Genomic DNA, 113867 nt, shown 5'->3' on the forward strand with positions numbered 1-113867 from the left:
AGCCTGCCAGCGCCGATGGTACTGCACTCGGGAGGGTGTGGGAGAGTAGGTCACCGCCGACAATTTAAATTTCATGTAGGAGAGGCGGAAGCCGGTCGTTGCGACTGGTTTCCGCCTCTCCTCTTTCGCATGCGGTTTCCCGTCAACGTCGTTCCGTGTAATTTTTTTTTGGGGGGGGGGGGGAAACACCAACGACGTTTCCCCGAGGCGGATGTCAAGCCCCGGGTTTTGTAGAGGGTGATTTACTTGTCGGTCAGGCCGCGCGGACTTGAAGCATCTGCCATTCCTGATGAACCTCCCGCGGTGGGCGATGCCCCAGCGCGGAGTGCAGCCGGCGGTTGTTGTACCACCCGATCCACTTCGAGGTCTCCACGATCACATCGGTCAGCGCCGGCCAGGTCCGCCGGTCAATCAACTCGGCCTTAAACACTGAATTAAGAGCCTCGGCCATCGCATTGTCATAGGAGTCACCCCGGGATCCGACCGAGGCCACGACCTTCGACTCGGCCAATGCCTCGCCGTAGGTAATGGAGCGATACTGCACTCCGCGATCCGAGTGATGGATCAGCCCGGAGACGTCCTCACCAGCACGAAGACGCGCCGATAAGGCCATACCCAAGGCGTCGCGGGCCAGCGAAGCCCGCATGTGGTTCGTCACCTGCCAGCCGACGATCTCACGCGAGTAGGCGTCCAGCACGAACGCCGCGTACACCCACCCAGCCCGGGTGGGAATGTAGGTGATGTCGGCGACCCACAACACATTCGGCGCGGTCACGTAGAAGTCCCGGTCGACCAGGTCCACCGGGCACTGCTCGGCGTCCGCGCTGCGCGTCGACGGTTTTTTCTTCCGTCGCCGGATCCCCACCAGCCCGGCGGCAGCCATGAGGCGTTCGACGGTGCAGCGGGCGACGTGCCCGAAGCTTCCTTCGCGGTTGATCTCCGCCCACAACTTGCGGGCACCGTAACAGGAATAGTTGTCGGTGAAGATGCGGCGCAGCGCGCGGGTGATTTGCGTGTCCCGAAGAGACCGGGCCGACGGCGGTCTGGATTTGTGGGCGTAATAGGTGCTCAGGGCAATCTTCGCGCTGGTGGTAGCTAGGACGCGGATGATGGGCTCGACCCCGAACTGGGCACGGTTGTCGTCGATGAATTTGACGATCATTTCTGTGGGCGGTCGAGCTCCGCCGCGAAAAAGCCGAGGCCCTTTTGAGGATATCGTTGGCGCGTTTGGCTTCCGCGAGTTCGGCCCGCAGCCTGCGGTTTTCTGCTTCCAGGTCGACCGACTCGGCCGGTGTGCCGGCCCCGGTTTCCTTGTGCTTGCGGACCCAGACGCGCAGCGTTTCCTTACTCACGCCGAGCTCTGCGGCGATGCGGGTGACCGCGCCGCGGGCGGTGACGGAATCTGACTGGGCGTGGAGCACGAGTTCTATGGCGCGCTGTTTGAGCTCCGGGGTGTATTTGACGGGCATGTGAGAGTTTCCTTTTCCAATTTCCTACCCTCCATTAAACTCGGGGCGAACCACCATCGAGCTTTAAAAGCATTTTGCAATGGGAAAGTCGGCACACGAAAGCGGGCGCATAGTAGCTACACAGGCCTAGAACATTGGTCGAAATGGCGTCCTGGATGGTCACTCAGACAGCACACGCTACCTAAAGCCGCCCGTTGCCTAAACCTGCGCGAATCTTTCCATACGGCCTTTTAGTTTGCGAACACCGTCTGCCAGAGTGATGTTTGACCTTAGGGTAACTTGCATTGAACCTTTCCACCGGAGTGGCGATCGCTCATGATCTCGATCACCACCAATACGACGGATAAGCCGTGCGCTTCAGCGTGGATCGGATCAGCCCGAACAGTACGAGCGCCCCAGCCGCAAGACCAGCGCAGACCACGAAAGATATCTGTCCCTCTGTCAGCGTTGCTCCGATGACGGCGGTTGCCGCCGCCGGCGAATGCGATGTGCGCGTCAGCAGCATCGCGCCAAGCGCGAGGCCACCGGCGATGGCGGCAGCCCAGAGCGAGTGGCTCGCCAACCCGACCACTACACCGACGGTGGCAGAGATCACCTGACCTCCGATCACATGGCGAGGTTGCGACAGCGGCAACGACGGCGCACCGGCGATCAGGGCCATGCTCGCCGCCATGGGTGGAATCAGCAGTAAGTGCCCCGACAGGACACCCAGGGCAACCAGCGCAGTCAGGGCTGCGGTCGAGGTGAGTGTCGCCACCAGCAGGGTAGAGGCGGCTGGGCGCTCGGGTGCCCCGCTGGAGAAGAACGACTTTGCCTCTGATGACATGGGGAAGCTCCTTTCAACAGGCGAGAACGGTCGTTCTCGGCTCGTTTGCTAGACTAGAGAACGACCGTTCTCAACGCAACTTGGAAAGGCTCGGTGGCTGGACGTGCCGTCTCAACTCGACCTCGATCAACTGCTTGACGCAGCTGAGCATCTCTTCTACGAGCGCGGGTATCAAGCCGTCGGAATGGATGCTCTTCGCGCTGCATCCGGGCTGCCTCTCAAGCGCATCTATGCGCTGTTCGCAGGCAAGGATGCGATCGCGGTTGCGATGCTCGACCGACGCGACGAACGTTGGCACGCCTCGCTTGCGCAGCGGGTTGACCGCGAAACACAGCCCGAGAAGCGGGTGCTCGCGATCTTCGACTGGCTCTCAAGCTGGCTCGCGGGCGAAGGGCACCGTGGATGCGCCTGGATCAACGCGTTTGGCGAACTCGGCGGGACTTCTCACGACGTCGCGGAGTCGGTGCGTCGGCACAAGACGCGCCTGCGGAGCTATGTGAACGCCCTCGTTGCTGAGGCGGGTGCCTCTCGCTCGGCAGACGCGATCTTTCTCCTGGTCGAGGGGTGCATGGTGACCGCGGGAATCTCGGGGAACGCCGATGCTGCCGAGCAGGCCAAAGAGGCGGCCCGCCGATTACTGGCGGTCTGACTCGCGGTCGCTGTCAACAACCTTCTGGCCAGCAACAACTAGGCATCGTCTCCGGACGTCTGCGCATATTTACCCTCAGGATGCCTTCGCGTTCATGTCTTTACGGGGCATACCTCTTGCATCGTTACACGGAATAAAACGTGCAGATCGCTGGAGTGTTCTAGAAGAAGAACTCTTCGCTCCCGAGGCTGCGCACGTAGCGTTCACACTCTTCGTCTGACCACTGCTCGTCGACAAGGTGGGCCCCTGAGGGGTGGTGATACTCCACCATTATCACCGCGTTGTCGTCGGTGGGGCGCTGGCCTCCGTCGAGCTCTTCGCCGAACAAGGTGAACCGTTTCGTTCCTCGCGTGCCGAGAATATCGAGTGGCGGACGACGTGTGTGATTCGAACTTTCCCGCTTGGTTTTTGCTTCATGTGGCTCCCCGTTTTCCTCGATATGAAAGGAAGGAATTTGGGTGTGGTCGTGGTGTGAGTACTTCTTCTCAGGCGCGGCAGTGATGGCTTCCTGGTGCAGATTGTGGTGTGAGTGCTGCCGGTTCTGCTCTAGTTCCGCGACTTTTTCCGCGAGGCGTTTCTCTAGTTTCGTGGTCGGTTCCTGGGGGCTTCCGGCATAGCCCCGAACGGAGTCTAAGGCACGAGCAAGGGCATCGTTGGTGCCGATGATCCCGAGGGTTCGAGTGCTGCGCATGATCCGTGCGACGCGAACAATGCGCTGTGCGTCGCGTGCTAACCACCGTGCGACAGACTCGTCGTCGTAGTGCTGTACCGCTGGGGATGGCAGCTCGACAACTTGGGAGGCGATCAATCCCTCGGCGGCTGCTTGCCTCCGTGCCCAGGCTGTGTGGCGGCATGCGTTGGAGCAATAGTGCGGCCGTCGACCGCGCCCTTTGTATTCGATAGTGTTGCCACACGCTACGCACGTTGAATCGGCAGAGCGAGGTGTGTGTTCGTGGTTTTCTGCGCTGGTAGCTCCCGCTTTGTGGGTCATATTTCCACTCTAGTATTTCGTGTAACGATTAGTGAAGGTAATAATGCAAGAGGTGTGTCCGTTTAAGGCGTGTCGTTTCCTCAGGGGCATGTCTCAATGACTCCTAGTCAAAGGTTCTGGGGAAGCGCTGGCATGTGTTCTCGAATTAGTGCACGGGAAAGCGGTTTCCATGCGGAATGTAGCTAGTCGCCCCGTCTACAGCTCTATCTTCTTAGCCTGTAGCGCTGTGCGCGTCACGGGTACGCCCCCTCTGATCGTCAGCCCCCAAAGCATGCGCCGTAATGCGCATCAGTCGGCGTAGATTCTCGACCGGTGCCCTACATCCACAACCACGACGACAACCCGCGTATCAACGATGTCAGCCACAACCCGGTAATCGCCGACTCGCCACCGCCACAACCCGGCTTTATTCGCCGTCAACGCCTTACCGCGATCTCGCGGGTTCTCCAGGTCGGCAACCTCCCGAAGAAACTTGCTCGCCCGCCGTTGCTCTGCCGTGCCCAACTTCCTAAACGCTTTAGCCGCCCGGGGCGTGAAACTAATCTCCCACGCCACACTCGTTTGAAGCGTCCTGGGTTTAGTTCCTGCCTCAGCTAAGGAAGGAATGAACTATGCCTAGAAAGTATTCCGTCGAGTTCAAGGAGAAGGCGGTCCATCAGATCATCGAAATGGTCCGCCTGGAATCTTGCTCACTGCAACGCGCCTACACGGAGGTCGGTGAGCTCCTTGGAGTATCTCACCACACGTTGCGGGCTTGGTACCGTGACAGCGCTTCAGTACTCGATAATTCTGACGCTTCAGGCGGCGAGACAATGGAAGAAGAGCTCAAGCGTCTGCGCCGCGAAAACCGCGAACTGAAACGAGCAAACGGGATTCTTAAGACAGCTTCGGCTTTTTTCGCAGCGGAACTCGACCGACCCACGACCAAATGATCTCCTACATCGACACGTATAAAGATCAGTTTGGGGTCGAGGCCATCTGCCGAGTCCTTAAACAAGCAGATCGTGGATTCATTACTTCACGCGGCTACCGCAAGGCGACCACTCGTGTTCCCAGTGCAAGGGCCTTAAGCGATAGCCTTCTCATCCCAGAGATTCAGCGTGTACATGCGGAGATTTTCTCGGTCTACGGCATCCGCAAGATGTGGCACGCGATGAACCGTGAAGGCTTTCATATCGGCCGCGACAAGACTGCACGACTGATGAAGCTAGCAGGTGTTTCCGGCCGCCGACGTGGGCGAACCCCTGTGACAACGATTAGCCCGAAGGCACCGGATCGTCGCCCGGATCTTGTACAGCGAGACTTTCGTGCCCAAGCGCCAGGCAGGTTGTGGGTTGCCGACATTACCTATGTTCGTACCCTGTCAGGATTCGCCTATACCGCGTTTGTCGTCGATGTCTTCAGCCGAAAAATTGTTGGTGTTGCTACACGCTCGACGATGCGTACCGATGCGCTGCCCATGGAAGCTTTGGAGCATGCGTTAACGACTGCAGGGCGAATTCATGGAAACCAGTTAATTCACCATAGTGATCGGGGCAGCCAGTACGTGTCACTGAAGTATTCCACCGCGCTAGCGGAATCCGGAATCCGTCCGAGTGTGGGAACAGTCGGCGATTCTTATGGCAATGCTCTAGCCGAAACAGTCAATGGTCTCTACAAGGCGGAACTGATTCATGTCCAAGGTCCGTGGACGTCGGTCGGAGAAGTCGAATTGGCCACCTTGCGGTGGGTGCATTGGTGGAACACCAAGCGGCTTCATGAAGCTTTGGACTACGCCACCCCACAGGAAGTCGAAACCGAGTACTATCTCACCCAGCCCATCAACACAGGGCCGTAAAAGAAGCGGAACTAAACCCAGGACGCTTCACTGTCGCGGTCTTTCCAGCGTTCTGCGGCTTTCTGTCCGCCCTTGCGTCCCATCGTGGCGAGAGCCTTGCGTTCGCGGGCGCCAACGCCTCCAGCGCTGCCGGAGAACGATGACAAACCAGCCCCACGGTTATTAGACAGCACGTAACCGCGTACGCGGCGTGCCATTGTCTGACGGTCACGCTGAGACGGCATCTCCGGCTGGCGGTAATCGGCTCCGACGGCCTGGGCGATGTTGTAGGCACGCTCGTAGGCGTCAATGATCTTCGCATCGGTCATGCGCTCACCCGCCTCCCGGAGGCGGTGTGCGGTCGCCAAAGCATGGCGGAAGGCCGTCTCGTCGCGGGCTGCGCGCCCTTCAGAGATCCAGAGCACCTTCACACCATCAATACGGTCACCGTCCAAGGCATCAGCGTTAGAGAGACCACCATCGAGATCTTTGAGCATCTGCGCTTCTTCGCGGCGTGCGCGCACGGCTTCGATCAACTCGCGGCCGCTGGAGAAAGCCTGCTGAGGCTTTTCTTTCTCTGGGGCGGGTTGGCCGGTCATGGTTCTCACTTCGTCACGCAGATGGCATATGCTCATGGTTCTTTCTGTTGTCCTGGCGGTTCTGGGCGTGGTGGCCGGCCTCGCGGCCCTGTTGTTCGCACGTTCCGTGTTCCTTTCCGCGCGGGATACCGAGAGGAACTGCGTCCGCACGCGGGCCATCGGCGTCCGGTTGGAGGAGGACCGCGACACCCCGGATGGCCTGTCCTACCGGCGGGTCTACACCTACATGGACCAGCATGGCGGGCGACACGAGAGCTGTGAGGAACTGACGCCGTCCAAACCCCGGACCGATGGCCCGCTTCCCGAGTTTTTCTTCCCTCCCGGGGACCCCGGCTCCCTGCGGGTTCATCCGCGAAAGATGTATTCGGTCGCAGCAGTGGTGGCCCTGTTCGGCGTCGTCTTCCTCGTCGGCGGTCTTTCTGCAGCCTATGACCTCTGGGTCGCGTAATTCCGCCCCGGATGGCGGCAAGGGGCAGCGTCCGGGCGCTCCCGGCCCGGCGATAGACTTCCCGTCATGACGATCACCGCCGCCGCAGACGGATCCGCCCTCGGCAACCCTGGCCCCGCCGGATGGGCCTGGTACATCGACGACGACAACTGGGCCGCCGGCGGGTGGGACAACTCCACCAACAACCGGGGCGAGCTCACCGCCGTCGCCGAGCTCCTCGACGCCACCGCGCACCGGGTCGACGAGCGGCTGGTCATCCTCTGCGACTCCCAGTACGTCATCAACTCCGTCACGAAGTGGATGAAGGGCTGGAAGCGGAAGGGCTGGAAGAAGAAGGACGGCAAGCCCGTCCTCAACAAGGACCTGATGGTCCGGCTCGACGAGGCGATGCAGGGCCGCGACGTCGTCTTCGAATGGGTTCGCGGCCACTCCGGCCACGACATGAACGAGGCCGCCGATCAGCGCGCCCGCGCCGTCGCCACCGCCATCCAGCGCGGTGCGACGCCCGACGAGGGGCCGGGCCTGGCCGGCGCCCCGACCCGGGCGCCGAAGGCGGCCTCCGCGGCCGCGCCCGCGCCGTCGGCCGGCGCGCGCTTCGCCGAGCCGGAGCAGGACGGCCTGTTCGACCTCGACGACGCCCCGGCGCAGGGTCCGGACGCCGGCGCCGTCCTCGGCGCGCACCGCGCCCTGGGACGCGCCGTTGCAAAGCTCCACGACGGCGACGGGCGCCGCGCCCGGTCGCTCACGCGCGACGCGGTCGTCGTGCCGGCGCTGGAGGAGGTGCCGGAGGGCTTCGGCGACCTGAAGCCGGAGCTGGCGGGGGCGGTGGGGGACACCGTCGTGACCCTCGTGCGCGGCGACGGCTGGACCGTCACCTGCACCTGGCATGCGGGCGATCCCGTGCGGCTCGCGTGCCTGCACGCCTCCGCGGCGCGCTGACGGGCTGCGCGCGCGGGCCTGGTAGCGTTAGCGTATTGCGCGGCGACGACGCCGCGCGCGCACGCGTGCCCGAAACACGATGGAGGACAGACGCCACATGGCTGACAACGACGGTTCCCGCACCGGCGGCGACGGCCGCGGACCCCGCGGCGGACGCGGAGGACAGGGCGGCCGCGGGGGCTCCCGCGGCGGCCACGGCGGCCACGGCGGACCCCGCCGCTCCGGCGGCGGACGTCCCGGCGGGCGCGGAGGCCGGTGGGACCGCGACGACCGCGGGCGCGGACGCCGAGATGACCGCGGCGATCGCGGCGACCGTCGTCGCGACGACCGCGACGGCGCCCGCTCCGGCGGCCGCGACGACCGCGGCTTCGGCGGGCGGGGGCGCGGCGACCGCGACTTCCGCGGCGGCCGGCGCGGCGGCCCGGGCCAGGGCGGCCGCGGGCGCGGCCAGGGCGGCGACCGCCGCCGCTCCAACCGCGGCGGCCGCTTCGCCGAGGACAAGCGCGCCCCGCGCACCGGCCCGCAGCGGCCCGGCTTCCGCGAGGAGCGCCTGAACCAGCGCGCCAACGAACCATCCCTGCCGGACGACGTGAAGGCCAACGAGCTGGACCCGTCGGTACTGCAGGACCTGCGCTCCCTGTCGAAGGACAACGCGGACTCCGTCGCCCGCCACATGGTCATGGCCGCCGCCCTCATGGCGGAGGACCCGCAGCTGGCGCTGCGTCACGCCCGCGCCGCGAAGGACCGCGCCGGCCGCGTCGGCGTCGTCCGCGAGACCGCCGGCGTCGCCGCGTACCACGCCGGCGAGTGGAAGGAGGCGCTGTCCGAGCTGCGCGCCGCCCGCCGCATCTCCGGCGGCCCCGGCCTCGTCGCCGTCATGGCCGACTGCGAGCGCGGCCTCGGCCGCCCGGAGAAGGCCATCGAGATCGCCCGCTCCGACGAGGCGGCGCAGCTGGACGACGTGTCGCGCACCGAGCTGGCCATCGTCGTGTCCGGCGCGCGCCGCGACATGGGCGACGTCGACGGCGCCGTCATGGAGCTGGAGACCCAGGACCTCGACCCGGCCCGCGAGGACGACGAGGCCGTGCGCCTCTTCTACGCCTACGCCGACGTCCTGCTGGCCGCCGGGCGGAAGGACGAGGCGCTGGAGTGGTTCGAGCGGTCCGCCGCCCTCGACCCGGACGGCTTCCTCGACACGGCCGACCGCATCGCCGACATCCGCGGCGAGTGACCCGCAGGGCGGGGCCGCGACACCGCGGCCCCGCCCTCTTTCCCGCCCGCGCCCGCATCCGCCCGCACACCACGCGAAGAGGAGCACCACCCATGACCGAGATCCTCGCCCGGCGCTTCGACGCCGCGCTGCTCGACCTCGACGGCACCGTCTACGAGGGCGACGCCCCCGTCCCCGGCGCCCGCCCCGCCCTGGAGCGGGCGGGCCTGCCGATGGCGTTCATCACCAACAACGCCTCCCGCGCCCCGCAGACCGTCGCCGACCAGCTCACCGGGCTGGGCTACGACTGCTCCGCCTCCGACGTGATCACCTCCGCCCAGGCCGCCATCGAGATGGCCGCCGAGGTCATCGAGCCGGGCTCGAAGGTCCTCATCCTGGGCGCGCAGCCGTTCCGCGATCTGGCGGAGGAGGCCGGCTTCACCGTCGTGGAGTCCGCCGACGACGCCCCCGCGGCCGTGCTCCACGGCCTGGACCGCGAGATGACGTGGGCGCGGATGAGCGAGGGTGCGCTGGCCATCGCCCGCGGCGCGGTGTACCTGGCCTCCAACATGGACACGACGCTGCCGACGGAGCGCGGCCTCCTGGTCGGCAACGGCTCCATGATCGCCGCCATCACCTCCACCACGGGCGTCGTGCCGCGCAGCGCCGGCAAGCCGGAGCCCGCCATGTTCCTCCGCGCCGCCGACCGGCTGGGCGCCACGAGCCCCGTCGCCATCGGCGACCGCCTGGACACCGACATCCGCGGCGGCAACGCCGCCGGCATGCCGACGCTCATGGTCGTCACCGGCGTCTCCGGCCACCGCGAGGCCCTGTTCGCCCCGGCGGAGGACCGCCCGGCGCTCGTCGGCGCCGACATGTCCGCCCTGCTGGCTCCCGCCGCGCACGCCGAGCCCGCCCCGCAGGCCGGCTTCACGGCCCGCCGCGACCCGGCCGACGCCTCCGTCGTCGTGCTGTCCGGCGGCGACGAGTCGGACCCGCGTCTGGCCGACCCGGCCCAGGCGGCGGTCGCCGCGATGCTGACGTGCGCCTCCGTCGTCTGGGAGGACGGCGCGGCGGAGGTCCGCGACGTGCGCGCGGAGTCGGAGGCCGCCGCGGCGTCGGTGTCGGCGTGGAGGTAGGCGGCGGCGCGGCCCACGACCTGGTCGGCCGCATGAACGACATCCTCGACCGGCCCGCCCCGTCCCCGGAGGACGAGGCCGCGGTGCTGGAGGACGCCCACCAGCTGCTGCAGGAGGCGCTGGCGGAGGCCGACGACCGGCCGGGCGCCGGCGCGGCCCGCGTCGCGCGCGCCTCGCAGCACGGCGGCGGCAACCCCGGCAGCGGCCCGCACGGAGGCGACGGCAACGGCGCCCACGGCGGCCCGCGGCCCGGCCCCCGCCCGGGGCCCCGCCCCGGACCGGTCCCGGGAGGCGGTCGCCATGGCTAAGGGCGTGAGCGCGAACAAGCCGCGCCGCCTCGACGCGGAGCTGGTGCGGCGGAAGATCGCCCGCTCCCGCGAGCAGGCGGTGGAGATGATCCGCGGCGGCCGCGTGGAGGTCAACGGCATGCTGGCCGCGAAGCCGGCCACGCAGGTCTCCGGCGACGCGTCCATCCGCGTCGCGGAGGCCGAGGGCGACGACTGGGCCTCGCGCGGGGCGCACAAGCTGCTCGGCGCGCTCGACGCGTTCGGGCCGGAGGGCCTGAGCGTCGAGGGCCGCCGCGTCCTCGACGCCGGCGCGTCGACGGGCGGGTTCACCGACGTGTGCCTGCGCCGCGGCGCCCGCGAGGTCGTCGCCGTCGACGTCGGCTACGGCCAGCTCATCTGGCGGCTGCAGGACGACGACCGCGTCGTCGTCATGGACCGCACCAACGTGCGCACGCTGACGCCGGAGGCGATGGGCGGCGTCGCCGACGTGATGGTCGGCGACCTGTCGTTCATCTCCCTGCGGCTGACGCTGCCGGCGCTGGCGGCGTGCATCGCCGACGGCGGCGACCTGCTGCCGATGGTGAAGCCCCAGTTCGAGGTGGGCAAGGAGCGGCTGGGCCACGGCGGCGTCGTCCGCTCCCCGGAGCTGCGGGCGGAGGCCGTCGCCGACGTCGCCGCCGCGGCGCGGGAGCTCGGCCTGTCGCTGCGCGCCGTCGCGGCCAGCCCGCTGCCCGGCCCGTCGGGCAACGTGGAGTACTTCCTGTGGCTGGTGAAGGACGGTGGCGCGTCCGCCCCGGACGCGGCCACGATGGACGGGATGATCCGACGAGCGGTGGAGGAGGGCCCCGCATGACCAGGACCGTGCTGCTGGTGCCGAACCCGGGCCGCACGCCGAACCTCGAGGGCGCGGCGGAGGCCGCGCGCCTGCTCGACGACGCGGGCATCGAGGTGCGCGTGCTGGCCGGCGAGGCGCCGGAGCTGCTCATCGACCACCCGGTGCTCGGCGGCTACCGCCGGTACGGGCATTCGCCGGAGGCGTCGGAGGGCTGCGAGCTGGTGCTCGCCCTCGGCGGCGACGGCACCTTCCTGCGCGCCGCCGACGTCGCCCACGCCAACGATCTGCCGGTGCTCGGCGTGAACATGGGCCACGTGGGCTTCCTGGCGGAGTGGGAGCAGGAGTCGATGCGCGAGGCGGTGCGGCGCGTCATCGACCGCGACTGGCGCGAGGAGGGGCGGATGATCATCGACGTGGTCGTCCGCGACGCCGACGGCCGCGTCGCCGGCTCCGGCTGGGCGCTCAACGAGCTGAGCCTGGAGAACGTCAGCCGCCGCGGCGTGCTGGACGTGGTGCTGGAGGTTGACCGCCGCCCGGTGAGCTCCTACGGCTGCGACGGCGTGCTGGTGTCCACCCCGACGGGGTCGACGGCGTACGCGTTCTCCGCAGGTGGCCCGGTGGTGTGGCCGGAGCTGGATGCGATGCTGGTGGTGCCGAACAACGCCCACGCCCTGTTCGACCGGCCGATGGTGGTCGCGCCGCGGTCGGTGGTGGCGGTGGAGACGGCCCCGTCGTCGCCGGAGTGCGTCGCCATCCTCGACGGCTTCCGGCACATCACGGTGCCGCCGGGCTCCCGCGTGGAGGTGACGGCGGGGTCTCGCCCGGTGCGCTGGGTGCGCCTGGATTCGTCGCCGTTCTCGGATCGCCTGGTGCACAAGTTCCGGCTGCCGGTGACCGGCTGGCGCGGGCCCCGCGGGGCCGATGCGTCGGCGGATCCGCGGGCCGTGGCGGAGGGGAGCTGACGCGGGGTGCTGACCGATCTGACGATCCGCGACGTCGGCGTCATCCCGGAGTCGACGCTGGAGTTCAGCCCGGGGCTGACGGTGCTGACGGGCGAGACGGGCGCGGGCAAGACCATGGTGGTCACGGGCCTGCGGCTGCTGTCCGGCGGCCGCGCCGACGCCGGCCGGGTGCGCGACGGCGCCGCGAAGGCGCTGGTCGAGGGCCACATCAGCCTCGAGGGGCTTGACGACGGGGCCCGCGCCGCGGTCGACGCCGTGCTGGAGGGCGCCGGCGGCGAGCCGGACGAGAACGGGGAGGTGCTGCTGGCGCGGCAGGTCTCCGCGAAGGGCCGGTCGCGGGCGTGGGTCGGCGGCCGCGCCACCTCGGCGGCGACGCTGGGGGAGGCCGCCGGCGCGGTGCTGGCCATCCACGGGCAGAACGACCAGCTGCGGCTGCTGGGCGCCGACGAGCAGCGCGCGGCGCTGGACCGCCTGGACCCGGCGGCGACGGGGCCGCTGCTGGAGCGGTACCGGGCGGCGCACCGGGCGTGGCGGACGGCGGAGAAGGAGCTGCGGGAGCGGACCTCGCGCCGCCGGGAGCTGGCGATGCAGGCCGATCAGCTGACGTTCGCGATCGAGGAGATCGACGCGGTGGATCCGGAGCCGGGGGAGGAGGCGGAGCTCGCCGCCACGATCCGCCGGCTGCAGGACGTCGACGGGCTGCGGGAGGCCGCGGCCGGGGCGCTCGGCGCCGTCGACGGTTCGGCGGCCGCGGCCGCGGTGCTGGGCGGCGCGGGCGACCCGGGCGACGGCGACGCCGGCGCGGCCGACGGCCTCGGCCGGGCGCGGGCGCTGCTGGAGGGGTCGGGCGACGCGGAGCTGGAGGCGCTGGCCGGGCGGCTGGCGGAGCTGGCGTCGCAGCTGTCGGACGTCTCCGCGGAGCTCGGCGGGTTCCTGGAGTCCCTGCCGTCCGACGAGGCGTCGCTGGACGACCTGCTGTCGCGGCAGGCGGCGCTGAAGGGCCTGACCCGCAAGTACGCCCCCGACGTGGAGGGCGTGCTGGCGTGGCGCGACAAGGCGGCGCGCAAGCTCGCGTCGCTCGACGTCTCCGACGACGCGCTGGAGGCGCTGGAGCAGGAGGCGAGGAAGCGGAGGAAGGAGACCGCGGCGGCGGGCCGGAAGCTCACCGGCGCCCGCGTGGAGCTCGCCGCCCGGCTGTCGGAGGCCGTCACCGCGGAGCTGGCGGGCCTGGCGATGGCGAACTCCTCCCTGCACGTCACCGTCACCGACGCCGGGTCGTTCGGCCCCGACGGCGCCGACGACGTCGTCTTCGGCCTGGCCGCCCATCCGGGCGCGGATCCGAAGCCGCTGGCGACGTCGGCCTCCGGCGGCGAGCTGTCCCGCGTCATGCTGGCCCTCGAGGTCGTGCTGGCGGAGGGCGACGGCGGCCGCACCATGGTCTTCGACGAGGTCGACGCCGGCGTCGGCGGCCGCGCCGCCGTGGAGATCGGCCGTCGCCTGGCGCGGCTGGCGCGCCGCAACCAGGTCATCGTCGTCACGCACCTGCCGCAGGTCGCGGCCTACGCGGACGCGCACCTGCACGTCGCGAAGGACGTCACCGGCACGGGCGTCGTCTCCGGCGTGTCGGAGCTGGACCGGGAGGCGCGGATCGAGGAGCTGGCGCGGATGATGGCGGGCCTCGACGGCACCGAATCCGGCCGCGCCCACGCCACCGACCTGCTGGAGCGGGCGGAGGAGGATCGGCGCGGATCCGCCGCCTGACCGGCGCGCCTCCCCGATCCGGGGGTCCCGGCCTGGCACGCTGTGGCGCATGAGCCTGTTCTCCCGGAACTCCACCGACCTGCCCGGCGTCCAGGGCGACGTGCGCGACGGCTCCCGCGTCGACCGCGCGCTGCGCCGCCTCGGCGCCGGCGACATCCTGGTCATCGACGCACCCGACATCCCGCGCCGGACCGCGCAGGCGATCATCGACGCCAAGGCGGCCGCCGTCGTCAACGCCTCCCGCTTCACCACCGGCGCCGTGCCGAACTACGGCCCGCAGATGCTGCTCGACGCGGGCGTCGTGCTGGTGGAGAACGCCGGACCCGAGGCGTTCGACAGGCTCAAGGACGGAAAGGCCGGCCGCCTGAACGACGGCGTCCTGTACTACGGCGAGCGCCGCGTCGCCGCCGGCGACCCCGTCGACGCCTCCGCGGCCGCCGAGTCCTTCGGCGAGGCCCGAGGCGGTCTGCTCAACCGCCTGGAGGTCCTCGGCGGCAACCTCGTCGAGTTCTCCTCCACGGAGGCGCCGCTGTTCGTCGACGGGCTCGGCGTCCCCGACGTCGACGTCGACATGAACGGTCGCAAGGTCGTCGTCGTGGCGCCGGGCGACGACTCCCGGAAGCTGCTCGGCGAGCTGAAGAACTTCATCCGCGAGTACGAGCCGGTGCTCATCGGCGTCGACTCCGGCGCCGACGCCATCGTCGACGCCGGCTTCACCCCGGAGCTGGTCATCGGCGACCCGGAGGGCATCGCCTCGGCGACGCTGCGCTCCGGCGGCCGCGTCATCCTGCCCGCGGACCCGGACGGGCACGCCCGCGGCCTGGAGCGCATCCAGGACCTCGGCGTCGGCGCGATGACCTTCCCGGCGCTGTCCGACTCCGCCGTCGATCTGGCTCTGGTGCTCGCCGAGCACCACGACGCGTCGATGATCGTGCTGGTCGGCCAGCCGCTGAACCTCGACTCCCTCTACCGCGCGGCGGATCGGCCGGGTGCCCCGTCGGCGCTGCTGTCGCGGCTGAAGGCCGGCGAGAAGCTGGTCGACGGCGCCGTCGTCGCCGACCTGTACAAGGTCAGCGGCACCGGCTTCGGCGTCGCGTGGGCGATCCTCGGCGTGCTCGTCGCGCTGGCGGTCATCCTCATCATCGCGGGCACCGCGGGCGACGGCTCGGTGACGGAGAACCTCGTGGACACGTGGAACTCCATCGCCCTGTGGTTCCAGGATCTGACCGGGCTCGGCCCGGGCTCCGAGGGGGCGTAGGCCATGGGCAGGTTCTCCGCGGGAGTCTTCGGCGCGGGCCTCGGCGTCGCCGGCGGCGTGGCCCTCGGCGCGCTCATCCTCGCCCCGGCGGCGGGCATCGTCGGCGGCCCGGACGGGTCCGCCGGCGGCGACCGCGAGGTGCGCCGGGAGGCGGAGGCCGAGCGGGCGCGGGCGGACGCCGCCGACGACGTGCTGGCCGCCCACGAGGACGAGCTGGTCGCCGACAAGCTGAAGGGCGTGCCGGTCCTGGTCGTCGTCGCCGACGGCGCGGACCCGGCCGCCGCCGACGCGCTGCGCCGCACCCTCGGCGCCGCGGGCGCCGCCGACGCGGGCCGCGTCACCCTGTCGGGGGACTTCACCTCCGCCGAGGGCGCGGACCGGCTGGGCGACCTCGTCGCCGGCGTCCTGCCGGCCGGGGTGGAGCTCGACGAGGCGCGCACGACCCCCGGCCGCCACGTCGGCCAGGCGCTGGCCCCGGCGCTGCTGCTGGGCGAGGACGGGCAGCCGCGCGTCGACGCCGGCCAGCGGGAGCTGGTCCTGTCGACGCTGCGCGACGAGGGCTACCTGGACTGGGAGCAGGGCACGCTGCGCCCGGCCGCGGCGGTCGCCATCGTCTCCGGCCCCGCCGGCGACGGCTTCGCCGCCTCCGTGCTCGCCGAGTTCGCCGCCGCGCTGTCGGAGGGCCCCGGCGGCGCGGTGCTCGCCGCGCCCGCGGAGGCCGACGGCGGGGCGCTCGCCGCGCTTGACGACGTGCCGGGCGCCGACCGCGTGGGCCGCGCCTCCGGCATCGCCGACGCCGCCGGGCGCATCGCCGCGGTGACGGCGCTGGCCGACGTGGCGGGCCGTCCCGCCGCCCCGGCGCCGGAGGGCGAGGGCGGGGACGCCGCGCCGTCGGAGTCCGCCGACCCGGCCGCGCCGGACACGCCCGAGGGGGAGGGCGCGGAACCCGCGGACCCGGCCGCCCCGGCCGACGGCGCCGACCCGGCGGCCCCGGCCGGCGACCGGCCCACCCAGGCCGGCTCCACGCAGACCGCACCGCCCGCCTGACGGGCACGCGGGCGCGAGGCGACGGGCCCCGCGGCGGGCGCCATGACGGCGCCGCCGCGGGGCCCTCGCGTCGCCGGAGGAGGGGAGCGTCGTCACGCGCATGCGGGGGACGGCGCGGACCGCGCGCCGCGCGATCGCCGCGGCCACGTGCCGCGGCGGGCGCGTCCCCGGGAGACCTGCGCCACACCGGGTTCCGGGGTCGCCGCAGGTCGCGCGGCACCCGTGTTTCGGGTCATGTCCGGCATGTAAAACTCCGGTTAACCGGGCGGGCGGGCGTTGTCGGTTCCGCCGGGACCGTCGTAATCTGAAGTCCCGTGGTCGCGGAGCCCGCGACCTGCGCCCGCGATCGTGGCCGGGGACGGCCCAGGCGTGGACGCCCGCCCATGAACCCGAGGGGAATCACGCGCATGACCGTCCACCGCGGCGCAGAGCACGTCACCAAGTACATCGTCGTCACGGGGGGTGTGGCGTCCTCGCTGGGCAAGGGCCTGACGGCCGCCAGCCTCGGCCGCCTGCTCACCTCGCGCGGCCTGACGGTCACCATGCAGAAGCTCGACCCGTACCTCAACGTGGACCCGGGCACCATGAACCCGTTCCAGCACGGCGAGGTGTTCGTCACCCGCGACGGCGCGGAGACGGACCTCGACCTCGGCCACTACGAGCGCTTCCTCGACCGGGAGCTCGACCGCACCGCGAACCTGACGACGGGCAAGGTGTACTCCTCCGTCATCGCCAAGGAGCGCCGCGGCTCCTACCTCGGCCAGACCGTGCAGGTCATCCCGCACATCACCGACGAGATCAAGAACGGCATCGTCGCCATGGCCCGCCCGGCCGACGGCGGCGCCGCCCCCGACGTCGTCATCACCGAGATCGGCGGCACCGTCGGCGACATCGAGTCCCAGCCGTTCCTCGAGGCCGCCCGCCAGCTGCGCCACGAGGTCGGCCGCGAGAACATCTTCTACCTCCACTGCTCCCTCGTGCCGTACCTCGGCCCCTCCGGCGAGCTGAAGACCAAGCCGACCCAGCACTCCGTCGCGGAGCTGCGCTCCATCGGCCTCGTCCCCGACGGCGTGGTGCTGCGCTCCGACCGCGACATCCCGCAGCCGCTCAAGGACAAGATCGCGCTGATGTGCGACGTCGACGTCGAGGGCGTCGTCGCCTGCCCGGACGCGCCGTCCATCTACGACATCCCGGGCGTGCTGCGCGACCAGCACCTGGACACCTTCATCATCCGCAAGCTCGGCCTGCCGTTCCGCGACCTGGAGTGGGAGGACTGGCAGGACCTGGTCCACCGCGTCCACAACCCGGAGCGCGAGATCGAGGTCGCCGTCGTCGGCAAGTACGTCGACCTGCCGGACGCCTACCTGTCCGTCACCGAGGCCGTCAGCCACGCCGCGTTCGCCCACGACGCCCGAGCCCGCATCCGCTGGGTCGCCGCCGACGGGTGCGAGGGCGACGGCGCCGCGGAGGCGCTCGCCGGCGTCGACGCCGTCGTCGTGCCCGGCGGCTTCGGCTCCCGCGGCATCGAGGGCAAGGTCTCCGCCATCCGCCACTGCCGCGAGAACGCGGTGCCGCTGCTGGGCCTGTGCCTGGGCATGCAGTGCGTCGTCATCGAGGCGGCGCGCGCGGCGGGCCTGGAGAACGCCACCTCCACCGAGATCGACCCGGACACCGACGCCGGCGTCATCGCGACGATGGCGGAGCAGGCGGCGGCCGTCTCCGGCGACGCCGACCTCGGCGGCACCATGCGCCTGGGCTCCTACCCGGCCGCGCTGGCCGAGGGCACCGTCGTCGCCGGCCTGTACGGCGCCTCCGAGGTGGAGGAGCGCCACCGCCACCGCTACGAGGTCAGCAACGCCCACCGCGACCTGCTGGAGTCGGCGGGCCTGGTCATCTCCGGCACCTCGCCGGACGGCACGCTCGTCGAGTTCGTCGAGTACCCGGCGGACGTCCACCCGTACCTCGTCGCCACGCAGGCCCACCCGGAGTACCTGTCCCGCCCGACCCGCCCGCACCCGCTGTTCGACGGCCTCGTGGCCGCGGCGGTGGCCCGCCAGGAGGGGTAGGCCATGGGCGGCCACAGCTACGACGTCGTCTCCTCGGAGGTCCTCGTCGAGTCCCCGATCCTCGCCCTGCGGCGCGACATGGTGCGCATGCCGGGCGGGGAGGACCGCGTCTCCGCCCGCGAGATCGTCGAGCACTTCGGCGCCGTCGCCGTCGTCGCCGTCGACGACCGCGGCCGGGTGGCGCTGGTCCGCCAGTGGCGCCAGGCCGCCGGGCGGCGGCTGCTGGAGCTGCCCGCCGGGCTGCTCGACGTCGCCGGGGAGGACCCGCTGGAGGCCGCCGCCCGCGAGCTCGCCGAGGAGGCGGGCCTGGCCGCCGGCCGCTGGTCGCTGCTGGCCGACCTCGTCACCTCGCCCGGCTTCGCGGAGGAGGCGGTGCGCATCTACCTCGCGGAGGACCTGGAGCGCGTCGACTCCGACATCGACCTCGGCGTCGCCGAGGGCGAGGAGGCGGAGCTGGGCCTGGAGTTCATCGACCTGGACCGCGCGTGCGCGATGGTCGGGGAGGGCGGCGTCCTCAACGGCATCGCCGTCGCCGGCCTGTTCGCCGCCGCCCGCGTCGTCGCGGGCACGGACCCGCGCCGGCCCGCGGACGAGCGGCTGTTCGACCTGCGCCCGACCGCCCTGGCGGAGCGCCGTACCCGCATGCTCGGCGGCGGCGACCTCAAGCGCGTGCCGGACGACGCGACGTCGGCGGCGGACCTCGCGGAGGCCGCGGCGGCGAAGCGGGAGGCGGCCGAGGGCGATGGTCCGGCCGACGGCTCCGGCGCATCCGGCGCCGCCGCGACCCCCGACGGGCGGCGCCGATGACGCGGGCCGACGCACCGCCGGCGTCGTCGCCGGCCGCCGCGGTCCGCGGCTTCCTGGACCACATGGCCGTCGAGCGCGGCGCCAGCGGCAACACGCTCGGCGGCTACCGCCGCGACCTGGAGCGCTACCTGGAGTTCCTCGCGGGCCTCGGCCGCGACGACATCGCCGACGTGACGTCGGTCGACGTCTCCGCGTTCGTGGAGCAGCTGCGCCGGGGCGACCCGGACGCGGGGCGGGCGCCGATGGCGGCGTCGAGCGTCTCGCGCGCCCTGTCGTCGGTGCGCGGCCTGCACCGCTTCGCCGTCGGCGAGGGCCTGGCGGCCGACGACGCGGCGTCGCGGGTGCGCCCGCCGAAGTCGGGCGAGCGGCTGCCGAAGGCGCTGACGGTCGAGGAGGTCGAGTCCCTCATCGCCGCCATCCCGGACGGGGAGGCGGCGACGCCGGCGGACCTGCGGCTGCGGGCGCTGGTGGAGCTGCTGTACTCCACGGGCGCGCGCGTCAGCGAGGTGTGCGGGCTGGACGTCGACGACGTCGACGCCCGCGAGTCGCTGGTGCTGCTGCGAGGCAAGGGCGGCAAGGAGCGCATCGTGCCGGTGGGCCGGCCGGCGCTCGACGCCGTCGGCGCGTGGCTGGTCCGCGGCCGGCCGGGTGCCGCGCGGGCGGGGTCCCCGCCGGCGCTCCTCCTCAACACGCTGGGCCGGCGGCTGTCGCGCCAGTCGGCGGGCAACATGCTCGGCGAGCTGGCGGGCCGGGCGGGCCTGGCCAACCGGGTGTCGCCGCACACCCTGCGCCACAGCTTCGCCACGCACCTGCTCGAGGGCGGCGCCGACGTCCGCGTCGTCCAGGAGCTGCTGGGGCATTCCTCGGTGACGACGACGCAGATCTACACCGCCGTCACCGCCGACGGCCTGCGCCGCGCGTGGGCCGGCGCGCATCCGCGCGCGGAGTAGGCGGCGCGTGCCGCGGCGCGTGACGACGGGTGCCGCGTGTGGCGGACGTCGTCACGCATGACCCGGGGACCCGCCGCCGCGCGTGCGGCGGCGCGCACGGGGCGGGGGACGCGAACGCGCCCGGCGGACCTGCCGCGCGGCCCGCGGTCGGGGCGGTAGGCTTGACGGGAGCGCGGGACGCGCGCTGTCGCGGGGCCGCCCGCGGCGCCGCCGCGAACCGCCGACGGAAGCAGACGAGTCCAGGAAGAGGGGTTGACCGTGAGTGATGGCGCCTTGTTCGACGCGGAGAAGGCGCGCGTCGGCCTGACGGGCCGGCCCCTGCGCGAGCTGCCCGAGCCCGGCCCCGTCGACCGCAGCCGCCGCGCCCGCATCCTGGCGATGTGCAACCAGAAGGGAGGCGTCGGCAAGACCACGTCGACCATCAACCTCGGCGCGGCGCTGGCCTCCTACGGCCGCCGCGTGCTGCTGGTGGACCTGGACCCGCAGGGAGCGCTGTCCGCGGGCCTCGGGGTTCCGCACGAGGAGCTGGACATGACCGTCTACAACCTCCTCATCGACCCGTCCGCCGACGTCCGCGACTGCATCCACGGCACCGCGACGAAGGGCCTGGACCTGGTGCCGGCGAACATCGACCTGTCGGCGGCGGAGATCCAGCTGGTCAATGAGGTCGGCCGCGAGCAGGCCCTCGGCCGGGCGCTGCGCCCGGTGATGCGGGAGTACGACTACATCATCATCGACTGCCAGCCGTCGCTCGGCCTGCTCACCGTCAACGCGCTGACCGTGGCGCGCGGGGTCATCATCCCGATGGAGTGCGAGTACTTCTCGCTGCGCGGCCTGGCGCTGCTGACGGACACGGTGGAGAAGGTCCGCGACCGCCTGAACTTCGACCTCGAGGTGCTCGGCATCCTGGTCACCATGTTCGACCGCCGCACCCTGCACGCGAAGCAGGTGATGGAGCGGCTGCTGGAGGTGTTCGGCGACACCGTCTTCGACACCGTCATCACCCGCACCGTCCGGTTCCCGGAGACGTCGGTGGCCGGCGAATCCATCCTGTCGTGGGCGCCGAAGGCCGACGGCGCCGCCCAGTACCTGGCGCTGGGGCGAGAGGTCATCGAGCGCGTCGAGGACGGGGAGTAGCCGGCGTGGCGGAGGCCGCGGACGCGACGCCCGCGACCCCCGGCGACGCGGCGCCCGGGGACGCGGCGCCCGCGGACGCCGGGCCCGCCGACGCCGAGGTGCTGCGCGACGGCGCCGGGGTCCAGGAGGAGATCACCGGCTTCCGCGTGGCGCTGGCCAACTTCACCGGCCCGTTCGACCTGCTGCTGCAGCTCATCGGGCAGAAGAAGATGGACGTCACGGAGGTGGCGCTGGCGGCGGTGACCGACGAGTTCATCGCCTACACCCGCAGCCTCGACGCGGTGTCGGACCTGGACGAGATCACGGAGTTCCTCGTCGTCGCCGCGACCCTGCTGGACCTGAAGACCGCCCGGCTGCTGCCGCGCGGCGAGGTCGACGACGAGGAGGACCTGCAGCTGCTGGAGGCCCGCGACCTGCTGTTCGCCCGCCTGCTGCAGTACCGCGCCTACGGACGGGTCGCCGACATGATGGCGGAGTGGCAGCGCGGCGCCCCGCGGCGCCACGTCCGCGCCGTCGGCCTGGAGGACCGGTTCGCCGACCTGCTGCCGCCGGTGAAGCTGGGCATGGACGCCGACGAATTCGCGCGCTTCGCGGCGGTGGTGATGCGCCCGAAGCCCCCGGAGGAGGTCGGCGTCGGCCACATCCACCAGGTCCACGTCTCCGTGCCGGAGCAGGCGGGCCGCGTGCTGGACACGCTGAAGATCGCCGGCGAGGGCACGTGGCTGACGTTCGACAAGCTGACGGCCGACTGCCGCATCTCCATGGAGGTCGTCGGCCGGTTCCTGGCGCTGCTGGAGCTCTACCGCGCGAAGGCCGTGGGCCTGGACCAGCCGGAGCCGCTGGGGGAGCTCGGCGTCGCGTGGACGGGCCTCGACGTCGACCCGTCCGTCGTCGCCGCCTCCAACTGGGAGTAGCCGGGGCGTGACGACGCGCTCCGCGCCGCGCGGGGCCCCGCTCGCCGCGCGGGTGACGGGATGCCCGCGGGCTCCCGCGCCCGGCGCGGCCGCCTCGCCCCGCGGGGGTGCGCCGGGGGTGCGTCGGGCCGCGGGCGGCGGCGCGGCGGGCCTGGGGAGCCGCCGGGGCCGGTGGCGGGCACGCTCTTCGCCCTGACCTGTGGGAATCATCGGCCCGGACCCATCAATCCCGTGTCGCGGGAACCGTCGCAAAGCAAAACAATGCGGCGTGCACCGCGCGACGCTGCGCGAAATCCTCGCCACACGCTGCGGCGACGTGCTAAAAACCATGCGTTGTTATTCATCCGTGCGCGTGCCGTCCCGTCACATGGGACGCCGCGCCGCCTTCCGTGGAGGAGGTCCCGCATGACCGCATCCGTCGCGCCGCCCCCGGGCCGCGAGGACGTCGAGCTGCTGCAGCCCGACACGTCGCTGCCCCCGGTGGGCTACGTCGACCGCCGACCGATGTCGGGGGCCAAGAAGCTCGTCTTCGGCGTCATCGCCGTCGTCGCGGCCGTCGGCTGGGCGATGATCGCGCTCGCCCGCGGCGAGTCCGTCAACGCCACCTGGCTGGTGCTCGCCGCCGTCGGCTCGTACATCATCGGCTACCGCTTCTACGGGCGTCTCATCGAGTACAAGGTCATCCGCCCGCGCGACGACCGCGCCACCCCGGCGGAGATCCGCAACGACGGCAAGGACTTCATGCCGACGGACCGCCGCGTCCTGTTCGGCCACCACTTCGCCGCCATCGCCGGCGCCGGCCCCCTGGTCGGCCCGATCCTGGCGGCGCAGATGGGCTACCTGCCGGGCACCATCTGGATCGTCGCCGGCGCCGTGTTCGCCGGCGCCGTGCAGGACTACATGGTGCTGGCCATCTCCACCCGCCGCGGCGGCCGCTCGCTCGGCCAGATGATGCGCGACGAGATGGGCCGCGTCGGCGGCTTCTTCGGCATGATCGGCATCCTCGTCATCATGATGATCCTCATCGCCGTGCTCGGCGTGGTCATCATCAACGCCCTCGCCGAGTCCCCGTGGGGCGTGTTCTCCCTGGCGATGACGATCCCGATCGCCATCTTCATGGGCCTGTACCTGCGCTTCCTGCGCCCGGGCCGCGTCTCCGAGACGTCCATCATCGGCGTCGTCCTGCTGGTGCTGGCCATCGTCGCCGGCGGCTGGGTCAACGCCGACCCGGTCTGGCACGAGATGTTCCACTGGGACAAGCTCACCCTGGCGTGGGCCCTGGTCGGCTACGGCTTCCTGGCGTCGGTGCTGCCGGTGTGGCTGCTGCTCGCCCCGCGCGACTACCTGTCGACCTTCATGAAGGTCGGCGTCATCGTGCTGCTGGCCGTCGGCATCCTCATCGCCCGCCCGGTCATCCAGATGCCGGACGTGACGAAGTTCGCGCTCGACGGCACCGGCCCCGTCTTCGCCGGCGAGCTGTTCCCGTTCCTGTTCATCACCATCGCCTGCGGCGCCCTGTCGGGCTTCCACTCCCTGGTGTCCTCCGGCACCACCCCGAAGCTGGTGGAGAAGGAGTCCCAGGTTCGGATGATCGGCTACGGCTCGATGATCATCGAGTCCTTCGTCGCCGTCATGGCCATGTGCGCCGCGGTCATCCTGGACCAGGGCCTGTACTTCGCGATGAACGCCCCGGCGGCGCTGACCGGCGGCGAGGCCGCCACCGCCGCCGAGTACGTCAACGGCCTCGGCCTCACCGGCCCGGGCATCACCGCCGAGCAGCTGAGCGCCGCCGCGGCGGCGGTCGGCGAGGAGTCCATCGTCTCCCGCACCGGCGGCGCGCCGACGATGGCGTTCGGCATGTCCCAGATCCTCGCCGACGTGTTCGGCGGCGACGCCCTGCAGGCGTTCTGGTACCACTTCGCCATCATGTTCGAGGCGCTGTTCATCCTCACCACCGTCGACGCCGGCACGCGCGTCGCGCGCTTCATGCTCACCGACGCCGTCGGCAACATCCCGGGCCTGGGCAAGTTCAAGGACCAGTCCTGGACGCCGGGCAACATCTCCGCGTCCCTGGTGGTCTGCGGCGCCTGGGGCGGCATCCTCATCATGGGCGTCACCGACCCGCTGGGCGGCATCAACATGCTGTTCCCGCTGTTCGGCATCGCCAACCAGCTACTCGCCGCGATGGCGCTGACGCTGGTGACCGTCGTCGTCATCAAGAAGGGCCACGTCAAGTGGGCGTGGATCCCGGGCATCCCGCTGGTGTGGGACCTGGTGGTCACGATGACGGCGTCGTGGCAGAAGATCTTCAGCCCCGACACGAAGATCGGCTACTGGGCGCTGCACGCCGCCTACAAGGCGGGCGACCCGAAGGTCATCGGCGACAAGTCGCCGGAGGACGTCGCCGCCGTCATCCGCAACACCGCGGTGCAGGGCACGCTGTCCATCATCTTCGCCGGCGTCACGCTGCTGGTGGTCATCGTCGGCGTCATCGTCATCGTCCGCGCGCTGCGCGAGGGCGCCGCGTCCGGCCGCGAGGTCGACGTCCACGAGGACCCGGAGGTCCCGTCGCGCTTCTTCGCCCCGCGCGGCCTCGCCTCCACCCCGGTGGAGAAGGAGATCCAGGCGCAGTGGGACGCGCTCGACGACGAGGCGCTCCGGCGCGCGAGCCGCGCCACGCACGCCGACGCCGCCGCGGTCGGCCTGGTGCACGACCACGCCGCGGGCGAGGCCTGCGACCACGCGCATGACGACGGCCACGCGCATGACGACGGCCACGCGCACGCGCACGGCGACGGCGCCCCCGGCGCCGGGAAGGGGGCCTGACATGGCTGCCGTCCTCAGCGCCCTGCGCGGCGTCGCCTGGTACTTCGGCGAGCTGATGGGCGACCACGACTACGCCCGGTACTGCGAGCACCTGCGCCTGCACCACCCGGACCAGCCGGTGCCGACGGAGCGCGAGTACTGGCGCCGCCGCCACGCCGACGAGGCCGCCAACCCCGGCGCGCGCTGCTGCTGACGCCGCCGCGGCGGGAACCGTCGCAAAGCAACCGCAATGACGCCCCCGCACCCTCCCGGTGCGGGGGCGTCCCCGTTGTAGGCTCACCCGCATGAGCCTGCCCCCGATCGACCCGCTGCGCGCCGGCCTGGAGTCCATCCTCCTCGTCGTCGACAACCCCGTCGCCCCCGCGGACCTCGGCAGGGCCCTCGGCGCCGACCCGTCCGACGTGCGGGAGGCTCTGGAGGGGATCCGGCGGGAGTTCGACGAGCGCGGCGCCGGCTTCGACCTGCGGGAGACCGCCGAGGGCTGGCGGCTCTACACCCGCCCCGACCACGCCGAGGCGGTGGAGGCGTTCCTCCTCGACGGCACCCAGACCCGCCTGTCGCGCGCGGCGCTGGAGACCCTCGCCGTCGTCGCCTACCGGCAGCCGGTGACCCGCCAGCAGGTCTCCGCCGTCCGCGGCGTCAACGTCGACGGCGTCATGCGCACCCTCCACGCCCGCGGGCTCGTCGCGGAGCAGGGGGAGGACCCGTCCACCGGCGCGCACCTGTACGTGACGACGCCCCTGCTGCTCGAGCTGCTCGGCATCGAGAGCCTCGACGCCCTGCCGGATCTGGCGCCGCTGCTGCCCGACGTCGACCTCATCGACGAGCCGTAGCGCGGGGCCTCCCGCGGGGCGGCGCCCGCCGGAGCCGCGGCGTCTGCGCGCGCACCCGCGGTGGTGCCGGCGGTGGCGCCGGTCCACCGCCCGCGACCTGCATTGAACGCCGTTCGGGCGTAGTCGCGGCCGCGTCATGATCGCCGTTCAGTACGGTGGATCCCATGACCTCTCCCGTGCCTCCCCGCATGACCCCGGAGGAGATCGCCGCCTACGACCGGGCCCACGTGTGGCACCCCTACGGCCCCATGCCCGGGACCGTGGACGCGCTGCCGGTCGAGTCCGCCGAGGGCGTCCGCATCCGCCTCGCCGACGGCCGCGAGCTCATCGACGGCATGAGCTCCTGGTGGGCCGCCGCCCACGGACACTCCCACCCGCGCCTCGTCGCCGCCGCGACCGGACAGATCGGGCGGATGAGCCACGTCATGTTCGGCGGCCTCACCCACGAGCCCGCCGTGGCGCTGGCCCGCGACCTGGTGGAGATGACCGACGGGCCGCTGGAGAAGGTCTTCTTCAGCGACTCGGGCTCGGTCTCCGTCGAGGTCGCGGTGAAGATGGCGCTGCAGTACGCCCGCGCCACCGGGCCCCCGGAGCGCACGAAGCTGCTGACCTGGCGCGGCGGCTACCACGGCGACACCTTCGCCCCGATGAGCGTGTGCGACCCCGACGGCGGCATGCACTCGCTGTGGCGCGGGCCCCTGGCGGAGCAGGTCTTCGCCGATCGGCCCCCGGCCCGCGGCGCCTCGGAGGAGGAGCGCGCCGCCTACCTCGATCACCTCGCGGGATGCGTCACCGACGAGGTCGCTGGCGTCATCGTCGAGCCGGTCGTCCAGGGCGCCGGCGGCATGCGCTTCCACGACCACGAGCTGGTCGCGGGCGTGCGCCGGCTGTGTGACGAGCGCGGCATCCTGTTCATCGCCGACGAGATCGCCACCGGCTTCGGCCGCGCCGGCGACCTGTTCACCACCTCGGCGGCCGGGGCGACGCCGGCCATCCTCTGCGTCGGCAAGGCGCTGACCGGCGGGTTCATGTCGCTGGCGGCGACCATCACCACCGCCGAGGTCGCGGAGGCCATCTCCCGCGCCCACGGCGGCGTCATGCACGGCCCGACCTTCATGGCCAATCCGCTGGCCTGCGCCGTCGGCCACGCCGCGATGGGGCTGGTGCGCGAGGGCGCGTGGCGTGACGACGTGCCCCGCATCGAAGCCGGCCTGCGCCGGGGCCTCGAGCCCCTGCGCGGAACCGACGGGGTCGCCGACGTCCGCGTCCTCGGCGCCATCGGCGTCGTGGAGATGGAGCGGCCCGTCGACATGGGCCGCGCCACCGCCGCCTGCGTCGACGCCGGGGTGTGGCTGCGGCCGTTCGGGAAGCTGGTCTACGCCATGCCCATGTTCGTCAGCGGCGACGACGACGTCGCCGCCATCTGCCGCGCCATCGCGGCCATCGCGGAGGAGGAGCGGAACCGGTGAGCATCACCATCGTGACGGGAACGGGCACCGACGTCGGCAAGACCGTCGCCACGGCGGCCCTCGCCGCGCGCGAGCTGGCGGAGGGCCGGGCGCCGCGCGTCGTCAAGCCCGCGCAGACCGGCGAGTCCGAGGGCTCCGGCGACCTCGCCACCGTCGCACGCCTGACCGGCGTGGACGACCTGCACGAGTTCGCGCGCTACCCGGAGCCGCCGGCGCCGGCGACCGCCGCCCGCCGTGCCGGCGTGGAGCTGCTCGACCTCGGCGAGACGGCCCGGCGCATCGGGAAGCTCGACGACGGCCGGCCGGTGCTGGTCGAGGGCGCCGGCGGCCTTCTGGTCCGCATCGCGGAGTGGACCATCGCCGACCTGGCCGCCGAGCTCGGCGCGCCCGTCCTCGTCGTGTGGTCGACGGGCCTCGGCAGCCTCAACCACGCGGAGCTCACCGTCCGCGAGCTGGAGCGCCGCGGTCTGGAGTGCGTCGGCCTCATCGGCGGATCCCTGCCCGCCGAACCCGATCTGGCGACCCGCTGCAACGCCGACGACCTGCCGGCCGTCACCGGCGTGCCCGTCCGCGCGTGGATCCCCGCCGGCTCCGGCGCGTGGCCGCGGGAGCGGTTCCCCGCCGAGGCGCCGGGGTGGTTCGCGTCGTAGGGGCCGGCGCCCGGGTCGCCCTCGCGTTCGCGTGACGACGGCCGCCGCGCCGGCCGCCTCGCCGGCCGCCTCGCCCGCGGCCGTGGCGCGGCGGGCCGATGCCGCGGGTCAGCGGCGTTCTCCGGTTGGGGAGGGGAGCGCCGGGGAAGTAGACTCGGCAACCGCATCAACCCCTCGAAGAAGGACATGACGTGACCCCACCCGCTCGCCGAGACGGCACACCGGAGAACACGGGCGGCGCGAGCCGCCGCGAGGAGCAGTCGCGGCGCGACCGCGAGCGCCACGGCGCCCAGCGCGCCGCCGACATCTACGTCTCCCAGGCCAGGCCCGCCCGCCACCAGCACGTGGACCGCGACGACAAGCCGCGCCGCCGCGGCGGCGGCGAGGACGGCGTCCGCCTGCAGAAGGTCCTGGCCCAGGCCGGCGTCGCCTCGCGCCGCATGTCGGAGAAGCTCATCGAGCAGGGCCGCGTCGAGGTCGACGGGAAGATCGTCACCCGCCAGGGCGTGCGCGTCGACCCGGACACGCAGGTCATCCGCGTCGACGGCTCCCGCGTCATCGTCGACGAGTCGAAGCAGTACTTCGCGCTCAACAAGCCGCGCGGCGTCCAGTCGACGCTGCACGACGACCAGGGCCGGCCCTGCATCGGCGACATCATCGACGAGCGGCTGGCCTCCGGCCAGCGCCTGTTCCACGTCGGCCGCCTGGACGCCCAGACGGAGGGCCTCATCCTGCTCACCAACGACGGCGAGCTGGCCAACCGCCTCATGCACCCCCGCTACAACGTCACGAAGACGTACCTGGCGACGGTCGTCGGCGAGATGGACAAGGCCGACTGCTCCCGCCTGATGAAGGAGGGCGTGGAGCTGGAGGACGGCCCCGCGCGCGCCGACTTCGCCCAGATCATCGACGTGTGGCAGGGCCGCACCATCGTGCGCGTGGAGCTGCACGAGGGCCGCAAGCACATCGTCCGCCGCATGCTCAAGGCCGCCGGCTTCCCGGTCGAGCGCCTGGTGCGCACGAAGATCCACACCGTCCAGCTGGGCGAGCAGACGCCGGGCGCCCTGCGCGCCCTCAACCGCGCCGAGCTGACGTCCCTGTACAACGCGGTGGGCCTGTGACGGCCGCCGACCGGATCCACGAGGAGGATCGCATGACCGACGACGCCACCGAGGCCGTCCTCGTCGCCATCGACGGCCCGTCCGGCACGGGCAAGTCCACCGTCTCCCGCCTCGTCGCGGAGCAGCTGGAGGCCAAGTACCTGGACACCGGCGCGATGTACCGCGTCGCGACGCTGTGGGCCCTGCGCCGCGGCGTCGACCCCGCCGACGCCGCCGCCGTCGCCGAGGCGACCGCCGACCTGCCGATGGAGGTCTCCGACGACCCGCGGTCGACCGCCGTGCTGCTGGACGGGGAGGACGTGTCCTCCGAGATCCGCGGCGCCGAGGTGACCCGCAACGTCTCCGCGGTCTCCGCCATCCCGGAGGTCCGCGCCAACCTCGTCGCCCTGCAGCGCAGCCTCGCCCGCGGTGCGGGCCGCTGCGTGGTCGAGGGCCGCGACATCGGCACCGTGGTGCTGGACGACTGCCCGGCGAAGATCTACATGACCGCCTCCGCCGAGGTCCGGGCCCGCCGCCGGTACGACCAGGACGTCGCCGCCGGCCGCGACGCGGACTTCGACCAGGTGCTGGCCGACGTGGTGCGCCGCGACGAGCTGGACTCCGGCCGCGCGGCGTCGCCGCTGCGCCCGGCCGACGACGCGGTCATCCTCGACACCTCCGAGCTGGCCATCGACGAGGTCGTCGAGCGCATCCTCGACGTCGTCGACGAGGCCTACCCGGGCCTGTTCTATGACGCGGAGGAGGACGGCGGGGAGGACGTCGGCGACGATGCCGGCTCCGGCGCGGCCGATGCCGGCGCGGCCGACGGCGCCGTCGCCGCCACGGGCGCCGGCACCACGACGACCGCAGCCGCCGGTTCCGCCGTCGGCGCCCCGCGCGACGTCGACGGCGCCGAGGCCCACGAGGTCCGCCGGGCGGAGCACGCCCCGGCGCCGGACGCCCCGGAGGACTCCGACGCGGTGCTCGACCGCGCGCTGGCCGACCACGCCGACGTCATCGACGACGCCATCGCCCGCGCCGAGGCCGGCGCGTTCGGCGACGACGAGGACTGGGACGCGCTGGAGGAGGCGTTCGCCGCGCTCGGCGGCGACGTCGACGAGGAGGAGGCGCTGCCGACGGTCGCCATCGTCGGCCGACCGAACGTCGGCAAGTCGACGATGGTCAACCGCTTCATCGGCCGCCGGGAGGCCGTGGTGGAGGACTTCCCGGGCGTCACCCGCGACCGCATCAGCTACCTCGGCGACTGGGCCGGGCGCCGCTTCTGGGTGCAGGACACCGGCGGCTGGGACCCGGACGCCAAGGGCATGCACGCCGCGATCGCCCGCCAGGCGGAGAACGCCATGGCCACCGCGGACGTCATCATCATGGTCGTCGACACCACCGTCGGCGTCACCGCGACCGACGAGGTGATGGCCCGCCGCCTGCAGAAGGCGGACCAGCCGGTCATCCTGGTGGCCAACAAGTTCGAGTCCGACGCCCAGCTGGGCGACGTGGCGGAGTTCTGGTCGCTGGGCCTCGACGAGCCGCACCCGGTCTCCGCGCTGCACGGCCGGGGCAACGCCGACGTGCTGGACTGGGTCGTCCGCAACTTCCCGGACGTGCCGCGCGCGGCCGCGCAGCCGACGGGCCCGCGCCGCGTGGCGCTTGTCGGCAAGCCGAACGTCGGCAAGTCGAGCCTGCTGAACAAGATCACGGGCGAGGAGCGCGCCGTCGTCAGCGACGTCGCCGGCACCACCGTCGACCCGGTGGATTCGCTGGTGCAGCTCGACGGGGCGCTGTGGCGCTTCGTCGACACGGCGGGCCTGCGCAAGAAGGTCCGCCAGGCGCAGGGCCACGAGTACTACGCGTCGCTGCGCACCCGCGCCGCCATCGACGCCGCCGAGGTGTGCATCTTCCTCGTCGACGCCTCGGAGCCGGTGACGGAGCAGGACCAGCGCGTGCTGCGCATGATCCTCGACTCGGGCCGCGCCCTCGTCGTCGCCTACAACAAGTGGGACCTCATGGACGAGGACCGCCGCGAGCTGCTGGAGCGCGAGATCGACCTCCAGCTGTCGCACGTGCCGTGGGCGCGCCGCGTCAACATCTCGGCGAAGACGGGCCGCGCGGTGCAGAAGCTCGAACCGGCGATGCTGGAGGCCCTGGAGAGCTGGGACACCCGCATCAGCACCTCGCGCCTGAACACGTGGCTGCGCGGCATCCTGCAGCAGACCCCGCCGCCGATGCGCGGCGGCCGCCTGCCGCGCGTGCTGTTCGCGACGCAGGCGTCGACGCGCCCGCCGGTGATCGTGCTGTTCACGACGCACTTCCTGGAGCACGGCTACCGCCGCTTCCTGGAGCGCAAGCTGCGCGAGGAGTTCGGCTTCGCCGGGTCCCCGGTGCGCATCGCGGTGCGCGTGCGCGAGCGCCGCAAGCGCAAGTAGGCACGCACGGGGCCCGGGTTCGTCCGCTTTCCGACGGGACCCGCCCGGCCCCGCGGCCGCCCGCCCGGCGCCCCTCCCGGTCATCGTGCCGGGAGGGGCGCCGATTGCCTTGCCGGGGTGATCCGGTGCACAGTGGATGGGCCGAACGGGCGGCGCCCCGCCGCCCGAGACCATGTCCACCACGAGGAGACGACGATCATGGCCGACAACCGCACCGGCCGCTTCCCCGGCGACGACGAGCCCACCCGCCACGTCGGGCGCGCCGGGTCCTGGAACGTCCCGGGCGACGACGACCCGACGCGCGTCCACGGCGACGCCCGCGCGTGGTCGAACACCGGCGACAACCCGACCGAGTTCATCGGCCGGGGCCGGCCGGACGAGGAGACGCGCATCGCCGACGCCGACTTCGCCGGCGGCGCCTCCTACTCCCGCCCGGAGCCGCAGGCCCCGTCCCGCGACGCGGCCGGCGGCCAGTACTGGGCGCCGCTGACGCCGGAGGAGCAGGGCTACGACGACCGCGGCTACGGCCGGCCGGACGACCGCGGCTACGGGCATTCCGGCGACCGGGGCCCCGGCTACGGCCGCGGGGACCGGTACGACGACTACGACGGCTACGACGACCGCCGGGATCGCCGGGGCCGCGACCGTGATCGGGGCCGCGGCCGCGGCGGCGCGACCACCGCGGTGGTCGGGATCGTCGCCATCGTGGCGGTGCTGGCCCTGCTGTTCTGGTTCGTCTCCTCCCGCGATTCCGGCGAGGGCACGACGCCGGCGCCGACGACCTCCGAGGCTCCGCCCTCGCCGACGACGTCGGAGACGCCGACGACCACGGAGTCGACGCCGACGGAGAACCCGCTGCAGGACCAGCTCGACGGGCTGCGCGAGGAGGTCGAGTCGCTGCGGGAGAACCCGCCGGCCATCCCGGGCCTTCCCGGCGCGGAGGTGACGGAGCAGCAGATCCCGGACGCCGTCGGCAAGTCCCCGGGCGAGGTGGAGCTGAACCTGCGCCGCCTGGGCTTCCAGGACATCACCGTCTACGACGCGCAGGGCACCCCGACGTCGACGCTGACGAACCTGACCGGCACGGTGGCGTCCATCGAGCCGTCGGCGGGCTCGGTCGTCTCGACCGACACCCCGATCGTCATCCGCCTGCAGTAGCGGCGGTCCCGGCGGCCGCGCCGCACCCCGATGGCGCGTGACCTGGGGATTGGCCAGAGCGGATGACGGTGTTGTAATCTACGGGGGTTGCCGACCGGGTTCGACCCGGTCGACGGCGGCGGACTGTGGCGCAGCTTGGTAGCGCACCTCACTGGGGGTGAGGGGGTCGCAGGTTCAAATCCTGTCAGTCCGACCACGCACGGCCCCGGCGGTTTCCCGCCGGGGCCGTTTCGCATGCCCGGGCAGCGCCGCCCGGGTCGCCGCCGCCGCGGGTTCCGCCCGCCGTCCGGGTCACCGGGTCATCGCGTGACGACGGCACCCGTCACGCCCCGCGCCGGGCGCTGACGTCGACGGCGAACCCGGCCAGCTGCGCCGAGTCGGTGAACTGCCACATCCCGGGCGAGGTGCCCCGGAAGGGCCGCCAGGCCCGGTGGCCGTCGCCGGGATAGCCGGCCCCGCCCGGCCACTGCGCCAGCCACAGCCCGCCGAGATCCGGGGCGGGGCGCCACCGCCAGTAGGAGCGCATCGTGTACATCCCGGCGACGCGCCCGCCGGCGGCGCGCAGGGCGTCCGCGGCGGCGTGGACGTCATCGGCGGTCAGCCGCGCCGGCGTCTCGCAGTCCAGCCACACCGGGGCGTCCTCCGCCCCGGCGCCGCGCAGCTGCCGCATGACGACGCCGGCCTGCTCCGCGAACGTCGTCCCCTCCGACGTGTGCCGGACGTACCAGTAGGACGAGACCTCCAGGCCGTTGTCCCGCGCGTCGGCGATGTGCGAGGCGCAGCAGCGGTCGGCGTACGTGCCGTCGCAGGCGCGGACGACGGCGAAGCGCATGCCGGCGTCGGCGGCCGCGGCCAGCGGCAGCCCGTCCTGCCACTCGGAGACGTCGACGCCGAAGTCGACGCCGCCGCGTGGCGCCCATCCGCCGCTCACCGGCCGATCCTCACCGGGATGCGCCGCGGCCCGAACGTCCCCGGCCGCGCCTCCCACGTGCCGGGCACGCGGCATCCGCAGGTTCCGCAGCGGCCCGCGTCGTCAAGCCCCCAGTGCAGCAGCCGGTACCAGTCGCGGACGATGACCGCGCTCCCGCAGCCCGGGCACCGCGTCGTGCCGCCCTCCGGATCGTGGACGTTGCCGGTGTAGGGGAACAGCTCGCCGGCCTCCAGGGCGATGCGGCGGGCGCGGGCGAGCGTCTCCGGCGGGGTGGCGGGCACGTCGGTCATGCGGTGGGCGGGGTGGAAGGCGCCGAAGTGGTGGGGCGTCTCCGGGCCGAGCTCGGCGACGACCCAGTCGCACATGCGGCGCAGCTCCGCGTCGGAGTCGTTGCGCCCCGGGATGACGAGGGTGGTGATCTCCAGGTGGATGTCCGTGGTCGCCAGCCACCGGAGGTTGTCGAGCACGACCTCCAGCCGGCCGCCGGTGAGCTTCCGGTAGAACTCCGGCGTGAACGCCTTCAGGTCCACGTTGACGGCGTCGAAGGCGCCGAAGAACTCCTCCCGCGCCGCCGGCTCGATGTAGCCCGCCGTCACCGCGATGGTCCGCACCCCGCGGGCCCGGCAGGCGCGGGCGACGTCGATGGCGTACTCGGCGAAGATGATCGGATCGTTGTACGTCGCCGCCACCGCCGATGCCCCGGCCCGCACCGCCGCGTCCGCGATGGCCTCCGGCGTCGCCTCCTGCGCGACGGCGTCGATGTCGCGGGCGGTGCTGATGTCGTGGTTCTGGCAGAACCGGCAGCCCAGGTTGCAGCCCGCGGTGCCGAAGGACAGCACCGCCGTGCCGGGCAGGAAGTGGTTGAGGGGCTTCTTCTCCACCGGGTCCAGGCAGAAGCCGGAGGAGCGGGCCCACGTGTCCAGCACGATCCGGTCGCCCTCGCGGGCGCGGACGAAGCAGAAGCCGCGCTGCCCGTCGCGCAGGCGGCAGCGCCGCGGGCACAGGTCGCAGCGCAGGCGGTCGCCGTCGCGGCTCCACCAGCGCGCGGTGCGGCGATCGGACGCGGGTACGCCGGCGCCCGGCGCGGGGGCGAGGGGAGCGGCGGTCATTCCGACCACGCCCTCACGCCGTAGCGCTCCAGGCGCGCGCCCTCCGGCCACGTGCCCGGGGGCAGGCCCGCCTTGACGACGAGCCGGTCCACGAAGTCCCGCGGCTCCGGCAGCTGCTCCCACACCTGGGGCAGGAACGTGCCGCGCCGGGCGCCGGCCGTCAGCGTTGCGCCGTCGACGCCGGGGCGCAGCGCCGCCGCGGCATCCGCCGCGGACCGCACGCCGGGCACCGGCTCCGGCGGGGTCAGCACGGAGACCTCCACCGACACGCCGTCGAGCTCCCCGGCCGTCAGGGGCGGGAACCGCGGGTCGCGGACGGCGGCGGCGACGGCGTTGGCGCGGACGTCGTCCAGCAGCGGCCGCCGCGGCTCCAGGGAGCCGATGCAGCCGCGCAGCCGTCCGCCGGCGGTCAGCGTCACGAACGCCGCCCCCGGCGCCGCGAGCCACGGATGGGCGGGGAGATGCGCGGCGGGGTCCGCGCCGGGGAGGGTGCCGTCGTCACGCGCATCCGCGGAACCCGCGCCGAGCGCCTCCGCGATCGCGGCCCGGGCCACCGCGGGCAGCCGCGTGCCGAGCTCGTCGAACCGCAGGGCGGCGTAGCCCACGACGCGGCGGGGATCCCCGTCCGGCACGTCCGCCGAGGTCCGCGCGGCGAGCAGCTCCGGGGCCAGGCCCGCCTCGCGCGCATGCGCCACGAGGCCGTTGAGAGGCACCGCGCCGCACGCCCGGCGCGGCGGCAGCGGACCGTCGAGGCGCAGCACGCGGTCCAGCGTGTCGTCGTCGACGCGCCTCGCCTGTTCCTGCGGCAGGAAGTGCGACAGGTCGGTGCTGACGACGTAGACCGCACCCGGGTCCGCCAGCACCGCCGCGGCGAGACGCGCCATCTGCTCCGGCGTCGCGTCGCCGGCGACCAGCGTCACCACGGGCAGCCCCGGCGCGAGCATCTGGATGAGCGGCAGCTCGACTTCCACGCAGTGCTCGTCGCGGTGGACGCCGGGGGAGACGACGAGCAGATCGCCGAGCTCCTCCCGCAGCCGGTCGACGACGTCGGCCGGCACGGGTACGTCGCCCAGCGGGGTGCGCAGCGCATCCGCGCCGGGCAGCGCCACGCCGCGCACGGGCACGCGGTGGGCGGGGCCGCAGACGACGGCGTGGGTGGCGCGCGACCAGTCGACCTCGTTCAGCGCGATGGCGGCGAGCCCGCCGGAGTAGCGCAGTCCCGCGTGCGGGGCGACGACGGCGCGGGGAGCGGGGAGGGGAACCGGGCGCGCGCCCTCGTGCGACCCCGGGCGGGCGTCTCCGCCGTCCCCCTCGCGTCCGGCGGCGTGCCCCGCGGCGGCCGCGAGCAGTCCGTCGACCGTCGCCCGCAGCTCGTCCGGGTCGGCGGGGTAGAACAGGCCCGCGACGGCGGGCGGGCGGATCCGGGTCATGGCGCACCTCCCTCGCGCGGGCGGCACGCGCGGCGCCCGCGCACCCCCATGGTACGGCCGCGCCTGGCGCGGACCCTCCCGTCAGGGGGCCCGCGCCGGGCGCGGATGGTGAGGCCGCCGCCGGGTCGCCGCCGTCGCGTGACGACGGCCCCCGCCGCGGCCCCTGCGCGTCAGCGCACGACGATGCCGTCGGAGTCGCAGTAGACGTGGTCGCCCGGGCGGAAGACGACGCCGCCGAAGCTCACCGGCACGTCGCGCTCGCCCTCGCCGGTCTTGGTGGACTTGCGGGGGTTGGTGCCCAGCGCCTTGCAGCCGAAGTCCTCCATCGTGCCGATGACGGCGGAGTCGCGGACGGCGCCGTGGACGATGACGCCGGCCCAGCCGTGGTCGCGGCCGAGGGCGGCGATGATGTCGCCGACCAGCGCGGTGTGCAGGGAGCCCGCGCCGTCGATGACCAGGACGCCGCCGTCGGAGTCCTCGCCGAGGATGGACTTCAGCAGGGCGTTGTCCTGGAAGCAGCGGACGGTGGTGACGGGGCCGTGGAACTCGACGCGGCCGCCGATGTCGCGCAGCTGCAGGTCGCAGCTGCGCACGTCGGCGCCGATCTCGTCGACCAGGTCGGCGGTGGGGATGAAGCCGGAGTCGGCCATCGTGATGCTCCTCGGGGGGGGGGTCGTGGTGTCGGGTCCGCCGCGTCGTCGCCCGGGCTCCCGCCCGGCGCGGCGTGCCCGACGTTACCGCGCCGCCGACGGCGCCGGGACGGACTGCGTTAGGCTGGGAAAACCGCGTGCCGGCGGCGCCCCCGCCCGGGGGCCCGCCGCCGGCGACCGACATGCAGACGGATGGGAGAGTGGCGCGTGGGGCGCATGAACTGGTTCTGGAGGGCCCTCGGCGGCAAGCAGGGGCGCGACCAGAAGCGCAGCGTCGCGCTGGTGGAGGAGGCCGCGGCCCTCGAGGAGGAGCTGCGGGCGCTCACCGACGCGGAGCTGGCCGAGCGGGCCCGCGCCGACCGGGAGGAGGCGCCGCAGCTGCTGGCCGCGCTGCGGGAGGTCTCCCGCCGCGCCATCGGCCTGCGCCCCTTCGACGTGCAGCTGCAGGGCGCGCTGCGCCTGCTGGAGGGCGACGTCGTGCAGATGGCCACCGGCGAGGGCAAGACCCTCTCCGGCGCCCTGGCCGCCGCCGGCTTCGCGCTGCGCGGCGAGCGCGTCCACTGCGTCACCGTGAACTCGTACCTCGCCGGCCGCGACGCGGAGTGGATGGGCCCCGTCTTCACGGCGCTCGGGCTCACCGCCGCCGCCGTCGGCGAGCACGACGGCCCGGACGCCCGCCGGGAGGCCTACGCCGCCGACGTCGTCTTCGTCGCCGTCAACGAGCTCGGCTTCGACGTGCTGCGCGACCGCGGGGCCCTCGACGTCGCGGAGCGCGTCATGTCCCCGGCGAAGGTCGCCATCATCGACGAGGCCGACTCGGCGCTGGTCGACGAGGCGCTGGTGCCGCTGGTGCTCGCCGGCTCCGAGCCGGGCGCGGCGCCCACCGGGAAGATCACCGAGATCGTCTCCCGCCTGGCGCCCGGCGCGGACTACACCGTCGACGAGGGCCGCCGGAACGTCTTCCTCACCGACACCGGAGCCCGCCGCGTGGAGCGGCTGCTGGACATCGGCAGCCTGTACGACTCCGCCCACGTCGGCACCACCCTCACCCAGGTCAACGTGGCGCTGCACGCCCGTGAGCTGCTGCAGCGCGACGTCCACTACATCGTCCGCGACGGGAAGGTCGCGCTCGTCGACGGCTCCCGCGGCCGCGTCGCCGACCTGCAGCGCTGGCCCGACGGCCTGCAGGCCGCGGTGGAGGCGAAGGAGGGCCTCGACGTCACCGAGGGCGGCCGCGTCCTGGACACCCTAACCATCCAGCAGCTCGTCGGCCGCTACCCGGTCACCTGCGGCATGACGGGCACGGCGGTCGCCGCCGGCGACCAGTTCCGCGAGTTCTACGGGCTGCGCGTCTCCGTCGTCGAGCCGAACGTGCCGTGCATCCGCGAGGACCACCCGGACCGCGTCTACGCCACCACCGACGACTCGTTCGCCGCGGTCGTCCGCGAGATCGTCGAGATGCACGCCACGGGCCGGCCGGTGCTCGTCGGCACGCGCGACGTCGCCGAGTCCGAGCGCCTCGCCGACGCGCTGGTGCTCGAGGGCGTGGAGTCCAACGTCCTCAACGCGAAGAACGACGAGGCGGAGGCCGCGGTCATCGCCGAGGCCGGCCGCCCCGGCACGGTGACCGTCTCCACCCAGATGGCCGGCCGCGGCACCGACATCCGCCTCGGCGGCGCCGACGAGGCCGACCGCGACGAGGTCGTGGAGCTCGGCGGCCTCTGCGTCATCGGCACCGGCCGCCACCGCACCGCGCGCCTGGACGACCAGCTGCGCGGCCGCGCCGGGCGCCAGGGCGACCCGGGCTCGTCGGTGTTCTTCGTGGCGCTGGACGACGACGTGGTGCGCGAGGGCGGCGCCGGCGAGGAGCTCGTCGTCACGCCCGACGACGACGGCTTCATCGACGATCCCAAGGCGTCGTCGTACGTCGACCGCGCGCAGCGGGTGACGGAGGCGACGATGCTGTCCATCCACGCCACGACGTGGAAGTACAACAAGCTCATCGGCGACCAGCGCGCCATCCTCGACGAGCGCCGCGAACGGCTGCTCGTCACCGACCTGGCGTGGGAGGAGCTGTCGGCTCGCGCCCCGGAGCGCGCCGCCGAGGTCGAGCGCATCGCCGGGGAGGACAACGCCCGGGCGGCGGCGCGCGGCATCATGCTGCACCACCTCGACCGCGGCTGGTCCGACCACATCGCCGCGCTCGACGATCTGCGGGAGTCGGTGCACCTGCGGGCCCTGGCGAAGGAGAGCCCCATCGATGAGTTCCACCGCGCCGCCATCGCCGCGTTCAAGGGCCTGGCCGCCGGCGCCGTCGACGACGCGGTGCGGACGTTCTCCTCCGTCGAGGTGACGGCGGACGGCGTCGACTTCGAGGCCGAGGGCCTCGGCCGCCCGACGTCGACGTGGACCTACATGGTCAACGACAACCCCTTGTCCGGCTCGGGATCGGCGCTGGGCGCCATCGCCGGGATGTTCCGCTGACGCGCACCGGGTAGCGTGCCGGGCGTGGAGCAGCAGGGCAGGGCCCCGGCGGATCCGGGGACACGTGACGACGGGACCCGCGCCGCGGGCGATCCCGCCGCCGGCGGGCCGGCCGCCCGCGCCAGGGATGCGGCGCGCCGGGGTGCCGCGCGCGCCCGCGACCGCTACGACGCCCGCGACGAGGCGGTGCGCCGCCGGCTGGGCGTGCGCCAGGAGGGCCACCTGGCCCGCGCGGTGCCGCCGGAGGTGGAGGACGAGGCGCGCCGCCAGGCCGGCCGGCCCAGCGACCGCGTCCTCACCATCCCCAACGCCCTGTCGGTGCTGCGCATCCTGCTCGTGCCCGTCTTCGCCTGGCTGCTGCTGGGCCCGGGCGAGCCGGGCTGGGCGCTGGGCGTGCTCGTCGCCTCGACGGTGACGGACTGGCTCGACGGCAAGATCGCGCGCGCCTTCGACATGGGCTCGCGCATCGGCGAGTACCTCGACCCGATGGCCGACCGGCTGCTCATCATCGTCGCCCCGGTGACGTTCGTGCTGGCCGGGATGCTGCCGTGGTGGATCGCGGCGGTGCTCGTCGCCCGCGACGTGGCGCTGGCGCCGACGCTGCTGGCCTACCGCGCCCGCGGGGTGCGGCCCCGGGTGATGTACCTGGGCAAGGCCGCCACCTTCGCCCTGATGTGGGCGATCCCGCTGTACCTGGCGTCGGTGGCGGGCTGGTCGTTCTCGCCGCTGTTCGCCCCGTGGGCGTCGGCGCTGTTGATCTGGGGGGCGGCGCTCTACGTGTGGACCGGCGTCCTCTACGTCTGGCGGGCCGTGCGCACCTGGCGCCGGTGACCTGCGGCGCCGCGGATCGGCATCCCCCGGCCGGGTGGGGCGCGCCGCGGATGATGCCGGATTGCGACCCGGCCGGGCCTCCGCGAGGTGGCGGCAATGGCTATGATTCGAAGGGTAAGCGGAAATCACATGATTGACCGGAGGAAGACACATGACTGACAACGCCGGGAAGCCCGAGGCTTCCGTCGAGACCACCTCGGTGTTCCGCGCCGATCTGCTCAAGGAGATGGAGTCGGGCGCGGGCCAGGACCAGGCCGTCTCCGGCGTCGAGGGCCTGCCCGAGGGTTCCGCGCTGCTCGTCGTCAAGCGCGGCCCGAACGCCGGCTCCCGCTTCCTGCTGGATCAGGCGGTGACCACCGCCGGTCGCCACCCCGACTCCGACATCTTCCTCGACGACGTCACGGTGTCCCGCCGCCACGCGGAGTTCCGCCTGGAGGACGGCTCCTTCGAGGTCGTCGACGTCGGCTCCCTCAACGGCACCTACGTCAACCGCGAGCCGAAGAACTCCGCCGCGCTGGCCAACGGCGACGAGGTCCAGATCGGCAAGTTCCGCCTCGTCTTCCTCAGCGCGGGCAAGGACGCGTAGTGGCGGCCCTGGCCGCACGCGGGACGAGCTCCGGCGAGGGCGGCCGCGGGCCGTCGATGAGCATCGGCAAGGTCGTCGAGATCCTGTCCGCCGAGTTCCCGGACATCCGGCACTCGAAGGTCCGGTTCCTCGACGAGCAGGGCGTCGTCGTGCCCGAGCGCACGGAGGCGGGCTACCGCCGCTACTACGGCGATGACGTGGAGCGGCTGCGCTACGTCCTGACGCTGCAGCGCGACCAGTACCTGCCGCTCAAGGTCATCCGCGAGCAGCTCGACCGTTTCGACGAGGCGCAGGCGGGGGAGGGCTCGGTCACCCCGATCGTCCGCCCCGGCTCCTTCGCCTCCGCCCCGGCGCTGCGCCTGACGGCCGCGGAGCTGGCGGAGCGCGCCGGCGTCGACGAGTCGTGGATCGGCGAGCTCGCCGCCGCGAAGATGCTGTTCCCCGACGCGATGGGCATGTACCGGGACGAGGACGCGGCGATCGCGTCCGCCGCCGGTCAGCTGCGCTCCTACGGCCTCGACGTGCGCCACCTCCGGTCGCTGCGCTCGTCGGTGCGCCGGGAGGCGGACCTTATCGCCGGCGCCGTGGCGCCCCTCGCCCGCTCCCGCCGCGACGACGCGGCGGATACCGCGGAGGAGCGGTCGCGCGAGATGGCGCAGCTGGTCACCCGCCTGCACGCGGCGTGGCTGCAGAACGAGGTCGGCCGCGGGACGGGGCGGTAGCCGATGCCGGACTTCACCGCCGCCGACGGCACCCGCTTCGTCGAGGTCGCCGTCCACGGCGTCCGCCACCAGGCCCCGGGCGGCGAGCCGGTGCTCATTCTGCACTGGGTCGACGGCGCCCGGGTGCTGCCGGTGTGGATCGACCCGGGCGACCAGTGGAAGCTGATGCCCGCGGAGACCGCGCCGCGCCGGCCCACCGCCCGCGAGGCGCTCGCCGACATGATCGAGCTGTGCGGGGGAGAGATCCTGCGCGCCGACGTCACCGGCTGCCACGAGGGCGTGTTCATCGCCCGCCTGGTCGTCGGCGGCGTCGTCGGCTCCCAGTTCGGCGACGAGTCGGACGAGGTGCACCTGGACGTGCGCGCCTCCGACGCCGTGGCGATGGCCCTGGACGCCGAGGCGCCGGTGTGCGCCTCCCGCGACGTGCTGGATTCGGCGTCCATCGCCGCCGGCCCGGTCGTGGAGTCGGACGAGGACCGCGAGGCCGCGGCCCGCGACTCCGTCGACGAGTTCCGCCGGTTCCTCGACTCCATCGACGCCGCCGACTTCGGTGACGGTTCGGGCGGCGATTCCGGCGACGCGGACGGCCCGGGGGGATTCCCCGGCACGCCGCGCGAATGACACAGGGGTAACTCACAGGGGTAGCATTCGTCACACCAGTCACAGGTGTCACATCGGCCCCGGAACGACGGCCCAGCTCCCTGAGCTGGGCTTTCGTCGTGTCCGGGGGATCCGGGCGCCCGTCCGGGCATCGGCGCCCAAACCTGAAGGTTGAAGTTGAACTTGAATGTTTCGGCGTGTCCCCCGATATTCTGTTGACAGTGTCCTAGCCTTGGCGAAGGATGAATCACACCAGTGCCGTTCCCCTGGTCAACGCGGAGATCCGCGGGCGGGGGAGGCGGCACGCGAGCGCAGGGAGATAGCGGATGGACGAGATGAGGAACGGCGACGCCGAGCCGCGCGCCTTCGGGGTCCAGGAGTCCCTCTTCGAGATGGGCCCGGACGAGGAGGTCGGCTACCGCGTGCCGATCGCGTGCCAGGTCGCCGGCATCACCTACCGGCAGCTGGACTACTGGGCCCGCACCGGCCTGGTGGAGCCCTCCATCCGCGACGCGCACGGCTCCGGCTCGCAGCGCCTCTACTCCTTCCGCGACATCCTGGTCCTGAAGATCGTCCGCGGCCTGCTGGACACCGGCGTGTCCCTGCAGAAGATCCGCCTGGCGGTCGAGCGCCTGCACGACATGGGCGTCGACGACCTGTCGACCATCACGCTGGTCTCCGACGGCACGACCGTCTTCCAGTGCCAGTCCGCCGACGACGTCATCGACCTGCTGGCCGGCGGCCAGGGCGTCTTCGCCATCGCGGTGCCGTCCATCGTCCGCGACCTGGCCGGCACCATCGCGGAGTTCCCCTCCGAGCGCGTCGGCGGCGAGCCCGAGGTCGTCCCCATGGTCGACGAGCTGGCCGCCCGTCGCCGCCGCCGCTCCTCCTAGGGGCCCGCGGCCTCCCGCGGCCGTGACGGCCGCACGCGCCCGGCGTTTCCCGCCGCGGCGCACCCTGCACGCAGACGACGGCGCCCCTCCCGGATTCCATCCTCCGGGAGGGGCGCCGTCGTCATGTCCGCGTTCGCGGGGCGGCGGTGCGGGGCGGCTTCGCCGCCGACCGCGTGCGGTCCGGCCCGCTACAGGCCGAGGGCGGCGCGCAGCGCCCCGTCGAGCGCCGCGGCGTCGCCGGCGGCGACCTCGTCGTAGGAGCCGCCGGAGGCCTCGGCCAGCCGTCGCAGCTCGCCGCCGGTGGCGTCGCCGCCCGTGACGACGACGTCGACGCGCACCGGGCGCTCCGGATCGGCGGCGCCGATGATGACGTCGACCGCCGCGGCCGCGTCGTCGGCGGTGGCGTCGGCGCCGGTGCTCACCAGCACGACGCGGTTGGCCATGCCGGGCACGTGGGCGTCGCGGGCGTGGGCGACGGCCTCCGGCAGGGAGCGCCACAGCCACGGCTCGCCGACGGCGCCGATCTGATCCAGCGCGGCCGCCGAGGCGTCGCCGGTGGCGCCGGAGAGCCAGACGTTGCCGCGCACCGGCGTCGTCACGCCGGGGTTGACGGGCGAGGAGAAGTTCCACAGGGCGACGCGGCGGTCGCCCTCGTCGGCCGGGGCGAGCAGCGGGTGCAGCGCCTCGCGGGCGGCCGGGACGTCGGAGGCGGCGGAGGCGTCGAGGAGCACCAGCGCGGAGCCGGCCGGGGCGTGGTCGCCGGCGACGGGCGCGGCGGCCGGCTGGTCGGCGGGCGCGGGAGCCTGCGGCCCGGCGGGCGCATTCGGGTCGACCGGGGCGTTCGGGGCGGCCGGGGCCTCCGGGTTCACCGGCGCCGGCGACAGCCCCGCCGGGTCCGCCGGGACGGCGGCGACGGCGCCCTGGATGCCGGAGGCGCGCTCGGCCTGCGGGCCGGCCGGGGAGGCCCACACCTCCGGCGGGCCGTCCGTCGCGCCGGCCGGATCGACGCCGGCGGGGGACTGCTCCGACAGGAAGCGGACGAAGTCGGCGCCCGCGCGGGCGGTCAGCTCGTCGACGCCGCCGCCGGCGCCGAAGGACACCACCGGCGCGGCGATGGCGGTGGAGCCGCCCGGGTCGATCCACGGCACCCCGTGGGCGCGGGTCATGGACTCGGTGGCGGCGACGGCGCGGACAGGCGCGTCGGCCGGGGCGGCGGCGACCTCCGCCAGCAGGGCCTCGGAATTGCGGGGCGTGGTCCAGCGGGCGCGGACCTCCGCGGCGCCGGCGACCGCGTCGACCGGGGCGGCCGAGTCGAGGTGCGCGGCGGCGATGGAGGACACGACGGCGTCGTCGCCGCCGGGGGCCGCGATGCCCTCGCCGGCGGGGCCGAGCTCCTCCCACGTGCGGCCCTCGTACTCCCCGCGGGTGGCGGGGGAGACGGCCAGGCCCACGGGCTGGGCGGCCAGGCGCGCCCGCGGCCCGGCGACGGTGACGGCCGGGTCGTCGTCGGCGCGGGCGACGTGCTCGTCGGTGGCCGGCACCCACACCGCGGGCACGCCGGTGGCGGGGGCGCCCTCGACGGCGTTGGCGGAGGCGACGATGCCAGCGAGCGACCGCTCGGAGCCGGCGACGTCGAGCTGCGGGCGGACGCAGTGGTCCTCGACGACCGGGGAGGTCTCGCCGTAGGCGAAGACGAGGTCGGCGACGGTCTCGGCGACGGCGGGGTCGGCGGTGACGCGCAGCGTCAGGTCGCCGCGGCCGCAGCCGCCGGCGGCCTCGTCCCCGGAGTCCCTGTTCAGCCACATGACGACGCCGAGGATGACGGCGCCGACCACGGCGACCGCCAGCACGGCGAGGATCAGGGGGCCGAGGGCGACGCGGGCGTTGCCCTCGCCGCTGGAATGGCGTCCCATCGGTTGCTCACGCTCCTCCTGGTGCGGTGGCCGGGCGTCGCCGCCCGGATGGTCCCCGCCAGTCTATGGGGCGGGTGGGGCGCATGGGAACCGATGGACGGGTCCGCGGCACGCGGGGGTATGCCGGGACGTGCCGCGGCGTCGCGGCGGGGGTCAGGACGCGGAGGTGACGTCGCAACGCGACAGCGCGTAATCGGCGCACGCGATGAGCGTGCGGCGCAGCGGCTCCGCGCGGCGGGAGAAGCCGCGCTGGCGCTCGACGTACTCGGCCTTGCCCTCGGCCGTCTCGATGCGCACCGGCTCCACGCCCCAGTCCCGCAGGTCGTAGGGGGAGGCCGCCATGTCGAGCGCCCGGACGTCGCGGGCCAGCTCGAAGCAGTCCAGCCACGTCTCGCCCGGCACTAGCGGCCCGAGCTTCGCGGCCCACTTGTACAGGTCCATCGTCGCGTGCAGGCAGCCGGCCTGCTCGCACGCCGGCTGGCCCTCGCGCGTGAGCTCGCGGGCGTTGAGCGGCCGGGCGGCGTCGGTGAAGAAGCGGAACGCGTCGAAGTGCGTGCAGCCGAGGAACCGCCGGTGCCCGTCGACGACCGCGTCGGTGCCGTCGCGCCCCAGCCGCAGCGGCTCGGGGTGGCGCGGCCGGTCGGTGCGGTAGACCATCGCCCACTCGTGCAGCCCGAAGCAGTCGAATCGCGCTGGGTTGTCCAGCGTCGCCGCCAGGAGGTCGCGCACGTAGCGCACCGAGTCGCCGCGGCGGTCCAGGTAGCGCGGGAGGTCGAGCGTGACGACGCCATCCTCCCCGGCCACAAGGTCCCGGCGCCACGCGAGTGTCCCGTCCGGCCCGCCGGCGGCGCCGGCGGCGTCCGCCAGGCCGTAGCCCGCGCCCGGCCACCAGCGGCGCAGCTGGGCGGGCCGGACCGGGTAGTACTCGAACAGGAAGTCCTCGACGGGGTGGCGCTCGCCGCGGGAGCGCCGGGCCAGGTGGTCGGCGGTGAAGCGGTCGGCACGCTCCGCGTGCGCCCCGGCGCGCGGGCGCCACTCGGCGGGGCCGAGGATGCGGACGTCGTCGCTCATCGGCCCGACCGCCCCTTGCCGCGGCCGCCCTTCGTGCGCTTGGGGCGGTGGACGCGGCCGGTGCCGCCGCGCCGGTTGCGGGAGGAGCCGGAGCCCCGCCCGCCCTGGCCGCCGCCGGAGCGGCCATCACGGTTGCGGCGCGGGCGGGGCCGGCGGGCGCCGACGGCGTCGGCAAGCTCCTTCGAGCCGGGCTCGGCGTCGATCTCCTCCGGCTCGATGCCGGCGGCGGCGTACATGCGCGCGGCGGACTCCGCCTGCGGGGCGCGGACGATCGCGGCGACCGCGCCGACGGCGCCGGCGCGGGCGGTGCGCCCGGAGCGGTGCAGGTAGGTGGCGGCGTCGGCCGGCGGGTCGACGTGGACGACGAGGTCCAGCTCCGGCACGTGCAGGCCGCGGGCGGCGACGTCCGTGGCCACCAGCACCGGCGTCTCGCCGGAGGCGAACGCCGCCAGGGCGTCCCGGCGGGCGACGCGGCCCCGGTCGCCGTGCAGCGTCCCGTGGGCGACGCCGGCGGCCGCCAGCAGCCCGGAGACCTGCGCCACCCGGGACTTCGACGACACGAACAGCAGCGTGCGGCCCTCGCGCGCGGCCAGCCACGGCACCAGGGCGTCGGCCTCGTCGTAGCCGGCCACGCGCAGCACCAGGTGGTGGCGGCGATCCGGCTCGTCCGGCTCCCCTCCGGCGGGGCCGCCGGTGACGGTGCCCGCGTCGGCGCCGCCGCCGGCGTCGACGCGCACCGGCTCGCCGAGCATCACCTGGGCCAGCGGCTCCACCCGGTCGTCCAGGGTCGCCGACAGCAGCATCCGCTGCGCATCCTGGGGAGCTGCCACGGCCAGGCGGGTCACGTCCGGCAGGAACCCGAGGTCGGCCAGCTCGTCGGCCTCGTCCACGACGAGGACGCGGACGTCGTCAAGCGACAGCAGACCCGTGCGGTGCAGCTCCACCGCGCGCCCCGGGGTGACCGCGACGACGTCGGCGGGCATCGCCAGCCGCGTGCGCTGCCGGGCGATCGGCTCGCCGCCGACCAGCGTCAGCGCGCGCAGCCCGTGGGCGGCGGCGACGTCGGCCAGCACGTCGCCGACCTGATCCGCCAGCTCCCGGGTCGGGGTGATGACCAGCGCGCGGGGCCGGCCGGGCAGCGAATGCCCCTCCGCCAGCGCCTGGACCAGCGGAATCGCGTACGCCAGCGTCTTGCCGGTGCCCGTCGGCGCGCACGCCGCGACGTCCCGCCCGGTCAAGGCGGCGGGGATCGCCTCCGCCTGGACGGGCGTGGGCGCGGACAGGCCGCGCGCCGTCAGCAGGCGCGCGATCGGCTCCGACACGCCCAGGTCGGCGAAGCTCCTCGAAGGCATGGGCCCAGGGTACCCGCCGGGATCGGCGGCGCCCGCCGCCGGGGAGTCCGGCGGCGGGCGTCGTGAAGCGGGCGTCGTCACGCCCGGGGGATCCGCGGGGAACCGCGGCGGCGGGGCTAGGCCTCCACCTCGGAGCGGTCGCCCGACCACAGGGTGTGGAAGGAACCCTCGCGGTCGACGCGGCGGTAGGTGTGGGCGCCGAAGAAGTCGCGCTGGCCCTGGATGAGGGCCGCGGGCAGGCGCTCGGCGCGCAGCGCGTCGTAGTAGGACAGCGAGGAGGAGAACACCGGCACCGGGATGCTCAGGCGGGTCGCCGTGACGACGACGTCGCGCCACGCGTCCAGGCAGTCGGAGACCTGGTCGCGGAAGTACGGGTCCAGCAGCAGCGCCGGCAGGGCCGGGTCGCGGTCGTAGGCCTCCTTGATGCGGTTGAGGAAGCGGGCGCGGATGATGCAGCCGCCGCGCCAGATGGTGGCCAGCGCGCCGCGGTCGATGTCCCAGCCGTACTCGGCGGCGCCGGCGTTGATCTCGTCGAAGCCCTGCGAGTAGGCGACGATCTTGGAGGCGTAGAGGGCCTTGCGGACCTTCTCCACGAACTCGGCGCGGTCGGCCGGCTTGTCGCCGAGCGCGCCGGACGGCAGGCCCTGGGCGGCCTCGCGCTGGGCGAGGGAGGAGGACAGGGCGCGGGCGAAGACCGCCTCGCCGATGCCGGTGGTCGGGATGCCCAGGTCCAGGGCGGCCTTGACGGTCCAGCGGCCGGTGCCCTTCTGGCCGGCGGCGTCGACGATGACGTCGACCAGCGGCTTGCCGGTCTCCGCGTCGACCTGGGAGAGCACCTCGGCGGTGATCTCCACCAGGTAGGAGTCGAGGTCGCCGGAGTTCCACTCGCGGAACACGTCGGCGATCTCGGCCGGCTCCATGCCCGCCGCGTCGCGCAGCAGGTGGTAGGCCTCGCCGATGACCTGCATGTCGGCGTACTCGATGCCGTTGTGGACCATCTTCACGAAGTGGCCGGCGCCGTCGGTGCCGATGTGGGTGCAGCACGGGGTGCCGTCGACCTCGGCGGCGATGGACTCCAGCAGCGGGCCCAGGGACTCGTAGGACTCGGCGGGGCCGCCCGGCATGATCGCCGGGCCGTTGAGGGCGCCCTCCTCGCCGCCGGAGATGCCGGCGCCGACGAAGTGGAGGCCGCGGGCGCGGATGTCGCGCTCGCGGCGGATCGTGTCCTCGAACAGCGCGTTGCCGCCGTCGATGATGATGTCGCCGTCCTCCATGGCGTCGGCCAGCTGGTCGATGACCGCGTCGGTGGCCGGGCCGGCCTGCACCATGATGATGGCGCGGCGCGGGCGCTCCAGGGAGGCGACGAAGTCCTCGATGGACTCCGAGGGGACGAAGTCGCCCTCGGAGCCGTGGGCCTCCATCATCGCCCGGGTCTTCTCCGGGCTGCGGTTGTACACCGCGACGGTGTGCCCGTTGCGGGCGAAGTTGCGGGCCAGGTTGGAGCCCATCACGGCGAGTCCGACGACGCCGATCTGGGCGAGCTTCTGCGAGTTCTCCATGGCGACGAGCATAGGCATGACTTCCCCCTCGGCTCGCGGTGTTGCCGTGATTTCCCCGGCGGAATCCGGGAGGTTTTCCCCGCGAAATCGATGCGCGGACGCGGGCGGGCGGCCCGAAACCCGGTGCCCGGGGCCGCCCCGCGGGTACGGTCGGCGCCACGTCCGCCGCACCGGCGGGCGCGGCGGACCACGGGAGGACCACGGATGGACGGCGCGGGACGGCTGCGGGACCGGACGCTGGAGCGGCACCGGCGCGCGTGCGCCGCCGCCGTTCGCGGGTGGCTGCACCACGGCGCCGCGGTCCCGGCCCGCGCGGTGGCCGCCGCCCTCGCCGACCCCGCGTGGCGCGCCGCGTTGTCCGGCGTCGTCGTCGCGGTGCACGGGGCGTCCGGCGGTGCGCGTGACGACGGGACGCGTGACGACGGAGCCTTCGCCGGCGACGGCTCCGCGGGCGGGCCCGCCGCCTCGGCCGCGCCCGGCGCGCCCGTCACCGGCATCCTCGCCGGCGCCGACGCCGCCGGCCTGCGCCTCGTCGGCCCCGCCGGGGAGCGCACCGTCGCCTGGGACGACGCCACCATGGTGACCGTCCCGCACCCCGCTCTGCTCGACGACCTCGCCGCCTGGCGCCGCGGCGCCGATCCTCGCGTTCGGCGACGCCGGCGGCGGCACCGCGGCCGGCACCGCGAATCCCTCCGGCACGCCCGCCCCGCCCGTCCCGGTGACCCCGGACGAGCTCCGCGCGGCCCTCGGCATCGATGACCTCCCGGCCGGCTTCGATCCGGCGGCCTCGGCGTTCTTCCCGGCCACCGCGGATACGCAGGACAGCCCCGCCGGCGTGCGCGACGGCCACCACGTCGCGCTGGCGTACCCGGGCGGCGAGGAGCACCGCGTCGTCACGCCGCTCGGCGAGTTCCGCTGCCGCTCCTGGTTCGACCAGGTGCTGCGCCGCCCCGGCGGCGGCGTCTGGTTCGCCCAGCGCGGCCGGCTCATCGACGCGGACACCGGCGCCGTGCTGCCCGCCCACAACGGGGTGCTCGACGGGCTGACGCACGACATGCTCCACCGTCTCCGGCCCCGCGACGCGGACGCCAGCCGGCGCCTCCGCGCGATGGACGCCGCGACCGCGGCCGGGATCCTCGACGCCCTGGCCGAGCCCGCCGAACCCGGCGTCGGCTACCCGGGAGGCGGCGGATCCACGCCGCCGCGCACCATGCCGGTCCGGCGCGCGACGCCGCACCGGCCGCCGCCCCCGCCGGCGTGGACGGCCTGCGCCCCCGAGCCGGAGTCCGGCGACGCCCGGCCCTGCACCCCCGCGTGGCGGGCGGCGGAACGCGCCCTCGGCACCGGCGACCCGGTGCTGCTGGCCGCGGTGGTGCGCACCGCCGCAGATGTCGCGAGCATCGCCCACGCCCTCCGCGCGCACTTCGGCCCGCCGCCGGCGGCGACCGGCTAGGCTCGGCGCCACGCCCGCCCCGCCGCCGCGCGCCGCGGCACCGGACCCCGCGCACCGCGGCGGCCCGCACGATCACATCGACGAGACACCAGGAGCACGCATGGCCGATTCCGCCACGTTCGAGGAGTACATGGGGCTGCTGCGCACCGCCGCGCAGCGGGAGCTGGACGACGCGGAGGTCGCCCGCTTCAACGAGCTCGCCGACGGCGGTCGCATCGACGGCCTCGGCGAGGTCCTCGGCGTCGTCTGCCTCGCCGCCGGCCCCCGCGGCGCGACGATGACGTTCACCGCCGACGAGCGCCACCTCCAGCCGTGGGGCCTGGTCAACGGCGGCGTCTTCGCCGCGGTCGGCGAGTCCCTGGGCTCCGTCTCCGGCTACCTCGCCGCCGGCGCCGGCCCCGCGGTCGTCGGCGCCAACAACTCCACCGACTTCTTCCGGCCGGGCCGGGCGGGCATGACCGTCGTCTCGACCTCCGAGCCGGTGCACCTCGGCCGCACCTCCCAGGTGTGGGAGATCCGCCACTGCGACGAGGCCACGGGCAAGCTCCTGGCCCGCACGACCCTCCGGCTCGCGGTGCTGCCGAAGGAGTGACGCGGCACCCGTCGTCACGCGCACCATGCGTGACGACGGACCCCGCCCCGGCCGCGCGCCGCAACCCGCGGCGACGGCGGCCGCACCCGCGCGGCGGCGCGCGCACGACGACGGGCCCCGGCCCCTCCGCGGAAGGAGGGGCCGGGGCCCGTGGCGCGCCCGGACGGGGCCGGGCGGGGGAGCCGGGGCCTAGGAGGCCTCGGACGCGGTCTCGCCGCGCTTGCGGTGCACGCGGCGGGTGTCGCGCACCTCCATCGGCTTGTCGTCGCCGGAGACGTGGTCCAGGCGGGCCAGCGCATTGCGGGCGTACATCTGCTGGCGCGTCGACACCAGCTGCCAGCGGTCGCGCGTCAGGACGTTGAGGCCCCAGCTCAGGCAGGACACCAGGCGGTTGCGGAAGCCCACCAGGAACATGAGGTGGACGGCCAGCCACAGCACCCAGCCGATGAAGCCGGTGACCTCGACCTTGCCCATCTTCACCACGGCGGAGAAGCGGGACACGGTCGCCATCGAGCCCTTGTCGAAGTACTCGAACGGCTTGCGCTCCGGCAGCTCGGCGCCCTCCTCGGCGTCGGTCTCCGCGGCGATGAGGTCGGCGACGTACTCGCCGCCCTGGATGGCGACCTGCGCGACGCCCGGCAGGCCGTCGAGGGCGATCATGTCGCCGACGACGAAGACGTTGCGGTCGTCGCCCACGGACAGGTCCTTGTTGACCTTCACGCGGCCGGCGCGGTCGCACTCGACGCCCAGCTGGTCGGCGACCAGCTTGCCCAGCGGCGACGCGGCGACGCCGGCGGACCAGATCTTGCAGTAGGACGGGATGACCTCTTCGGTGTCATCCTGCGTGTTCTTGTAGGTGACGCCGCGCTCGTCGACGTCGGTGACCATCGCGTTCAGCTTCACCTCGACGCCGAGGCGCTCCAGCTGCTTCTGCGCGTTGCGGCCCAGGCGCTTGCCGAACGGCGGCAGCACCTGCGGCGCGCCGTCGAGCAGCACGACCTTCGCCGAGTGCGGGTTGAAGTTGCGGTACGACGACTTCAGGGTGCGGTTCGCCAGCTCGGCCAGCTGGCCGGCCAGCTCCACGCCCGTCGGGCCGGCGCCGACGACGACGAAGGTCAGCAGACGCTCGCGCTCCGCCGGGTCGTCGGTGATCTCGGCGCGCTCGAAGGCGGAGATGATGCGGGCGCGGATCTCCAGGGCGTCGTCGATGGACTTCATGCCCGGGGCGAACTCCGCGAAGTGGTCGTTGCCGAAGTAGGACTGGCCGGCGCCGGCGGCGATGAGCAGGGAGTCGTACTCCCACACGTTCGCCGACTCGCCGAGCTCGGAGGTCACGGTGCGCTTCTCGACGTCGATGTCCACGACGTCGCCCTTCACCACGCGGACGTTCGGCTCGCCGTCCATGATCTGGCGGGTCGGCGGGGCGATCTCGCCGGAGGACAGGATGCCGGTGGCGACCTGGTACAGCAGCGGCTGGAAGAGGTGGTGGTTGGTCCGGTCGATCAGCGTGACGTCCACGTAGGCGTCCTTGAGCTTCTTCGCGGCGAAGAGCCCGCCGAAGCCCGAACCGATGATGACGACATGGTGGCGGCCGGTGGTGGGCCGGTACGGCGTCTCGGTCATGGCGCTCCTTCACGGGTGGCGATGGTGGTACCGGCACATGATAGGCCCTCGGGTGCGCCTCCGCCGATTCGGGCCGTCGCCCCGCTAGGTTGGGTGGACGAAACGCCCGGCCCCGGAAACAAAAACGAACGGGGCGGATCGGGCACCGACGGACAGGCGGGGAGAAGCGCATGGAACGGCAGGTCATCGACGCCGCGCGATGGCCCGGAGTGGCCCGGCGACCCGTCATGTCCGGCCCCAGAACGGATCTCGCCCGCCGCGCCTTCGCCCGCGCCTGCGAGCGCCGCGGCGTCGTCCTCGGCGGGGGCGACGGCGGCGATGGCGCGGGCGGCGGCGCCCCGCTGCTGCGCGTCCACGACGCCACCGCCTACGCGCGCATCGCCGAATCCGACTGGCTCGGCCTCGGGGAGGCCTACCTCGCCGGGGAATGGGACTCGCCGGACCTCCCCGCCGTGCTCGGGGGCCTGCTCGGCGGCGGCCTCGACGTCGGCGTCGAGGGCTCCATCGGCCGCGGCCTGCGCCGCCTGACCCGCACCCGCCCGAAGCCCCGCCACGCCGGGGCCGGCGGCGCGCTGCCCGCCTCCCTCATCGCGCTGTACGCCGGGGAGGGGCTGGAGGACGGCTCCGCCATCTTCGCCACCGGCCCCGCCACCACCGCGAAGCAGGAGATCCCCTCCCACGTGCCCGGCGCGGGCCGCCGCGGCGAGCCCGCCGCCTTCCTCGTCGACGTCACCCGCTACGACGACCCCCGCGGCCCCGAGCGCGCCGACCTGCCCGATGCGCAGGACCGCCGCAACCGCCGCCTGCTGCGCACCGCGGGCGTGCGCCCCGGCGGCCGCGTCATCGAGTGGCCGGCCTCCGGCGGCGGCGTCGCCCTGGCCGCCGCGGCCGCCGGCGCCGACGCCTCCGTCCTGGCGCTGGCCGACGACCACGCCGCCGCCATCCAGCGCCGCGCCCGCGCCGAGGGCCTCGGCGAGGCCGTCCGCATCCTCCGCTCCGACGACCCCGCGCCCGGGCCGCGGGAGTTCCGCCACGACTACGACGCCGTCATCTGCGTCGAGGGCGTCGAGGCCCTCGGCGCCGACGGCCTGCGCCGCTGGCTGCGCTCCGCCGACCGGGTCCTGGCCCGCGGCGGCTCCGTCGTCCTCCAGGTCGCCGTGGCCGCCGAGCCCTTCGACGACGACGCCGGCGACGCCCTCGACCTGCTGCGCTCCTACGTCTGGCCCGCCCTGCGCTACCCGACGCTGGACGAGATCCGCCGCATCGTCGACCGCGACACCGGCCTGCGCATCGTCGGCGAGTCCCACTTCGGCGGCCACTGGGCCGAGACGCTGCGGCTGTGGCGCGAGACCTTCGCCACCCGCTCCCGCGAGGCCGCCGGCCTGGGCTACGACCAGGTCTACCGCCGCCTGTGGGACTACCAGCTCGGCCTGCGCGAGGCGCTGGCCCGCACCGGCCGCCTGGACATGGTCCAGCTGGAGATGATGCCGGTGCCCCGCAGGAGCCGGTAGGGCCGCGGACCGGGGGCACCCGGTGCGATGCCCGCCGAAACCGGTTCACCGTCAAAAACATGCCGGTATCGTCTGCTGCATGAGCGAGCCGAATGAGCCGAACGAGCCGAACAACACCGTGACCGCAGCCGCCGGAGAGCCCGCCGCGGCCACCGCCGGGACCGCCGCGTCAACCGGCGCGACCGCCGTCGCCGTCGCCGTCGACGAGCCCGGCGCGGGGACCGCCGACCCCGCCGCCACCCGCACGACGGAGCCCCGGGCCGCCGCGGCCGATGGTGACGACGCCGGAAACTGGGACGTCATCGTCGTCGGCGCGGGCCTCGCCGGCCTCGTCGCCGCCTACGAGGCGCAGAAGGCCGGCCGCCGCGTCCTCGTCCTCGACCAGGAGTCCGCCGCCAACCGCGGCGGCCAGGCGTTCTGGTCGCTGGGCGGCATCTTCCTCGTCGACTCGCCGGAGCAGCGCCGCCTCGGCGTCCACGACTCCCTGGAGCTGGCGAAGGCCGACTGGTTCGGCTCCGCCGCCTTCGACCGCGAGGAGGACCACTGGCCCCGCAAGTGGGCGGAGGAGTACCTGAAGTTCGCGGCGGGGGAGAAGCGCGACTACCTCACCGGCCTGGGCATGCGCTTCGTGCCGGTCGTCGGCTGGGCGGAGCGCGGCGACGGCACCGCCGACGGCCACGGCAACTCCGTGCCCCGCTTCCACCTCACCTGGGGCACCGGCCCCGAGGTCGTCCGCGTGTTCAGCGAGCCGCTGGCGGAGGCCGAGGAGGAGGGCCGCGTCGAGTTCCGCCACCGCCACCGCGTGACCGAGGTCATCGCGGACGACGGCCGCGCCGTCGGCGTCCGCGGCGACGTCCTCGAGCGCTGCGACCACCTGGAGCGCGGCACCGAGTCCCCGGACCGCGTGCTCGGCGGCTTCGAGGTCCGCGGCCGCACCATCCTCATCGCCACCGGCGGCGTCGGCGGCAACCTCGACCTGGTGCGCCGCTACTGGCCGGAGGAGAAGCTCGGCCCCATGCCCGACGACATGGTCACCGGCGTGCCGGCGCACGTCGACGGCCGCGGCATCGGCGTCGCGGAGGCGGCGGGCGCGAACATCATCAACCGCGACCGCATGTGGCACTACACGGAGGGCATGAAGAACTGGGATCCGGTGTGGCCGAACCACGGCATCCGCATCATCCCGGGCCCGTCGTCGATGTGGTTCGACGCGGAGGGCGAGCGCCTGCCCGCGCCGTTCATTCCGGGCGCCGACACGGTCGGGACGATGAAGCACATCCTCGCCACCGGCCACTCCTACTCGTGGTTCGTGCTGGACCGCACGATCGTCGGCAAGGAGTTCCTGTTCTCCGGCTCGGAGCAGAACCCGGACCTGACGGACAAGGAGATCGGCAAGCTGGTCAACAAGGTCACCGCCGGCGTGCCGGGCCCGGTGCAGGCGTTCATGGACAACGGCGAGGACTGGGTCGTCGCGGAGAACGTCGGCGAGCTGGTCGACGGCATGAACCGCATCGCCGCGAAGGCCGCGGAGGACGCCGGCCGCCCGGGCACCAACCCGGTCATCGACCCCGCCCGCCTGTACGAGCAGATCCACGCCCGCGACCTGCAGACCGCCAACCAGTTCTGCAAGGACCACCAGGTCGGGCGCATCAACGGCGCCCGCCGCTTCCTCGGCGACAAGCTCATCCGCGCCGTGAAGCCCCACCGCATCCTCGACCGCAACCACGGCCCGCTCATCGCGGTGCGCCTGCGGATGCTCACCCGCAAGACCCTCGGCGGCATCGAGACCGACCTCGACGGCCGCGTCCTGCGCCCGGGCGGCGGCATCGTCGACGGCCTGTGGGCCGCCGGCGAGGCGTCGGGCTTCGGCGGCGGCGGCGTCCACGGCAACAACGCGCTGGAGGGCACGTTCCTCGGCGGCTGCATCTTCAGCGGCATGCGCGCCGGCCGCTCCATGGCGCGCGAGGCGGGCCGCCAGCTGCGCCCGTCGTGGGCGCTGCCCGAGCCCGAGGAGGGCGAGGGGGAGGAGTAGCCCCGCGCGGTTTTTTCCCCCCCCCCGTGTGCGTGACGACGGCCCCCGCTCCGGCTCCGATGCCGGTGCGGGGGCCGTCGTCACGCGGCTGATGCGCGGGGTGACGCGCACCGCGGCGGCGATGGGCGCGGCGCGGGCGGCGTCGTCACGCACGGGGTGCGCTGCGGTGACGCGCACCGCGGCGGCGATGGGCGCGGCGCGGGCGGCGTCGTCACATGGATGATGCGCGGACGACGCGGGCGGGCGTCAGTCCAGGCCCAGCGAGAACGCCGCCTCCAGGTCATGGCGCGAGTACGCGCGGAACGCTAGCAGCGTGTTCGTCGACTCCACGCCGTCGACCTTCGAGATGCGGTTCGGGATGACGTCCGCGAGCTGCTCGTGGTCGCGCACGCGCACCATGGCGATGAGATCCCACTCGCCGGTCACGGAGTACACCTCCGTCACCCCGTCGATGTCGACGATCGCGTCGGCGGCCTCCGGGATGCGATCGGCCTCGACGGCGATCATGACGATGGCGGTGGACACGGACACGGCGGCCTCCTGAAAATTCGGGGAACGGGCATGCGCCGACCATTCTACGCCGAATCAGGCGCGTCACAGCACGACCTCAGGAGTGACCGACGTCTCCATGATGTAAAAATGAGGCATGGCTACCACCGCATTCCAGGGGACCCCCGTCCAGCTGTCCGGCGATCTGCCGGCCGCCGGCACGGCCGCCCCCGAGTTCACGCTGACCAAGACCGACCTCTCCGACCTGTCGAAGGGCGATCTCGCCGGCAAGCGGGTCGTGCTCAACATCTTCCCGTCCGTCGACACGGGCGTCTGCGCCGCCTCCGTGCGCCGCTTCAACGAGCTCGCCGCCGGCTCCGGCGACGACGTCGTCGTCCTCAACGTCTCCCGCGACCTCCCGTTCGCGCTCGACCGCTTCTGCGGTGCCGAGGGCATCGAGAACGCCGAGGCCGCCTCCGACTTCCGCCACGGCTTCGGCGACGCCTTCGGCGCCGTCCAGGCCGACGGCCCCCTCGCCGGCCTGCTCGCCCGCTCCGTCGTCGTCCTCGACGCTGAGGGCACCGTCGCCTACGTGCAGCTCGTCGACGAGATCACCACCGAGCCCGACTACGACGCCGCCATGGCCGCGCTCGGCGAGCTCGCCGGGGGCGTGGCGTGACGGCCAACGGGGTCGGCCTCGCGCTCCTGCTCCTGGCCGCCCTCCTCTTCGTCGGCAAGGTCCTCCGCGTCCACCTCAAGTGGTCGCAGAAGCTCTTCCTCCCGGCGTCCATCCTCGCCGGCTTCCTCGGCCTGGCCCTCGGCCCCGAGGTCCTCGGCACCATCCTCGCCCAGTTCGGCAACGACTCCCTCGCCGAGGGCGGCGTCTTCGGCGCCGACGTCCTCGAGGTCTGGTCCAAGCTGCCCGGCCTGCTCATCTCCGTCGTCTTCGCCACACTGTTCCTCGGCCAGAAGCTGCCGAAGCCGCGTGACGTCGTCGACCTCGCCGGGCCCCAGCTGTCCGTCGGCCTCGCCTTCGCGTCGTCCCAGTACGTCGTCGGCATCCTGCTGACCGCCCTCATCCTCACGCCGATCTTCGGCATCCCGATGATGGCCGGCGCCCTCATCGAAATCGGCTTCGAGGGCGGCCACGGCACCGCCGCCGGCATGATCCCCGTCTTCGACGAAGTCGGCTGGTCCGAGGGTGGAGACCTGGCCATCGCCGTCGCCACCGTCGGCCTCGTCGCCGGCATCGTCGTCGGCATCGCCGTCATCAACTGGGCCATCCGCACCGGCCGCACCGAGGTCGTCACCGAGGTCGCCGAGCGCTCCCGCGAGGAGCAGCAGGGTCTCTTCCGCGAGGACGAGCAGTACGTCGCCGCGACCATGACGTCGCGCCCGTCGTCCATCGAGCCGCTGACCCTCCACGTCGCCTACGTCGCCCTGTCGGTGCTCGTCGGCGTCTGCATCCTCGAGGGCCTCCAGTGGATCGAGCAGATGCTGTGGGCCGACAAGGTCGAGCTCCTCGCCTACGTGCCCCTGTTCCCGATGGCCATGATCGGCGGCATCTTCGTCCAGATCGCCGCCGACAAGACCGGCTACGGCCACCTCATCGACGCGAACATGATGCTGCGCATCCAGGGCCTCGCCCTCGACCTGCTCATCGTGTCCGCCCTGGCGACGATCTCCCTCGAGGCCATCGCCAACAACTTTTGGCCGTTCGTCATCCTCTGCGTCGTCGGCATCGTGGTGAACACGTTCCTGCTGCTGTGGCTCGTGCCCCGCACCATCCCGTCGTTCTGGCTGGAGCGCGGCATCGGCGACTACGGCCAGTCCATGGGCGTCACCGCCACCGGCCTCATCCTCATGCGCATCGTCGACCCGGAGGGCAAGTCCCCGGCGTTCGAGGCGTTCGGCTACAAGCAGCTCGTCTTCGAGCCGTTCTTCGGCGGCGGCATCATCACCGCCATCTCCGTGCCGATCATCGTGCAGTTCGGCCCCTGGGGCTTCTTCGGCGCGATGCTGGCGCTGTTCCTGTTCGCCGCCGGCACCGGCCTGTTCTACTGGGGCAGGAAGAAGACGGACGACGCCGCCATCCGCGCCGCCGACATCGAGCCGAGCCACGTCGGCCCGGGCGACGGCGCCGACAAGAGCTGACGTCCGGTTCGCTGCTCCGGCAGCCGTCTGACGAGGGCCCCGCCCGACCATTCCGGTCGGGCGGGGCCCTTTTCGCGTGCGCGGGGTGGAAGGAGCCACGGGAAGCCGGGAATCTCGGCTCCGCGAAGAGTTAATGCGGTTTAGTGGCCTGAACGCGATCCGCGTCCTGGGGTTTTGCGGCGGATTCTGTCGCGTTTGGGCCGCTAAATTCCGTTAACCGGCTGTGAAGGGGATCGAGCCGTCGGGAAGGGGTAGTCGAGGGCGCCACCGGCACTGTTCGTGGCCTCCCCGGTCCACGTCGGGGTCTGCTCGTGCGCCGGTTCCGTGCTCCCGGAGGGGGTTAATGCGGTTTAGCGGGATAAACGCGATTGGAGACCTGGGGTTTTGCCGCCGATTGTGTCGCGTTCATCCCGCTAAATGCCGTTAACCGCCGGTCGGGCGGCTGCCGGAGCGCGATGCCGGCGGCGTGCGGCGCTGGGAAGGCGCTGCCGGCGGCACGTGCGGCGTTTGCAGGGCGCCGCCCGCGGCACGTGCGGGCTTCGGGGAGAGGCGCCGGGGTCGGGGATGCCGTGCCGCGGAGTGTGCCGCCGCCGTGATGGAGCCTTAAGCGTGCGAGATGGCGGTGGACGCCGGTGGGGAAGCGGTTGCGCGGCCGCCTGGCTCGCCCTGCCAGAGGGGTTAACGCTCTTTAGCGGGCCAGACGCACGATCGGTCCTGGGCTTTTGCCGCCCGTCGTGAGGTGTTGGGCCCGCTAAAGCGCATTAACCTCTCGCGGCGGGACGGATGGGGCAGCTGAGACCGCGGAAAGTCAGGGGAAGGCGGGGACACCCCGGACACGACGGCGCCCCGCCCGGGAAAACCCGGACGGGGCGTCGATGTGGTCGTGGCGGGTGGAAACCCGGCCGGCGAACCCGGCGGCCGAAGCCCCGCCGGCCTAGCCGCGCGCGGTCGCCTCGCGGACCTCGCCGACCAGTTCCTCCAGCACGTCCTCCAGGGCGACCATGCCGACGCGCCTGCCCTCGGCGTCGCGGACGATCGCGAAGTGCGCCTGGTCGCGCTGCATCGTGCGCATGACCTTCTGCAGCTTGTCGGTGTCGCGGATCTCCGACGGCTTGCGGATGAGCACCGGGTCGACCGGCTCCTCCCGCTGCTCGACCGGAACCTGCAGCATGTCCTTCGTGTGCACGTAGCCGTACCACTTGCCGTTCGGGGCGGTGACGGGGAAGCGGGAGTAGCCCGTCTCCACGCACAGCGCCTCGACGTCCGCGGCGGAGAAGCCCTCCGGGATCGTGCGCAGGGACTCGGACGGCAGCACCACGTCGGAGGCGGTGAGCTTCTCGAAGTTCAGCGCGCCCGACAGCAGGCGGATCTCGTCGTTGTCCAGGATGCCCTGGCGGCCCGACTCGGCGACGAAGTCCTGCACCTGCGCCGACGTGAACGTCGTCTCGACCTCGCTGCGCGGCTCCGCGCCGAACATGAGGCGCACCAGGTGGTTCGCCGTCTCGTTCATCAGCCAGATGATCGGGCGGGCGATGATCACGAAGAAGTGCAGCAGCGGGCCGAGGACCTGCGCGGTGCGGGCCGGGCCGGCGATGGCGATGTTCTTCGGGACCATCTCGCCCAGCACCATGTGCAGGAAGGTCACGAAGACCAGGGCGATGACCAGGGCGATGAGGTGCGACAGGCCCGCGGGCAGGCCCATGGCGACCATCGGCCCCTCCAGCAGCGACGCGATGGCGGGCTCGCCGACGGCGCCGATGATCAGGGAGCAGGCGGTGATGCCCAGCTGCGTCGCGGCGAGGTACGTGGAGACGTCCTCGATGCCGCGCAGCGCGTACTTCGCGCCCGTCGACCCCTCGACGGCCTTCGGCTCCAGCTGGTCGCGGCGCGCCGAGACCATGGCGAACTCGCCGGCGACGAAGAAGGCGTTGCCGGCCAGCATGATGACCAGCACGATGATGGCGGTTGACGTGCCCATTTAACGCTCGCCCCTTTCGTCGTCGCGGTCGAGGGCGACGGCATCGCCGCGGCCCCGGCCGTCGTCAAGCGCCGACCCGGCGGAACCCTCCGCGGCGCGGGCGTCGTCACGCGCATCGCGCGCATCCTCGTCGTCGCGGTCGCCGCGGCGGAACCAGCCGCGGTCCTCGTCCTCCGGCTCCGGCTCGGGGCGGGTGACGTGGACGCGGACGCGGCCGACGCGGCGGCGCGCCATCTTCTCGACGGAGAACTCGACGGCGGCCTGCGTCGGCAGGTCCTCCTCGTCGCGGTTGACGTGGTCGACGGCCTCGACCTCGATGCTGTCGCCGGAGCGCGGCATGCGGTCCAGCTCCTCGGTGATGTAGCCGCCGATGGTGTCGGACTCCTCGCCCTCGGGGATCTCGAGGTCGAGGATGTCGCCCAGCTCGTCGGGGCGCATGAGGCCGGAGACGATGACCGTGTCCTCGTCGACGCGGGTGAACGTGCGGGTGAGGGTGTCCTGCTCGTCGTCGATCTCGCCGACGATCTCCTCCACCAGGTCCTCCAGCGTCACGATGCCGTCGGTGCCGCCGTACTCGTCGACGACGACGGCGAACTGCAGCGGGTGGTTGCGCAGCTCGCGCATCAGCGGGTCGAGGGTCATCGACTCGGAGACGACGAGGATCTTCTCGCGCAGCTCGCGCGCCGGGGTGGTCGCGCGCTCGGACGGCGCGACCGACAGCAGGCGGTTGTAGTGCACGACGCCGACGACGTCGTCGACGCCGCCGTCGCCCACGACCGGGAAGCGGGCGTGTCCGGTGGACGCGACCATGGCGAGGACGTCGGCGACCGACTCGTCCTCGACGAAGTGGACGCGGGGGCGCGGGGTCATGACGTCGGCGGCGGTGCGGTCGCCGAACTCGATGGAGCGGGCGACGAGCTCCGCGGTGGCGGAGTCGAGGGTGCCCTCGTCGCCGGAGCGGCTGACCATGGCGCGCAGCTCCTCGGCGGTGCGCGCGTTGGCGACCTCCTCCTCGGGGTTGAAGCCGAGCTGGCGGAGGATCCAGTTGGCGGAGCCGTTCAGCATGCGCACGAGCCAGCCGAACAGGAACATGAACAGGAGCTGGGGGCGGACGACCACCTTGGCGACGCGCATCGGCTCGGCGATGGCCCAGTTCTTGGGCACGAGCTCGCCGAACACCATCTGCGTGAACGTCGCGATGATGAACGCGGCGGTCGTGGCGATGCCGGCGGCGGCGACCTCGTTCATCCCGGTCAGGCCGAGGCCCTCCGTGAGGATGACGCCGAGGGAGGGGCCGGTCAGGAAGCCGACGATCAGGCTGGTGAGCGTGATGCCCAGCTGCGCGCCGGACAGGTTCGTCGAGGTCTTCTTGAGGGACTTCTCGATGAGCTTTGCGGTCTTGTTTCCCTCGGCTTCGCTGTTCCTCACCTCGTTGCGGTCGACCGTGAGGTACGAGAACTCGACGGCGACGAACAGCGCGTTCGCGATGATGAGGAGGATGACTGCGATGAGGAGGATGACGGCGGACATCATTAGCGGCCGTCACCCCCGTAACTTCGGTATTCGTCCGGAGATGGCATGGGGACAGTGTACAAATCAGCAACGCCCGACGGGGTTGCGGGGGCCGGGAAATCCTCCGTGTCGCGCGCGGGTTCGCGTGACGACGGGTGCCGCCGCGGCCCGCGGGCCCGGATGCGGCGGGCCGGGCCGGCCGCGGGGGAGGTGCTTTGCGACGGGTGCCGCCGCGGCTAGGGCTGCGCCGCGGTGCGGGCTCCGCCGACCTTTCCGCGGCGAGGTCCCGTGCGGCTACGCCGCGGCGCCGGTCAGCCCGGCGAGCCCCTCGGCGACCATGACGCCGCCGATGGCGACGAACGCCACCGCCGCCAGCACGTCGATGACGGCCGTGGCGCGGCGGATGCGGCGCAGCACGGCGGGGTGGGAGGCCGCGGCGGCGACGAAGCCGAACCAGGCGGCGGCCATCGCGAGCATCACGGCGACGAGGACCGCGTAGGCTCCGGCGGTCGCGTCGGACGGGACGAAGCCGGCGAAGAGAGCGCCGAAGAACACCAGCGCCTTCGGGTTGGAGAGGTTGGTGGCCAGGCCGGCGGCGAAGGCGCGGACGGCGGGGGAGCGGCCGTCCGGCTCGTCGTCGGCGGTGTCATCCGGGGCCGCCTCCGCGGTCTCGCGGTCCGCGGCCGTCCGCAGCGCCCCGACGCGCGGCCGCAGCCACGAGCCGATGCCGGAGGCGCCCATCCACAGGAGGAAGGCGCCGCCGAGGAGCATGAGGACGTCCATGAGCGCCGGGCGCGTCGCCAGGACGGCGGCGATGCCGCCGATGGCCAGCAGCACCCACGCCGCGATGCCGGCGACGATGCCAACCGCGGCGGCGAGGGCGCGGGGGCGCGAGCCGGTCGCCGCCAGGCGGAGGACGAGCAGGAGGTCGGGGCCGGGGGAGACCAGCGCCGCCGCCCAGGTCAGCAGGAACGCGGCGGACACGGTCACTCCCCGAACGTGCCGGTCAGGCGGCGCAGCCGGTCGAGGCTCTGGCCGTCGAGGCCGACGACCTCCACGTCGCGGCCGCGCTCGTGGTACTTGCGCATGATGCCGTCGAGCGTCGCGACGGTGGAGGCGTCCCACACGTCCGCGCCGGTCATGTCGATGATGATGCGGCGCGCCCGGTCGGTGTAGTCGAACGCGTACACCAGGTCGTTGGAGGAGGCGAAGAACAGCTCGCCGCGCACCAGGTAGCGGCGGACGTCTGCGACGCCGTCGGCGTCGCGGTCGCCCTCGTCGACCGCCTCGACAGCGACCATGTGGGCGACGCGGCGGGCGAAGAGGATCATCGCGGCGACGACGCCGAGGACGACGCCGACGGCGAGGTTGTCCGTCGCCAGGGTCGCGGCGACGGTGACCAGCATGACCAGCGTCTCGGACAGCGGCATGGTGCGCAGGGTGCGCGGACGGACGGAGTGCCAGTCGAACGTCGACACGCTCACCATCACCATCACCGCGACGAGGGCGGCCATGGGGATGAGGCCCACGACGTCGCCGAGCGCCACGACGAGGATGAGCAGGAGGATGCCGGCGAGCAGCGTCGACAGGCGGGTGCGGGCGCCGGAGGCCCGGACGTTGATCATCGTCTGGCCGATCATCGCGCAGCCGCCCATGCCGCCGAACAGCGACGTGACGACGTTCGCGGCGCCCTGGCCCCACGCCTCGCGGGTCTTGTCGGAGTGGACGTCGGTGATGCCGTCGACCAGCTTCGCGGTCATCAGCGACTCCATCAGGCCGACCAGCGCCATGGCCAGCGCCGGCGGGAAGACGATGGCGAGGGTCTCCGTCGTCAGGGGGACGTCGGGGACGAGCAGCTGTGGCAGGCTCTCGGGCAGCTTGCCCTGGTCGGCGACGTCGGGGACGTCCCAGCCGAACAGGAGCACCGCGGCGGTGAGCAGGATGATGGCGACCAGCGGCGACGGGACGGCCGTCGTCACGCGCGGCAGCAGGTACACGATGAGCAGGCCGGCGGCGGCGAGCGGGTAGACCAGCCACGGCACGCCGACGAGGTGCGGGATCTGCGCGGCGAAGATGAGGATCGCCAGCGCGTTGACGAAGCCCGTCATGACGCTGCGGGGGATGAACCGCATGAGCTTCGCGACGCCGAGGGCCGCCAGCGCCACCTGCAGCACGCCCGCCAGCAGCACCGTGGCCAGCAGGTACTCGACGCCGTGGTCGCGGGCGACGGGCGCGACGACGAGCGCGACGGCGCCGGTGGCCGCGGAGATCATCGCCGGGCGGCCGCCGGTGAACGCGATGGCGACCGCCATGGTGAACGACGCGAACAGGCCCATCCGCGGGTCGACGCCCGCGAGGATGGAGAACGAGATCGCCTCCGGGATGAGCGCCAGCGCGACGACGAGGCCGGCGAGGACCTCCGTCTTCAGGCGGGCCGGGGAGGAGAAGGCGTAGCGGAACGACGCGGCGACGCCGGTCGGGGCGTCGGCGCCGGCGGGGGTGGGCGCGGGCCGGTCGCGCTCCGCCGGGAAGGTGAGGACCTCGCTCACGGGGGCGGCTCCTTGTTCGGTTGTTCGGGCCGGACGGGGACCGGGTGAACGTTACTGGAGCCGGGGCCGCGCGGCGCGGCCGGGGCGGGAAAGGGGCGTCCGTCAGTGGCCGAGCTCGTGGCGGCGGGCGGCGGCGCGCCGGACGCGCTCGCGGCGGTCGGCCTCGTCGATCTTCTTCAGCTCGTCGTATGTCTTCTCGTCGTCGGAGGACAGCCCGCTCAGCCACCGGACCGCCGGGTAGGAGATGAGGAGCAGCGCCCAGGCGATGCCGGCGTAGCTCGCCTCCAGCACGTTCTCGAGGATGAAGTAGGAGACGAGCGCGACGAGGAAGAAAACCCAGTCGGCCGTCTTGACGAAGGAGCCCCTGCGGCGGATGCGGCCCAGATCGCGGTCTTCGGCGTCGTCGGCTGCGGGGGCGGCGGCGGTGGAAGCCCGGGTGCCGTGTCCGGTGCGCTCGTCGGCGCTCGCGCCGATGTTCGCGTCGGCATCCGCGCCGACGGGCAGCGGCAGGCCGTCGCGGTCGACCGGCAGGCCGCCGGGGAGATCGGCGAAGAGCGGGGCGAGGTCGTCGGTGTTGACGGCCTCGACGACGAGGCGGGTGCGGTCGTCGAACTCCGCGTGGTCGAGGCGGCCGTCGGCGTAGTGCGTCGACAGGTGCTGGAGGGCGTTGGAGCGGTCGACGTCGCTGAGGCGCAGGCGCGTGGCGGGGGCGGCCGCGGCGGCGGAGTACGGGTCGGCGGGGCGGTTGCGTCCGTCGGCGCCGTTGCTGCCGTAGAGGGCCTGCGCGCCGAATTCCCGAATGCGGCGGTTGATGTCCATGACGTGTCCTCGGTGTCCGTTGCGTCGCCGGCGGGAGGCGGCGGGGCCCTCGTCCCGTTCCGTGCGGTGCCGCGGTGTGCGGCTGATTTCGAGGATGCTGCGCCGGACGGCCCGGATCAATGGAAAAGGGCCAGGTCATGACGCTTGTCAGTCAGTCGATGACGGATGTCATGCCGGGCCGTGCGGGGATGTCACGGACGCCTGGTGGCGTAGTGTGGGCCGACCGTCGCGGACGTGGCCGTCGCGGGGCATCCGGAGGGGGACGGAGCCGTAACGCTAGAATGTCATAATGTATATTATCGGACAACGGGCGAGAGGGGCCTGGTCGGGACCGGTGCCACCAGGGCTTTCCGGAGCCGCCGTGACGCGCCCTCGGCGCCCGCCCGGATGTCCGCGGCGTTATCGCCCGCCGTGTGGCGCGATTGTCGTTCGCGCTGCGGTTGCGTGCGCGCCCGCCCCGCCGCCGGGTTCGGGCGGGCGCGGTGCCCGCCGGTCCCGTCAGGCGCCGCCGCGGCGCGCGGCCTCGTCGTCGGCGAGCCGCACCGCGATCTCCTCCTTGAGTCGCTTGTTCTGCCAGAGCGTCAGCAGCATCAGCCCGACGCCGATGGCGGTCAGCAGCCACATCTGCTGCCAGGCGACGAAGACGACGAAGGCGGCCAGCACGACCATCCGCACCCGGCGCGCCAGGAGCATCTTGTCGAAGATCTCGGTGCCGCGCCCCGTGTCGAACGTCCCGGCGGCGCCGTCCGCCGCGCCGCGGCCGCCGTCCCCGCCGGTGCCCGGATGGCCGCCGGAGCGGTTGCCGTCGTCACGCTTCCCGAAGAGTCCCATGGCGTCGAATCCGCCCCTTTCCCGGTGATGATGATGGTCCGGGTGTCCACCCGCGAAACGTCACAGTGACGAAACGCAACGGAACTCCCGGCGTCCTGATCGCGGACATCCCCGCGCCGGCGCCGGCCCCGCGGCCGCCGGCGTGCCGCCCGCTACTCCGCGTCCTTCTTCTCCAGGACCAGGCGGAGGTTCACGTCGCCCTCCTCCTTGACCTTCGCGGCCACGAAGTCCGGCGTGCGCACGTTGTAGTCCAGGCGGTTGATGCGCAGCACGCCCGACATCAGGACGTTGTCGCCGGTGCGGACGACGTCCATCGGCACCGTCACGTCCTGCGTCACGCCGCGGATGGTCATCCTGCCCGGCACGTCGACGCGCACCATGGAGCCGTCGTCCGGCACGGACGTCAGGTCGACGGCCTCGGAGACCTCGAACGTCGCCTCCGGGTACCGGTCGGTGCTGAAGATGGTCATGCGGACGTTGACGTCGCGCTTCTCGATGTCCGACTTCAGGGTTGTCATGTCAACCGTGACGTGGCCAGCGGTGAGCTCGTCGTTCTCCACCGTGAACTCGCCCGACACGCCGTCCGTCGACCCCGACGTCGTCCGCTCCGAGCCCGGCAGCAGCTCCTGGAACGTGAAGCCCACCTGCGACGTATGGCCCGAACCCTGCTCCGCCACGACCCAGGTGCCGTTGCGGTCCGTGCTCGCCGGCGGCGCGCCCTCGGCGTTGATGCCCTCCGTCTTCACGCCGTCCCCGACGATCGCTTTGTAGACGACCGGGCCGACGATGACGATGGCCAGCGCGACGACGGCCACGGCGACAAGAGTCAGCAGAGTCTTCTTCATGCCCCCGATGGTACCGGCTACCCCAGATGCTCCAACCGCCGGGCCACCTGCACCAGCTCCGCGCACATCGCCGCGACCTGCTCCGCGTCGGCGCCCTCCAGCACGGCCGTGCGCACGTCCTCGGCACCGCAGCGCACCTCGAACAGGCCGTCCGCGAGGCGCTGCGCCTGCTCCTCCGACAGGCCCCCGTCCGGGGGCGCGACGGGCCGCCGGATGCCGCGGCGCGCCTCGTACGCGCGCTGCCGGCACGACTGCGAGCAGTACTTCCGGCGCCTGCCGCGCGGCGAGTCCTCGAACTCGCGGCCGCACCAGTCGCACGTCGAACGCCGCGCGGGCGCGATGCGGATGCCGGAGTCGTCCATGCGTCCACGATAACGGGCGGGGTCCACGTGGTGTCGCGGTGTTTGCTTGACGACGCCCACCGCCCCGGCTCCTCCCCCTCCGCGGGAACAAACGGGGCGGGCCGCGCGTTGGAAGCTTCGTGGCCGCGGCACCCCGTCCGCGACGCCCGTGACCGCGGGGCCGCTCCCCCGGCCTGCGATACACTGGAAGACCGAGTTCCCGCACGACCAGCACGACCACGAGAGGACGACCCGCACATGGCAGATCGAACCCTGCGCGGCAGCCGCATGGGCGCCGTGTCCTACGAGACGGACCGCGACCATGACCTCGCCCCGCGCCAGATGGTGCGGTACCAGACCGAGGACGGCGAGGTGTTCGAGGTCCCCTTCGCCGACGACGCCGAGATCCCCGGCGAGTGGCTGTGCAAGAACGGCCAGGTCGGCAAGCTGATGGAGGGCGAGGGCACCGAGGCCAAGCCCGCCAAGCCGCCGCGCACGCACTGGGACATGCTCCGCGAGCGCCGCTCCATCGAGGAGCTGGAGGTGCTTCTCGACGAGCGCATCGACCTGCTGCGCAAGCGCCGCCGCCACGCGGCCAAGCTGCTGAAGCAGCAGCAGGAGGCGATGGAGGCCGAGCAGAACGCAGAGTAGGCGCGCCGCCTCCCCGCTCTCCCCGGCCGGCGGGTCCTCCCCGCCGCAGCCTTTCCGCCGACGCCGCCGCGTCCCCGATTCCCGGGGCCGGCGGCGTCGTCGAGTCCGCGATCGTCCCGGGGTCAGCGTTGTCGCGTCCGGTCTCGTGATCCACGGCTTCTGCGGCCTTTCGTCGGGCACTCGTGCAGTGTGTGCCATCCTGCCGCCGCGGTGGTTCGCGCGACTTGGGGTTTTGGCGCGGCATCCGGCGGATTTCTGGCCACTTTTGCAGGAGTGGGACGGCCCGACGTCCATCCGGCCCGGACACGCCGAAGCCCCGGCCCGCGTGACGCGGAACCGGGGCTGCGGGAGTTCTGGGGCTCGCCAGCCGGTTGGCCGGACGAATGCGCCCGCCCGACGGATGCGCCGGCCGGACGGATGCGCCCGCCGGATAGTTGCGCCGGCCGGACGGCCGGACCAGCCGCGCGCCTCCCCTACGACTGCTTGAAGACGTTGTGGTTCTTCACCTCGTGGGCCAGCAGACGGCCGACCTCGCGGGAGATGTCGACGGCCTGGTTGACGCGGTGCTTCAGGCCCCACGCGGTGACCTGGCCGAGGGACTTCGCGACGAAGCTGCCGTCCATCTTCGACTCGCCGAGCTCGCGCTCCGTGAAGGTGATCGGCACCTCCTCGACCAGGAAGCCGGCGGTGACGGCGCGCCACGCCAGCTCGGTCTGGAACAGGTACGCGCCGGAGCCGATGGCGTCGAGGTCGAGGGCCTCCAGGACCTCGCGGCGGTACGCGCGGTAGCCGGCGGTGATGTCGGAGACGCCGGCGCCGAGCGCCAGGGAGATGTAGATGTTGCCGCCGCGCGACAGGATCTGGCGGGTCATCGGCCAGTTGACGGTCGAGCCGCCGTCGACGTAGCGGGAGCCGATGACCAGGTCGGCGCCGTCGTCGACGACGTCGAGGAGGCGGCGCAGCTGCTCCGGGGCGTGGGAGCCGTCGGCGTCCATCTCGCACAGCACGGTGTAGTCGCGCTCGAGGCCCCAGGCGAAACCGGCGCGGTAGGCGCCCCACAGGCCGCCCTCGCCCTTGCGGTGCAGGACGTGGATGCGGCCGGCCTCGTCGGCGGCGGCGAGCTGGTCGGCGACCTCGCCGGTGCCGTCGGGCGAGGTGTCGTCGACGACGAGGACGTCGACGTCGGGCTCCGCGGAGCGGAGGCGGTCGACGATGAGCGGCAGGTTCTCCCGCTCGTTGAACGTCGGGATGATCACCAGGGTGCGCTCGCTGGGCTGGGGCTTAGCCACCGGTTACTCCTTCATTGTCGGTGTCGTCGCCGGTCCGGGTGGTCCCGCGGGTGCGCGGGCCGGTGACGGCGGCGGCCGCTGCGGCCAGGGCTGCCAGGACGGCGAGGGCGACGATGGCGCCCTCGACGAGCAGGCCGTGGCGTGCGGCGATGGTCGGATCTTCTCGCAACGGCAGGCTTTCCGTCAAAACCGCCCGCTCGAAGATTTCGGAGGACTGGTCGACGGTGCCGTCGGGCAGCACGATGGCGCTGACGCCGGAGGTCGCGGCGACGACGACGGCGCGGTCGTGCTCGATGGCCCGCATGCGGCTCATGGCGAGCTGCTGGTACGTCATGTCGGTGAAGCCGAACGTGGCGTTGTTCGTCGGCGTGGCCAGGATGGTGGCGCCGGCGTGGACGGCGTCGCGGTAGGCGGCGTCGAAGATGACCTCGAAGCACGTCGCGAAGCCGACGGGAATGCCGCCTGCGACCGCCACGCCGTCGCCGTCGCCGGGGGTCATGTCGCCGGCCATGTCGACCATGTCGGTGACGTTGCGCAGCAGGTCGCGGAACGGCATCCATTCGCCGAAGGGCTGGAGGAACCGCTTGGAGTGGCCGTCGACGGGCCCCTCCTCGGGGTCCCAGACGATCATCGTGTTCTGCGTGCCGTCGCCGCGGGCGGGGTCGTCGGCGTAGGTGAAGCTGCCGACGACGATGGGCGCGCCGATGTCGGCGGCCGCGGCGTCGATGATGCGAGCCGCGTCCTCGTTGGTCATGGGGCTGATGTCGGAGGAGTTCTCCGGCCAGATGACGATGTCGGGCTGCTCCTCGCGGCCCTCGCGCACGGCGGCGGCGAGGTCGTGGGTCGCCTGCGCGTGGTTCTCCAGCACGGCGCGGCGCTGGGCGTTGAACCCCAGGCCGAGGCGCGGGACGTTGCCCTGGACGGCGGCGACGCGCACGACGCGTTCGCCGTCGCGCGGGGCGGGGTCGTTGGCGGGCACGGCGAGGCCGGCGGCCACCGCGACCGCGATCAGCACCAGGCCGGAGACGATGCGCTTGCCGACGATCGCCGCCGCGGCCCCCGCGCCGACGACCGCGGCGAGGAATCCGACGAGCGGCACGCCGCCGACGGAGGCGGCGTCCGCGAGCGGCCCGTCGATCTGGCCCCACGCGTAGCGCAGCCACGGGAAGCCTCCGAAGGGCCAGCGGGCCAGCAGCGCCTCGACGGCGATGATCCAGGCGGCGGCGCCGAGGGCTCGGAACCACCACGGCAGCCGGGCGGCGCCGACGATGAGGCGGACGCCGGCGGCGGTGAGGATGTGGAACAGGCCGAGGGTGACGCAGAGTCCGATCCACGGCAGGTTGCCGACGAACTCCGCGATCCAGGGAAGGCCGGCCAGTCCCCCGGCGGCGCCCCAGACGAAGCCGACGAGCGCGGTGAGGCGCCACGACGGCGCCGGGCGGGCGTCACCCCACGGGGCGAGCGCGGCGATGAGGAGGGCGGCGGAGATCCAGCCGGCCCACCACCATCCGGTGGGCGCGAACGAGGCCGTGAGGGCGAGGCCCGAGACGGCGGCGAGGACGATGCGTGCGAGCGCTGCGGCCATGGTCCGGGATCAGCCCTTGACCGGGCCGTCGCCGTCGCCGGACGCGCCGCCGGAGCCGCCCGTGCCGGACCCTCCGTCGCGCGGGCCGGTGATGTCCTCGGGCCGGATGTTCCGGAAGAACTCGGCGTCGAACTCCTCGTGGTCGATGACCCCGGAGTCCGAATCCGCGCCGGAGCGGCCGGCGCGGGAGCCCGAACCGCCGGCCGGGCCCGAACCGGAGTCGGATCCGGCGCCCGTGCGGCCGCCGCCGGACGTTCCCGCGGAGCCCGACGCACCGGGCGTCCCGGCCGGGCCGAACCCGCCGCCGCCCGCGCCCGGGAAGCGCGCGAAGCCGGCGCCGCCGAAGCGCTCCATGTAGACGAAGGAGTCCTCCGCGGTCTTCTCCGCCCACCTCCGGATCCTCCGCCCGAGCGCCCGGCGGACCATGCCGCGGGTCGGCGGGAGCATGAGCACCAGGCCCATGACGGCCGTGACGAAGCCGGGGATCAGCAGCAGGCCGGAGCCGATGATGATGAGGCCCGTGTCCGCCAGCGCGCGGCCGGGCCGCTCCCCCCGCGAGGCCTGGACGAGCACGCTGCGCATCTGCCACGACGTGAGCACCATGCCCAGGAAGAACAGCGCCACGATGGCAAGCAGGGCCCAGCCCCAGCCGATCCAGGAGGCGACCGCCCAGAAGGCCAGCGCCTCGACGAGGACGTACGGAATCAGCAGGTATGCGGGCATGCCGCCAGCCTACCGGGGCACCCGACACGCGCCATCGCGCGGCGCGCCCCGGGACGGTCGCCCACGGCGATCGCGGTCAGCGGTCCTCGAGGTCGCCCTCGGTCTCGAGATAGGTGCGGCGCAGCAGCTCCATGCGCTCGTCGTCGGGCGACTCCCAGAGCCCGCGGTCGGCGGCCTCGATGAGGCGCTCCGAGATGTCGTGGAGCGCCCACGGATTGGACGTGTCGAAGAACTCGCGGTTCTCGGCGTCGGCGACGTAGGTGTCCGTGAGCGTCTCGTACATCCAGTCGTCCATGACGCCGGCGGTGGCGTCGTAGCCGAAGAGGTAGTCGACGGTGGCGGCCATCTCGAAGGCGCCCTTGTAGCCGTGGCGGCGCATCGCGGCGATCCAGCGGGGGTTGACGACGCGGGCGCGGAACACGCGGCGCGTCTCCTCGTGGAGCGTGCGGGTGCGGACGTTCTCCGGGCGGGTGGAGTCGCCGATGTAGGCCTCCGGCGACTCTCCGGTCAGCGCGCGCACCGCGGCGACCATGCCGCCGTGGAACTGGAAGTAGTCGTCGGAGTCGGCGATGTCGTGCTCGCGGGTGTCGATGTTCTTCACCGCCACCTGGATGCGCCGGTAGGCGGCGCGCATGTCGTCGGCCGCCTCGACGCCGTCGACGCCGCGGCCGTACGCGTAGCCGCCCCAGGTGGTGTAGACGGCGGCGAGGTCGGCGTCGTCGCGCCAGGAGCCGGAGTCGATGAGCTGCAGCAGGCCCGCGCCGTAGGTGCCCGGCTTGGAGCCGAAGATGCGGCGGGAGTGGCCGTCGGCGCGGACGTGGGCGCGCAGGCGGTTGTCGGCGTCGTCCTCCTCCAGCCCGGCGACGAGCTGGACGGCGTCGTCGAGCATGTCGATGACGTGCGGGAACGCGTCGCGGAAGAAGCCGGAGATGCGGACGGTGACGTCGATGCGCGGCCGGCCGAGCTCCTCGAGGTCGATGACCTCGAGGTCGACGACGCGGCGGGACGCCTCGTCCCACACGGGGCGCACGCCCATCAGCGCGAGCGCCTGGGCGATGTCGTCGCCGGAGGTGCGCATGGCGGAGGTGCCCCACACGGACAGGCCGACGGAGTTGGGGTACTCGCCGCCGTGGTCGGCGCGGTAGCGGTCGACGAGCCCGTCGGCCAGCGCCTGGCCGGTCTCCCACGCCAGGCGGCTGGGCACGGCGCGCGGGTCGACGGAGTAGAAGTTGCGGCCGGTGGGCAGGACGTTGACCAGGCCGCGCAGCGGGGAGCCGGAGGGGCCGGCGGGGATGAAGCCGCCGCCGAGGGCGTGGAGGATCTGCGGGATCTCGCGGTCCGTCTGCGCCAGGCGCGGCAGGATCTCGTCGCGGGTGAAGTCGAGGAGCGTGACGACGGCGTCCGCGTCGGCCCCGTCGGGCAGATCCGCGGCGGCGACGACCTCGCGGACGTCTCCCCCGGCGGCGACGCCGCGGACGAGGTCCTGGGCGAGGGCGTCGACGTCGTCGACGCGCATGCGGGTCTCGGATCCGTCCTCGGCGAGGCCGAGGGACTCGCGCAGGCCCGGCAGCGTCGTGGTGCCGCCCCACAGCTGGCGGGCGCGGAGCATGGTGGCGACGGTCTCGACGAGCGCGTCGTCCTCCAGCGGCTGGCCGAGCACGTGGAGGCCGCCGCGGATGGCGACGTCCTTGATCTCGCACAGCCAGCCGTCGACGTGCATGAGCATGTCGTCGAAGACGTCCTCGTCGGGGCGCTCGTCCCAGCCGAGGTCGCGGTCCATCTTCGCGGCGGTCAGCAGCGTCCAGATTTCGCGGCGGATGGCCGGCAGCTTCGCCGGGTCCATGGCGGAGATGTTCTGGTGCTCGTCGAGCAGCTGCTCCAGGCGGGTGATGTCGCCGTAGCCCTCGGCGCGCGCCATCGGCGGGATGAGGTGGTCGACGAGCGTGGCGTGGGCGCGGCGCTTGGCCTGGGTGCCCTCGCCGGGGTCGTTGATGAGGAACGGGTAGATCATCGGCAGCTCGCCGATGGCCTGGTCGGGGCCGCACGCGGCGGAGAGGCCGACCTGCTTGCCGGGCAGCCACTCGAGGTTGCCGTGCTTGCCCATGTGGACGACGGCGTCGGCGCCGAAGCCGCCCTCCGACTGCGGCAGGTGCAGCCAGTGGTAGGTGGCCAGGTAGTGGTGGGTCGGCGGCAGGTCGGGGTCGTGGTAGATGCCGACGGGGTTGTCGCCGAAGCCGCGCGGCGGCTGGCACAGGACGACGACGTTGCCGAAGACGAGGCCGGAGATGTAGATCTCCCCGGTGCGCGGGTGGACGTAGAGCTCGCCGGGGGCGGCGCCCCAGTGCTCGGTCATCGCGTCGCGCAGCTCGGCGGGCAGGGTGACGAAGTGGTCCTCGTAGGTCTCCCACGCCAGCTTCAGCGGGTTGGCCTCCATGACCTCCTCGGTCAGCCAGTCGGGGTCCTGGCCGCCGGCGTCGATGATGGCGTGCATGAGCGCGTCGCCGTCGAAGTCCGCCGGGTCGTCGGCCCAGCCGGGGATTGCGGAGACGTCGCCGAGGTCGTAGCCGGCCTCCCGCAGGGCGTGGAGGGTGCGCAGCACCGATGCCGGGGTGTCCAGGCCGACGGCGTTGCCGATGCGGGCGTGCTTCGTCGGGTAGGCGGACAGGACGACGGCGACGCGCTTGTCGGCGTTGTTCAGGTGGCGCAGGCGGGCGTGGCGCACGGCGATGGCGGCGAGGCGGGCGCAGCGCTCGGGGTCGGCGACGTAGGTGATGAGGTCGTCGTCGTCGATCTCCTTGAAGGAGAACACGGGGCCGATGATGCGGCCGTCGAACTCGGGGACGGCGACCTGGGTGGCGACGTCGAGCGGGGAGGCGCCGTCGTCGGATTCCTCCCACTCCCCGCGGGAGCCGGTGAGCGCCAGGCCCTGGATGATGGGCCGGTCGAGCGCGGCGAGGGCGGCGACGTCCCACGCGCCGTCGTCGCCGCCGGCCTGCGCCTCGGCCGGGCGGTTGCCGCCGGCGGCGAGGACGGTGGTGATGATGGCGTCGCAGCGGCCGAGCTCCGCCAGCAGGTCGTCGGGGGCGGTGCGCAGCGACGTCGCGAAGACGGGCACGGCCTCCGCGCCGCGGTCCTCCACGGCGCGCGCGAGCTCCGCGACGTACCCGACGTTGCCGGCCAGGTGCTGCGCGCGGTAGTAGACGATGCCGACGCGGGGCGTGACGACGGCACCCTCCCCGGTTCCGTCGCCCCCGGCCGCGGCGGCGTCCCCGTCCGCGCCGGGCGCGGCGGCCCGGGCCCAGCGGTCGCGCTCCAGGTGGCCCCAGTCGGGCAGCCGCTTCGGCTCCTCGAAGCCGTGGCCGGTCAGTAGCAGCGTGTCGGACAGGAAGCGGTGCAGCTCGGCGACGTTGCCGGGGCCGCCCTCCGCCAGGTAGGCGTGCGCAGTGGAGGCGACGCCGGCGGGCACCGTCGACAGGTCCGCCAGCTCCGCGTCCGGGGCCTGCTCGCCGGAGACGAACACCGCCGGCACGCCGGAGGCGCGGAGCCTGTCGGCCCCGGCCTCCCAGGCGCGGCGGCCGCCGAGCAGGCGGACGACGGCGACGTCGGCGCCGTCGAGCAGGCCCGGCAGGTCCTCGTCGAGGATGCGGGACGGGTTCGCCCACCGGTAGGAGACGTCGTCGTGGGCGTCGGCGGCGGCCCGGGCGGACAGCAGGTCCGTGTCGGACGTCGACAGCAGCAGAATCATGGAGGGGCCTTCCTGCGGGGGTGCGCGCCCGCGTCGGAGTGTTTCCGGGGCGGCGGGGGTCTGGCTGTGACAGTGGCGCGACCGCACGGAATTGCACCGTGTTCCCCGTCCGTCCCGGGTGCTTCGTGTATTCGTTTCGACGGTCCCGGACGGGTCGGATCATCGGCTGCCCGGGCCATGTCAGGACAGCCTACCGTTGGAGGAGATCCGGCCGCCGACGTGGCACGATCGGGGGCATGGCCACCCATGACACCCGCCCACGCCCCGACGCCTGCCCCGGCGCGCGGAAGGTCCACCGGGCCGCCGACGGCGCCATCGGCCGGCTCCGCTTCCCCGGCGGGGAGCTGCCCGCGCCGGGCTTCTCCGTGCTGGCCGACCTCGCCGAGGGCTTCGGCGACGGCGACCTGCACCTGACCAGCCGCGGCAACGTGCAGATCCGCGGCATCCGCGACGTCGCGGGATTCGCCGACGCGGTCGAGGACGCCGGGCTGCTGCCCCACCCGGACCACGACCGGATGCGCAACATCATCGCCTCCCCGCTGACCGGCCGGGTCGGCGGGCTGGACGACGCCTCGGGCCTCGCCGCCGCCGTCGACGATGCGCTGTGCGCCCGCGAGGAGCTGGCGGCGATGCCGGGCCGCACCCTCTTCGCCGTCGACGACGGCCGCGGCGACGTCCTCGCCGAACGCCCCGACCTGGGCGTCATCGCCCGCGGCGGCGACCGGTGGGAGCTCATCGTCGCCGGCCTGCCCGCCGGCGTCGTCTGCGGCCGAGACGGCGTCGCCGACCTCGTCGCCGACGCCGCCTCCGCCTGGGAGGGCCTGCGCGGCACCGCGTGGCGGATCGGGGAATCGGGCCTGGCGGATGACGTCGTCACGCACATCCCGGATGCACCCGGGCGCGTGTGCGGCGAGCCGGGCCCCGGACCCGGCGACGACGGCGGCACGCCGGCGGAGCCGGAGGCGCCGGTCGGGTGGATCGACCAGCCCGACGGCAACGTCGCCCTGGCGGCGGGCCTGCGCTTCGGCGTGCTGCCCGGGCGTCTGGCGCGCGCCATCGCTCAGCTGTCGTGCCCGGTGCACGTCACGCCGTGGTACTCGCTGGTGTTCACCGACCTGGACGAGGTCGTCGCGGAGCAGGTCGTGCGCGTCTTCGCCCCCAACGGCCTGGTGTTCGACGCGAACTCCACGTGGCTGCGCGTCACCGCCTGCACCGGCCGTCCCGGCTGCGCGAAGTCCCTGTCCGACACCCGCGGCGACGCCTCCCACGGCATCGCCTCCGGCCGGCTGCCGGAGGGGCGCGTGCACTTCTCCGGCTGCGAGCGCCGCTGCGGCGCCCCGAAGACCGGGCACGTGGAGTACCTGGCCGTCGGCGACGGCGAGTACGAGGTCACGGCGCGCGAGCCGGAGCCGATGGCGCGCTGACGGCCGCGCGGGTGCGCGGGCGTATCGCGCCGCGTGCCCCGCCCCTCCCGGCGCGGTAGCGTCGACGCCATGACCGGACGACGCCCAGGGCACGACTACATCACCGACGGCGCGGAGATCTACCGCCGTTCCTTCGCGATGATCCGGGAGGAGTCCGACCTCTCCCGGTTCACCCCGGAGCAGGAGGTCGTGGCCGTGCGGATGATCCATGCCGCCGGCGACGTCAGCCTCGCCGCCGACATCCGCTTCAGCGACGGCGCCGTCGCCGCGGCCCGCGGGGCGCTGCGCTCCGGCGCGCCGGTGCTGGCGGACGTCTCCATGGTCGCCACGGGCGTCACCCGCCGCCGTCTGCCTGCGGACAACGACGTCGTGTGCACCCTGTCCGACCCGCGCACCGCGGATCTGGCGGCGGAGCTCGGCACCACCCGCACCGCCGCGTCCGTGGAGCTGTGGGCCGACCGGCTGGAGGGCGCGGTCGTCGCCGTCGGCAACGCGCCCACGGCGCTGTTCCACCTGCTCGACGGCATCCGCGACGGGCATCTGCCGAAGCCCGCCGCGGTGCTCGCGCTGCCGGTGGGCTTCGTCGGGGCGGCGGAGTCGAAGCAGGAGGTCGTCGACGCGGCCGCGGAGCTCGGCCTGGAGTACGTGACGGTGCTGGGCCGCCGTGGCGGCTCGGCCATCACCGTGGCGGCGATCAACGCCCTGGCGCGCGAGGAGGAGATCCTGTGAGCGACGGCGCAGCCACCGCAGCCGGAGCCGCCGCCCCCGGCACCTTCCACGGCGTCGGCCTCGGCCCCGGCGACCCGGAGCTGGTGACGCTGCGCGCCGCCCGCGTGCTGCGGGAGGCCGACGTCATCGCCTACCATTCCTCCCCGCGCGGCCGGTCCACGGCGCGGACCATCATGGCCGGGCTGGACATCGACTGGGAGTCGAAGACCGAGGAGTTGCTCGTCTATCCCGTCACCGTCGGCGGCGGCGACGACTACGCCGAGCGGATGGCGGCCTTCTACGCCGACGCGACCGAGCGCCTGGCCGCCCACCTGCGCGTCGGCCGCTCCGTCGCGGTGGCGTCGCTGGGCGACCCGATGCTCTACAGCTCCTGCCAGCACCTGCACCGGGCGCTGTCGGCGGATTTCCCGGCGGAGCTCGTCCCCGGCGTCACGTCCGTCACGGCCGCCGCGTGCGAGTCGGGGCATCCGCTGGCCGAGGGAGCCGAGATCCTCACCGTCCTGCCCGCCACCGCCGACCCGGCGCGGCTGGCGGCGGCCGCCGCGGCGGCCGACTGCCTCGTCGTCATGAAGCTCGGCGGCCACGTCGGGGAGGTCCGCGCCGCGCTCGCCGCCGCCGGCAAGCTCGATCGGGCGCTCGTCGTCGCCCGCGCCTCCATGGACGGCGGCTGGACCCGCCCGCTGGCCGAGGTCGCCGCCGACGAGGTGCCCTACTTCGCCGTCGCGGTCGTGGGCACCGCCTCCCGCGGATACGGGGTTCCGCGTGACGACGCCCACCGCCCCGGCTCCCCGGACGGATCCCCCGGGGACGCCGGCCCGGTCGCCGCGTCCGGCGGCGCGGGGGCCTCCGGCGCCGATGCCCCCGCCATGGGCGAGGTCGTCGTAGTGGGCCTCGGCCCCGGGCCGTCGCGCTGGATGACCCCCGAGGCGACCGCGCAGCTCGCCCGGGCCACCGACGTCGTCGGCTACTCCACCTACGTCCGCCGCGTCCCGGCGCGGCCGGGCCTGAAGCTGCACGCCTCCGACAACCGGGTGGAGGCCGAGCGCGCCGCCATGGCTCTCGACCTGGCCCGGCGCGGGGCGCGGGTGGCCGTCGTCAGCTCCGGCGACGCGGGCGTGTTCGCCATGGCCGCCGCCGTGCTGGAGGTCGCCGACGACGACGCGTTCCGCGACGTGCCCGTCCGCGTCGTGCCCGGCATGACGGCGGCGCAGGCCGTCGCGAGCCGCGTCGGGGCGCCGCTCGGCCACGACTTCGCGATGCTGTCGCTGTCCGACCGGCTCAAGCCGTGGGACGTCGTCGAGCGCCGCGTGGAGGCCGTCGCCGCCGCGGACATGGCCTTCGCCGTCTACAACCCGGCGTCGAAGTCGCGCCGGCACCAGGTCGGCCTCATGCGCGACGTCGTGCTGCGCCACCGCGCCCCGGAGACGCCCGTCGTCGTCGCCCGCGCCGTCGGCGCGCCCGAGGAGGACGTGCTCGTCACGACGCTCGGCGAGCTCGACCCGGACGTCGTCGACATGCGCACGATGCTCATCGTCGGCGCCTCCACCACCGCCGCCTACGAGGCCGGCGACGGCACGACGCGCGTGTACACCTCGCGGCGCTACGGCACGGGCACGGCCGGATAGGACCGCCGCCCCACCCCGCGCGGTGACCCGGCGATGAACTCCCGGTGAACTCTTCTCCGGGGGCCGCTCCCCCGGTATCGCCGCGCCCGCGCATGGGCTGGAATGGCCGTGGACACGTCATATCCGCGGCCCGCGGTGCCGCGCGTTCCCGCGCGCCCGGGCCCGGCCACCCCGTCGAAAGGCAGCAGCCCCGTGATCACCGGCTTCCTGGTCTACCCCGACCTGACCCACCGCACCATCGAGTTCGAGCTCGAGCACGCCAACCAGTTCCTCGGCGGCGTCGAGGACGACCGCGTGTCGGTGGCGTTCCAGGAGGACGGCACCACCTACGCGGCGCTGTTCAACTCCGGGGCGAAGGCCGAGGGCGCGGAGCCCAACCCCGTCGCCTCGCTGGGCCGCAAGGAGGCGGAGACCGGCGACTCGGCGTTCTTCTCCGACCCGACGCGCGCCATCTCCGGCCCGGTCATCTTCGTCGGCGCCAAGGGCGACGACATCACGGAGGCCGAGATCGGCCGCGTCCTCGACGGCATCCGCGCCGTCAAGGCCTACAGGGAGGACAACCCGCAGGAGTTCGGGTTCTGGCGCGCCGCCGTCCTCAACCTGCCGCATCACCGCTAGGCGGCCCGGCGCATGCGAGGGGCGCCCCGCACGGTCCGGACGCCGTGCGGGGCGCCCCTCGTGCGCGTGACGACGGCGCCGGCGGGCCCCGTCGTCACGCGCGGCGGCGACCCGGGCCCCGCGCGATCAGCGGCGGCGGCCGACGACCGCGGCCCACGCCTCCTCCGGCGTGTGGACGACGGTGGCGATGCCCTCCCCGGGCAGCGCCGGCCGGCGGACCATGATGACCGGCTTGTGCAGGTCGTGGGCCGCCTCGATCTTGGCGTGGGTGGCGTCGCCGCCGGAGTTCTTCGTCACCACGCAGTCGACGGCCCAGTCGCGCATGAGCTTGCGCTCGTCGGCCACCGAGTACGGCCCGCGCGACAGGATGACCTTGTGGTTGCGCGGCAGCGGCGCCGACGGCTGCTCGACGCAGCGGATGAGGTAGAAGCCCTCGCCGTCCGCGGCGAACGGCTCCAGCTGCTGGCGGCCGATGGTGAGGAACGGGCGGCGGAACCGCTCGCGGGCGACCTCCGCGGCCGCCGCCATGTCGTCGACCTCGATCCAGTCGTCGCCGCGGCCCGGCTCCCACGCCGGGCGGTGCAGCGCCACCAGCGGGATGAGGGTGGCGCGGGCCGCCTCCGCCGCGGAGACGGAGATCCGCTCCGCGAACGGGTGCGTCGCGTCGACGATGACGCCGACGCCGTGCTGCACCACCCAGCGGGCCAGGCCCGCCGGGCCGCCGAAGCCGCCGATGCGGACCTGCCCGACCGGCAGGTGCGGGTTGCTCACCCGCCCGGCGAGCGACGACGTGACCTCCCAGCCGGAGGCGACGAGCCGGCGGGCGAGCTCGCGGGCCTCGGCGGTGCCGCCCAGGATCAGCGCGTGCACGGGATCGTCCTCCCGTGCTCGTCGCGGGGCCGGCCGTCGCTGTAGAGGTAGCTGTCCGGGAAGCCCTCGGCGCCCAGCACCCGGCCGACGACGATGACGGCGGTGCGGGTCACGCCCGCGTCCTTGACCTTGCCCGCGATGTCGCCGACGGTGCCGCGCAGCACGACCTCCTCCGGGCGGGAGGCGAAGGCGACGACGGCCGCCGGGCAGTCCGCGCCGTAGCGGGGCTCCAGCTCCGCGACGACGCGGTCGATGTCGTGGGCGGCCAGGTGGATGCACAGCGTCGCGCCGGTGGCGCCGAAGTTGTCCAGCGTCTCGCCGTCGGGCATCTTCGACGCCCGCCCGGAGACGCGCGTGAGCACCACGGACTGGCCGACCTCCGGCACCGTCAGCTCGTGGCCGAGCGACGCGGCGACGGCGGCGAAGGCGGGCACGCCGGGCACGATCTCGTAGTCGATGCCCTCGGCGGCCAGGCGTCGGGCCTGTTCCGCCAGCGCCGACCACACCGACGGGTCGCCGGACTGCAGCCGGGCGACGTCCTTGCCCTCGGCGTGGGCGTCGCGGATGACCGCCATGATGTCGTCGAGCGGCATGCGGGCGGTGTTGACCAGCGTCGCGCCCTCGGGCGCGGAGGCCAGCACCTCCTCCGGGACGATGGAGCCCGCGTACAGGCACACGGGGCACGACCGGATGAGCCGGTCGGCCCGGACGGTGAGCAGGTCCGCGGCGCCCGGTCCGGCGCCGATGAAGTAGACGGTCATGGGGTTGGCTCCTCCTGTCCCGCGGCCCGCGGCCGCCGTGCGCGTCTCACCCGCCGTGCGTGACGACGATCCACTGCGTCACCGGCAGCGCCGGGCGCAGCGTCGTGAACGTCCCCACCGTACCGGCGCGGTCGACGCCGATGCGGCGGACGTCCCCGCCGTGGGCGCGGAAGGCCCGCCACAGCACCTCCACCGACTCCACGGTGACGGCGTTGGCGACCAGCCGGCCGCCCGGGGCCAGCGCGTCAAGGCACGCCTCCACCATGCCGTCGGCGGTGAGCCCGCCGCCGATGAAGACGGCGTCCGGGGCGCCGACCGCCTCGCGCAGCAGGTGCAGGTCGGCGGGGGCGGTGCCCGCGACGACGCGGACGGGGCCGAGGCGCGCGGCGTTGCGGCGGATGCGCTCCGCCCGCTCCGCGTTGCGCTCGATGCAGGCGGCGCGGCCGCCGTGGCGGGACCATTCGACGGCGATGGAGCCGGTGCCGCCGCCGACGTCCCACAGCACCGCGCCCGGGGCGGGCCCGAGGGCGGCGACGGTGAGCTCGCGGATGGGCGACTTGGTCAGCTGGCCGTCGGTCTCGAAGTCGTCGTCGGAGAGCCAGGGCCTGCGGGGTCCGGCGGGCTCGACGGCCAGGACGGTGAGGTCCCCGGCGGGCTCGGGCGGCGCGGCGGCGGTGCCGCGGCGGATGGCCTCCGTCTCCGCGCCGAGGTCGGTGAGCGCCGTGATGGCGGAGTCCGGCCGGTCGGCGAGGGCCTCCGCGACGTCGGCGGCGCTGGCCGCGGACCGCGCGAGCACGAGGAACGGCCGGCCCCGGTCCGCCGCCGCGGCGACCGCCCCCGCCCGGCCCGTGACCAGGGAGACGACCTCCGTGCGGTCCAGCGCCCAGCCGAGGCGGGCGCAGGCCAGCGACGCCGACGACGGCGCCGGCAGCACCCGCAGCCGATCCGCGCCGAGCAGGCGCGTCAGCGTCGTGCCGATGCCGTGGAACATCGGGTCCCCCGACGCCAGGACGACGGTCTCCGCCGGATCGCAGGCGTCGATGATGCCGGGCAGCGCCGGCAGCAGCGGCGACGGCCAGGCGCGCAGCTCCGCGTCGACGTGGCCGCGCACCAGGTCCAGCTGGCGGGGCGCGCCGAGGATGACGCGCGCCCCGTTCAGCGCCGCGCGGGCCGCCGCGCCCAGGCCCGGCCAGCCGTCGGCGCCGATCCCGGCGACGACGAGGCGGGGGCGGGAGGCGTCGTCACGCGCACCCGCGGACGCGGGCGACGGGCTCATCGCGGCATCCTGCGCCAGATGAACCGCGGCACGAACCGGGTGACGGCGGCGAGCACGCCGACGGCGCCCGGCACCCACACGTGCGCCTTCCCCTCGTCGAGTGCCTTGACGGACGCGTCGGCGACCTGATCCGGCGTGGAGGAGAACGGGGCGGGGTCCATGCCCTCCGTCATCGAGCCGATGACGAAGCCCGGCCGCACGATGGTCAGCTGCACCGGCCCGCCGTGGAGCCGGTCCTGCATGCCCTGCAGGAAGCCGTCGAGGCCCGCCTTCGCCGAGCCGTAGACGTAGTTCGGCCGGCGCACGCGCGCTCCCGCGATGGACGAGAACGCGAGGATGCGGCCGCCGCCGGCGCGCTCCATGCGCAGCACGAGTTCCGTGGCGACGGCGGCGTGGGCGGTGAAGTCGGTGTGGATGGTGCGCGCGGCGACCTCGCCGGAGGCCTCGCACGCGTCCTGGTCGCCGAGGATGCCGAACGCGATGACGGCGGTGTCGACGGGCTCGCGCGCCCACGCCTCGTCGAGCAGCGCCGGCTGGGCGGCGAGATCGTCGGCGTCGAAGAAGACGGGGTGGACCTCGGTCGCCCCGGCGGCGGTCAGGCGCGCGGCGACGTCGGCCAGCGCGTCGACGCGGCGGGCCGCCAGCGTCACGCGGTTGCCGGGCGCCAGCCGCTCGGCGACCTCCCCGCCGATGTCGGACGTGCCGCCGAGGATGAGGACGTGGCCCATGTCAGGAGTCCTTCCCGGGGGCGTCGGAGGCGGCGTCGGCGTCGGCGTCGGCCTTCGCTCCGGCCGCGCCCGTGGCGCGCACCAGGTCCCGGTCGCCGTGGTTGAGGCGCTCGCAGCCGTCGGCCGTGACGACGACGATGTCCTCCAGCCGCATGCCGACCTCGCCCTCGACGTAGATGCCCGGCTCGACGGAGAACGCCATGCCCGGCACCAGCTGCAGGTCGTTGCCGGCCATGATGAACGGCTCCTCGTGCAGGCTCAGACCGATGCCGTGGCCGGTGCGGTGGATGAACTCCTTGCCGTAGCCGGCTTCCTCGATGGGCGCGCGGGTGGCGGCGTCGATCTCCGCGGCGGTCGCGCCCGGGCGCACCGCGTCGACGCCGGCCTGCTGTGCGCGCTTCAGCACCTCGTACATGCCGGCGGCCTTCGCGTCGGGCTCGCCGACGACGTAGGTGCGGGTGCAGTCGGAGTGGTAGCCCGCGCCCCAGGTGCCGCCGATGTCGACGACCACGACGTCGCCGTCGGCGATGACGCGGTCGGACCAGTCGTGGTGCGGGTTCGCTCCGTTGGGGCCGGAGCCGACGATGATGAAGTCCACCGCGGAGTGGCCCTCCTCCAGGATCGCCGTGCGCAGGTCGTCGGCGACCTCCGCCTCGGTGCGGCCGGCGGCGAGCATCCCCGGCACGCGGGCGTGGACCCGGTCGATGGCCGCGCCCGCCTGGCGCAGCTGGTCGATCTCGGCGTCGTCCTTCGCCATCAGCAGGTCCTTCAGCGCCGTGTTCGCCAGCACCGGCACCGTGCGGGTGGCCGTGACGATCGGCAGGACGTGGTCGGCGGTCAGCGACGCGCCGATGCCCAGGCGCACGTCGTCGCGCGTGATGTCGGGCAGGCCGAGGGCCTTCGCGACGAGCTGGTGGGCGTCTGCGCCGTCCTCCCAGAGCTCCACCGCCAGGCCCGCCCCGGCGGGGTCGCGCAGCGCCGGCACCGCGGAGGCGGGCAGGTCGCCGCGCTCGACGGCCGGCAGGACGAACGTCGGCGTCCCCTCCGCGGGGACGACCAGGGCGGTGAGCCGCTCGTGGCTGGAGCTGGCCCAGCCGAGGGCCCACACCAGGTCGGAGCCGGTGCCGAAGACCAGGCCGGCCAGCCCCGCGTCGCGGGCGGCGGCGGCCGAGGCCTCCAGGCGGGCGGCGTAGACGGACGTGTCGAAGAGCGTTTCGTCGGACATGCGTCCCAGCGTAGACCCCGCCCGATCCCCGTACCCTCGGGGCATGGACCGCCCCGACGACCGCCACGACGACAGCACCGACCGCACCGCCGCCGCGCGTCCGCACGACCGGGACGCGGGAGGCGTCGGCAAGCGCCCCGCAGGGCCCCGCACCGCGGCCCCCATGGCCGACGCGCCCGTCGCCGTGACGGGCGCCGCCTCCGGCATCGGCCGCGCGCTGGCCCTGTCCTTCCTCGCGGAGGGCCGCGACGTCGCCGCCTGCGACCGCGACGCCGCGGGACTCGCCGACCTCGCGGCGCTGACGGAGCGCTCCCCCGCCGCGACCGGCCGGCTCCTCGACGCCACCGCCCTCGACGTCTCCGACCACGACGCCGTCCACGCCTGGGCGCGCCGCATCATCGCGTCGTACGGCACGCCGGGCGAGGTCCACCACGTCGCCGGCACCAGCGCCTGGGGAGACCCGCGCACGCTGCCGCACGCGACGTGGCGGCGGATGGTCGACGTGAACCTCATGGGCACCGTCCACGTCGTGGAGGCGTTCGCCGCGCCGCTGTGCGACGCCGGCCGCGGCCGCCTCGTCTTCGTGTCCTCCTCCGCCGGGTACCTGGGGCTGCCGTGGCACGCGGCGTACTCCGCGTCGAAGGCCGGTGTGCTGGGGCTGGCGGAGGTGCTGCGCTTCGACCTCGCCCCGCACGGGGTGGACGTCCACGTCGTCGCGCCGGGCGCCGTCGACACGGCCCTGGTGCGGACCATCGACATCGAGGGCGTCGACCGCTCCGCCCCGCGCGTGCGCCGGGCGACGGAGCTGTTCCGCCGCCACGCCATCACCCCGGCGCAGGCGGCGGCCGTCATCCGCACCGACGTCGACCGCGGGCGCTTCCTGGTCACCACCTCCCCCGACGTCGCCGCGGGCCGGTGGGCGCAGCTGCTCGCGCCGGGCGCGTACCGCGCCGCGATGCGCGGCCTCAACCGGGGTCTGCGGTGGGCGGTCGAGGGTGCGCTGACGCAGGGGGATGCGCGGGATTCGCGTGACGACGCCTCCCGCTCCGGCTCCCCCGGCGGCAACTGACGCGGCCGGCGCGCCGGGTCGTGTGACTGCGTCGCCGACGCCCGACGTTCAGACTCTCTTACGGACGGCGCGCCCGGTGGATGGACCCGCTCCCGGACGGCACTCCCGGCGTTCAGACCCCGATACGAACACCACCCCTGCCAGCCCGACCCACTTCTGGCGTTTTCGACCCCGTTCTAACTGGGTCGAAAAGGCCAGAAGTGGGTCTGACGGGAAAGGGCGGAGGGCACCAGGCGGCCGCAACGGGGTCGGAACGGCTGAAAGTGGGTCTGACGGGACGGGGACGGAGTGAGCCCAGAGGCCGCGACGTGATCTGGACGCGCGCGAAGCCTCGTGCGGCGGGCTGCGCGGGGCGCCGTCAGCGCGGCTCGTCCGGCGGCACGCCGAGGACGTGCAGGGCGGTGGCGAGGCCGTCGTAATGCGTCGTCAGCTGCACCAGCGCGACGCACTCGCGATCCGTGAGGTGCTCCGCGAGGGCGGCCCACGTCGCGTCCGCGACGTCGCGGTTCCGCACGAGCTCGTCGACCACGTCGAGGATCGCGCCCATGCGGCCCCCGAACCCGTGGGCGTCGCCGTCGACGGCGTCCATCTCCGCAGCGGTCGCCCCGGCGCGCCGGGCGATGACCCGGTGATGGTCGCGCTCGTAGGCGGAGCCCCGCAGGGCCGCGATGCGGAGGATGACCAGCTCCGTCTCCTTCCGCGGCAGATCGCCGAACGGCATCATCGTCGCCGAGTAGTGCAGCCACCCGCGGAACAGCCGGCGCGACCGTCCGATGGCGGCGAACACGCCAAGCCGGCGGCGGCCCGTCACGCGTGCCGCGATGGCCTCGAGCGTGCCGTTGACGGGGCCGAGCTCGCGGCGCGTCGCCAGGCCCGGCCGCCCACCGGGGACGTCGGCGGGGCGGGGTGCTTTCGTCATCGAATCGTCCATGCGCCCCACGGTAGCGGCACCGCGCCGGGCGGGACGGGACCGCGGATGCGCGACGATGCCCGACGGAGCCCGGACCGCGCCGGGCGGGACGGCCCCGCGGATGCGCGACGGCGCCCGACAAGGCCCGGACCACGCCGCGCCGGGCGCGTTCCGCCGAACCCGCCACGCCCCCGCGGCCGCCCCGCTAACGTTTTGCCCCATGAACGACACCGCCGCGCAGCCGCCCAATCCGTCCGACACGCCTCAGCCGAACGTCCCCGCCCGCGCGGACGCCCCGGCCCGCCCGCACCGCACCCCGACCCGCGTCGACCTCGTTCACCGCATCGAGGCCGCCGCCGCGGGCGCGCTGGTCCGCCTGCCGGAGCCGCTGCTGAAGCTGCTGGTCCCCCGCCCGCGCAACGCCCGCGGCGACCGGGTGGCCGCCGACGTGGCGCTGAGCCTGGCGCTGCTGAAGGTCGTCGGCGGCTCCGACGGCAAGGAGGGCCGCCCGGTCGGCGAGCTGCGCGAGGCGATGGACCTCGAGGCCTCGCTGGCGTGCGGCCGCCCGCCGCGGCTGCGGATGAACGACGTCCACGTCGCCGGCGTCCCCTGCCGCGAGTACCTGCCGCCGCAGCCTGCGGAGCATCCGGCCGGGGCGACGATCCTGTACCTGCACGGCGGCGGCTGGACGCTCGGCTCCCTGGAGACCCACGACGCGCCCTGCCGCCACATCGCCGCCGGCACGGGCGTGCGGGTCGTCTCCGCCGACTACCGGATGGCGCCGGAGGCCCCGTTCCCCGCCGCCGTCGACGACGTCATGGCGGTCTACCGGGAGCTCGCCGCGGCCGGCCCCGTCGTCGTGATGGGCGACAGCGCCGGCGGCAACCTCGCCGCGGTGCTGTGCCTCGTGGCCCGGGAGGAGGGCCTGCCGCAGCCGGCGCTGCAGGGCCTCATCGTCCCCGCGGTCGATCTGGCGGGCCGCACGGCCAGCCGCGACGAGTTCGCCGAGGGCTTCTTCCTCACCGACGCCGACATGGACTGGTACACGGACCAGTACGGCGCCGACCACGTCGCCGAGGGCGGCGACCTGCGCGACTGGCGCATCTCCCCGCTGCACGCCGAGGACCTCTCGGGCCTCGCCCCCGCCTACGTCGCCGTCGCCGGCTTCGACCCGCTGCGCGACGAGGGCGAGGCCTACGCCGCGAAGCTCGCCGACGCCGGCGTGCCGGTGACCCTGCGCCGCCACCCGGACATGGTCCACCCGTTCATCAACTCCCCGGGCATCTGGCGCGGCTCGCGCGCCGCCATCGCCGACCTCGTCGGCGCGGTGCGGCTCGCCCTCGGGGTGCGGTAGAGGCAGGTGCTTTGCGACGGCACCCGCCGCGGCGCGGGTGCCGTCGTCACGCGATGACCCGGTCCACGCGCGGAGGGTGCGGTAGAACCGGAGCCCATGGACTCCCCCGCAGGCGGCCGCGCCGCCGTCCCCCGCCGGCCCGCGCTCGTCGCCGTCGACGTGCAGCACGCGTTCGACGACGCCGCCTTCTGGGGTCGCGGCGACAACCCGGCGTGCGAGGACCGCATCGCCGACCTGCTGCGGCTGTGGCGGGCGCGCGGGTGGCCGGTCGTCGTGGTGCGGCACGACTCGGCGGACCCGGCCTCCCCGCTGGCGCCCGGCGCCACGGGGCACGCGCTGAAGGGCATCGTCGACGGGCCGCGCGACCTGCTGGTGCGCAAGTCCGTCAACTCCGCGTTCCACGGGGAGCCGGACCTCGACGCGTGGCTGCGGGCGGAGGGCTGCGACGCCGTCGCCGTGTGCGGGATCACGACGAACCACTGCTGCGAGACCACCGCCCGCGTCGGCGGCAACCTCGGCCACGACGTGACGTTCGTCCTCGACGCCACGCGGACCTTCGACCGCGTCGGCCCGGACGGGCGGACCATCCCGGCGGAGACGCTCGCCGCCGTCACCGCCGCGAACCTGCACGGCGAGTTCGCCGACGTCGTGGACGCGGCGGGGCTCATCGCGCTGGGGAGGATGACGGGGCCGCGCAGGACCCGGTGAGACGGAGCCCGGTCGGCGCCGGCGCCGGCTACGCGCCCAGCGCCACCACCCCGCGGCGGATGGCCTCCACCGCCCGGCCGGCGTTGCGCCGGATGTCGTCGGAGTAGCCGGTGTTGCGGATCTGCTGGAGCAGGTCGACGACCTGGCGGCAGGATCGCACGAAGTCGCCCGGGGTGAGCTCCGCGCCCGCCGCGGCCGCCGCCTGGATGGCGTAGCCCAGCGGTGCGCCCGCCGCCCACTGGTGGATGGCCCCGGCGAAGGCCTCGTCGGGGTCGCGGGTTTCCGGCAGGCGGTGGCGGCGCTCGTCGGCGACGAGCTCGCCGTGGATGCGGTGCACGTCCGCGATCGCCTTCTGCAGCGCGTCCGTCGGGGCCTCGGCGGCGGAGCGGGTGGCGCGGCGCGTCTCGAAGACCAGCGTGGAGGCGGCGCCCGCCAGCTCCGCCGGGTCCAGGTCGTCCCAGATGCCGCGGCGCAGGCACTGCGCCACCAGCAGGTCCGAGGGATTGTGGATGCGCGCCAGACGCTCGCCCTCGTCGGTGACGCGCCACGGCCCGTCGCCGTCGCGCTCCACGTAGTCCATCTCCCCCAGCAGATCCAGGATGCGGTCGAAGGTGTGCGCCAGGGTGTCGCCGGCGGCGGCGACCTTCGCCCGCAGCCGGGCGACGTCGCGCTGCGCGGCGCGCAGGCGGGAGGCGTCGGCGGCGACGGCCTCCACCGCCGGGTCGCCGTGCAGCGGGTGGGCGCGCAGCTGCCGGCGCAGCTCCTTCAGCTTCGGCGAATGCACCGCCGCCCGCCGCTTCAGCCGGCGCGGCCCCCGGATGCCGGCCCGCTCGATGGCGGCGGCGACGAGGCCGACCGCCCGCCGGGGCTTCCTCGCCGCGTCCGCCGGGACCTTCACCCGGCCCAGCACCTGCGGCGCCGCCGGGAACTTCGACGCCGCCAGGCGGCCGGCGAAGCCGCGGTTGCCGACGGCCAGCGGCCGCGGATCCGCCGCCCCCGGCCGGTCCTCCCGGACGATGGCGGCCAGCTCCACGCCCTTGCCGCGCGGGATGGCGATGACCTCGCCGCGGCGCAGCCGGCCCAGCGCGCGGACCGTCTCCGCGTGCCGATCCTCCAGGGAACGCCGCTTGGCCTCCTTCTCCTCCGCCGAGATGGCGGCGCGGATGTCCATGTACTCCAGGAACCCGTCGACGTCGCCGGCGGCGTCCAGCCCCGCCGACAGCTCCGCGACGCGCAGCTCCGCCCGCTCCAGGGCGCGGACGTCGCCGACGACGTCGCCGTCGGCCTGGAACTGGGCGAACGACTTCTCCAGCGTCGCCCGCGCCTCCGCCAGCCCCAGCGTGCGCACGAGGTTGACGGCCATGTTGTAGCCCGGCCGGAACGTCGACTCCAGCGGGTACGTGCGGGTCGACGCCAGGCCCGCCACCCACAGCGGGTCCATCGCCGGGGCCCACTGCACGACGGCGTGGCCGTGCACGTCGATGCCGCGGCGACCGGCCCGGCCGGTCATCTGCGTGTACTGGCCCGGCGTGAGGTCGACGTGCGACTCGCCGTCGTACTTCACCAGCTTCTCCAGCACCACGGTGCGGGCGGGCATGTTGATGCCCAGCGCCAGCGTCTCGGTGGCGAAGACGACCTTAACCAGCCCCTCGTTGAACAGCTCCTCCACGATGTGCCGGAACGCCGGGAGCATGCCCGCGTGGTGGGCGGCGGCGCCCCGCAGCAGGGTGCGGCGCCAGCGCCGGAAGTCCAGCACCTCCAGGTCCTCGGCGGGGATGCCCTCGACGCCGCGGTCGACGATGGCGGCGATCCGCTCCTTCTCCGCGTCGAAGGTGAGATCCAGCCGGGCGGCGCCGAGCTGCATGAGCGCCCCGTCGCAGCCGGCGCGGCTGAAGATGAAGACGATGGCCGGCAGCATGCGCCGCGACTGCAGGAGCCTGACGACGTCCGCCCGCCGCGGCGGCCGGTGCCGCCGGGAGCGCCGCGAGTCCGGGTCGTGCAGGGCCTCCATCTTCGCGACGTCGTTCAGCAGGTCGCGGTTGACGCGCTCGGCGGCGCGGGCGCCGGAGGTCCCGTCGTCACGCCCCGCGCGGTCGCCGGCCCCACCCGGCTCGAACAGCGGATGCAGGCGCGTGCCGACGAGCATGTGCTGCGTCAGCGGCACCGGCCGATCCTCGCTGACGATGACGTCGGTGTCGCCGCGCACCGCGGTCAGCCACCGGCCGAACTCCTCCGAGTTCGACACCGTCGCCGACAGGCCGATGACGGACACGTCGTCGTCCAGGCCGAGGATGACCTCCTCCCACACCGCGCCGCGCTCCCGGTCGGCGAGGAAGTGGATCTCGTCCATCACCACGTGCGTGAGCCCGTCCAGCTGGGGCGAGCCCGCGTAGATCATGTTCCGCAGGACCTCGGTGGTCATGACGACGATGTCCGCGCCGCCGTTCAGCGACACGTCGCCGGTGAGCAGGCCCACCCGCTCCTCGCCGTACCGCTCCGCGAGGTCGCGGTGCTTCTGGTTGCTCAGCGCCTTGATCGGCGTGGTGTAGAAGCACTTCGTGCCCTCCTCCAGCGCCGCCGCGACGGCGAACTCGCCGACGACCGTCTTGCCGGCGCCGGTGGGCGCGCAGACGAGGACGCCGCTCCCGGCCTCGATGGCGAGGCAGGCGCGGCGCTGGAAGTCGTCGAGCGGGTACGGCAGGTCCGCGGCGAAGCGGTCCAGGACGGGGTGCGCGGCGGTCATGCCACCAGGGTCGCACACCCCGCCGGGCTACAGCACGTCGCCGTAGTCCGTGTCGCCCGGCTCGCCGTAGGTGAACCCCGCGCCGTCGCCCGGGGCCGGGCGCTGCGTGCGCGGGCGGGCGACGCCGCCGGGGGCCTTCCGCGGGGCGGGCGGGGCGGCCGGGCGGTCGCCGACCGGCGCCGGCGCGTCGACCGGCGAGGCCGTCACGCGCTCCCCGCCGCCGAGCAGCGACGGGCCGCCGACCGGCGCCGGCGCGTCGACAGGCGAGGCCGACACCGCCTCGCCGGCGCCGAGCGAGCTCGCGCGGACCCGGCCGGACGAGCCGACGGGGCCGGAGCCGATCGGCTCCGCGGTATCCGCGATGGGCGCGGCCGCGCCGATGGCCGATGCGGACTCGTCGTCCAGGTCCATCCACTCCGGGCGCTCCCTGTCGCGGCGCTTGTCGTTGATGCGGCAGAACTGGATCGCCAGCTCGATGAGCAGCGACAGCGACAGCGCCAGCGCCACCATCGAGATGGGATCCTGGCCCGGCGTCGCGAACGCCGCGAAGACGAAGGTCAGCAGGATGATGAGCCGCCGCTTGCCCTGCATGTGCTCGTACCGCAGCACGCCCACGATGTTGAGCATGACGATGAAGAGCGGGACCTCGAAGCTCAGGCCGAAGATGATGATGAGCAGGATGATGAACCCGAAGTACCGCTCGCCCGTCAGCGCCGAGACCTGCGCCTCGTCGCCGATGGTCAGCAGGAACTCCAGGCCGTAGGCGACGACGACGTACGCCAGGACGGCGCCGGTGATGAACAGCAGGCCCGCCAGCGCGACGACCACGAGGGTCATCCGCTTCTCCTTGCGCACCAGGCCCGGCGTCACGAACGCCCAGATCTGGTACAGCCACCACGGCGAGGAGATGACGACGCCCGCCAGGGCGCCGACCTTCATGCGCAGCAGGAACATCTCGAAGGGGCTGGTCGCCAGCAGGCGGCATTCATCGGCGCCGAGGCGCATCTCCGGCGGCAGCTGGCAGTAGGGGCCCTTGAGGATGTCGCCGAGCGACGCGACCGGCGTCGAGGCGACGTCGAAGCGGCTGCCCGGCACGATCGCGTTGAGGATCGCGCCCGGGTCGAAGCGGGTGCCGTACCAGATGAAGCCCAGGATCGTGCCGACGACGACGCCGGCGAACGCCTTGAGGATGCGCGACCGGAGCTCCTGCAGGTGCTCGACGATCGTCATGACGCCCTCGGGGTTCTTCGGCCTGCGCCTCAGGCGCGGCCGGCGTCCCCCGGGGCGTGCTCCGGATTCGGTGGCGGCGGTCACCGGCTAGCGGCGGTCGTCGTGCTGCGGGTCGACGATCTCGCCGTCGACCGGCTGGGCGTAGCCGTTCTGCGGCAGTTGCTGGTAGCCCTGCTGCGGCTGCTGCGGGTACTGCTGCTGGTAACCCTGCTGGGGCTGAGCCGGGTACTGCTGCTGGTACTGCTGCTGCGGCTGCTGCGGCATCGTCTGCGCCGGACCCTGGTTCGGCTGCTGCTGGGTCAGCTGCTGCTGCGCCTGCTCCTGCGCGCCGTCCTCGTCGTCCTTCTTCATCTCCCGGACCTCGGACTTGAAGATGCGCGCGGAGCGGCCGAGGGACCGCGCCATGTCCGGCAGCTTCGCCGCACCGAAGAGCAGCAGGACGATGAGGAGAATGATGAGGAGCTCCTGCCAGCCAAGACCAGCCACGGTTAATCACCTTCCGACGTTGTACGGGTGTGCACGGCGCCGTCGGGCGCCGAACGTTGAGCATAGTGTGCCAGACCGCGGCGCGCTCGGCGGGCCACGTCCCGGATGTCGCCCGGATCGGCGGCCCGCAGGTGCGGGTGCAGGGCGACCAGCACGTCGAGGGCGCGGTCGCGGTTGTCCGCCGGCAGCCACAGTCCGCCGTCGTCGTCGGCCAGCACCGTCTCGTAGTTGAGCACCCAGCCGGCGCCGTCGGCCAGCTCGACGCGGATCCACTCGCGCGCCTCCGCCATGCCGTGCGGGTCCGCCGGGTCGAAGGCGAAGCCGCGCGGCCGTCGGGCGGGCCGCTCCAGCACCTCCGCGTTCAGGATGCGGTCCAGTCGGAAGGACTTGACGACGGGCCCCTCCCCGCCGCCGCCCGCCGCCCCGGCGCCGGCCTCCCCGGGCGCCTCGGCGGCGTGGACGTAGGCCAGGCGGTCGCGGGCGCTGGCGAGGACGGGCTCCACCTCCCGCTCCGTCACGCGGTCGGCGCCGTCGCGGTAGCGGATGCGCAGCGCCCGGCGCCGGTCGAGGGCCTCCCGCACCGACTCGCGGACGCCCGGTGCGATGGGGTCGTCCGGGGCGGGCACGTGCAGCACGGCGTCGCCGGGTATGAGGGCGCGGACGCGGCGGGCGGCCGACCGCGCGGCCTCCGGGTCGTAGGTGACGGGGTTGCCGGCCATGGTCTCCAGTGCGAGCAGCAGCAGGAGGCCCTCGGCCTCCGTCAGCGACCCCGTGTCGGGGAAGGCGGGGAGGTCGGAGCGGACGCGGCGGACGCCGCCGGCGTGCTCCTCCACGTCGGCGACGGAGGCGGCGCCGCCGGGCACGAGCCGGCCGTGCACCGCGTCGAGCGTGGCGGTGAGGTCCGCCCACTCCAGGCCCAGCTCGGTGCGGGCCTCCATGAGCGTGCGCTCCTCGCGCAGGTACGTCAGCAGCGCCAGGATGTCGGCGACCGGCAGGATCCGGCCGGCGGGGCGGTCAGCGGGCATCGTCGGTCTCCTCGTCCTCGTCCACGTCCGCGTCGCCGCCGGCCGCGGCGGCGAGCTCCCGCAGCGCCGCGACGACCTCGTCGCGCAGGGCCGCCGGCTCCACGACGGCGAGCCGGCCCGCGTTCTCCAGGGCGATGCGGCGGGCCTCCAGCGCGCCGACCCGGGGCAGCCGCCACCGGCCGCCGCCCAGGTCCTCCGCCCGCCGCGTCACGTCGCCGCAGGTGCCGGGCACGACGTCGACGACGAGCTCCAGGTCGCCCATGCCCATCTCGTGGGCGCGGGCGATGAGCGCCTCCACCTCCGCGGCCGCGGCGCGGGGGACGCGGGCCGGCGATGGCGCGGGGCGGCCGTCGACGTCGACGAGGCGGGCCGCGGGCTCGGAGACGTTGGCCAGGCGGAACACCCGCGCCGCCCCGCGATCGCGGTCGTGGCCCACGAGGTAGAGGCGGGAGCGGTGCAGGGCGATGGCCCACGGCTCCAGCTCCCGGAGCTCGTCGTCCCGGTCGACCTGCGCGGAGTACCAGAACCGCACCGCTGTCCGGTCGCGCAGCGCCGCCGCGAGCACCATCAGCTCGTCGGCCGACAGGTTGATGCCGTCGGCGGCCACCGACAGGGTCTCCCCCGCCGTCGGCGCCGGGCGGCCGTGGTGGGCGGCGATCTTCCGGCGCGCCCCGGCCGCGACGGCGTTGAGCTTCGCGGAACCGAAGTCCGCGTCGCCCGCGGCGGCGAGGACCTCCAGCTCCGCGGCGGTGAATCCGGGGTCGCCGCCGGCGTCGTACAGCGAATCCAGGTCGACGCGCAGGCCGTCGCCGCGGGTCTCGAAGCGGACGCCCGCGTCCTCCAGCTCCGCCCGGTCGCGGAGGTACTTCCGCTCCAGGGCCTCCTGCGAGGCGTCGCCGTCGCCGGCGTAGCCCGGCACCAGGTCGTGGACCTCGGGGCCGGCGACGCCGCCGCGCCGCGCCAGCAGCAGCGCCAGCAGGTCGAGCTGCCGGATCCGGTTCGTCGTCGTCATGTCCACGACAATAGGCGGCGCGGCCGCCCCCGTCCGGGAGCGGCCGCGCCGCGGGCGGGTCCGGATCGAATCAGGCCCCGCCGCCCGCGATGGCGTCGAGCAGCGCGTCGAGCTCCGCCGACTCCGTCGCGAAGGGGTCGTTGACGACGACCATGCGCGGCTTTTCGCCGGCGACCTTCATGTGCGTCCAGTCGACGACGTGCTCCACCCCGGCTTCGCGGGCGGCGGCGAGGAAGCGGCCGCGCAGGTGGGCACGGGTCGTCGCCGGGGGCGCCGCGATGGCCGCGGCGACGGCGTCGTCCGTCGTCAGGCGCTCGACCATGCCGCGGACCTCGAGCACGCGGAACAGGCCGCGGCCCGGGCGGGTGTCGTGGTACGCCAGGTCGATCTGCGCCAGCTTCGGGTCGGCGATGTCCAGGCCGCGGTCCATGTAGCGCTTGAGCAGCGACCACTTGATGGCCCAGTCGATCTCCCGGTCCACCAGGGACCAGTCGCCGGTCTCGACCGCGCGCAGCGTCCGCTCCCACAGCTCCACCAGCTGCGCCATGCGGGCGTTCGGCGTGCCGCCGGCGGAGTCGTCGCGGCGCTCCAGCCAGCCGCGGGCGGCCTCCAGGTACATCCGCTGGATCTCCAGCGCGGAGGCGGTCTCGCCGCTTCGCAGCGGGATCGGCGCGGTGCCGGTCATGTCGCGGCTGACCAGGCGGATGGCCTTGATCTCGTTGGCGATCTCGATGTCCGGCAGCTCCAGGCCCTCCTCGATGAGCTCGAGGACCAGCTGGGTGGCGCCGACCTTCAGCGCGGTCGTCGTCTCGCTCATGTTGGAGTCGCCGACGATGACGTGCAGGCGGCGGTGGACGCGCGAGTCGGCGTGCGGCTCGTCGCGGGTGTTGATGATGGGCCGCGAGCGGGTCGTCGCCGACGACACGCCCTCCCACACGTGGTCGGCGCGCTGGCTGAAGCAGTACTGCTCCGGCTGCGACTCGAAGGGGCTGTTGGGGAACGGCCGGGAGATGACGCCGGCGCCGCAGATGATCTGGCGGGTCACCATGAACGGCAGCAGCAGCTTCGACAGGGCGCGCAGGCTCATGTCGCGGCCCACCAGGTAGTTCTCGTGGCAGCCGTAGCTGTTGCCGGCGGAGTCGACGTTGTTGCGGAACAGGAAGACCTTCCCGCCGATGCCCTCGGCCGCCAGCGACTCCTCCGCCTGCGCCGCCAGCCGCTCGATGATCGTCTCGCCCGCGCGGTCGTGGGCGATGAGCTGGTCCAGGTCGTCGCACTCCGCGGTCGCGAACTCCGGGTGCGCGCCGACGTCGAGGTACAGGCGCCCGCCGTTGGCGTGGAAGATGTTGGTGGCGCCGTGCTCCTCGATGACGGGCCGGAACATGTACCGGGCGATCTCGTCCGGCCCCAGGCGCCGCTGCCCGTCGAGCGTGCAGGTGACGCCGTACTCGGTCTCGATGCCCGTGATCCGCCGGACGAGCGCCACGGCCTACTCGCCGCCCTTCTGCACGTAGGAGCGGACGAACTCCTCCGCGTTCGACTCCAGCAGGCCGTCGATCTCGTCGAGCAGATCGTCGGCCGCCGCGATGTTCTCCTGCACCTGGCCGCCGCCGGCGCCGCCGCCGGCCGCGTCCTGCTCGTCGTCGCCGTCGCCGGCGCCGCCGCCCTGGATCTGGGCGCCCGTGATGTCAGCCATGTCGTCCTCCTGGTCGTTGGTGTTCGGTCGGTCGTGGTCTCTGTCGTGGTCGCCGCGGTGCGTGACGACGGGACCCGCGCGGCGCGCGGGGCCCCGGCGTGCGGCGCGGGGCCGCGGGGCCGTCAGCGCAGCCCGGCGAGTCCCCGCTCGCGGAGCCGGGCGACGGCGTCGCCGATGTCGGCCGCGTCCTCCAGGATGCCCCCGAGCTCCGCCTTCGTGTGGGAGGCCAGGCCCTGGAAGCGCATCTTCACCAGGTCGCCGGTGTCGTCGCAGTCCCCGCCGCGGGTCTCCGGGCCGCCCATGCGGACGATGGCGGAGTTCCAGCTGGCGGCGACGACGTCGTCCGGGAACCGGCGCAGCAGCTCGCCGCGGAAGTAGGCGCGGGTGTCCTCCGGCGGGTGGGCGACGGCGTGGGCGATCTGCTCGTACGTCGTCAGGCGCCGCATGCTGTCGCGGCGCTCCAGCGCCCGGTGCAGGCCGCGCGCCGGATCGACGTCGGCGTACTGCAGGTCCACCAGCGCCAGCTTCGGGTGGCGCCAGTCGCCGCCGGCGCGGGCGCGCAGGCCCTCCAGCAGCCCCAGCTTCGCGGTCCAGTCCAGCAGGTGGGCGGTCTTCCGCGGGTCCTCGGCCAGCAAGTCCAAGACCTCGCGCCAGAGGGCCGTCACCTCGCCCGATTCGTCGTAACGCGCGCAGCGGTCGAGGTACTCGCGCTGGATCTCCACCGCGGTGCGCCACGTGACGTGGTCGTCGTGCTGCAGCTTCGCCGTGCACGTCAGGTCGCGGGAGACGGTGCGGACGTCCTTCACCGGCTCGCGGAGCTTGAGGTCGGAGAAGTCGGCGCCGTCCTCGATGGCCGACAGCACCAGCGCCGTCGTGCCCAGCTTGAGGAACGTCGCGACCTCGCTCATGTTGGCGTCGCCGATGATGACGTGCAGGCGGCGCCACAGCTCGCCGTCGGCGTGCGGCTCGTCGCGGGTGTTGATGATGCCGCGGTTCAGCGTCGTCTCCAGCGAGATGTCGGTCTCGATGTAGTCGGCGCGCTGGGAGATCTGGAAGCCCGCGTCCGCGGTCGTCTCCTGCCCCGCCTCGCCGAGGCCCACGCGGCCGGCGCCGGTGATGACCTGGCGGGTGACGAAGAACGGGATGAGGCCGTCGGCGAAGTCCTCGAACGGGACGTCGCGGCGGATGAGGTAGTTCTCGTGCGAGCCGTAGGAGGCGCCCTTGCCGTCGACGTTGTTGCGGTAGATGCGCACCTCCGGCAGCTCGCCGGAGGCCTCCGCCAGCTTCGCCGCCTCGAGGATGATCTCGTCGCCCGCGCGATCGGCGATGACCGCGGCCATCGGCGACGCCGTCTCCGGGGCGGAGTACTCCGGGTGCGCGTGGTCGACGTAGAAGCGGGCGCCGTTGTCCAGGATGATGTTCGCCGCGCCGAGCGCGTCCGGGTCCACCACCGGCGTCATCCGGTAGCGGCGCAGGTCGTAGCCGCGGGTGTCGCGCAGCGGCGACTCCGGCTCGTAGTCCCACCGGGCGCGCTTGCCGGAGGCCGGGGCGTGCGCCCGCGCGTACGCCTTCACCACCTCCGTCGACGTCAGGATCGGGCTCGCCTGCGGCGTCGCCGGCGTCGAGATGCCGTACTCGATTTCCGTGCCGAAGATGCGGTTCATGGTCACGCCTCCCCCTCGGCGCCGTCGCCGAGCCAGTCGTGCTGGATCACCTGCACGTCGACGACGCGGCCCGACGGGCGGCCCGAGATGCGGGCCCACTCGTCCGGGTTCGACGTGTTCGGCAGATCCTCGTTCTGCAGGAACTCCTCGCGCACCGCGTCGAGCAGGTGCGCGGCGCGGATGCCGCCGGGCCGGCCGGCGATGACGTCCTTGATGGCGTACTTCTTCGCGCGGTCGACGACGTTGGCGATCATCGCGCCGGAGTTGACGTCGCGGAAGTGCAGCATCTCGTCGGTGCCGTCGGCGTAGCGGATGCGGACGTACTCGTTCTCCTCCGACTCCGCGTACATCCGCTCCACCGTCCGGGAGATGAGCGCCTCCGCCGCGGCGGCCGCGTCGCCGCCGTGGGCGGCCAGCTCCTCCTCCGCGTACGGCAGCTCCGGCACCAGGTACTTGCCGAAGATCTCCCGCGCCGCCTGCTCGTCCGGCCGGTTGATGCGGATCTTCACGTCCAGCCGGCCCGGGCGCAGGATCGCCGGGTCGATCATCTCCTCGCGGTTCGTCGCGCCGATGACGATGACGTTCTCCAGGCCCTCGACGCCGTCGAGCTCGCTGAGCAGCTGCGGCACGACCGTGTTCTCCATGTCGGAGCTCACGCCGGAGCCGCGGGTGCGGAAGATGGAGTCCATCTCGTCGAAGAAGACGATGACCGGCTTCCCGTCCTCCGCGATGTCGCGGGCGCGGTCGAAGATGAGCCGGATCTGGCGCTCGGTCTCGCCGACGAACTTGTTCAGCAGCTCCGGGCCCTTGACGTTGAGGAAGTACGAGCGGGCCCGGCGGGCCTCCGCCTCCGAGCTGCCGCGGGACAGCGCGATTTTGCGGGCCAGGGAGTTGGCGACGGCCTTCGCGATGAGCGTCTTGCCGTTGCCGGGCGGGCCGTACAGCAGCACGCCCTTCGGCGGCCGCAGGTCGTAGGCCTGGTACAGCTCCGGGTGCAGGAACGGCATCTCCACCGCGTCGTGGATCTGCTCGATCTGGTCGGAGAGGCCGCCGATGTCGGAGTACTCGACGTCCGGCACCTCCTCCAGCACCAGGTTCTCCACCTCGGCCTTGGGGATGACCTCGAAGGCGTGGCCCGCCTTCCGGTCGATGAGCACGGTGTCGCCGGCGCGCGGCGTCAGCTCCGCGGTGAGCTTCACCAGGAACTCGTCGCCGTGGTGGTCGGTGACCAGCACGCGGCCGCCGTCGGGGAGCGTCTCGCGGACGACGGCGAGGTCGCCGCTGTCCGGGTAGCCGCAGTCCTCGACGACCAGGGCGCCGTCGGAGATGCGCACCTGCGCGCCCGGGCGCAGCTCGCGCACCGGCAGGGAGCGCAGCACCGGCAGGCGCATGCGGCGGTTGCCGGTGAACACCTCGGCGCTGCGGCCGTCCGGCGCCGGCTCCAGGAAGATGCCGTAGGTCGACGGCGGCGCCGTCATCTCCTCCAGGTCCTGCTGCAGGCGCGCCAGCTGGTCGCGGGACTCGCGCAGCGCCTCGACCAGCTTGTCGTTGCGGGCGCCCAGGACGCGGTTCTTCTGCTCCACCGACCGCAGGTTCGTCAGCGCCTCGCGGTGGCGGGCGTTGGCCTCCCTGATGCGGGCCTCCGCGTCCGCCGCCGAGGAGGGCGGCGTCGCGGCGGCGCCGCCGCGGGACTCGCCCGGGCGGCCGTTCTCGTCGCTGGAGTAGCTCATGAACCGAACCCTACCTACCCAAAGGTCCGGCCCCGGCAGGTACCGCCCCCGAAGCCCGGCCGCGCCGCCCGTCGTCCGGTGCGGAGCCCCGCGTCCGGGCCGCGGGCCCTCCCCCTACCGCCGGTTGCGGCGCTGCGGGCGCGGGGCGCGGACGCCGTCGGCGAGGCGCCGGGCGACGATGAGGAACGCGGTGTGCGCCTGCATGCGGTGCACCGGGCGCACCGCGAGGTCGACGACGTGCCAGTCGCGGACGATGGTCTCCCACGCGCGCGGCTCGGTGAAGCAGCCGAGGGCGCGGATGCCCTCCATCACCTTCATCAGCTGGGTGACGGTGGCGACGTAGCCGATGAGGACGCCGCCGGGGCGCAGCACGTCCTTCGCCCGCTCCAGGCACTCCCACGGCTCGAGCATGTCCAGCAGGACGCGGTCGACGGGGCCGCCGAGGTCCTCGACCGTGACCTCCTTGAGGTCGCCGAGGCGCGGGCTCCAGTTCGCCGGCTCCTCGCCCCCGTGGAACTCCGCCACGTTGCGGCGGGCGTGCTCCAGGTGGTCGTCGCGGATCTCGTAGGAGATGAGCTCGCCCTCCGGGCCGATGGCGCGCAGCAGGTAGAGGCTCATGGCGCCGGAGCCGGCGCCGGCCTCCAGGACGCGGGCGCCGGGGAACACGTCACCCTCGACCAGGATCTGGGACGCGTCCTTCGGGTAGATGACGGCGGCGCCGCGGGGCATGGACAGGACGTAGTCCATGAGGGTGTGCCGCTGGCACAGGTAGAGGGTGCCCTCGCCGGACTCGACGGTGGTGCCCTCCTCCGAGCCGATGATGTCGTCGTGGGCGATCGGCCCGCGGTGGGTGAAGAACCGCTCCCCGGGCTGCAGGGTGATGGTGAACTTCCGGTTCTTGCCGTCGGTGAGCTGGACGCGGTCGCCCGCCTCGAAGGGTCCGCTGTGCGCCATGAAAGGCCCGCCTTCCTCGTGTGATGGTCCCCGCCCCCGTTACGCTGGACGATTATGCCCGACGCCCCCGCCCGCACGAAGCTCGCCCTCTCCCCGTCCCGCGCCAACGACTACCGGCAGTGCCCGCTGAAGTACCGGCTGCGGGCCATCGACCGCATCCCGGAGCCGAAGACGGTCGCGCAGGTCAAGGGCACGCTGGTGCACGCGGTGCTGGAGAGAATGCACGCCCTGCCGCGGGAGGAGCGGACCTACCCGGCGGCGGTGAAGATGCTGAAGCCGGAGTGGGCGCGCATGGGCGAATCGGACGACGAGCTCGCCGAGCTCGTGCCGGAATCCGACCTCATGGACTTCCTCGTCGAATGCCGCGGCCTGCTGAAGGGCTACTTCATGCTGGAGAACCCGCGCGGCTTCGACGCGGCGGATCTGGAGAAGTTCGTGCAGCTGCGGCTGGACGACGTGCCGGCGCGCGGCTTCATCGACCGCGTCGACGTCGCACCGACCGGCGAGGTCCGCATCGTCGACTACAAGACCGGCCGCAAGCCCCACCCGCGCTTCCAGGGCGAGGCGATGTTCCAGATGCGCTTCTACGCGCTGGCGTACTGGCGGCTCACCGGCCGCGTGCCCGATCAGCTGCGGCTGATGTACCTCAAGGCCGCCGACGACCTCATCCACGTGCCGAACACCCGGGAGCTCGAGCGCTTCCAGGCCGAGCTGTCCGCGCTGTGGGCCGACATCGTCCGCGACGGCGAATTCGGCGACTTCGCCCCGCGCACCTCGAAGCTGTGCGGATGGTGCTCCTTCCGCGAGAGCCTCTGCCCCGCCCACGGCGGCACGCCCCCGGAGTACCCGGGGTGGCCCGGCGCCCACGGCGACTGAGCACCCCCGCGGCCGTCACCGCCGCCGCGCAGGTTCCCGCCGCGCACGTGACGCGTGACGACGGCGACCGCGCGCGGCGGTCGCCGTCGTCACGCGGGGCCCGGGTGCGCGCGCACCCGGGCCCCGCCCGCGTCGGACGCCCCGCGGCGGCGCGGGGCGCGTCGTCATGCGCAGCGGCGTGCGGCGGCTACTCGCCGTCGCCCGGCTCGCCCTGCGGCGGCGCGGCCTCGCCCGCGTCGTCGTCGGCGGCCATGCCCTCCAGGCCCAGCTCCTGCAGCCGCGTGCGGCCGTCGACGTAGCGGGTGCCCAGGTACTCCGGGTGCATGAGGTTGTCGGTTGACAGGATGCGATCCAGCTGCGCCTCGTCCAGCAGCCCCTCCTCCAGGATGAGCTCGCGCACCGACCGGCCGGTGCGCGCGGCCTCCTTGCCGATGCGGTCGCCCGCCGCGTGTCCGATGACCGGGTTGAGGTAGGTGATGATGCCGATGGAGTTGTCGACGTAGCCGCGGCACACATCCGCGTTCGCCGTGATGCCCTGCACGCACTTCTCCCGCAGCACGTTCGCCGCGTTGCGCAGCAGGCGGATCGTCTCGAACAGGCACTGCGCGATGACCGGCTCCATGACGTTCAGCTGCAGCTGGCCGGCCTCCGCCGCCATCGACACCGTCAGGTCGTTGCCGAAGACCTTGAAGCACGCCTGGTTGACGACCTCCGGAATGACCGGGTTCACCTTCGCCGGCATGATCGACGAGCCGGCCTGCATCTCCGGCAGGTTGATCTCGTTCAGGCCCGCCCGCGGGCCCGACGACAGCAGGCGCAGGTCGTTGCACGCCTTCGACAGCTTCATCGCCGTGCGCTTCAGCGTCGCGTGCGTGTTGACGTAGGCGCCCGTGTCCGACGTCGCCTCCACCAGGTCCTTCGCCGACGACACCGGCAGGCCGGTGACCTCGCGCAGCGCCTGGATGACCGCCTCCCGGTAGCCCGACGGCGCGTTGACGCCCGTGCCGATGGCGGTGGCGCCGAGGTTCATCTCCAGCAGGCGGTCCGCGGAGCGGCTGATGCGATCCCGCTCCTCCGCCAGGTTGTTGCCGAACGCGTGGAACTCCTGGCCCAGCGACATCGGCACCGCGTCCTGCAGCTGCGTGCGGCCCATCTTGATGATGTCGTTGAACTCGTCGCCCTTCGCGTGGAACGCCGACTCCAGGTCGTCCAGCGCCGCGATGAGCTCCTGCGCCGCCATGTGCAGCGCCAGGCGGAAGCCCGTCGGGTACGCGTCGTTCGTGGACTGGCACTGGTTGACGTCGTCGTTCGGGTTCACGACGTCGTACCGGCCCTTGCCGAAGCCCATGTGCTCCAGCGCCAGGTTCGCGATCACCTCGTTGGTGTTCATGTTCACCGACGTGCCGGCGCCGCCCTGGAACACGTCGATCGGGAACTGGTCCATGCAGCGGCCGCGCTCCAGCACCTCGTCGCAGGCGTGGATGATCGCGTCGGCGACGTCGCCCGGGATGGTGTGCACGCGGCGGTTGGCCATCGCCGCGGCCTTCTTCACCATCACCATGCCGCGGATGAAGTGCGGCACGTCGTTGATGGTCGTGCGCGACATCGGGAAGTTCTCCATCGCGCGGAGGGTGTGGACCCCGTAGTAGGCGTCGGCGGGGATCCCCCTCGAGCCCAGCAGGTCGGTTTCGGTGCGGGTGGTCGGTGTCATCGGCGTCCTCGTCCGTCGTCGCGGCGCCGCCGCTGCCCGGGACCGCCGGGTCGAGGCGGACGGGGGCGGCCCCGCGCCCGCGAGACTACCCCCGGAAACGGAAACGCGCCCCCGCCCGCCTCCTCGACCGGAGGGGCGGGGCGGGGGCGCGGGGTCCGCGTGCGGTGCGCTGCGCCGGGCACCGCGGGGCGGTCGCCGTCGCAACGCACCGGGTGATGCGCGACGACGGTGACCGCGCGGCGGGCGCGGTGCTAGATGCGGGCGATGCGGATGTCGGACGCCAGGATGGCCTGGGCGCCGAGCGCCGACAGGTCGTCCATGATCGGGTTCGCCAGCTTGCGCGGGACCATGGCGCGGACGGCGACCCACTCCTCGTCCGCCAGCGGGGACACCGTCGGGCTGGACAGGCCCGGCGTCAGCGCCGCCGCGGCGTCCAGGGAGGCGCGGGTGATGTTGTAGTCGAGCATCACGTAGTTCTTCGCGTGCAGGATGCCGGTCAGCCGCTGCAGGAACACGTCCGCGTCCTCCCCCAGCTCCCGGTCCTCGTGCGCCACGACCACGGCGGCGGAGGTGACCAGCGGCTCGCCGAACGGGGCGAGGCCCTGCTGGCGCAGCGTCCGGCCGGTGGACACGACGTCGGCGATGACGTCGGCGACGCCGAGGCGGATCGAGATCTCCACCGCGCCGTCGAGGCGGATGACCTCCGCCGAGATGCCGCGGGCCTTCAGGTCCTGGCGCACCAGGTTCGGGTAGGACGTGGCGACGCGCTTGCCCTCCAGGTCCTCCACCGTCCATGACTCGTCGGCCGGGGCGGCGTAGCGGAACGTGGAGGAGCCGAAGCCGAGGTCCAGCACCTCGCGCACCGGCGCCAGCGAATCGCCGGCGAGGTCGCGGCCCGTGATGCCCAGATCCAGGTGGCCGTTGCCGACGTAGATCGGGATGTCCTTCGGGCGGAGGAAGAAGAACTCCAGGTCGTTGTCCTCGTCGTGCACCGTCAGGCGCTTGGAGTCCCCGCGGCCGGGGTAGCCGGCCTCCTTGAGGATCTCGAGGGCGGACTCGGACAGTGAGCCCTTGTTAGGGACGGCGACGCGGAGCATGGGGTGCGGTTCTCCTCTGCGGGACGGGTGCGGCGTGTGCGTGTGCGGTGTGGGTGTCGGATGCGGGCCGGGGCCCGGGGGCGCCTAGAGGTGGCGGTAGATGTCCTCCGGGGTCAGCCCGCGGCCGACCATGATGACCTGGAGCCAGTAGATGAGCTGCGAGATCTCCTCCGCCAGCGCGTCGTCGGACTCGTGCTCGGCGGCCAGCCAGACCTCGCCGGCCTCCTCCATGATCTTCTTGCCCTGGGCGTGCACGCCGAGGTCGAGCATCTCCACCGTCGACGAGCCCTCCGGGCGCTCCTCGGCGCGGGAACGCAGCTCCTGGTACAGGGTGTCAAAGTCCTTCACGCCGGACATTGTTCCACACGCCCGGGCGACCGGCCGGTCGGGGCCCTCGGGGGCGGCGGCGACGCGCGGCCGGACGCGCGGCCGGGCATCCGGGCGGGCCCGCGCGGCGGCGCGGCGCCGGCCCCGCGGCGGTGCGCCTCAGCTCCGCGCAGCGGCGGCTGCGCCGGCGCCGAGGCGGCCGTGCAGCTCCGCCAGGTCCGCCAGCGTGAAGCCCTCCAGATCGATGCGGCCGGTCAGCTCCGACAGACGTCCGGCGCCGTCGGCGACCTCGCCGTGGTCGTCGACCGGCGCGCCGAGGACGCGGCAGCCGGCGGCGACGGCGGCGGTGGTGCCGGTGAAGCTGTCCTCCACCGCCAGGCACGCGTCCGGGGCGGCCCCGGCGACCTCCGCGGCGCGCAGGTACAGGTCCGGCGCGGGCTTGCCGTGCGGGACCTCGTCGCCGCACAGCGTCGCGTCGAAGAGCTCCGGGCCGATGATGGCGATCTCCTCGTCGGCCAGGCGCCGCACCGTGTTGGTCACCAGGATGGAGGGCAGCCCCGCGGCCCTCGCCTCGCGCAGCAGCTCCGCCGCGCCCGGGCGCATGGGGGCGCCGCCGGCGCGCAGCTCCCGGATGAACAGATCGAACAGGCGGCGGATGGCCGCCGCCGTCTCGTCCTCCCCGAGCGTGGTGCCCAGGTGCTCCGAGATGACCCGGACGGTGTTCGGGCCGGAGCCGCCAATGGTCTTCTCCCGCGCCTCCGGGGTCAGCGGTCCGCCGAGCTCCTCCGACAGCGCGTAGGTGGCGCGTCCCCACAGCGGCTCCGTGTCGATGAGGGTGCCGTCCATGTCCCAGAGAATCGCGTCCATCACCCGGCTGACGCTACCGGAGCGCCGCCTCCCCCGCGCGTCCGGCGACGCCGCCCGTCCACCACCCCGGCCACCCCCGCGGCGGCGGACCGGCCGCGGGCCCGCCCGCACCACCGTTACCCTTTCGGGCATGAACGTTCCCGCCGCCTACTTCCAGCCCCTCGGCCCCGCCGACCCCGCGGAGACCGGCCTGCCTGACGGCACCCCGGTCGAGCGCTTCCTGCCCACGGAGCACACCCACGGCGCGTGGGGCCCGTTCCAGCACGGCGCTCCCCCGGCTGCGCTGCTGACCCGCATGCTGGAGCGCTGCCCCGGCATCCCGGAGGGCACCCGCACCACCCGCATCGCCGTCGACCTGCTGGGCGCGGTGCCGTACACGGAGCTGCGCGCCCGGTCGTGGATCTCCCGCCCCGGCCGCCAGATCCTCAAGGTGGAGGCGGAGCTGCTGGCGGAGGTCCGCGGCGCCTGGCGGCCCGTGGCGTCGGCGAGCGCGTGGCGGATGGCGACGGCGGAGACCCCCGGCATCGAGCGCGCCCTCGAGCGGCCCATCCCCGGCCCCGCCGACGCGGTGCGGGACGGGGCGCCGCTGCTGTCGGAGTGGGACGGCGGCTACATCGAGTCGATCGAGGCCGTCGCCGCCGCCGACCCCGATCCGCTGCCGGGCGCCGGCGGCCAGGCCCCGCCGGTGCACTGGGTGCGCACCCGCCTGCCCGTCGTCGAGGACGAGGAGCCGACGCCGGTGGAGCGGCTCATGCAGGTCGTCGACACCGCCAACGGCATCGGCGCGACGCTGGATCCGCGGGAGTGGACCTTCATGAACACCGACCTGGTCGTCCACCTGCACCGCGTCCCCGACTTCGCCGGCGACTGGTGGCTGGGCATCACGGCCCGCGGCTCCATCGGCCCGGACGGCATCGGCATGACCGCCGGCGAGCTCTACGACGCCCGCGGCCCCATCGGCCGCAGCGTCCAGACGTTGCTGGTGCGGGCCCGGGAGGACGGGTCCGCGTAGGGCCCGCACGGGTCGTGCTTTGCGACGGCCCCCTCCCCGGTGCGGCCCCCGGTCGTCACGCGCATGCGCCGTGGACCGCGAGGGCCGCGGCGCGCCCCGTCGTCAGGCGTCGTCGTCCCCGCCGAAGTCCGACAGCGGCCCGCGGACGAGGGCGACGCGCGCGGCGTTGAGGACCACGAGGACGTCGATGACCTCCTGCGCGATGGCGCCGGCCAGCGGCGGCAGCAGGCCGAAGACGGCCAGCACCATGCCCAGCGCCGACAGGCCCATGCCCGCGATGACGGACTGCAGCGCGATGCGGCGCATCCGGCGGCCGATGTGCAGCAGGTCGTCGAGGCGCTCCAGGGAGGAGTCGAGGACGACGGCTCCGGCGGCCTCCGTCGTCACGTCGTTGGCCGCGCCGAACGCGACGCCCGCGGTCGCCGCGGTCATCGCCGGGGCGTCGTTGATGCCGTCGCCGAGGAACAGCGTGCGGCCGCGGGAGGTGCGCTCCCGGACGATGGCGAGCTTGTCCTCCGGGCTGAGCCCGGCGTGGACCTCGTCGATGCCGACCTCGTCGGCGAGATGGCGGACCTCCGACTCGCGGTCGCCGGAGAGGATCATCGTGCGGCGCACGCCGTGGCGGCCCGGCAGGTGGGCCAGGAAGTCGCCGGCGTTCGCCCGCGGCAGGTCGCGGAAGCGGATGAGGCCCGCGACGCGGCCGTCGACCAGCACGGCGGTCTCCATGCCGGAGACGGTCCTCGGCAACTCCGCGGCGCCGTCCGCGTCGGCGCGCTCCGCCGCGGCTCGGCTGGTCAGCGCGACCTCGCGGCCGCCGACGACGCCGACGAGGCCGTAGCCCGGCTTCTCCGCGACCTCGGTGACCGGCGGGAGCTCCAGCCCCCGCCCCGCCGCGCCGTCGCGCACGGCGGCGGCCAGCGGGTGACGCGAGTATCCCTCGAGGGCCGCGGCGGCGGCGAGCATCGCGTCGGCGTCGGTGCCGGGCGTCACCGCGATCTCCGTGATGGACGGGCGGCCGTAGGTCAGGGTGCCGGTCTTGTCGAAGAGGATCTCGTCGACCGTCGACACTCGCTCCAGCAGGCCCGGGTCGCGGATGATGATGCCGCGCTTCGCGGACAGGCTGATGGCGCCGATGATGGCGACGGGCACGCCGATGAGCAGCGGGCACGGGGTGGCAACGACGACCACCGCGAGGAAGCGCGACGGGTCGCCGGAGATGATCCAGCCGGCGGCGCCGAGGACGACGGCGACGACGGTGTACCAGGCGCCCAGGCGGTCGGCGAGCCGGCGCATCGGCGGGCGGTTCTCCTCCGCCTCCTTCAGCACGCCGACGATCTGGGCGTAGCGGGAGTCCTCGGCGCGGGCCGTGGCCCGCACGGTCAGAGTGCCCTCGCCGTTGACGGCGCCGGACATCACGGCGGAGCCCGCGGACTTCGACACGACGTAGGGCTCGCCCGTCAGGTAGGACTCGTCCATCGCGCCGTGGCCGGCGGCGACCTCGCCGTCGACCGGGCAGAGCTCGTGGGGCAGGACGGCGATGAGGTCGCCGACCTCGACGTCGTCGGCGGCGACGTCGTCGAAGCCCGCGGAGAGGTCCTCGCCGCGCAGCCTGTGCGCGACGGTCGGGGTGCGCTTCGCGATGGCGTCGAGGGTGCGGGAGGCGCGCTTCGACGCGGCCTCCTCCAGCGCCTCGCCGCCGGAGAGCATGAGCACGATGATGGCCGCGACCGGCCACTCCCCGAGCAGCACCGAGGTGACGATGGAGATGGCGGCGAGCATGTCCGCGCCGCCGTCGTACTTGATCATCGCCGCGACGACGTCGCGGATGAGGGGGACGCCGCCGACGGCGACCACCGCGATGAGCGGCAGCCGCGTCAGCCACCAGGCGGCGGTGCCGTCGGCGGGCTGGACGATGGCGGAGGCGGCGAGGAAGACGATGATGGCCGCCGCGGTGGCCAGGGCGAGGCGCCCCTCGAAGGAGGCGAGGAAGGTCCGCATCGCGGAGCCGCGGGCGTCGGCCGCGCGGTCGGGCGCCGCGGCGGCGACCATCGCGTCACCGGGTGCGGCGGAGCCCATCTGAGTATCTGCATGCTTGCGCATGTGCGGGATGATGGCATGCGCGCGGCCCTGCGTCCAGCAAGTCCGCGCTGGTCATGCGGGGTACGGCGGCCCTTACGGAGGTCCGGCTCACTTGATCCGCCGCATCGAGAAGGGGTTTCCGCGTTAACGACGACGCCGATTCCGCGTTAACGGCGATGCGGTTTCCGCATTAGCGCCGCCCACGGTTTCCCCGCGCCGAAGAACGCGGCCCGCCTTGGCCGGCGGATGCGCGCCGCGCGGGTCCCGTCGTCACGCACCATGCGGGCGCGTGGCTACACGTTGAAGTACTTCGCCTCCGGGTGGTACAGCACGAACGCGTCGGTGGACTGCTCCGGATGCAGCTGCAGCTCCTCCGACAGCTCCACGCCGATGCGCTCCGGGCGCAGCAGCTCGACCATCGTTCGCCGGGACTCCAGGTCCGGGCAGGAGCCGTAGCCGAAGGAGTAGCGGGCGCCGCGGTACTTCAGGTCGAAGAAGGCGCGCTCCTCGTGCGAGTCGTCGCGCGCCGCGTTCGTGCCGTCGGAGAACGCCAGCTCCGCGCGGACGCGGGAGTGCCAGTACTCCGCCAGCGCCTCCGTCAGCTGCACGCCGATGCCGTGGATCTCCAGGTAGTTGCGGTAGTCGTCCTTCGCGAACAGCTCGTTGGCGTAGTCCGCGATCGGCTGGCCCATGGTGACCAGCTGGAACGGCAGCACGTCGACCTGGCCCGTCTCCACCGCCTTCTCCCGCGACCGCACGAAGTCGGCGATGCACAGGAAGCGGCCGCGCTGCTGGCGCGGGAACGGGAACCGGGCGATGGGCTCCGCGGACGGATCCGGCTCCGCGCCGTCCTCCGGCAGCGGCAGCACCAGGACGTCCTGGCCCTCGGAGACCGCCGGGAAGTAGCCGTAGACGACGGCGGCGTGCTGCAGGATGCCCGCCGTCGACAGGCGCTCCAGCCAGGAGCGCAGCCGCGGCCGGCCCTCCGACTCCACCAGTTCCTCGTAGGTCGGGCCCTCGCCGCCGCGGGCGCCGCGCAGGCCCCACTGGCCCAGGAACAGGGCGCGCTCGTCCAGGCACGTCAGGTAGTCGTTCAGGGCCACGCCCTTGACGATGCGCGTGCCCCAGAACGGCGGCGTCGCCACCGGCACGTCGACGGCGACGTCGGAGCGCTCAGGCACCTCCACCGGCGCGGCCTCGGCGGCGCGCTTGGCGGCGATGCGCTTCGACCGCTCGCGGCGCTCCCGGCGCTTCGCCTTCTTCTCCTCCGCGGCCTTCGCCTCCGGGGAGTCGGGCGCCGGGCCCTCGCCGCGCTTGACGGCCATGAGCTCGTCCATGATGCGCAGGCCCTCGAAGGCGTCGCGGCCGTAGTAGACCTCGCCCTCGTAGACCTCCGTCAGGTCGTCCTCCACGTAGGCGCGGGTGAGCGCCGCGCCGCCGAGCAGCACCGGGAACTGCGCCGCGACGCCGGCGGCGTTGATCTCCTCCAGGTTCTCCTTCATGACGACGGTCGACTTCACCAGCAGGCCCGACATGCCGATGGCGTCGGCGCCCGTCTCCTGCGCGGCGGACAGGATGTTCGCCACCGGCTGCTTGATGCCGATGTTGTGCACCTCGTAGCCGTTGTTGGACAGGATGATGTCGACGAGGTTCTTGCCGATGTCGTGGACGTCGCCCTTCACCGTCGCCAGGACGATGCGGCCCTTGGAGCCGGTGTTGTCCTCCGCGTCCATGAAGCCCTCGAGGTAGCTCACCGCGGTCTTCATGCACTCGGCGGACTGGAGGACGAACGGCAGCTGCATCTGGCCGGAGCCGAACAGCTCGCCGACGGTCTTCATGCCGCCGAGCAGGTCCTCGTTGATGATCTGGATGGGGGTCTTCTCCTCCATCGCCGCGTCGAGGTCGGCCTCCATGCCGGTGCGCTCGCCGTCGATGATGCGCTGCGCGAGGCGCTCGAACAGCGGCATCGCGGCCAGCTTCTCGGCGCGGGCGTCCTTCGCGTCGGCGGCGGAGACGCCCTCGAACAGCTGCATGAACGTCTGCAGCGGGTCGTAGGCACCGTCGGGGTGGCCCTCCTCGCGCCGCCGGTCGTAGACCATGTCGAGGGCTACGGTGCGCTGCTCCTCGTCGATCCGGTTCATCGGCAGGATCTTCGAGCTGTGGGCGATGGCGGAGTCGAGGCCCGCCTCCACGCACTCGTTGAGGAACACGGAGTTGAGGACCTGGCGGGCGGCCGGGTTGAGGCCGAAGGAGATGTTCGACAGGCCCAGGGTCATGTGGATCTCGGGGTGGCGGCGCTTGAGCTCGCGGATGGCCTCGATGGTCTCGATGCCGTCGCGGCGCGTCTCCTCCTGGCCCGTGGAGATGGGGAACGTCAGCGTGTCGACGATGATGTCGCGCTCCCGCAGGCCCCACGTCCCGGTGATGTCGGCGATGAGGCGCTCGGCGATTTCGACCTTGCGCTCGGCGGTGCGCGCCTGGCCCTCCTCGTCGATGGCCAGCGCGACGACGGCGGCGCCGTGCTTCTTCACCAGGCGCATGATGCGCTGGTAGCGGGAGTCGGGGCCGTCGCCGTCCTCGAAGTTGACGGAGTTGACGGCGCAACGGCCGCCGAGGTGCTCCAGGCCGGCCTCGATGACGCCGGGCTCGGTGGAGTCGATCATCACCGGCAGCGTCGTGGAGGTGGCGACCATGGCGGCGAGGGTGCGCATGTCCTCGCGGCCGTCGCGGCCGACGTAGTCGACGCAGAGGTCGATCATGTGGGCGCCGTCGACGGTCTGCTGGCGTGCGATGTCGAGGCAGTCCTCCCAGTCGCCGGCGAGCATCGACTCGCGGAAGCGCTTGGAGCCGTTGGCGTTGGTGCGCTCGCCGATCAAGGTGATGCCGGTGTCCTGCGTCAGCGGCATCGTCGAGTAGAGGGAGGCGACGTCGTCGGACCCGCGGGGGTCGCGCTCGGCGCGCACGGCGGGGGCGACGTCGTCCGTGCCGGCGATGGCGTCGTGGACGGCGGAGATGTGCTCCGGGGTGGTGCCGCAGCAGCCGCCGACCATGGACAGGCCGAACTCCTCGACGAAGCCGCGCAGCGCGGTCGCGAGCTCGTCCGGGGTCAGCGGGTAGACGGCGCCGTCCTTGCCCAGGACGGGCAGGCCGGCGTTCGGCATGACGGAGACGGGGATCCGCGCGTTCTTCGACAGGTAGCGCAGGTGCTCGCTCATCTCGGCGGGGCCGGTGGCGCAGTTGAGGCCGATCATGTCGATGCCGAGCGGCTCCAGCGCCGTGAGGGCGGCGCCGATCTCGGAGCCCATGAGCATCGTGCCGGTGGTCTCCACGGTGACGTGGACGACGATGGGGATGCGGCGGCCCAGCTGCTCCATCGCGGTCTGGACGCCGATGACGGCGGCCTTGACCTGCAGCAGGTCCTGGCAGGTCTCGATGAGGAAGGCGTCGGCGCCGCCCTCGAGCATGCCGAGGCCGCATTCGACGTAGGCGTCGCGCAGGTCGGCGAAGGGGGCGTGGCCGAGCGACGGCAGCTTGGTGCCGGGGCCGATGGAGCCGAGGACGAAGCGGCGCATGCCCTCGCGGCCGGGGCCCATCTCGTCGGCGACGCGGCGGGCGATTTCGGTGCCCTTGCGGGCGAGTTCGCGGATGCGGTCCTCGATGTCGTAGTCCGCGAGGTTCGGCTTGTTGCAGCCGAAGGTGTTGGTCTCCACCAGGTCGGCGCCGGCCTCGAAGTACCGGCGGTGGATGAGCTCCAGCACGTCGGGGCGGGTGTCGTTGAGGATCTCGTTGCAGCCCTCGAGGCCCAGGAAGTCGTCGTCGACGTCGAGGTCGAACGACTGCAGCTGGGTGCCCATGGCGCCGTCGCCGATGAGCACGCGCTCGCGCAGCGCCTCGAGCAGGGCTGCGCCGTGGGGAACCATCGCGGGGGCTGCGGGGGTGGTCGACATGAGTGGACAGCTTAGTCCATTTTCATGCGCATCCCGGCATCGCCCGCCGCATGGGTGCGCGGTTGCGCATGCGCGGAGGTCGCCGCGGGGCCCGGGTCCGGTGCGCGGGACGCGGGTGCGCGCGTCGCGCGCGCATCGCGTGACGACGGGACCCGCCGCGGCCCCGTCCGCCGCCCGGGTGCGCGCCCCTCCGGCGCGCCGCGGCGCGGCGGGGCGCGCTACACCTTGACGCCGAGCAGGCCGTCGAGGGCGATGCGCATCAGCTGCCCGGCGGTCTCCTGCTCCCCCTCGCCGGGCGCACGGCCGGCGGTGGCGCCGCGGCCGGCGGCCCAGTCGTCGACGACGCGCAGCGCCCGCGGGGTGTCCAGGTCGTCGGACAGCGCCTCGCGCAGCGCGCGGATCGCGGGCTCCGCGGGGGCCGACGGGTCGGCGCAGGCGGCGCGCCAGCGGGCCAGGCGCTGCTCCGCCTCGGCCAGCACCTCGTCGGACCAGTCGCGGTCGGAGCGGTAGTGGCCGGCGTAGACGCCCAGGCGGATGGCCGACGGGTCGGTGCCCGCGGCGACGAGCTTGGAGACGAAGACCAGGTTGCCCAGCGACTTCGACATCTTCACGCCGTCGAGGGCGATCATCGCGGAGTGGACGTAGTGCTTCGCCATGCGCGGGCCCGCACCGGG

At 73.6% G+C, this 113867-nt stretch carries 98 protein-coding genes, 1 tRNA gene, 1 pseudogene and 1 other annotated feature (1 of these 101 running past the window's edge); of the genes and pseudogenes, 49 read left to right on the forward strand and 51 right to left on the reverse strand.

From position 1 onward, the window contains the following. Nucleotides 1–253: 253 nt before the first annotated feature. The 3 genes and pseudogenes from QQS41_RS00005 to QQS41_RS00015 all read right to left on the reverse strand — a co-directional run bounded on the left by QQS41_RS00005 (nt 254) and on the right by QQS41_RS00015 (nt 2295). On the reverse strand, nt 254–1216 hold the full coding sequence (locus tag QQS41_RS00005) for an IS3 family transposase (RefSeq protein WP_448851910.1): 963 nt from the start codon (nt 1214–1216) through the stop codon (nt 254–256). After that, nucleotides 1070–1198 (reverse strand) — a sequence feature (AL1L pseudoknot). (Overlaps the previous gene by 129 nt.) 31 nt (nt 1217–1247) lie before the next feature. Further along, nucleotides 1248–1469: pseudogene (locus QQS41_RS00010) on the reverse strand (transposase); the annotation flags it as partial. 325 nt (nt 1470–1794) lie between these two features. After that, nucleotides 1795–2295, reverse strand: a complete 501-nt coding sequence (locus QQS41_RS00015; RefSeq protein ID WP_448850668.1) for an HPP family protein — start codon at nt 2293–2295, stop codon at nt 1795–1797. A 103-nt stretch (nt 2296–2398) separates the two neighbouring features. On the opposite strand from QQS41_RS00015, the gene QQS41_RS00020 reads away from it, so the two are divergent. Beyond that, nucleotides 2399–2944 carry a TetR/AcrR family transcriptional regulator gene (locus QQS41_RS00020; RefSeq protein WP_448850669.1) on the forward strand — a complete coding sequence of 182 codons (546 nt, stop codon included), beginning with the start codon at nt 2399–2401 and terminating at the stop codon, nt 2942–2944. A 160-nt stretch (nt 2945–3104) separates the two neighbouring features. Here the strand turns inward: QQS41_RS00020 and QQS41_RS00025 are convergent, their stop codons facing one another. Next, complete coding sequence (locus QQS41_RS00025) at nt 3105–3752, reverse strand: hypothetical protein (protein WP_448850670.1); 648 nt, start codon at nt 3750–3752, stop codon at nt 3105–3107. Nucleotides 3753–4223: 471 nt separating this feature from the next. Then, nucleotides 4224–4490 (reverse strand): type II toxin-antitoxin system RelE family toxin, encoded by a 267-nt coding sequence (locus tag QQS41_RS00030; protein ID WP_448850671.1) that lies wholly within the window; start codon nt 4488–4490, stop codon nt 4224–4226. Nucleotides 4491–4546: 56 nt separating this feature from the next. Here QQS41_RS00030 and QQS41_RS00035 point away from each other — a divergent pair. Beyond that, a protein-coding gene (locus QQS41_RS00035; RefSeq protein ID WP_448850672.1) for an IS3 family transposase occupies nt 4547–5772 on the forward strand; the annotation gives its coding sequence in 2 pieces (ribosomal slippage) (nt 4547–4826 and nt 4826–5772; 1227 coding nt in all). A gap of 11 nt (nt 5773–5783) precedes the next feature. Here QQS41_RS00035 and QQS41_RS00040 read toward each other — a convergent pair. Beyond that, nucleotides 5784–6350, reverse strand: a complete 567-nt coding sequence (locus QQS41_RS00040; RefSeq protein ID WP_448850673.1) for a hypothetical protein — start codon at nt 6348–6350, stop codon at nt 5784–5786. A gap of 34 nt (nt 6351–6384) precedes the next feature. Between QQS41_RS00040 and QQS41_RS00045 the strand changes: the two genes are divergently transcribed. From QQS41_RS00045 to QQS41_RS00160, 24 genes are all read left to right on the forward strand, one after another. Continuing rightward, entirely contained in the window at nt 6385–6798 is a 414-nt protein-coding gene (locus QQS41_RS00045; RefSeq protein WP_448850674.1) for a hypothetical protein, read from the forward strand. Nucleotides 6799–6864: 66 nt separating this feature from the next. Next, entirely contained in the window at nt 6865–7737 is an 873-nt protein-coding gene (locus QQS41_RS00050; protein ID WP_448850675.1) for an RNase H family protein, read from the forward strand. A gap of 97 nt (nt 7738–7834) precedes the next feature. Next, nucleotides 7835–8968, forward strand: coding sequence for a tetratricopeptide repeat protein (locus tag QQS41_RS00055; RefSeq protein ID WP_448850676.1), 1134 nt, complete (start codon nt 7835–7837; stop codon nt 8966–8968). A 92-nt stretch (nt 8969–9060) separates the two neighbouring features. Continuing rightward, entirely contained in the window at nt 9061–10086 is a 1026-nt protein-coding gene (locus QQS41_RS00060) for an HAD-IIA family hydrolase (protein ID WP_448850677.1), read from the forward strand. Between the two features lie 32 nt (nt 10087–10118). Beyond that, on the forward strand, nt 10119–10394 hold the full coding sequence (locus QQS41_RS00065) for a hypothetical protein (protein ID WP_448850678.1): 276 nt from the start codon (nt 10119–10121) through the stop codon (nt 10392–10394). After that, a complete protein-coding gene (locus QQS41_RS00070; protein ID WP_448850679.1) occupies nt 10387–11226 on the forward strand; it encodes a TlyA family RNA methyltransferase in 840 nt (279 codons plus the stop codon). The genes QQS41_RS00065 and QQS41_RS00070 overlap by 8 nt, the downstream gene beginning before the upstream one ends. Next, nucleotides 11223–12170, forward strand: a complete 948-nt coding sequence (locus tag QQS41_RS00075) for an NAD kinase (protein ID WP_448850680.1) — start codon at nt 11223–11225, stop codon at nt 12168–12170. The genes QQS41_RS00070 and QQS41_RS00075 overlap by 4 nt, the downstream gene beginning before the upstream one ends. Before the next feature lie 6 nt (nt 12171–12176). Next, the gene (gene recN, locus QQS41_RS00080) at nt 12177–13931 is read left to right on the forward strand and encodes a DNA repair protein RecN (RefSeq protein ID WP_448850681.1); all 1755 of its coding nucleotides are present in this window, start codon (nt 12177–12179) and stop codon (nt 13929–13931) included. Nucleotides 13932–13980: 49 nt separating this feature from the next. Next, nucleotides 13981–15189 carry a putative cytokinetic ring protein SteA gene (gene steA, locus QQS41_RS00085; RefSeq protein WP_448850682.1) on the forward strand — a complete coding sequence of 403 codons (1209 nt, stop codon included), beginning with the start codon at nt 13981–13983 and terminating at the stop codon, nt 15187–15189. Between the two features lie 3 nt (nt 15190–15192). Beyond that, nucleotides 15193–16236: a copper transporter gene (locus tag QQS41_RS00090; RefSeq protein ID WP_448850683.1), complete on the forward strand. Its 1044-nt coding sequence runs from the start codon at nt 15193–15195 to the stop codon at nt 16234–16236. A 407-nt stretch (nt 16237–16643) separates the two neighbouring features. Further along, nucleotides 16644–18302 (forward strand): CTP synthase, encoded by a 1659-nt coding sequence (locus QQS41_RS00095; protein WP_448850684.1) that lies wholly within the window; start codon nt 16644–16646, stop codon nt 18300–18302. 3 nt (nt 18303–18305) lie between these two features. After that, nucleotides 18306–19109, forward strand: a complete 804-nt coding sequence (locus QQS41_RS00100; RefSeq protein WP_448850685.1) for an NUDIX domain-containing protein — start codon at nt 18306–18308, stop codon at nt 19107–19109. After that, nucleotides 19106–20059: a site-specific tyrosine recombinase XerD gene (locus tag QQS41_RS00105; RefSeq protein ID WP_448850686.1), complete on the forward strand. Its 954-nt coding sequence runs from the start codon at nt 19106–19108 to the stop codon at nt 20057–20059. The genes QQS41_RS00100 and QQS41_RS00105 overlap by 4 nt, the downstream gene beginning before the upstream one ends. A 258-nt stretch (nt 20060–20317) precedes the next feature. Next, a complete protein-coding gene (locus QQS41_RS00110; RefSeq protein ID WP_448850687.1) occupies nt 20318–21196 on the forward strand; it encodes a ParA family protein in 879 nt (292 codons plus the stop codon). Nucleotides 21197–21294: 98 nt separating this feature from the next. Continuing rightward, nucleotides 21295–22110 carry a segregation and condensation protein A gene (locus QQS41_RS00115; protein WP_448851911.1) on the forward strand — a complete coding sequence of 272 codons (816 nt, stop codon included), beginning with the start codon at nt 21295–21297 and terminating at the stop codon, nt 22108–22110. Nucleotides 22111–22515: 405 nt separating this feature from the next. Next, a complete protein-coding gene (locus QQS41_RS00120; RefSeq protein ID WP_448850688.1) occupies nt 22516–24936 on the forward strand; it encodes a carbon starvation CstA family protein in 2421 nt (806 codons plus the stop codon). Nucleotide 24937: 1 nt separating this feature from the next. Beyond that, a complete protein-coding gene (locus tag QQS41_RS00125) occupies nt 24938–25129 on the forward strand; it encodes a YbdD/YjiX family protein (protein ID WP_448850689.1) in 192 nt (63 codons plus the stop codon). Between the two features lie 91 nt (nt 25130–25220). Further along, complete coding sequence (gene scpB, locus QQS41_RS00130) at nt 25221–25769, forward strand: SMC-Scp complex subunit ScpB (protein ID WP_448850690.1); 549 nt, start codon at nt 25221–25223, stop codon at nt 25767–25769. Between the two features lie 164 nt (nt 25770–25933). Continuing rightward, nucleotides 25934–27238 (forward strand): adenosylmethionine--8-amino-7-oxononanoate transaminase, encoded by a 1305-nt coding sequence (locus tag QQS41_RS00135; protein WP_448850691.1) that lies wholly within the window; start codon nt 25934–25936, stop codon nt 27236–27238. Continuing rightward, on the forward strand, nt 27235–27888 hold the full coding sequence (gene bioD, locus QQS41_RS00140) for a dethiobiotin synthase (protein ID WP_448850692.1): 654 nt from the start codon (nt 27235–27237) through the stop codon (nt 27886–27888). The genes QQS41_RS00135 and bioD overlap by 4 nt, the downstream gene beginning before the upstream one ends. A gap of 305 nt (nt 27889–28193) precedes the next feature. Further along, nucleotides 28194–29009 (forward strand): pseudouridine synthase, encoded by an 816-nt coding sequence (locus QQS41_RS00145; protein WP_448851912.1) that lies wholly within the window; start codon nt 28194–28196, stop codon nt 29007–29009. 32 nt (nt 29010–29041) lie between these two features. After that, the gene (gene der, locus QQS41_RS00150) at nt 29042–31429 is read left to right on the forward strand and encodes a bifunctional cytidylate kinase/GTPase Der (protein WP_448850693.1); all 2388 of its coding nucleotides are present in this window, start codon (nt 29042–29044) and stop codon (nt 31427–31429) included. A 198-nt stretch (nt 31430–31627) separates the two neighbouring features. Beyond that, on the forward strand, nt 31628–32587 hold the full coding sequence (locus QQS41_RS00155) for a PASTA domain-containing protein (RefSeq protein ID WP_448850694.1): 960 nt from the start codon (nt 31628–31630) through the stop codon (nt 32585–32587). 119 nt (nt 32588–32706) lie between these two features. Continuing rightward, nucleotides 32707–32783, forward strand: a tRNA-Pro gene (locus QQS41_RS00160). Nucleotides 32784–32909: 126 nt separating this feature from the next. On the opposite strand, the gene QQS41_RS00165 is transcribed toward QQS41_RS00160, so the two are convergent. From QQS41_RS00165 to rraA, 4 genes are all read right to left on the reverse strand, one after another. Continuing rightward, complete coding sequence (locus tag QQS41_RS00165; RefSeq protein WP_448850695.1) at nt 32910–33518, reverse strand: GH25 family lysozyme; 609 nt, start codon at nt 33516–33518, stop codon at nt 32910–32912. Then, the gene (gene amrS, locus QQS41_RS00170; protein WP_448850696.1) at nt 33515–34627 is read right to left on the reverse strand and encodes an AmmeMemoRadiSam system radical SAM enzyme; all 1113 of its coding nucleotides are present in this window, start codon (nt 34625–34627) and stop codon (nt 33515–33517) included. The genes QQS41_RS00165 and amrS overlap by 4 nt, the downstream gene beginning before the upstream one ends. Beyond that, nucleotides 34624–36057 carry an AmmeMemoRadiSam system protein B gene (amrB, locus tag QQS41_RS00175; protein ID WP_448850697.1) on the reverse strand — a complete coding sequence of 478 codons (1434 nt, stop codon included), beginning with the start codon at nt 36055–36057 and terminating at the stop codon, nt 34624–34626. The genes amrS and amrB overlap by 4 nt, the downstream gene beginning before the upstream one ends. A gap of 170 nt (nt 36058–36227) precedes the next feature. Beyond that, entirely contained in the window at nt 36228–36707 is a 480-nt protein-coding gene (gene rraA, locus QQS41_RS00180; protein WP_448850698.1) for a ribonuclease E activity regulator RraA, read from the reverse strand. Nucleotides 36708–36923: 216 nt separating this feature from the next. Here rraA and secA2 point away from each other — a divergent pair, with 216 nt between their 5' ends. The 6 genes from secA2 (at nt 36924) to QQS41_RS00210 (ending at nt 42823) form a co-directional block, all read left to right on the forward strand. After that, nucleotides 36924–39191, forward strand: coding sequence for an accessory Sec system translocase SecA2 (gene secA2 / locus QQS41_RS00185; protein ID WP_448851913.1), 2268 nt, complete (start codon nt 36924–36926; stop codon nt 39189–39191). Nucleotides 39192–39215: 24 nt separating this feature from the next. Further along, nucleotides 39216–40022 carry a CDP-alcohol phosphatidyltransferase family protein gene (locus tag QQS41_RS00190; RefSeq protein ID WP_448850699.1) on the forward strand — a complete coding sequence of 269 codons (807 nt, stop codon included), beginning with the start codon at nt 39216–39218 and terminating at the stop codon, nt 40020–40022. 151 nt (nt 40023–40173) lie between these two features. Beyond that, complete coding sequence (gene odhI / locus QQS41_RS00195; protein ID WP_448850700.1) at nt 40174–40608, forward strand: oxoglutarate dehydrogenase inhibitor Odhl; 435 nt, start codon at nt 40174–40176, stop codon at nt 40606–40608. Next, nucleotides 40608–41330: a transcriptional regulator FtsR gene (gene ftsR, locus QQS41_RS00200; protein WP_448850701.1), complete on the forward strand. Its 723-nt coding sequence runs from the start codon at nt 40608–40610 to the stop codon at nt 41328–41330. Before odhI ends, ftsR begins: the two co-directional genes overlap by 1 nt. A 3-nt stretch (nt 41331–41333) precedes the next feature. Next, the gene (locus QQS41_RS00205; protein WP_448850702.1) at nt 41334–41951 is read left to right on the forward strand and encodes a bifunctional nuclease family protein; all 618 of its coding nucleotides are present in this window, start codon (nt 41334–41336) and stop codon (nt 41949–41951) included. Nucleotides 41952–42265: 314 nt separating this feature from the next. Continuing rightward, nucleotides 42266–42823, forward strand: coding sequence for a MerR family transcriptional regulator (locus QQS41_RS00210; RefSeq protein ID WP_448851914.1), 558 nt, complete (start codon nt 42266–42268; stop codon nt 42821–42823). Between the two features lie 188 nt (nt 42824–43011). On the opposite strand, the gene QQS41_RS00215 is transcribed toward QQS41_RS00210, so the two are convergent. The 4 genes from QQS41_RS00215 to gndA form a co-directional block, all read right to left on the reverse strand. Further along, nucleotides 43012–44736: a hypothetical protein gene (locus tag QQS41_RS00215; protein WP_448850703.1), complete on the reverse strand. Its 1725-nt coding sequence runs from the start codon at nt 44734–44736 to the stop codon at nt 43012–43014. Nucleotides 44737–44889: 153 nt separating this feature from the next. Continuing rightward, nucleotides 44890–45807 carry a 3-methyladenine DNA glycosylase gene (locus QQS41_RS00220; protein WP_448850704.1) on the reverse strand — a complete coding sequence of 306 codons (918 nt, stop codon included), beginning with the start codon at nt 45805–45807 and terminating at the stop codon, nt 44890–44892. Further along, nucleotides 45804–47159 carry a DEAD/DEAH box helicase gene (locus QQS41_RS00225; RefSeq protein ID WP_448850705.1) on the reverse strand — a complete coding sequence of 452 codons (1356 nt, stop codon included), beginning with the start codon at nt 47157–47159 and terminating at the stop codon, nt 45804–45806. Before QQS41_RS00225 ends, QQS41_RS00220 begins: the two co-directional genes overlap by 4 nt. A 116-nt stretch (nt 47160–47275) precedes the next feature. Further along, on the reverse strand, nt 47276–48718 hold the full coding sequence (gene gndA / locus QQS41_RS00230) for an NADP-dependent phosphogluconate dehydrogenase (protein ID WP_448850706.1): 1443 nt from the start codon (nt 48716–48718) through the stop codon (nt 47276–47278). Nucleotides 48719–48922: 204 nt separating this feature from the next. On the opposite strand from gndA, the gene QQS41_RS00235 reads away from it, so the two are divergent. The 3 genes from QQS41_RS00235 to QQS41_RS00245 all read left to right on the forward strand — a co-directional run bounded on the left by QQS41_RS00235 (nt 48923) and on the right by QQS41_RS00245 (nt 50763). Continuing rightward, nucleotides 48923–49477: a hypothetical protein gene (locus QQS41_RS00235; protein ID WP_448850707.1), complete on the forward strand. Its 555-nt coding sequence runs from the start codon at nt 48923–48925 to the stop codon at nt 49475–49477. Then, nucleotides 49437–50171 (forward strand): hypothetical protein, encoded by a 735-nt coding sequence (locus QQS41_RS00240; protein WP_448850708.1) that lies wholly within the window; start codon nt 49437–49439, stop codon nt 50169–50171. Before QQS41_RS00235 ends, QQS41_RS00240 begins: the two co-directional genes overlap by 41 nt. Nucleotides 50172–50271: 100 nt before the next feature. Continuing rightward, the gene (locus QQS41_RS00245) at nt 50272–50763 is read left to right on the forward strand and encodes a PaaI family thioesterase (RefSeq protein ID WP_448850709.1); all 492 of its coding nucleotides are present in this window, start codon (nt 50272–50274) and stop codon (nt 50761–50763) included. A 189-nt stretch (nt 50764–50952) separates the two neighbouring features. On the opposite strand, the gene QQS41_RS00250 is transcribed toward QQS41_RS00245, so the two are convergent. Continuing rightward, complete coding sequence (locus tag QQS41_RS00250) at nt 50953–52386, reverse strand: NAD(P)/FAD-dependent oxidoreductase (RefSeq protein ID WP_448850710.1); 1434 nt, start codon at nt 52384–52386, stop codon at nt 50953–50955. A 227-nt stretch (nt 52387–52613) separates the two neighbouring features. On the opposite strand from QQS41_RS00250, the gene QQS41_RS00255 reads away from it, so the two are divergent. Continuing rightward, the gene (locus tag QQS41_RS00255) at nt 52614–53897 is read left to right on the forward strand and encodes a class I SAM-dependent methyltransferase (protein WP_448850711.1); all 1284 of its coding nucleotides are present in this window, start codon (nt 52614–52616) and stop codon (nt 53895–53897) included. A 79-nt stretch (nt 53898–53976) separates the two neighbouring features. Next, nucleotides 53977–55929, forward strand: coding sequence for an FAD-binding dehydrogenase (locus QQS41_RS00260; RefSeq protein WP_448850712.1), 1953 nt, complete (start codon nt 53977–53979; stop codon nt 55927–55929). A 246-nt stretch (nt 55930–56175) separates the two neighbouring features. On the opposite strand, the gene QQS41_RS00265 is transcribed toward QQS41_RS00260, so the two are convergent. Next, a complete protein-coding gene (locus QQS41_RS00265; RefSeq protein ID WP_448851915.1) occupies nt 56176–56436 on the reverse strand; it encodes an Lrp/AsnC family transcriptional regulator in 261 nt (86 codons plus the stop codon). Nucleotides 56437–56575: 139 nt separating this feature from the next. On the opposite strand from QQS41_RS00265, the gene tpx reads away from it, so the two are divergent. Both tpx and QQS41_RS00275 read left to right on the forward strand, forming a co-directional pair. Continuing rightward, the gene (gene tpx / locus QQS41_RS00270; RefSeq protein WP_448850713.1) at nt 56576–57097 is read left to right on the forward strand and encodes a thiol peroxidase; all 522 of its coding nucleotides are present in this window, start codon (nt 56576–56578) and stop codon (nt 57095–57097) included. Beyond that, nucleotides 57094–58572 carry a sodium/glutamate symporter gene (locus QQS41_RS00275; protein WP_448850714.1) on the forward strand — a complete coding sequence of 493 codons (1479 nt, stop codon included), beginning with the start codon at nt 57094–57096 and terminating at the stop codon, nt 58570–58572. The genes tpx and QQS41_RS00275 overlap by 4 nt, the downstream gene beginning before the upstream one ends. Before the next feature lie 934 nt (nt 58573–59506). Here QQS41_RS00275 and QQS41_RS00280 read toward each other — a convergent pair. The 8 genes from QQS41_RS00280 to QQS41_RS00315 form a co-directional block, all read right to left on the reverse strand. Continuing rightward, entirely contained in the window at nt 59507–60550 is a 1044-nt protein-coding gene (locus QQS41_RS00280) for a hemolysin family protein (RefSeq protein ID WP_448850715.1), read from the reverse strand. Further along, nucleotides 60551–62083, reverse strand: coding sequence for a hemolysin family protein (locus tag QQS41_RS00285; RefSeq protein WP_448850716.1), 1533 nt, complete (start codon nt 62081–62083; stop codon nt 60551–60553). A gap of 273 nt (nt 62084–62356) precedes the next feature. Further along, the gene (locus QQS41_RS00290; RefSeq protein WP_448850717.1) at nt 62357–63052 is read right to left on the reverse strand and encodes a LysE family transporter; all 696 of its coding nucleotides are present in this window, start codon (nt 63050–63052) and stop codon (nt 62357–62359) included. Next, nucleotides 63049–64611 carry a SulP family inorganic anion transporter gene (locus QQS41_RS00295; RefSeq protein ID WP_448850718.1) on the reverse strand — a complete coding sequence of 521 codons (1563 nt, stop codon included), beginning with the start codon at nt 64609–64611 and terminating at the stop codon, nt 63049–63051. Before QQS41_RS00295 ends, QQS41_RS00290 begins: the two co-directional genes overlap by 4 nt. 102 nt (nt 64612–64713) lie before the next feature. Continuing rightward, nucleotides 64714–65430 (reverse strand): DUF1707 SHOCT-like domain-containing protein, encoded by a 717-nt coding sequence (locus QQS41_RS00300; protein WP_448850719.1) that lies wholly within the window; start codon nt 65428–65430, stop codon nt 64714–64716. Between the two features lie 498 nt (nt 65431–65928). Then, nucleotides 65929–66261: a hypothetical protein gene (locus QQS41_RS00305; RefSeq protein ID WP_448850720.1), complete on the reverse strand. Its 333-nt coding sequence runs from the start codon at nt 66259–66261 to the stop codon at nt 65929–65931. A 152-nt stretch (nt 66262–66413) separates the two neighbouring features. Beyond that, on the reverse strand, nt 66414–67106 hold the full coding sequence (locus QQS41_RS00310; RefSeq protein ID WP_448850721.1) for a YceI family protein: 693 nt from the start codon (nt 67104–67106) through the stop codon (nt 66414–66416). Between the two features lie 17 nt (nt 67107–67123). Further along, nucleotides 67124–67468: a hypothetical protein gene (locus QQS41_RS00315; protein ID WP_448850722.1), complete on the reverse strand. Its 345-nt coding sequence runs from the start codon at nt 67466–67468 to the stop codon at nt 67124–67126. Nucleotides 67469–67705: 237 nt separating this feature from the next. Here QQS41_RS00315 and QQS41_RS00320 point away from each other — a divergent pair, with 237 nt between their 5' ends. Continuing rightward, nucleotides 67706–68098 (forward strand): RNA polymerase-binding protein RbpA, encoded by a 393-nt coding sequence (locus tag QQS41_RS00320; RefSeq protein WP_448850723.1) that lies wholly within the window; start codon nt 67706–67708, stop codon nt 68096–68098. A 473-nt stretch (nt 68099–68571) separates the two neighbouring features. Here QQS41_RS00320 and QQS41_RS00325 read toward each other — a convergent pair whose 3' ends face one another. The 4 genes from QQS41_RS00325 to cobN form a co-directional block, all read right to left on the reverse strand. Further along, a complete protein-coding gene (locus QQS41_RS00325) occupies nt 68572–69387 on the reverse strand; it encodes a polyprenol monophosphomannose synthase (RefSeq protein ID WP_448850724.1) in 816 nt (271 codons plus the stop codon). Continuing rightward, nucleotides 69380–70972, reverse strand: coding sequence for an apolipoprotein N-acyltransferase (lnt, locus tag QQS41_RS00330; protein WP_448850725.1), 1593 nt, complete (start codon nt 70970–70972; stop codon nt 69380–69382). The genes QQS41_RS00325 and lnt overlap by 8 nt, the downstream gene beginning before the upstream one ends. 9 nt (nt 70973–70981) lie before the next feature. Further along, nucleotides 70982–71695 carry an FxsA family protein gene (locus QQS41_RS00335; protein ID WP_448850726.1) on the reverse strand — a complete coding sequence of 238 codons (714 nt, stop codon included), beginning with the start codon at nt 71693–71695 and terminating at the stop codon, nt 70982–70984. 76 nt (nt 71696–71771) lie between these two features. Further along, the gene (gene cobN / locus QQS41_RS00340; RefSeq protein ID WP_448850727.1) at nt 71772–75440 is read right to left on the reverse strand and encodes a cobaltochelatase subunit CobN; all 3669 of its coding nucleotides are present in this window, start codon (nt 75438–75440) and stop codon (nt 71772–71774) included. A 236-nt stretch (nt 75441–75676) separates the two neighbouring features. Here cobN and QQS41_RS00345 point away from each other — a divergent pair, with 236 nt between their 5' ends. The 4 genes from QQS41_RS00345 (at nt 75677) to QQS41_RS00360 (ending at nt 79836) form a co-directional block, all read left to right on the forward strand. Then, the gene (locus QQS41_RS00345; protein ID WP_448850728.1) at nt 75677–76864 is read left to right on the forward strand and encodes a precorrin-3B synthase; all 1188 of its coding nucleotides are present in this window, start codon (nt 75677–75679) and stop codon (nt 76862–76864) included. A 69-nt stretch (nt 76865–76933) separates the two neighbouring features. Beyond that, entirely contained in the window at nt 76934–77593 is a 660-nt protein-coding gene (locus QQS41_RS00350; RefSeq protein WP_448850729.1) for a precorrin-8X methylmutase, read from the forward strand. Continuing rightward, complete coding sequence (gene cobJ / locus QQS41_RS00355; protein WP_448850730.1) at nt 77590–79218, forward strand: precorrin-3B C(17)-methyltransferase; 1629 nt, start codon at nt 77590–77592, stop codon at nt 79216–79218. Before QQS41_RS00350 ends, cobJ begins: the two co-directional genes overlap by 4 nt. 192 nt (nt 79219–79410) lie before the next feature. Further along, the gene (locus QQS41_RS00360; RefSeq protein WP_448850731.1) at nt 79411–79836 is read left to right on the forward strand and encodes a hypothetical protein; all 426 of its coding nucleotides are present in this window, start codon (nt 79411–79413) and stop codon (nt 79834–79836) included. 126 nt (nt 79837–79962) lie between these two features. Here QQS41_RS00360 and QQS41_RS00365 read toward each other — a convergent pair whose 3' ends face one another. The 5 genes from QQS41_RS00365 to QQS41_RS00385 are packed head-to-tail and all read right to left on the reverse strand — an operon-like array spanning nt 79963 to nt 84696. Further along, nucleotides 79963–80706, reverse strand: a complete 744-nt coding sequence (locus tag QQS41_RS00365; protein ID WP_448850732.1) for a cobalt-precorrin-6A reductase — start codon at nt 80704–80706, stop codon at nt 79963–79965. After that, nucleotides 80694–81467 carry a precorrin-4 C(11)-methyltransferase gene (cobM, locus tag QQS41_RS00370; RefSeq protein ID WP_448850733.1) on the reverse strand — a complete coding sequence of 258 codons (774 nt, stop codon included), beginning with the start codon at nt 81465–81467 and terminating at the stop codon, nt 80694–80696. The genes QQS41_RS00365 and cobM overlap by 13 nt, the downstream gene beginning before the upstream one ends. 46 nt (nt 81468–81513) lie before the next feature. Continuing rightward, entirely contained in the window at nt 81514–82743 is a 1230-nt protein-coding gene (gene cbiE / locus QQS41_RS00375) for a precorrin-6y C5,15-methyltransferase (decarboxylating) subunit CbiE (protein WP_448850734.1), read from the reverse strand. Beyond that, nucleotides 82740–83471 carry an SDR family NAD(P)-dependent oxidoreductase gene (locus QQS41_RS00380; RefSeq protein WP_448850735.1) on the reverse strand — a complete coding sequence of 244 codons (732 nt, stop codon included), beginning with the start codon at nt 83469–83471 and terminating at the stop codon, nt 82740–82742. The genes cbiE and QQS41_RS00380 overlap by 4 nt, the downstream gene beginning before the upstream one ends. Nucleotide 83472: 1 nt before the next feature. Further along, the gene (locus QQS41_RS00385) at nt 83473–84696 is read right to left on the reverse strand and encodes a M24 family metallopeptidase (RefSeq protein WP_448850736.1); all 1224 of its coding nucleotides are present in this window, start codon (nt 84694–84696) and stop codon (nt 83473–83475) included. Between the two features lie 43 nt (nt 84697–84739). On the opposite strand from QQS41_RS00385, the gene QQS41_RS00390 reads away from it, so the two are divergent. Beyond that, entirely contained in the window at nt 84740–85765 is a 1026-nt protein-coding gene (locus QQS41_RS00390; RefSeq protein WP_448850737.1) for an SDR family oxidoreductase, read from the forward strand. A 358-nt stretch (nt 85766–86123) separates the two neighbouring features. Here QQS41_RS00390 and QQS41_RS00395 read toward each other — a convergent pair whose 3' ends face one another. Next, complete coding sequence (locus QQS41_RS00395) at nt 86124–86696, reverse strand: carboxymuconolactone decarboxylase family protein (RefSeq protein ID WP_448850738.1); 573 nt, start codon at nt 86694–86696, stop codon at nt 86124–86126. Between the two features lie 199 nt (nt 86697–86895). Here QQS41_RS00395 and QQS41_RS00400 point away from each other — a divergent pair, with 199 nt between their 5' ends. Together QQS41_RS00400 and QQS41_RS00405 are read left to right on the forward strand one after the other, a co-directional pair. Continuing rightward, entirely contained in the window at nt 86896–88029 is a 1134-nt protein-coding gene (locus QQS41_RS00400) for an alpha/beta hydrolase (RefSeq protein ID WP_448850739.1), read from the forward strand. Between the two features lie 96 nt (nt 88030–88125). Further along, nucleotides 88126–88737, forward strand: coding sequence for a cysteine hydrolase family protein (locus tag QQS41_RS00405; RefSeq protein WP_448850740.1), 612 nt, complete (start codon nt 88126–88128; stop codon nt 88735–88737). A 28-nt stretch (nt 88738–88765) separates the two neighbouring features. On the opposite strand, the gene QQS41_RS00410 is transcribed toward QQS41_RS00405, so the two are convergent. The 10 genes from QQS41_RS00410 to QQS41_RS00455 all read right to left on the reverse strand — a co-directional run bounded on the left by QQS41_RS00410 (nt 88766) and on the right by QQS41_RS00455 (nt 101277). Beyond that, a complete protein-coding gene (locus QQS41_RS00410; RefSeq protein WP_448850741.1) occupies nt 88766–91480 on the reverse strand; it encodes a DEAD/DEAH box helicase in 2715 nt (904 codons plus the stop codon). 27 nt (nt 91481–91507) lie between these two features. Beyond that, nucleotides 91508–92710, reverse strand: a complete 1203-nt coding sequence (gene tatC / locus QQS41_RS00415; RefSeq protein ID WP_448850742.1) for a twin-arginine translocase subunit TatC — start codon at nt 92708–92710, stop codon at nt 91508–91510. Nucleotides 92711–92797: 87 nt separating this feature from the next. Beyond that, nucleotides 92798–93196, reverse strand: coding sequence for a Sec-independent protein translocase subunit TatA (gene tatA, locus QQS41_RS00420; protein WP_448850743.1), 399 nt, complete (start codon nt 93194–93196; stop codon nt 92798–92800). A gap of 2 nt (nt 93197–93198) precedes the next feature. After that, nucleotides 93199–94221: a WYL domain-containing protein gene (locus tag QQS41_RS00425; RefSeq protein ID WP_448850744.1), complete on the reverse strand. Its 1023-nt coding sequence runs from the start codon at nt 94219–94221 to the stop codon at nt 93199–93201. Continuing rightward, nucleotides 94211–95233 carry a WYL domain-containing protein gene (locus QQS41_RS00430; protein ID WP_448850745.1) on the reverse strand — a complete coding sequence of 341 codons (1023 nt, stop codon included), beginning with the start codon at nt 95231–95233 and terminating at the stop codon, nt 94211–94213. Before QQS41_RS00430 ends, QQS41_RS00425 begins: the two co-directional genes overlap by 11 nt. Nucleotides 95234–95303: 70 nt before the next feature. Beyond that, a complete protein-coding gene (pafA, locus tag QQS41_RS00435) occupies nt 95304–96719 on the reverse strand; it encodes a Pup--protein ligase (protein WP_448850746.1) in 1416 nt (471 codons plus the stop codon). Nucleotides 96720–96722: 3 nt separating this feature from the next. Then, entirely contained in the window at nt 96723–96929 is a 207-nt protein-coding gene (locus QQS41_RS00440; RefSeq protein ID WP_448850747.1) for a ubiquitin-like protein Pup, read from the reverse strand. 122 nt (nt 96930–97051) lie between these two features. Then, nucleotides 97052–98593 (reverse strand): depupylase/deamidase Dop, encoded by a 1542-nt coding sequence (gene dop, locus QQS41_RS00445; RefSeq protein ID WP_448851916.1) that lies wholly within the window; start codon nt 98591–98593, stop codon nt 97052–97054. A gap of 2 nt (nt 98594–98595) precedes the next feature. Next, a complete protein-coding gene (gene arc / locus QQS41_RS00450) occupies nt 98596–100323 on the reverse strand; it encodes a proteasome ATPase (protein ID WP_448850748.1) in 1728 nt (575 codons plus the stop codon). Between the two features lie 114 nt (nt 100324–100437). Next, on the reverse strand, nt 100438–101277 hold the full coding sequence (locus tag QQS41_RS00455; protein ID WP_448850749.1) for a tRNA (adenine-N1)-methyltransferase: 840 nt from the start codon (nt 101275–101277) through the stop codon (nt 100438–100440). Between the two features lie 54 nt (nt 101278–101331). Here QQS41_RS00455 and QQS41_RS00460 point away from each other — a divergent pair, with 54 nt between their 5' ends. Then, nucleotides 101332–102153 (forward strand): RecB family exonuclease, encoded by an 822-nt coding sequence (locus QQS41_RS00460; protein WP_448850750.1) that lies wholly within the window; start codon nt 101332–101334, stop codon nt 102151–102153. A gap of 187 nt (nt 102154–102340) precedes the next feature. Here the strand turns inward: QQS41_RS00460 and aspA are convergent, their stop codons facing one another. The 4 genes from aspA to QQS41_RS00480 all read right to left on the reverse strand — a co-directional run bounded on the left by aspA (nt 102341) and on the right by QQS41_RS00480 (nt 106155). Then, on the reverse strand, nt 102341–103864 hold the full coding sequence (gene aspA, locus QQS41_RS00465; RefSeq protein ID WP_448850751.1) for an aspartate ammonia-lyase: 1524 nt from the start codon (nt 103862–103864) through the stop codon (nt 102341–102343). A 251-nt stretch (nt 103865–104115) separates the two neighbouring features. After that, on the reverse strand, nt 104116–104961 hold the full coding sequence (hisG, locus tag QQS41_RS00470; RefSeq protein ID WP_448850752.1) for an ATP phosphoribosyltransferase: 846 nt from the start codon (nt 104959–104961) through the stop codon (nt 104116–104118). A gap of 84 nt (nt 104962–105045) precedes the next feature. Continuing rightward, on the reverse strand, nt 105046–105318 hold the full coding sequence (locus QQS41_RS00475; protein WP_448850753.1) for a phosphoribosyl-ATP diphosphatase: 273 nt from the start codon (nt 105316–105318) through the stop codon (nt 105046–105048). Between the two features lie 129 nt (nt 105319–105447). After that, complete coding sequence (locus QQS41_RS00480) at nt 105448–106155, reverse strand: HAD family hydrolase (protein WP_448851917.1); 708 nt, start codon at nt 106153–106155, stop codon at nt 105448–105450. A 130-nt stretch (nt 106156–106285) separates the two neighbouring features. Here QQS41_RS00480 and QQS41_RS00485 point away from each other — a divergent pair, with 130 nt between their 5' ends. Then, nucleotides 106286–107167 (forward strand): thioesterase family protein, encoded by an 882-nt coding sequence (locus QQS41_RS00485; protein WP_448850754.1) that lies wholly within the window; start codon nt 106286–106288, stop codon nt 107165–107167. Nucleotides 107168–107269: 102 nt separating this feature from the next. On the opposite strand, the gene QQS41_RS00490 is transcribed toward QQS41_RS00485, so the two are convergent. The 3 genes from QQS41_RS00490 to mshC all read right to left on the reverse strand — a co-directional run. Beyond that, a complete protein-coding gene (locus tag QQS41_RS00490; protein WP_448851918.1) occupies nt 107270–109216 on the reverse strand; it encodes a heavy metal translocating P-type ATPase in 1947 nt (648 codons plus the stop codon). Between the two features lie 323 nt (nt 109217–109539). Next, on the reverse strand, nt 109540–113193 hold the full coding sequence (gene metH / locus QQS41_RS00495; protein WP_448850755.1) for a methionine synthase: 3654 nt from the start codon (nt 113191–113193) through the stop codon (nt 109540–109542). 218 nt (nt 113194–113411) lie between these two features. Then, nucleotides 113412–113867, reverse strand: partial view of a cysteine--1-D-myo-inosityl 2-amino-2-deoxy-alpha-D-glucopyranoside ligase gene (mshC, locus tag QQS41_RS00500; RefSeq protein ID WP_448850756.1) — the 3' end only. It continues 825 nt past the right edge of the window; the window shows 456 of its 1281 coding nt (coding positions 826–1281); its start codon lies beyond the right edge, outside the window; its stop codon occupies nt 113412–113414.

The organism is Corynebacterium sp. 335C (assembly GCF_053525695.1).

Bases quoted from the DNA above. Each gene is read 5' to 3' on its own strand.
- QQS41_RS00430 (WP_448850745.1), bottom strand. From the start codon at position 95,233: ATGACGACGACGAACCGGATCCGGCAGCTCGACCTGCTGGCGCTGCTG.
- QQS41_RS00055 (WP_448850676.1), top strand. From the start codon at position 7,835: ATGGCTGACAACGACGGTTCCCGCACCGGCGGCGACGGCCGCGGACCC.
- QQS41_RS00335 (WP_448850726.1), bottom strand. From the start codon at position 71,695: ATGCCCGCATACCTGCTGATTCCGTACGTCCTCGTCGAGGCGCTGGCC.
- QQS41_RS00390 (WP_448850737.1), top strand. From the start codon at position 84,740: ATGGACCGCCCCGACGACCGCCACGACGACAGCACCGACCGCACCGCC.
- QQS41_RS00250 (WP_448850710.1), bottom strand. From the start codon at position 52,386: ATGACCGAGACGCCGTACCGGCCCACCACCGGCCGCCACCATGTCGTC.
- hisG (WP_448850752.1), bottom strand. From the start codon at position 104,961: ATGCTCCGCGTCGCCGTCCCTAACAAGGGCTCACTGTCCGAGTCCGCC.
- QQS41_RS00255 (WP_448850711.1), top strand. From the start codon at position 52,614: ATGTCCGGCCCCAGAACGGATCTCGCCCGCCGCGCCTTCGCCCGCGCC.
- QQS41_RS00155 (WP_448850694.1), top strand. From the start codon at position 31,628: ATGGCCGACAACCGCACCGGCCGCTTCCCCGGCGACGACGAGCCCACC.
- QQS41_RS00045 (WP_448850674.1), top strand. From the start codon at position 6,385: ATGGTTCTTTCTGTTGTCCTGGCGGTTCTGGGCGTGGTGGCCGGCCTC.
- cobN (WP_448850727.1), bottom strand. From the start codon at position 75,440: ATGATTCTGCTGCTGTCGACGTCCGACACGGACCTGCTGTCCGCCCGG.
- QQS41_RS00320 (WP_448850723.1), top strand. From the start codon at position 67,706: ATGGCAGATCGAACCCTGCGCGGCAGCCGCATGGGCGCCGTGTCCTAC.
- QQS41_RS00050 (WP_448850675.1), top strand. From the start codon at position 6,865: ATGACGATCACCGCCGCCGCAGACGGATCCGCCCTCGGCAACCCTGGC.
- QQS41_RS00315 (WP_448850722.1), bottom strand. From the start codon at position 67,468: ATGGACGACTCCGGCATCCGCATCGCGCCCGCGCGGCGTTCGACGTGC.
- QQS41_RS00215 (WP_448850703.1), bottom strand. From the start codon at position 44,736: ATGGGACGCCATTCCAGCGGCGAGGGCAACGCCCGCGTCGCCCTCGGC.
- QQS41_RS00350 (WP_448850729.1), top strand. From the start codon at position 76,934: ATGACCGGACGACGCCCAGGGCACGACTACATCACCGACGGCGCGGAG.
- QQS41_RS00300 (WP_448850719.1), bottom strand. From the start codon at position 65,430: ATGGACATCAACCGCCGCATTCGGGAATTCGGCGCGCAGGCCCTCTAC.
- QQS41_RS00260 (WP_448850712.1), top strand. From the start codon at position 53,977: ATGAGCGAGCCGAATGAGCCGAACGAGCCGAACAACACCGTGACCGCA.
- QQS41_RS00440 (WP_448850747.1), bottom strand. From the start codon at position 96,929: ATGGCTGACATCACGGGCGCCCAGATCCAGGGCGGCGGCGCCGGCGAC.
- QQS41_RS00225 (WP_448850705.1), bottom strand. From the start codon at position 47,159: ATGCCTTCGAGGAGCTTCGCCGACCTGGGCGTGTCGGAGCCGATCGCG.
- amrS (WP_448850696.1), bottom strand. From the start codon at position 34,627: ATGACCGCCGCTCCCCTCGCCCCCGCGCCGGGCGCCGGCGTACCCGCG.
- QQS41_RS00065 (WP_448850678.1), top strand. From the start codon at position 10,119: ATGAACGACATCCTCGACCGGCCCGCCCCGTCCCCGGAGGACGAGGCC.
- QQS41_RS00120 (WP_448850688.1), top strand. From the start codon at position 22,516: ATGACCGCATCCGTCGCGCCGCCCCCGGGCCGCGAGGACGTCGAGCTG.
- gndA (WP_448850706.1), bottom strand. From the start codon at position 48,718: ATGGAGAACTCGCAGAAGCTCGCCCAGATCGGCGTCGTCGGACTCGCC.
- QQS41_RS00305 (WP_448850720.1), bottom strand. From the start codon at position 66,261: ATGGGACTCTTCGGGAAGCGTGACGACGGCAACCGCTCCGGCGGCCAT.
- QQS41_RS00075 (WP_448850680.1), top strand. From the start codon at position 11,223: ATGACCAGGACCGTGCTGCTGGTGCCGAACCCGGGCCGCACGCCGAAC.
- QQS41_RS00015 (WP_448850668.1), bottom strand. From the start codon at position 2,295: ATGTCATCAGAGGCAAAGTCGTTCTTCTCCAGCGGGGCACCCGAGCGC.
- secA2 (WP_448851913.1), top strand. From the start codon at position 36,924: ATGAACTGGTTCTGGAGGGCCCTCGGCGGCAAGCAGGGGCGCGACCAG.
- aspA (WP_448850751.1), bottom strand. From the start codon at position 103,864: ATGACACCGACCACCCGCACCGAAACCGACCTGCTGGGCTCGAGGGGG.
- scpB (WP_448850690.1), top strand. From the start codon at position 25,221: ATGAGCCTGCCCCCGATCGACCCGCTGCGCGCCGGCCTGGAGTCCATC.
- cobM (WP_448850733.1), bottom strand. From the start codon at position 81,467: ATGACCGTCTACTTCATCGGCGCCGGACCGGGCGCCGCGGACCTGCTC.
- QQS41_RS00235 (WP_448850707.1), top strand. From the start codon at position 48,923: ATGGACGGCGCGGGACGGCTGCGGGACCGGACGCTGGAGCGGCACCGG.
- QQS41_RS00265 (WP_448851915.1), bottom strand. From the start codon at position 56,436: ATGATCGCCGTCGAGGCCGATCGCATCCCGGAGGCCGCCGACGCGATC.
- QQS41_RS00400 (WP_448850739.1), top strand. From the start codon at position 86,896: ATGAACGACACCGCCGCGCAGCCGCCCAATCCGTCCGACACGCCTCAG.
- QQS41_RS00105 (WP_448850686.1), top strand. From the start codon at position 19,106: ATGACGCGGGCCGACGCACCGCCGGCGTCGTCGCCGGCCGCCGCGGTC.
- QQS41_RS00245 (WP_448850709.1), top strand. From the start codon at position 50,272: ATGGCCGATTCCGCCACGTTCGAGGAGTACATGGGGCTGCTGCGCACC.
- lnt (WP_448850725.1), bottom strand. From the start codon at position 70,972: ATGGCCGCAGCGCTCGCACGCATCGTCCTCGCCGCCGTCTCGGGCCTC.
- QQS41_RS00205 (WP_448850702.1), top strand. From the start codon at position 41,334: ATGCCGGACTTCACCGCCGCCGACGGCACCCGCTTCGTCGAGGTCGCC.
- der (WP_448850693.1), top strand. From the start codon at position 29,042: ATGACCGACGACGCCACCGAGGCCGTCCTCGTCGCCATCGACGGCCCG.
- QQS41_RS00095 (WP_448850684.1), top strand. From the start codon at position 16,644: ATGACCGTCCACCGCGGCGCAGAGCACGTCACCAAGTACATCGTCGTC.
- QQS41_RS00345 (WP_448850728.1), top strand. From the start codon at position 75,677: ATGGCCACCCATGACACCCGCCCACGCCCCGACGCCTGCCCCGGCGCG.
- arc (WP_448850748.1), bottom strand. From the start codon at position 100,323: ATGAGCTACTCCAGCGACGAGAACGGCCGCCCGGGCGAGTCCCGCGGC.
- QQS41_RS00210 (WP_448851914.1), top strand. From the start codon at position 42,266: ATGAGGAACGGCGACGCCGAGCCGCGCGCCTTCGGGGTCCAGGAGTCC.
- QQS41_RS00220 (WP_448850704.1), bottom strand. From the start codon at position 45,807: ATGAGCGACGACGTCCGCATCCTCGGCCCCGCCGAGTGGCGCCCGCGC.
- dop (WP_448851916.1), bottom strand. From the start codon at position 98,593: ATGAACCGCATCTTCGGCACGGAAATCGAGTACGGCATCTCGACGCCG.
- QQS41_RS00310 (WP_448850721.1), bottom strand. From the start codon at position 67,106: ATGAAGAAGACTCTGCTGACTCTTGTCGCCGTGGCCGTCGTCGCGCTG.
- cbiE (WP_448850734.1), bottom strand. From the start codon at position 82,743: ATGAGCCCGTCGCCCGCGTCCGCGGGTGCGCGTGACGACGCCTCCCGC.
- QQS41_RS00090 (WP_448850683.1), top strand. From the start codon at position 15,193: ATGGGCAGGTTCTCCGCGGGAGTCTTCGGCGCGGGCCTCGGCGTCGCC.
- QQS41_RS00100 (WP_448850685.1), top strand. From the start codon at position 18,306: ATGGGCGGCCACAGCTACGACGTCGTCTCCTCGGAGGTCCTCGTCGAG.
- QQS41_RS00490 (WP_448851918.1), bottom strand. From the start codon at position 109,216: ATGGTCGCCGCCGCGGCGCCCGACCGCGCGGCCGACGCCCGCGGCTCC.
- QQS41_RS00480 (WP_448851917.1), bottom strand. From the start codon at position 106,155: ATGGACGCGATTCTCTGGGACATGGACGGCACCCTCATCGACACGGAG.
- QQS41_RS00135 (WP_448850691.1), top strand. From the start codon at position 25,934: ATGACCTCTCCCGTGCCTCCCCGCATGACCCCGGAGGAGATCGCCGCC.
- metH (WP_448850755.1), bottom strand. From the start codon at position 113,193: ATGTCGACCACCCCCGCAGCCCCCGCGATGGTTCCCCACGGCGCAGCC.
- QQS41_RS00385 (WP_448850736.1), bottom strand. From the start codon at position 84,696: ATGTCCGACGAAACGCTCTTCGACACGTCCGTCTACGCCGCCCGCCTG.
- QQS41_RS00285 (WP_448850716.1), bottom strand. From the start codon at position 62,083: ATGATGTCCGCCGTCATCCTCCTCATCGCAGTCATCCTCCTCATCATC.
- rraA (WP_448850698.1), bottom strand. From the start codon at position 36,707: ATGGCCGACTCCGGCTTCATCCCCACCGCCGACCTGGTCGACGAGATC.
- QQS41_RS00280 (WP_448850715.1), bottom strand. From the start codon at position 60,550: ATGGGCACGTCAACCGCCATCATCGTGCTGGTCATCATGCTGGCCGGC.
- odhI (WP_448850700.1), top strand. From the start codon at position 40,174: ATGACTGACAACGCCGGGAAGCCCGAGGCTTCCGTCGAGACCACCTCG.
- QQS41_RS00070 (WP_448850679.1), top strand. From the start codon at position 10,387: ATGGCTAAGGGCGTGAGCGCGAACAAGCCGCGCCGCCTCGACGCGGAG.
- QQS41_RS00460 (WP_448850750.1), top strand. From the start codon at position 101,332: ATGCCCGACGCCCCCGCCCGCACGAAGCTCGCCCTCTCCCCGTCCCGC.
- QQS41_RS00405 (WP_448850740.1), top strand. From the start codon at position 88,126: ATGGACTCCCCCGCAGGCGGCCGCGCCGCCGTCCCCCGCCGGCCCGCG.
- QQS41_RS00395 (WP_448850738.1), bottom strand. From the start codon at position 86,696: ATGGACGATTCGATGACGAAAGCACCCCGCCCCGCCGACGTCCCCGGT.
- tatC (WP_448850742.1), bottom strand. From the start codon at position 92,710: ATGACGATCGTCGAGCACCTGCAGGAGCTCCGGTCGCGCATCCTCAAG.
- QQS41_RS00455 (WP_448850749.1), bottom strand. From the start codon at position 101,277: ATGGCGCACAGCGGACCCTTCGAGGCGGGCGACCGCGTCCAGCTCACC.
- tpx (WP_448850713.1), top strand. From the start codon at position 56,576: ATGGCTACCACCGCATTCCAGGGGACCCCCGTCCAGCTGTCCGGCGAT.
- QQS41_RS00485 (WP_448850754.1), top strand. From the start codon at position 106,286: ATGAACGTTCCCGCCGCCTACTTCCAGCCCCTCGGCCCCGCCGACCCC.
- QQS41_RS00425 (WP_448850744.1), bottom strand. From the start codon at position 94,221: ATGCCCGCTGACCGCCCCGCCGGCCGGATCCTGCCGGTCGCCGACATC.
- QQS41_RS00380 (WP_448850735.1), bottom strand. From the start codon at position 83,471: ATGGGCCACGTCCTCATCCTCGGCGGCACGTCCGACATCGGCGGGGAG.
- QQS41_RS00410 (WP_448850741.1), bottom strand. From the start codon at position 91,480: ATGACCGCCGCGCACCCCGTCCTGGACCGCTTCGCCGCGGACCTGCCG.
- QQS41_RS00040 (WP_448850673.1), bottom strand. From the start codon at position 6,350: ATGACCGGCCAACCCGCCCCAGAGAAAGAAAAGCCTCAGCAGGCTTTC.
- QQS41_RS00060 (WP_448850677.1), top strand. From the start codon at position 9,061: ATGACCGAGATCCTCGCCCGGCGCTTCGACGCCGCGCTGCTCGACCTC.
- QQS41_RS00125 (WP_448850689.1), top strand. From the start codon at position 24,938: ATGGCTGCCGTCCTCAGCGCCCTGCGCGGCGTCGCCTGGTACTTCGGC.
- QQS41_RS00475 (WP_448850753.1), bottom strand. From the start codon at position 105,318: ATGTCCGGCGTGAAGGACTTTGACACCCTGTACCAGGAGCTGCGTTCC.
- amrB (WP_448850697.1), bottom strand. From the start codon at position 36,057: ATGACCCGGATCCGCCCGCCCGCCGTCGCGGGCCTGTTCTACCCCGCC.
- steA (WP_448850682.1), top strand. From the start codon at position 13,981: ATGAGCCTGTTCTCCCGGAACTCCACCGACCTGCCCGGCGTCCAGGGC.